The organism is Undibacterium sp. GW821-FHT11B02 (assembly GCF_058808955.1).
In genome coordinates this window covers 173015-288357 of record NZ_JBXASD010000003.1, presented here as the reverse complement: position 1 = coordinate 288357, position 115343 = coordinate 173015, and the positions used below count along the sequence as shown (strand labels likewise).

Genomic DNA, 115343 nt, shown 5'->3' with positions numbered 1-115343 from the left:
TTTTAGTTCTATGTGGCATATAGCAATTTGTATTGGCGCTTGCATGTTGCCAGCCGTACCCAGTGCCGCGGAAGAAATTGTGGTTGGTATGGTCGTACCTTTGGATACGCCGGATTCTATAGGCAATCAGATGCGCATTGGTGTTCAGGCATATTTTGATGAGCAGAACGCGAAAGGAGGTGTGTCTGGCAGCAAACTCAAGTTAGTGGTTAAAGACCGTGGCCTCAACGTGGCCGATGGGGTTGCAAAAACCCGCGAATTGATTAAAGAAACCGTACCTGTGGCTTTGGTATCTCTAATGGGAACGGGTTCAATGGAGTCCCTGGTGAAGAGTGGGCTACTTGAAGAGCAAGCAATACCCGTAGTAGGCGTACGCACGGGGGCAATGTCCTTGCACCATCCGGTCAATCCCTTCCTTTTTCATACGCGTGCCAATTATGAGCGTGAGGTCGATAAAGTATTGACCCAACTTCAAACAGTCGGCCTCAACCAGATTGCGGTGTTTTATGAAGGAGGGGCATTCGGGAAAGAAGTGTTGGCACTCGTTGAAAAAAATGTGGCACAGCGTTCCGCGATGAAAGTGCTGATGTCTGCTTCTTATGAACCGAACACTACCGCCGTCAACGGTGCCATTAAATCTCTTCAATTAGCCCAACCACAAGCAATTATTGCCGCCGGAAGTAGTGGGGCCACTGCAGAATTCTATAAGGATTTTCGTGTTGCGGGAGGCAAATCCCAGGTCGTTTCTCTCTCCGTAGCTGACGGTGCCGAAATCGTTAAAAAGATCGGTAAAGACGCTGCACGTGGTCTCATTGTGACGCAAGTAGTTCCGGAACCAAGCAACCGTGCAATTCCTATTGTTCGAGAACTGAGTGACAGACTCAAGAAATATATAAACCCGCAGATCGACATTAACCAGGCCATCGTCGAAGGATACCTCGCTGCGAAAGTTCTCACAGAAGGAATCCGTAGAGCCGGGAAAGGTGTAGACAGAAGAAGTCTACGTACCGCACTTGATTCGATGACCAAGTATGATGCTGGCGGCGTGGTTATTAATTTCAGCCATGACAATCACTCTGGCTCACAGTTTGTTGACCTTGCCATCATTATCCAGAGCGGTAAGCTGATGCGATAGTGCACAAATCAGAGCCTGTAAATAAAAATGTGTAAGTAATTCTGGCCGGCCCACCTCTCATCGCCCCAACCCCAAACTCCCCATCACCCATTACTACACCGCAAAGGCACATACCCCTCCCATTTCCAGGGCGTATATACATCCTGTATCAACAAGGTTAGCAAGTCTTTGAAGATGTGGTCGCCGTTGGCGCTGTTGCTCATGATGATGACGGCAGTTTTTTGTTCGTCGAAGACGACAGAATGGTTTTCCCAGCCGTCGTCGTGGCCTTCTTTGAAGTAGGCTTTGCCGTGGGGTGTCTGGAAGATGCCCCAGCCCAGGCCGTAGGACAGTTGGATGTGCTTGTTTTCGTCGGTCGATGCGGTGGACAGGGTGGGGAATTCGGTGGGTGTGGTGATGGCGATCTGTGGTGCCAGCATGATGGCTTTGGCTTCTTTGCTGATGATGGTGCCTTGCATGACGCCTTGTATGAAATGGGCGTAGTCGTTGAGGGTGGTGTCCATGGAACCGGCGGCGTGTACTTTTTTTCTTTTTACGTGGCCCAGTGGTTTTTCATCTTTGTCGTGGCCGACGGCCAGGTTGTCGCTGAAGCGGTCTTGCCATTGCAGACTGGTGTTGTGCATGCCAAGGGGATCGAAAATGCGCTCCTGGATCATGTCGCCTGTTTTTTTGCCGGTGACGGTTTCCACCACGAGTTGGGCCAGATAAATACCTTCGCCTGAATACGCATATCTGCTGCCGGGGGTAAATTTGATTTCCAGTTTTTTGCTGGGATTCAGCCAGCGGTAATTGGCGAAGCCTGCGGTGTGATTCAACAGCATGCGCAAAGTAATTGTCAGATAGCGCGGGTCATCTGCCAGGTCGCGGTAGTTGCTATAGTCTGGCAGGGGTTTGGGCAGATATTTCTGTATCGGCACGTCCAGGTCAAGCACGCCTTCGGTCACCAGTTGCGACACCAGGGTGGCAAACACTGCCTTGGTGAAGGATGCGCCGTACATGATGGTGTCTTCTGTCAGTGGCAACAGCTTGTCTTTGTCGCGCAAGCCAAAGCTTTTGGTGTAGGCAATTTTATTGTCATTGAGGATGGCGATGCCAAGGCCGGTGACGCAGGACGATGCCATCAGGCGTGCGACTTTGCTTTCTATCTCGGTTGAAGAGATGCTGGAACCGTCCAGGCGCTTGATCGTGACGGGCTGCGCCAGTGCCGATAAACTTGTGACAGCTAGCCAGGAAATAATCAGGAAGTTAAGCGCTACTTTCTTTAACATGATGCATTTCTCCAGGTGAAAGCAGGTGCTGCCCTCAAAACATAAACGACTTCACCAGATTCAAATCACCGATCTTGCGCAGTGGGATGACGAAGCTTTCGCGTTTTTCTCTGGCGGTGTTTTCATAAAACACCAGGGTGACGCGGGTGGTGATGATGGGTTGTTTGCGTTGGCTTTCGTCAAAGTTATAACCGCCTGCGCTGCTATAGTTACCCCAATAATTGACAAACACATGGTAAGCACCGTGCAGGGGGGCGATGGTGGTGAACATTTCGGGGCCGGGGCCGTCGACGCTATCAACATCCAGGCCACCGCCACCCTTCAATATCGGTGCGGCGTAAAAGGCGTGCTGACCGTCGGGGGTGATGATGTGCAGGTCCACTTCGGCTTCCGGCGCATCCCATGAACAGATGATGCGTAGCTGTGGTGACAGTTGCTGGGTATTGGATTCGTAATACTGTACGCGTTGCAGGCTCTTGCCGTCTGGCCCCAAAATTTCTATATTGTTGGAACCGCTGCCAAAGGCGTAATGGCGTTCGTAGCGGCCATCGGTGCCATAGTTGAGTACCATGGGGTTGCCATTGACGACAAGGGTGTGCTTTCTTTGCTTGCCAGCGTCGCGGATGTGGCCTTCGATCAGGGTACGGTTTTTTTGCGTGCCACGGTCTATCGGTGGCAGGGGGTAAGACGCACGTGCCTCGCCGGATTTATCGATCAGGCCGCCAAAGTTCCAGCCACCACGCGGGCTGTTGATGGTGGGTTGGTCATTGGTGGCGGGCTTTTCATCGGCGAAGGCAATGCTGGTAGCGCAGATAGTGGTAATCGTGCCTGCCATTGCGGTGCAGCCCAGCAAAAAATGGGTAATCTTCATGATGTCTGTCTCACGGATAGGTGAAGGATTTGATCAGGGTCAGCTCGCCAGCTTTGCGCATGGGTACCTGAAATGTCTGCTGTTTTTCTGACAGTGTGCCTTCCTGGCTGATGATGGCTACCTTGGCGATGGTCAGGTCTTTGTCATTGCCGCCGCTGCCATAGTAATTGACGTACACATGGTAGGTGCCTTTGATGGGCGCGGTATTGGCATAAATTTCTGGCCCGTAACCGGTGGTGACATCGACATCCAGCGCGCCGCCGTTGGGCACCACGCGGTTGCCGTAAAACACGTGCTGGCCATCTGGTGAAATAACGTGCAAGTCCAGATCGGTGCCATCGCTGTCCCACGACAAGACCACGCGCAGGCGTGTCAATGGGCGACTGGTGTTGGTGTCAAAAAACTGTACCCGCTTGACATCGCTGCCGTCAGGGCTGCGTACTTCGACATTGTTGGAACCAGAACTGAAAGAGTAAGGGCGGGCAAATTCACCGCCAGGGCCAACTGACAAGGGCATGCCGACGCCATTCACCACCAGTTTGCCGGGACCTTTTTTGCTGTTGCCGTTGATGCGCCCTTTGATCAGGGCCATTTCATTCTGACCTTCAGTATTGACGGACGATGCCGGGTAATGCACGGGCTGGGTAAAGGGTGATGATTCACCTCCACTATGCCGCCAGCCACCACGCGGGGCTTCGATATTGACATCGGCGGCGAAGGCACTGACTGCCGATAGCGTGGCAAGGGCAGAGCCAACTGTGGTGAATGCCATGCGCGTGAATTTGAACTTGATCATGTACTTCCTTCTATGAGGCGGCGTGCCAGTTTTTCTACATAGTCTTCGTTGGCGCCGTTAGGATGAAATCGTAAAGCCAGGTGCAGGTATTCATGGGCGAGGGTAATGCGCTCGTCCAGGCTGCGCCAGCCGCGTGCATAAATACGCATGCGCTTTTGGTCTGAATAGGGGTTGCCGGTGGCCAGGGCGCACACGGCGGGTGGCGTGTCGGGATTTTCAAAACCCGGCTCGCGGCGCAATATGGCTTGCCATTTGCTGCTGTTATTGGTTAGCCAGGTTTGTGCTGCGACCAGTGGCTGGCAGTCTGATTTGCCATTGAAGCTGCTGATACTGGCTTGCGGATAACTGGCAGCCAGGATGCGTTCAAAATTCCAACCCTGGCTGGCTTGCTGTGCAGCGTCTTTCAAGGACATGCGGTTGGTGCCGGCGCTGTCATTGTGATAGCGCACGTTGGCCCCTTGCAGTATCAGGTCATCGGTGAACCAGGCGGCGGCCATGGCGGCTTCGGTCGGTGGGTTGGGGCTGACGCGCTGGCGGCTGGTGGCGTCGGCAATGTGCCAGCAGCCATGATCAAATGCTGCATTCTGTACCAGGTAAGTACGGGCGGCAATTGCCAGGCTGCGGGCGGCCTGCACATTGCTGGCATCGCCTTCACGGTCTATCACGCGGGCGACATAGTCATTGATGCTCAGACGCCCAGTGATTTGCGGTGCCATGCCGGGCAAGCGTTGCAGGTTCAGGCTGCCATTGCTGTTGATGTCCAGGGTATTGCCGTTGGTAAATTGCAGGCGGTATTTGCCGGTCATGGTGCCAGCGCGGGCGGTGCTTGCTGTAGCGTTGACAGGCGCTGGCAGCGGCAACACTTCACGCAAGGGGTAACGCGCAAAAAAATCAACATCGACGCAATGCGCTTCGTCACCGACATTGCCTGCATTATTGATACCAGCCCAGCGCGGTGCGGGCAGGGTGGTGGCCAGGGCATTGGCCCAGGTGCCAAGGGTAGACCGGCTAGAACCACGTGCGCCAAACCAGAATGGTGTGCCATCGGCCAGCCAGCCTGCAGCACCACCAAAGGCGGTCTGGTCAGGTAAATGCCAGGAATAGGTTTTATAACGGATGCCGGTGCCAAGTTGCGCCCAGGCTTCGCGGCCATAGCCTTGCACGGCGGTTTCCAGCAGGGCAGTGCGGGCAGCGGCACGTGCCTGCGGTGAAAACTTGTTTAAGGTTTCCAGCAAATCCCTGATGCTGATCTGGGTATCGGGCTGCAATTGTGCTGTGCGTTGCAACCAGTTGGTGTCGCTGCGGGTTTGCCAGTAGCTTTTCCAGTCCTTGTCGTTCAGGCCCAGGCGTGCTGGTGAAAAGTAGGGCGCGCATGATCTTGCCAGGGCGCTGTCACGCTGAACCTGATCACCGGGTTCACAGCAATAACGTTCTTCATCTTTTTCCAGCTTGCTGCGCTGTTCTTTTTTAGCGTTGCAAGTATAGGCGCTCTCCTGCACATGATTGTCTTGCAGATAGGCGTAGACAAACAGCTTCCACAGGCTGCCCAGGGGAATTTTTTGTTCTGCGGCTTTGTTGTCCGGGGAGGGCAACGCACCAGACATGGAACCAGACAAGGCGTGCACTTCCACCTTGCCGTCGCGCAGCCAGGCCACCGTGGCGTTGCCGCTTTCATCTGCATGTGCAGACAAAGGCAGCATCGCCATGGTCCCTATGGTTGCGCTGGCAAGCATGGTGATACGGACTAGCTTACGCGCAGGATTAGCGAATTTCCATAATCGCACGTGGCTTGTCCTCAAAGGCTTTCTGGTCTGGCTGGTACATGCGGTAGTAACGGGCAGGCGGCAGGGCAAACTTGCCGGTCTGCGCGGCCCTGACCAAGTGGCGCACCACGACTTCATTCGCCAGGGCATCTACCGGCACGGCATAGCCGCGTGGTGTCTGCTCATAACGTGCACGTTCCATCGCTTCCATATCTTTGCCGCCCGGGAAACGAACGCTGATGCCCCAGGTAGAGCGGTCAGCCGTGGTACCCGGTGGCAGCGGTACTTCAACGATGCCAAAGTTCAGCGTCGGGCCAGATGTACGGGTCAGTACAACTTCATCCAGATACACTTCATCGGTCTTCAGTGCGGCACCATCGCCCAATAATTCGAGCTTGAAGCCAGCTTTGCCTGGTACCAGCTGCGCAACAGCGTTACTACCAGGTGCTGCTGAATTGGCCGCAGGCTTGCTGGCGGTGCTTGGTGCCGGAAGGGCTTCTGGCACCAGACGATACAGATGGCGTTCCAGCTTGACAGGCAGGTTGGATTTTTCTGGCTCGCGGCTGTCGAACTGGGCGATTGCTATCATGCCAGCACTTGGCGTTGAGTTCATCTTGATGACGGATGGTGCTGGTGTGGCGGCGGTAGTATTCCAGCGGAATACATTCTGGCCAGTAATGGTTTCCCTTGCCTGCCAGCCTGCTTCCAGTTCCACCTTGGCCATGTTGTTGCGCAGCAGTGGGTCATTCGCACCAGATTTGCCAGCAGCACCGCCACCCAGGGCGCGGTAGGTCCACAGCAGGGCCAAGGCGCGGTCTATGGTCGGGTATTCAGCACGGACGCGTTCGAGCACTGCTGCACTTTCATTGGCTGGGCGTTTGCCAGTCAAAATCAGCAGGGCTTCACCCAAAGGCAGATCAGCCTGGTGCACGCGGGCAGCGGCATCTGGCAGGGCCGCGCTGGTGGCGGCTGTCAGGGTGCCTTTGCTTTGCTGCACCACATAGGCGGCCAGCAGAGTGCTCATGGCGTTTTGCAGATCCTCTTCTTTACTGGTAAAGATCATGCTGTTCATGCCTGAGCGTGGGGTGACGGCTGCTGCTGGTTTGGCCGATGCGGCCTTGTTGCCCAGTTCTTCGCTCAGGGCTTCGGCCAATGAGCGTACTGGCAAGCCCATGTCTTGCATCCAGTACAGCATCAGGGCGCGTTGCCATGGCGGCTGGTTGAAGCCGTCCTTACGATAGACTTCGGTCAGGCGGTCAAAATGGCCGTCTGGCAGGGCCAGTTTCAAGGCGCGGCTGGCATGCCAGTCGGCATAGTAGGCATAGGTGGTCAGCAGGGCATCACCATCTTTTTCTGGCACGCTCCACCAGCCAAAGGTGGCGTTGGGGCCAGCCATTTGCGCCAGGCGGAAGCGGTAGCTGTACAGGCGTTGTGTCAATTGTGCCGTCAGTTTTTCTTCACTTGGCAGCGTGGCCTGCAAAGCCAGACTGTAAGGGATCAGGCGGCTGGAGGTTTGCTCGACACAGCCAAACGGATAGTCGATCAAATCATCCATCAAACGGCGGAACTGGGTAGTGGCGCTGTCTGCAAATTGCAGTTGCAGGTTGCTGGCGTCAGACGGCAGTTTCAGTATGGTTTCTTTGCCGGTGACAGGCACGCTGACCGAGCGCTGGCTGAGCCAGTGCACAGGGATGATCTTCAGCGGCACGTTCAATGCGTCGACAGTCTTGCCGCCGACAGCCAGCGACAGGTCTATCTTGTTGTCCAGGCCATTGGCTTTCAGCGGCAGCGACACAAAATTGGCACCGGGCTTCAACTTCAGGTTTTCTTGTTTGTTGACGCCAGAACCCGTGACGCTAAGGCTGGCGCTAGCATCCTGGTTACCCTGGTTGAAGATGGCGACGCTGGCGTTAGGTGCATCTTGCACACGCATCCAGTTCGGGCTGGTCCATTTCACATAAAAGTCTTTGTCGGACCTTACATAGGCGATGTTTTGACCCACATTGCCGCTGGCTGCGGTTGCCCGCACGGTGATGCGCCAGCGTGTCAGTGAATCAGGCATGGTGAAAGTCAGGCGGGCGCGGCCTGATGCATCAGTGGTGATGTTTGGTTGCCACAGGGCGGTGTCCTTGTCTTCCCGGCGCGGTCTTTCCAAAACCTTGATGGCACGGTCATGGGTTTGCCCATTTGCTGGCAAGGCCAGTTTGGATGGTGGCACCGCCAGGTCATAGGCAATAAAGCTCAGGCTGGCAGAGGTACGTACGTTATTGCGACGTGGGTGATAGAAAAAGTCAGAAATGTCCGGTGCAATTTCAGGCTGCAGCACATAGATCATTTCATCCACCACACCTACCGTCAACTGGCTGCCGCCCGCTGGCTGGCCAGCAACCATGGCGGTCAGGTCCAGCGTGACCTTGTCACCTGGCGCATACACGGCCTTGTCGGCTTTGACGGCGACATTGATGCGTGGCTGTTCCACCTTCAAGCCCAGGTTCTGGAATACATAATCGGCACCCTTCACATACACCACAGACAGGGTGATGTTGGGGCCATAGGTATCTTGCACCGGTAATTCTACCTTCCACTGCATTGGTGACAGGCGTTTGGCAGTGAGCCAGCCGCTTGCATTGCTCATCAAGGCAGTTTTTTCTACCTTGTCACGCTCCAGTGTGAACAGGGCCTGGTCGATTTGCTGCGGGAAGGTGATCAGGGCACTGGCAGTTTCACCCGGCTTATAGCTGGCCTTGTCAAACACCATTTCTATCGAACCCTGTGGTGCATTGACACCGGCACCGCTGACATAATGGGATGTCGCACCGAGGATGTTGCCGGCAGCATCACGTACTGACAGGGTGTAGGTGCCAGGCTCAGGGAAAGCCAGGCTCAGCTTATTGGCGTTGCCGAGTTTGCCGCTGGATTTTTTCTGGTTTTCCAACCTGACCCAATCCCATGTTACCGGGGCGCTGAGGGTGCTGACCACATTGCCGGGTACTGGCAGAGCAGTCATGGCAAAGTTCATGTTTTCGCCAACGGCAGAGAAAGCACGTTCAGCCTTCAGGCTATAGGTGCCGGCACCACGTTCCACCAAAATTTCTTTGGTGGCGCGCACTCGGTAGGCGGCACCATCGGTCGCCAACACTGACAAGACATAACGGCTGGGCTCAGTCGCTGCTGGCAGTTTAAAGTCAACAAAGCCATTGCTGTCAGTGGTCAGTACGGCAGTGCTCAACTGTACCGGGAACTGGCCTGCGTAACCCAGATCACCTTCAACAATCGTCAGGCGCTGGGCGCGGACGGTCAGGTCTGCCTTGGCATTGACCACGGGTTTGCCGTCGGGGTAAACCAGTTGCAGCTTGCCGCTGATTTCTTCATTGGTTTTGTAATCTTTTTTACCGGGCAAGACATTGATTTCAAAATGTGGCTTCTGGTATTCAGCCACGCGGAAGGCTGCACCATAGCTATTGCCCTTGTAGCTGAAGCGCAATTCATAGCCACCTGCTACGGCATTGTCTGGCAACTGGAATACGGTATCACCACCTGATTGCGGCGTCATTTGCAGGGTTTGGGCGGCGACCGGAAAGCCATTCGCATCAAACACCTGCAACTTCAATTCACCTGCGGTGATGGGGGTGGATTCACGCGCTGACACAAAGGTGCGGCCCAAAAACTTCACGTACACGGTTTCGCCCGGGCGGTACAGAGGGCGGTCGGTGACAGCATACAGTTTGGTGTTATAGATTTCGCTGTCGTAATAATAGTTTTCTGCAACAAAGACGCCACCTTTACTGTCTTCACCATAGACATAGGTTTTTTCTGGCGCGTCGCGCTCAAAATTGGCGATGCCGCTGGCATCAGTGTTGCCAGTGCTCAAGATACCAGCACCATCGGTCCACACGGTTTTGGCATCGGCCACTGGTTGGCTGCTGCGGCGGTCTGCCACCCATACCATCATCTGTTTGCTGGATACCTTGGTGACGGCGATGGAATCAGACACAAATACCAGTGTCACGGCGCGGTAAGTGCCGACCATGGCTTCTACCAGATACAGGCCAGGTTCTTTTTTACCCAGCGGTATCAGGACATTGCCTTTGGGCGAAGCGATAAATTCACTGCTGCTGCCATCCAGCTTGACGCCTTTGGGTGGTTGTATAGGTTCGGCTATGTGTACAGGGTAACGGAAGCTGTCTACCAAAGTATGTGCCTTCAGCGGCTGGTACAGCGGGTTCAGTTGCTGCGGTGTCGGGGCTTTGACCAGCGGGTGCAGGCGCACTTCTGGCACTTGCGTGGTGACAGCTTTTCTGGCGTCCGCAGAAAACAGGCTGCGCCACATACGGCGCGATGCCAGCCACCAGCTATCCCAGGTACGCGCCAGCGCATCGGCGATGCCCTTGCCCTTGTAATTGCCCTGGCTGTCAATGCGGTGCAGGTTTTTTTGCGCTTTCAAAAAGTCCAGCGGGTCTTTGACTTTATACACGTACACATCGACACCGCCATATTCGGCGATTTGGCTCATGTCCTGGGCTTCCAGCCGCACCATGGCATTGTCGGCAGAACCGTAAGCAGCATCGCTGAGCAAAAAGAACGATGAACCACCGCCGCCATCCTGCGCTATCGCAGGCATGAAGAGCAACAGGGCACACAGTGCGGTCAGGAAGGTGAAATAGCGTGATTGATTGAGTTTGGCTTTCATTGGGCGCTTTCAGGCGGACAAGAAATTGAGGCGATACACGCCAGCAAAATTGGGATTATCTTGGGTAGGGTGCCAGCGCGTATCGCGCCAGGCTTGCAAGTCGCGCAGCTTGACGGCGCGCAAGCCATTGTCGGTGGGCGTAACGGTGCCAGTGTGATAGGCGATGTAAGAATTCATCCACACCATCAGATGCTGGGCATCGCCCTGGTCGTAAAACAGCAGGTCGCCGGGGGCTGCCTGGTTGCAGTCCTTGCCGCGAAAGCGGGCATTCTCTTGCACCATTTCTATCGCGCTGACATAGGCCGATACAGAACCATCGGCCAGCCGCCATTGATGGCGTACCGACTGGGTACTTTTGTCGAGTTCGATTTCTGGCGGCACAGCCGTACCCAGCATGCCATTGGCCCGCTTCCATTTTTCATCATGTTCGCGCAACGATTCAGCGACGGCAAAGCGCACCAGGCCCACACAGTCACGCTGTTGCCAGCGTGGGGTGGGGCCAGCCGTTAACTGGGCGGCGATGATACGCGTCATCCAGGCCCTGAAACTGCGAGATTGTGCTGGTGTCAGTGCCATGGGCGTGCTGTTCACCACTGGAGAGCCCATGCTGACTGCTTTGCTGTTGCCGGGTGCGGACAAGGGGGAAACCACTGGAGCGGTCACTTTTTGCGCCAGCGCCAGCCGCTGCCAGCCCAGTGCACCTAATGCGGCGCTGCTGGCCAGCATGCCCTTCAGGGCCAGGGTGTGCAAGACTTGTCGGCGGTTCAATTGGCTTTCTCCTTGCTGATCCAATCGACTTTTTGCCAGGCTTTGCCACCGGTCTGGGTCTTGCTCAGTTCCAGACGGATAGGCGGGTAACTGGCCAGCGCCTTCATGCGTGCTGGCAGATGGGTCTTAGCTGCATCCAGAAAATTCGCATCATCCGGACCGCTGAGTGCCGCATACACTTCACGCTGCGCCATTTCAGACAAGGGGCGTGGGGTGATCATACCCAGCGTGCTTTGTGTGCCAGGGTTTTGGTCAGCCACGCTGGGGTTGCTGCGGGCAATGGTGTCGATGACTTTTTCAACCAGTCCACCGTCAGGTGAAAACACCACAAAGTCGGCACTGGCCGCCAGCGTTGCCTTGCTGTTGGCGTTGCGCCAGAATTTTTGATCTGGCTTGGCCTTGGTTTTGCCCTTGCCGGGTGCGGCCTGTTCGCCACTGGCGATAGCCCATGTGGCCATGGCTTGCAATGTGGTATCGCGGTTGGCGGTACTGGCTGGCAGCTTGGCGATGAACACGGGTGAATACAGATTCGATTCACGGTACCAGCAAGCGAGGCCAGGGCCGGACAGGCTGGCCAGCGCTTGCTCAGGCAGATTCGGTTTGGCAGCCGCTTCTTTCAAGACCTTGTTCACCATCGCCCAGTCAACCGGCATGATTACGCAGGCGCTGGGGTTGGCCGGTGCCGCAGTCCACAGCGCAGGGTCCAGCAATTGGGATGATGTCAGCTTATTTGAATCCAGCCACACCGAGGTGGACCAGTCGCCGCCAAAATCAAACCGCATACCCTTGAAGCCCGACACAAAAGCGCCGTAACCCAGCGCCATGGTGGGTGCACCAATGGCCAGCGTATGTTTGGCGGTGTCAGTTGGTGAAGGCGTTGCCGGTGCAATGTTATCCAGATCAAATTGCTTGGACAAGGCACCGTCGTGTTCCAGCCAGTCGGTGACGGCAGCGCGCGCATCTTTCACCATGCTGTTGCTGTCATCAAACAGCAGGCCGGGGTCAGACAAGACCACCATGCGCTCGCCCTGGCTGATCAGCAACAGAGTGCGGCGCGGGTTGACTTCCAGCGCCAAGACCAGTGCGTTGCCATTGCTGGTGCTGATGTCGCCTGCTTTTTTCAACTGACCATCTTTCAGGGCGACCTTGGCAGCTTCTTCCAGTGCCTTGGTGAATACGCCGCGTCGCATGACAACGGCATAATGACGCAAGGCACCTTTGCCATCGCGCCAGAAGGCGACTTCTGCTGGCTCATTAAAAATGCTGGCATACAGCTTGTCTTGCCAGTCAAGATCATGCTCATAGGCAATACGCTTGATGGCACCGTTGAGGCCCATGCGGTCTTCGTTCTGTTCATAGTAAAAGGCCAGGTCTTCGGTCAGCACATCTTTGGCGATGGGTACCCGCAACAAATCACGCGGCAGCTTTGACAGGCTGGTGGTGCGGATGAGCGCATCGGGGCGTGACATATCCACTTTCAGGCGGCCGCCCACGTAGTTATAGTCTTTCCAGTGCTTGCCCAACTGGTAGCCAACAGCAGCAACGGCAACTGTGACAACAGTACCGGTGACGATCCAAATACGACGCATGAATTCTCCCTTTTGCGCAGAGGTCTTTAGTTGCACGAATACTATCGAATGCAGGCAGGGCTGACAATCGAATTTCTCTATATTGCGTTAAATTTTAGTAAGTATCTGTAAATATGCGCATGCAGGCAATAAGCTTGCCCAATAAGGTCGCCAAATGCATGCATCGGTTATAAGCTGGGGTTATGGGCCGGCGGTCCAGTTTGCTTTTACGGCATTGATTGCGGACAATTTGTCTGCCTCATCTTGGCTTATTTTCGTGCCATTTCGTGGATGAAGTTGATCGAATCTGTTATTGGCTGAGTGTTTCGCGGCGAAAATCTGGGCGGTCGGCGCTATCGTAGGTGTATAGACAAAGCTTTGTGCAGTATTGGCTATAGTGGCATTGTTCTGATCAAAATTTAAGCATACCCCACGCACCTGTGCCAGCGTTGTGGCAGCAGGCCATAATGTCTTGACGTTATCCAGGACAGGCACCGCCAGCATGCCCCGCAAAGTGTGACCCATGGCATAGTGGCCAATGCGGTATTCGTTGTTTTGGGCACCAATTGCCTCATAGTCGTCATCTCCTGGGGCGGCTTCCTTGGCGAAATTGACCAGCATGCCCAGCAAGGCTTTGTCCGGATTTTGTGCCACCAATACCTCTAACACAGCGAAATTGGGGTTGTTGGCTTCCAGCCAGACCAAGACATCATTCGGACGTGCTGACAGGTGTGTGATGACGGTCTGCAACCTGGCTGGTGCAGCGATCATCTGCGCATCAGCTATGGCACGGAAATTAGCATAGGTCGCCAAAATTGTTGGCAGCGAATCAATGCTGGTTAGTGCTGGCACCATCGCTTGCAGTGCGACAAAATTTGGTGCAACAGTCTCCAATATGGCCAGCACGGCCGCTTTTTGCTTGGCTAGCCAGCTAATGACCTTTTGCAAGGCGGCAGGAGCACCAATTTGCGCGGCCGTAATGGCGACGAAACCTGGATAGTTGTGGCAGACAAAGCCAAGCAGGCCAATATCGGTAAATTCAGGCGTATCAGACATACCTACTACCAATGCTCGTAAAGGCGGAGGTTGGACCCCTAACATCCGCCTGACGAGGCTGGTTCCCGCCCCTTTTTTGACAAGCTTCACCAATTTCGCAATGTCGTTGCCAACAAAGCCCAATAAATGATCGTAATGCACTTCGTCTAGGGCATGTAATATCTGTCGTTTTATGAGGCGATCAAGTCCTGTGGCGACGACTTTAGTGAGAAACGACTTGGTCGTTTCTTTTGCCAATTTCCATGCATCAACCCAACCTCCTTCAATGGTTTTCAAATTTTCGGCATCGGTATCGTCAAAGCCTTTGCCAAGGTTCTTGATATCATCTTTTTTGGTGAGTTGCGCTACTGACTGTACTATGCCTTGTCTTTGTGCAGATGAATAAGCATGCTGTGCATCCTGGCCTTGTCGCTGTGCCGTAATACTTGCCGCTGCTACCGACATCGCCCTTGCACCCATCACATCCGCCTCTTGCTCCAGCCCGACATCATCGTTGACTGGTACCCCCTGCTTCATTTGCAGGGTGGGGCGCACGCGGCCCTGTGCTTGCTGGACTACGTGCCAGGCCTCATGCGGCAAGTGTTTTTCTTGCCCCGGTGCCAGGTGGATGTCGCTACCCTGGGCATAGGCATGGGCTTGCAACTGGGCCGGTTTGTCGGAGTTGTAATGCACCTGGACATGACCCAGGCTCATGCCAGACAGGTTTTCCATGCCTGCTTGCAGCTGTGTTGGCAAGCCATTGTTATTGGATGGAAGGGCTCTTGTCACAACAGGCGTACTGCCAGTTTCGCTGTTGACGTGGCGTTGCAATGTCAGGGCCTGGTTCTGCACGCGTTGCGCTGCATGTTCATTGGCCATTGTTTGCAATGTATTCAGTCGGGTCGCCTGTGGGCTTTGCCCGGCTATCTGCCGCAAGTTTTGTAATTGTAATGCCTGTGAGCTATGGTTTGCCTGGCTTTGCAATTGCCGCATGGCACCAGCTTCATGACGCTGATCTGTTGTGTGGATAGCGCTATCTATTACAGCCAGACTTTGCGTTTTGCCCTCAGTCGTCACAGCTGACAAGGTCTTGCTGGCGGTGTCCTGACTGGTATGTGTCTGCATGGCGGGCTGTTTTATTGCTTCCCTGATGAAGTGCTACAAATTCGCCTGGTGTCTGCCAGGTATTTGCCTTAAGCTGGTTCTTCTTCCTTGGCCAGTTGCGCAGTGTCAAACTTGCCCTGCAGTGGTTCTTCCTCTTTGGCAAGTTGGGCGGTTTCAAATTTACCTTGCAGAGGTTCATCTTCCTTGGCCAGTTGCGCAGCTTCAAACTTGCCCTGCATGGGTTCTTCGTCTTTCGCACGCTGTACTGGTAAGTTGTGCTGGCCCGTCATTTCCATTCTTGCCTTGAGCTGCATCGCTTGCGGGCTGTTGCTTGCCATGGCTTGCAGTTTCATTTGCGCGATGGCAGCCGGCCTTTGATCTGTGAAGCCCGGCGGATTTTTCTTTTTTTGCAGCGGCGTGTTTTGCCACGAAGGACTTTGTCTGGCTGCTTCTACCGGTGCTGAGAGACGCGATTTCATAAATCACCCTGGCATGTATGGAATGGGTTGGCTGGTATTTGGCTTTTTCGTTATGCTGCCTTGCTAAAACACCAGTCTACAACACGAAAAAGCAAAACAAGTGATAAATTACACTAAAATTATTATAATAACAATGCAAATTCTTTGTGTTTGTTGGCAAGTTCATCAGAAAGTTGATTGGCAAGTTCGTCAGTAAGTTCCTTTTGAAACCAGAATGAAACCACACCATGAGTGAAACGGTTGCGCGCGTCGCCAACGACCAGGCACATACCAGCAAGCTAGCTGTTATCCAATCAGTGCAACAATTGCCCGATGACACAGGGCAGGAATTTTTCGATCAGCGGCCTGTTGCACAGATGCAAAGACGCTTGCAGGATCTGTCTAACAACAGCCCGCAAGCGCATCAACTCAGGGCCATGCAGCAACTGGCTAACAATAGCCCACAGGCGACGCAACTGCGGTCACTACAGCAATTGGCAGACAACAGTCAGCATAGTCAGCGCTTGTCGGTCAATACCAATACTGATGGCATTACAACGCAAGCGCCGATGCAGTACCATGCAGAAGACAAGGCTTCCGGAGCACCCACCGTACAAACACAGGCGGGACCTGTCAGACCCAATCGCACAGGTTTGCCAGATCAACTCAAGACCGGTGTGGAAAGCCTGTCCGGCATGAGCCTTGATCATATCAAGGTCCATTACAACTCATCTCAACCTGCACAATTGCAAGCCCACGCCTATGCCCAGGGCAGCGACATCCACCTGGCACCGGGGCAAGAACAGCATTTGCCACATGAGGCATGGCATGTGGTACAGCAAATGCAGGGCAGAGTGCAGGCAACAACGCAATTGAAGCAGGGCGTGCCTGTCAATGATGATGCCGGATTGGAAAACGAAGCTGATGTGATGGGAGCGCGGGCTTTGGCAACTGGTGCCGGAAATCACGGTACCGGGCTGAATAATATTTCCGCGTCGCTGTCGCATGCCGGCGGGCAGAGCGTTGTTCAAGGCGCGTTTACAAATGCATTTGGCACAATTTGGAAGGACCTGCAGACAAATAAGTTGTATGTAGAACTGGTAAGAGACGAAGAAGAAATACAACTCCAAAGTTTAGACGGTAAGGAAACGCTGAACATTTATTTTGTCAATGGTCAGTGGTTAAGTGAGATGGAAATTATACAGCTCAAACTAAAGTGGAAAAGAAAGCAAACTGCATTTGGAGATGGAAAAAGGAAAAAACCTTCTGAAAATCTAAAAAAGAAATCAAAAAATGAAGGTAGTTACGAACCCAGTTTTAGTTCATCTTTCCACAGCAATGAGATAGCAAGGGAGGGAGGGGACGGCATGGAGGAAGAGGAATCCGTGAATTCGTTAAGTTCCTTCGTCCCACTTGAAAACCAGGGCAATATCTTCAACTTCCCACTCAGCGAACAGACGTTTTCTTCCAATTTTTCCGTGCAAGAAGAAAAAGAAAAAACCATGATTGACGAGGAGCAAGGTGAAAGTGTTGAAAGTCTCCGCGAACACCAATTGCTTGAAGAGTTCGAAATTCCAATTGACTTTGAAGATGAGAGCAACTGGTCTTCTTTGTTTATTCCCAATCAGTCTGAACTTCAAGTGCCGGAAAAGCAAATCGAAGATCAAAGTGACTTTGCTGTCCATCTGGGGCGGGAGGCGGGACTGCAATTCGCAGAGGAAAGCAATGGAAAAATCATTTTTGAGGAGCAGAAAGATCGCGTCAAAGTGGATTTTTCACAATATCTTGATACTGAGAAGTTAACAAAAGAGTGCTTTGCTGATTTTGAAAGTGCTTTTGATGAAGCCGTGGACGATGTGATCGACGAAAACGGCTGGCAGGAAGTGGTAAAACATGAAGTGAAAGACGATATTTTCAAAGAATTGAATGAAGATAGCTTGTTTGAAGAGTCTGACGAATTTAGCCAAAAAATGGAAGAGATGAGATTTTCTCCTTCAATCAATTATTCAGAAAAGGATGAGGATGGCAACGAAATTATTGAAGAAGAAAACGAAGGGATTTCTCTTGACGATGAAAAATATGACCATAGTCAATGGGAGAAAAAACAGAAACAGCAACTTCGATATGCAGCCGCAATAACTGGACGCAATGCCTCACATTTGGCTGAATCTGATTCGATGGAAAAGAACCAGCAGATTTTCTTTCATGTCGTCAATACAGGCATCTATTCTGAAAAAGCGGTGTACACAAATAAAAAATGGACAGAAAAAATACTGCCAAACATGAGTTCTGACGGACGAAAAATGGCGGCTGGTGATATTTTTAATGCGTGGATGAAACAGGGCATTGTGACGGACGAAGATGTACCGAGATTGAACCGGAAATTACAGAGTTTGCAAATACAGTTTGATTTAGATGCGTCACATCTGGTACAGGATGAAGAAGACAGCAAAATGTACGCGGAATTAAAAGCATCGCCTTCAATTTATGTTCCCGTCACTACTAAAATAGTCTCCGGGTTGAAAGGAGGGGGCGGTGGTACAGATAAATTAGATGCCGTTCAGTATGATGGACAGGAACTGAGCCCATTGGGGCAGTTCCTGAAAAATATCAACAAGCATTATGTGAAGGAAGAGTTTGAGGTGGGTGGCAGCGCACTTCCAAAAGTGAATAAAAATAACACCTTGTTAGACAGTAGTAATGACAGTGTGACAGAGACATTTTATCGGCCCGGGTCTGTCGAGGCCATATCGACGTCACCGCGCGGGAAAGGGCGTTCTGGGACAGGGGAATCCAAGGTGGGCAGAATGGGGGTGCAGGAAGAGCTGATCAATACCGGAGAATTGTTAAGTAAGCAGTATGAAGGCGGGCATCTTATCGGTGATCAGATTATGGACCCTAAAAAGTTTAATTTATATGAATCATGGAATCTCGCCCCACAGGAAAACGAATTTAATGCACCTGTGTATTCATCTGCGCTGGAGAATGGCGCGACAAAAGCAGTTAAGAAGAAAAAAGAAGTGCATGTCAAGGCTGAGGTCAGTTATCCCTCTGATACCTATGAAGTGCCAGTGCTGGACTTGGTTGAGAGGGTGATGGATGGAAAAACAGAAAAAATTCCATCGTCCAGTACAACCTGGCACGATGGAATTGACTACATTCAAAAGAATTCAAAAAATAAGAATTTACCGACCAAATTCAAGTTCATGACACGCATACCTGGATATTGGCATGCGAATGTAAAAGATGTGAGTTCCAGCTCATTGGAGGGTAGCGTTACAGGCAGGAAAGAAGGTGTTCAGGTGCTGACTGCAATTAATGCGAGTAGTATCTACAATCCGAAGAAACCAGAACGTTTTATGTTTTCAGTTTTTACTGATGGCGACAGTTCTACCGGAACCGCATTGGATCTTCCTGTAAAGCCAAAATCAAAACCGAAGTCAAATTATAAAAAAGCAAAATCGGTTTATTTGTATGCACGTCAGAAAACCTCAGTGAGCGGTGGGTCGCTGGCTTCAACCGATATGCGGGCAATGACTGCCACGGAAATAAATGCTGTCGTTAAAAATATGACGCGATCAAATGCGATAGTTAAATGGCTGAAGAACAATCCGAACGACCATAAATTGAAAAGTTTATCGACAATAAGTGGTGTCGGGGCCGCAACGCTGAAAAAGGTCATCAGTGCCGGTTGGACGATATAGCTTGTAATGAGTGAATTAGCATCACTGCTTATTCCAGGCTACCAGCCAGGATAGCCACCGTAATGTTGTCGTGTCCGCCAGCGGCATTGGCGTCGTTTACCAGTGCCTGGCATATGGTCCTGGCTGAATGCTGTGCGCTCGCTTCCTGTTTTAGCTGTTCTATTCTGGCGGCCAGGCTGCCGTTCTTTTGAAAGTAATTCCACAATCCGTCAGAACACAGCAACAGCATATCGCCAGCCGCCATCTGGGTGCTTGTGGTGTGCGGTGTGACCACATCATCACGCATGCCCAGTACCTGGGTGATGCAATGTGCCAGTTTATGCACGGTGGCAGCTTCGCGCGTGTAGGTACCAGCAGCAACCACTTCTTCTATCCACGAATCATCCACCGTCAGGCAACGTTCAGCATTGCCGTTGATCAGGTAAGCGCGGGAATCACCCACCCATCCAACTGTCACAGTATTTTGTATTACCAGTGCGGCCACCACGGTGGATTCAGGCTCATCAAGTTTGGGTACATCACCGGCAGGGAGTGTCATGATGGCTTCATGCGCTGCCATGATGGCAGCGTGCATGGCTGTTTCTGGCGTATCCAGGCAATTGCTTGCTGCTAAATGTGACTTGATCTGCTCAATGACCAGGGCTGAGGCACCGGCGGCATTGAACGAGGTTGACACTCCGTCGGCTACCACCAGCAGGGCAGAGGCCGGAGTGGACAATTCAGCATAACCACAGTCTTCGTTGCCAGGGTGGCGTCGGCCCGCGTCGCTGATCATGGCGAGACGGGCATCCACTTCCAGCACGGATTGATTCACAGTGCTGGTGCCGGTCTGGGTACAGCGCACGCCGCAATTGTCGCAAAAGCCGTCGGCATCTGGTGCAGCAGTCGCCGGGTCGCATGCGCACGCCATTGTTACTGTTGCCGCTGCCGGGGCAGAGACAGCGGCGGCAGCAGGGGCAGGAGCAGGTAAAGCGAAAAAGGGATGACCGCAGCCTTCGCAAAATTTGGCGTTGGCGGAAGAGTTGTCATCACCGCATTGGTTACAGGCCATTTCTTGTCCTCAAACGAAACTTGGTGGGCGCACGGCATTTGCCATGTCTATCCACATGATTTTTTCTGTCGCATTTGCTGCAAAACGTGCTGCTTTCCTGAATTCTTCTTCAGCACCTGCACGTAATGCACGGGTATGCAAGGGGCGGCCAAGGAGCGTCGTATTGCTGTCTTCCCTGATCTTGCCTGTGGCAATCAAGGCGCTGCTTTTTTCCAGTAAAGTGGCCGTCAACTGGTGAATGACACCGCCTTCGACGGAAATGGATTCTATCGTTTGCGCGACTTTTTCCAGTTTGAGCACATCCATCACTGATTCACTGCCCAGCAATGATTTCGCCAGCGCGATACGGGCGAGATTGAACAGGCTATGCTGGGCAGGCACGGCAGATAAGGCCTCGGCTGCGCCATGCGTATCTTTGTTATTGGCAAGGCAACGGGCCAGGCCAAAACAGGCGGCTGTCTGACTGGGGTCGACTTTGATGACGCGCTGATAATACGAGGATGCTTCCTTGTAGTCTTGCTTGGTTTCGGCAGCGAAGGCGATGGCCAGTTTGGGGGCGATCTCGCCCGGCATTTCAAAGTAGACCTTGCCAAACTCGATGCGTGCCATTTGGGCATCACCTTGCGCGAGGAAGGATTTGCCACGATACCAGGATATCCGCCAGTCGTAGGGGTCTTCAGCAAAGAGCTGGTCGAGCAGGGTAGTGGCGTCCTGGTAACGTTCAATAACCAGATAAGCATTGGCAAGGCGCAGGCGTGCCTCTACCGATTTTTCTGCAAATTTTTTGGCGACCTGTTCCAGCGCCACAACCTGTTTTTTCGGGTCAGTGACTGAAGAAAGTCTTAACAATTCGTTGGCAGCAGGATCACTGGCCGTCATCTTGAGAGTTGGTAAAAGACGGACCTCAGGGTTTTCTGTACCGGTGACATCATCGGCATCAAACAGGTTGTCGGAAGTAAATACCTTGCTTTCGGATGGCTTGGGTTCGGTTTTAATGGCGACAATTTCACGCAAGACACCATGCAGTTGATCTGCCATTTCATCTGCTGACTGAAAGCGCTGATCAGGGTCCTGGTGTGTTGCACGCAACAGGAAGCGGTACAGTGATTCATGTTGTGCCAGCACCGGCTGCTGGTCGGGGCTGGGCAAAGATGACTCGAATTCTTTGCCGTATTTGAAGTCCATGATCATGGTCGCCAGCGCCCGGCCTATCGTGTAGAGGTCTGATACTTCGACAGGGTCATCATTGGCCTCTGGTGCCATGTAGCCACGGGTGCCGTAGATGTCGCCGTTAGGGTCACCGATCTTGCGCATGCCACCCACGTCAATCAGTTTGACATCATCGCCTTCAAGCATGAAGTTATCGGGCTTGAAGTCGCAATACACAAAACCATTGGCATGCAGGTAGGAAAACGCAGGCAATATGCCAAGGATGTAGGCAATCGCTTCCTCTACAGGGAAAACACCTTTTTGCTTCATCATGCCACCGATGGCGACACCGCCCACATATTCCATGACAATAAAGCCTTCGTTGCCATGATTGACGAAATCATAAATGCCAACAATTTTGGGGTGTTTCAGTGCTGCCAGGAACTGCCGTTCTGTCACGGCATTGGCAGCCGCCGCCTCGTCTTTGGTGTTGAGCAAACCTTTCATCACGACCCAGCGCTGGAGAACCATGTCCCAACCCAGGTAAATCCAGCCCATGCCACCAAATGCGACGGCACCCTTGATTTCGAATTTTCCGTTGACGACATCGCCAGTTTTCAATGATGGAATGAAGTTGTATTCAGAACCGCATTCACCACAGAAACCTTTGACACGCGATACTTTGACATCACATTTTGGACAGCGGCGTCTGCGTTCTGGTACTTCAGCGTTGAGCATGACGAGGCTTAGTGGGTCCTGGCTTGGCATGGGCGGAAGTGATACTAGTCCACCACCAAGCGCCTGACGACGTGTCGAGCTACCTTTGGTTGAACGGCTGGTATGACGCCGTGTGCCTGAACGGGCAGTACCTGCCGTTGCAGTGCCAGTTGCAAAGGTGTCGTTGTTGCCAGACCGGTGTGTTGGCGCCGTCTGACCAGGCATGACTTGCGCAAGCAGTTTAGTACCAACCGGTGGCATGCCGCATTCATCACAGAAGCCGTCTTGCACTTGGCCAGTACAGCCGTTTCTTTGGCAATTGTCCACAATTCTTCCTTTTGTAGTAGTGCTGATTAGGTAGATGAAGAAAGTTTAATCTTGTATAGCGCTGCTTCATATGCTGCGACTGCGGTGCGCAGGGCAGCCAGGTCCACAGGCTTGACCGCAATGGTTTGCTTGATAGCCTGCGACATCAATGTCAGTTTTTCATCCAGAACGATACCCCTGGTGACCAGGGTTTTTGCCATCGCACGCAAAGCATTGAAGCGCCCTGTCATTTCTTCGCATTCGTCCAGCGGTCGCCGATTTGTCACGCAAGCTTGCTGTGCCGCCACTATCTGCACTTGACACGCACTCTGCCAGCGCATCAGACCAACTTTGACTGCTTCCGGGCGGGACTGTGCAATGGAGGCAAGCCAGGTTTGCAGTGAATTGATAACCTGTTCGTCCACCGGCATGACCAGCCCCTCAGGGTTAAGTACAGCCAGGCGTGTTTCTTCGATGACTGCCATTGCCTGTTGTATGGAATCCTGCAATTGCGCCAACCTGGCCGTGGCTTCATCCAGCCCGGCACGGTTCTGGGTTTGCTGCTGTTCCAGATTTTTCAAAGCCAGCCTTGCGGCTCCCATGATGCGTTCCGCACCGTCCATGTCGGCTGCACAGGACAGGGGATCACGATCCACATTGTCCAGCATCGCATCCAGATTGACTGACAGGTGAGCAGCTGAGCCTAGCTTGCTTGCCCAGTGTTCCAGTTCTGTGGCTTGCTGACGCAGCGTTTCCAGTCGCTGTGCACTCTGGCTGATGGCCAGCGATAACGCAGTAAATACATTGCGCGCATCTTCAAATTGTTGCTCCATCGCTGTCAGTACGTCTTGCGGCGTTGCCTGCGAGACTTTGCTGGCTGTCGATAAGAGCGCACGGTTGGTGATAGGGATGTGCTCGGCACGCAATTCAACCGAGGGGCCGTACAACAGTTTGCGGACATCTTCTTCGGTATCGAAAAAGACATTACTGCGTCTATGCAGGTCAGTGACTTCTTCCAGCAATCTGGCGAGCAATAGGTAACTATTCCACAGCGCATCCAGTGACTTGATTGCAAGACTAAGCTTGTCGTGGGTAATGCCGCGATAGCCATTGCTTGCATCTTTCACACGTACTCTGGCAATCTTGACGGCATCCATCTCAGCCAGGTCCAGCAGGTTACGGCTGATCGTGGTGACATTAGCCCGCAAGGCTTCGATTTCTTCTTTGATTGGCACAGTCAAGTCTATCAGAAACGGTATTCATCCAGACGCGGCTTCATGCCAGCGACGACGGCGATGATGCTGGCCAGGATAGCGCCGAGCAAGATATAAGGAAAACGGTTGAGTTCAGAAAATGCCTTCGCTATATCCTGATCAAAAGCTTGCTGGTTGATGTCTATGGTTTTGCCCAGCGCCTTGTCAAACTCAGAAAAAGCCCAGTCTGATTGTCCATTCTCTACACCCAGGGTCAGGGTCAGTGCTTCGTCATGACGCCCGGACTCTTCAAGTTGACGGATTTGCTGGTCAATTTCCATATAACGTGACCAGGTTTTCAGGGTCTGTACGGCGGCGGCTTCTTCACCCGGAAAGGTGATGTTGGCCAGCTCAACGCCAAGCAGGCCACCAAACTTGGTTTTGCTTGCAATAACCTGGGCGACTTTACCAGGTTTGATCGCCATGATTTGCGCTGTCCTTTGGTTGAAGGAGGTCGTTGCCTGTGCCTGTTCAGCCGGGTGACCACGTTGGATCAATAGCAGGCTTTCATCTGCATTGGCTTCATATGCCAGCGCACGTGCTTTCGATAAGGCGTGGATGGAATCAAACGCATCGTGTTTGGCCGATGTCAGGTTTTTCTCCAGCGAATTCAATGTGGAGACAACATAGAGCAGTGTCACGCCTATGATGACGGTGGCAGCAAATAAACCTGTATTCAGGCTACGCCGCGTTTTTTGTTTCAGATACCGTTGTGCGCCTATCAGTGCGACCAGCGTCAACACTGAAAACACGATGAAGGGTGACAGTGACAGGGAAAATGAGGCAATGTGCCGTTCAAAGCTGGCAGTCAGGTGATCAAAATTGGCCTGGTCCAGCGCCAGTGTGGCGGGCAGGATGGTGGACTGCATCAGCGTATTGGCACTGCTCAGATCGGTCAATGCGGCATCGCCGCTATTGCCCTGAATCTTGGCCTGAACCTGGCCCAGCAGGCGTTCGTATTTGCCCAGTGCCGTCATGACTGTCGTGATTGGCACTTGCTCTTCATTGCCGTAGGTGATGTTTTTTGCAGCTGTCAGCAGTTCATTGTGTGCCTGATCCATGTCGGCGCGAAACGCCGTGCTGGCTTTGCCGGTATCGGTTTCTTTGAGCAGTAATGCATTCATGGTATTGGCATGAGCACTGGCCAGCACGAAGCGGATTTTTTCAGCAGCGACGATGGATGGCACGGTGTCACGGCCCAGTGTCTGCACCGCCTCGCGGACACCCTTGTATACACTGAGACCGCTCAAGGCAACCAGCAAGGCACCGGCGATGCTAAGCCCTAGTGCCAGCGTCATGCGACCTGGAGTGGTACGAAGATAAGACTGCCATCTTTGCAATGTAGTGGCCTGGACTTGCTGATTCAATGCTGGCACGGGCATATTGGCGGGTTGCATATTGCTCTCTGTGTTTTGATGTGGCTTGTTATTATTTAGTGGCAAGGCGTAATTTAGTCCAGCTGCCGACTACGATTTCATCCCCAGCCTGCAGCGCAGTAAGTACGCCAGGGACAAGGGTGTTACCGTTCATGATGGACCCATTGGTAGAACCAAGATCCAGCGCAGCATAACTACCGTCTGCCTGACGCATCAGTTTCAAATGACGGCGTGATACACCGGGGTCATCGACCTGTATTTCGGGGTAGACACCCTTGACATCTGAACGGCGACCGACCAGGTTTTCTGCCAGGTCGAGCGGGAAAAAACGTACCGGCGTGTCTTTCGGGCACTGCGCTGCTGTTTCGGCATCGGCAGCCAGTGCCGGGTCAACGATAATTTCGATGTTGAACAGTTGTTGCGGCGAAAAGACAGCAGGCGGGCTGGACACCGCTATGGGGGCGGCAACTGGCAATGGCGGTGGACTGACATCCGGTACAGCGACTGCAGCAGTCGCCGCTGGTGCCATGACAGGTGTCATCACTGGTGTTACAGGTGCGTACGATGCCTTGCTCTGAAAATCATAGCGGCATACTTCGCAATAACGGCTGCCACCGTTTCTGGGCGTTCCACAATCAGAACATATATCTCCAGAACCGGTGGGTGTTGGGGCAGGCGAGGTCACGGATGCAGCACCTATGCGCATACCGCATTCAGAGCAATAGTCGGCATCAGTAGACTGGTGACCTTGAGAACAGATAGGCATGATTTCCTTTTTTGTGGGCTCAAGCGGTGGCTCAGGTAGTGGCAGGACGACGACGCACGGTACGGGTACCACCCATATCCAGTTCCATGTCGTCGCCTTTGCTGGCACCGGCACGCAAACGCACAGTCCCTTCTTGCGCATCGATCACATCCACCACTTTTTTCAAGCGCTGGGTCACTTCATCATTGCCGGTTTCAATCGCGATCTTCGCGGCTTTGCCTAATAACACAGTGGCCTGATCGATATCGCCACGGGATTTGGCTGCCAGCCCTTCCTGGATGGAATGCGCCAGTTCTTCCTGTCCTGTATAGTGGGCAACCTGTGCATTGATGCGGGTCGTCAGGGCATCATCGGATGACCAGGTAGCAACGATGCGCTGGCCATCGACGCTGACTTCAGCACCATCCTGTGAATACACGACTTTGGGGCGACATACCATCATTTCTTCGCCTTCGGCCTGGGTGGTCAGTTCAAAACCGAAATGATAGTCGCGGTTTTCCACACCCCATGAGCCGAGTGGTACTTCGATGGTTTTTTCATCAATGCGGGCACACAGATTTTTCAGGTCGGCGATTTCGGGTGACATCTGTTTCATGGTCACGATTTGTACTGTACGTGGCACCCACAGCCGCAGCTTGACGCCACTGACACCTTTGGACATGCCTTGTGCCAATGCTTCCCTGAACTTGGTCTGTAAGGTTTCCGGGTCTGGCACGGCGTCGGCGCGACCCAGCAGGCGACCGGCGATGGTACGCAGGTCACGTGGGTCCCAGTCGGTTCCCACGCCCCAGCAGCTTGCTTGCAATTTCTTGTCGCAAAATGAAATGGCGGCGTCGAGTGCCTTACCATCACCCTTATCGTTTTCACCGTCCGTCACAAAATACACTTGGACGATATCCGCTTCGACAGATTCTGCCTGCTTCGCGGCAGCCATCAATGCCTTGGACATCACCGTGCCGCCGCCCGCCTTCAGGGTTTGTACGGTGCGGTGCGCTGCTGCCTTGGCTATATCAGTGGCACGTGTGGCGGGGATGACGACCTGTTCCTGGCTATGGAAGGCAATCACGGAAAACCATGTATCTTCATCCAGACAATCAATGCCTACCCGCACAGCGTGTTTCATCTGTTGCAGCTTGTCTCCGTCCATGGAGCCAGACACGTCGCCGACAAATATGGCCAGCAGCCGTCCCTTTTTTTGCATGGGTGCGCCATCGTTGCTGGAATTGACGGTGATGACGGCGTCAAGGCGTGTGGCGCCGACAGCCAGGTGGGCGTTATAAAACGACTCAGCAGTAAATTTCATAGGAATTTTCAGTAAAGTTGATGCTGCAAACAGACCGTATCAGATGGCCCTTTGCGCCAGCTCATTGGTGTTGGCGCGCAGCCCTTCCAGCAGCTTGACCTTGATGTCACCCAACTGGGCTTCGGCGGCTTTGCGCTTCTGGCGGTTTTCTTCGTCCAGGCGAACGCCCAGTGCGATTGTTTCCAGCAATTTGTCTGCTGTCTGTGCCAGCAATGCCACGTCCTCGGCACCGCTGCCCTGGCTTTGCTTGGCCTGGGTATAGGCTTGCTGGAGCAGGTCGCCACCAATGGCACCCACTTGCCTTGTGATCTCGCGGCGTGCCTGTGTGCCAGCCGATGCATCCATGATCTGCTTTAACGATGCAACCCGCAGGATGGCGCTTTTCAGACGCGGTAAATCAAACAGGATGGTGTCCATGATATTGCGCTCTTCGATGCGGGCAGCTTCCTGGGTCAGGCGTATCTGCGGTACCGATAATAATGCGTCGGTAAACCCGATGTGCATACGCAACAGGCGGGCTTCAAAGGCATTGATCTGCTCGACTTCGTCACGCAATTTCATGACCGCGACCTGGTCGTTGGACACTTTTGCCTCGGCCTGCCTGTCGGCAAAACGTGCCTTGGCACGCACCAGTATGGATTGTCCTGCTGCCAGATAAAGCTCAAGCTGTTTCAGGTTGTCGATGGTGCGGTCAACCAGTTGATCAAGCTTGCCATTGGTGGCCGCCAGCTTACCGCGTTCACGTTGCGCCCGGTCTTCTATCTCTTTCAGATATTTGATGATTTCCGCGTGATGCAACTGAAAATAACGCAATGCCGATGCATATTTACCGATGAAGGGCAGTTTCCCCAGTGAGTTGGCAACCCAGTCGCCACCCTCTACTTCGGCTTTCATCTCGGCCAGTTTCATGGTCTTGATGTGGCGTGCCAGTTCCAGTGTGATGGCACCAGCTTCGCCCACGTCGGCGGTACGGATACCGACTAAAAGTTCGTCCAGAAACTGATTCATGTGCATTTGCTGCTCAGTACCAAAACTGGTCACGACTGCACTGTTTAGCTCACCTGTTGTGGCAACGATCTGCGTCATTTTCTGACGCTGGGCATCGCTGAAAGCGGCAATGTTGATCTTTTGCTGGTCTGTGAAGGCGTTGCTTAACTGAGGCAGCATCATGCTGTTTTGGCTATCGACTACTAAGGAATGGTCGTCCATGTTTTTTGTTATTCCTGAATGTGATACGTCTTGTTGTAATTGACGTGAATAGTATTATTACTAAAATCGTGTAAAAATTTCGTAAAAATTCTGGTTAGCCTGGATCCTGGCATGTTGCAAGTTCAAATCGGTGATTACAGTCCATGAATTGAGCAGAAGTGCTGGAAGGGCTTATTGTAATTTATTTAATGTTCCGTTATTCGTTTTTGAGTCAAGTCAATTGACTTATAAGGATTTTTGTCCATGTGACCGATGAAGTCCACGGTAGTCGCATTTCGATTTTACCGATGTGAAATTTGCTGATCAGCTATATCCGGGGCGGTCGTGTCAAGCAGGTGACTTGAGACTTGATCTGGCCCGGGCAATATGCTGGTTGCTAGCGGTTTTCAGTGCTTGTCAAGCCAAAGAATGTGGCGTGGGTAAGGTAATTCCTCCTTTGGTCCAGATCGCAAAGCTGTTACAAATTGCCCATATTTGTAAGCAAATCCACAACATGGCAAATTAACAAACCTTACCTGTTAAGCTTGCCTATTCTTTCAGCATTGTCGATCTGCCCCCGGCTTCAACTGGACAAATGACACGCCCATGACAAACACGACGCCCATGACGCCCATAACAAAGCCCAGCCTGAAGCTCGCCATCTTTCTTTTGCTGTTTCCCGCTTTACTTACTGTTCTGGGAATGTCACAGTTAATGAGACTGTCAAATTTGGCGCAAAACCGGGCGGAATTGTCTGAGCAAATAGCCAGTTTGTCGGAACTTGCGCAGCGCGATCCACATGCGTCCATACCCAGCGGTGTTAAGGGACGTGTACTGGGTGTACAGTACGCCAGTCAAATTCTGAAAGAGCAGTTGGCTGATCTGGATGAAAGCCATCCTGCCATACGTGCTCGTCAGGCTTTGCCGCTCTGGACGGTAGCCTGTGGATTGCTGGCAACGCTATTGGGTGTGCTGGGCATGATGTTGATGATTCGTGCCGGGCGCATAGCGCGAAATTCGCGTGAGCAACTCTTGCAGGTTTTTTCGAAAGGCTATCAACGGCTCCCCTGGTTAATGGCTGCCATGACGCTGTTACTCGCGAGCGCGACCATCACTGCTTCCGTCTATGAAACACTGACCAGCATCAACATCGTTAGTGCGATGAGTGACGCCGATCTGAAAGCAAGCATCATGTTCGGAATCGTCAGCCTGGTGGCCATTGCAGCGGCGTTGCAGGCACTGTATGCGTTGTATGTCAACCGGACCAGTTTCAACATCCAGGCCATGCCCTTGACGGGCCGTAGTGTTTTACCTTCTCAGTCACCCGCCTTGTGGGCCTGGATGCGGGATATCGCACAGCGACTCAATGCATTGGCACCAGATCATATCGTTGTTGGACTGTGTGACGGCTTCTTTGTCACCTCCTGCGACATCAGATTGACGCCGTCGGAGTCGATCTTGCGGGGGCGTACACTCTACCTGCCGCTTACTTATCTGGCGGTGTTGTCCCGTGCCGAAACTGAAGTCATTATCGGTCATGAACTGGCGCATTTTGCAGGTGCTGATACGGATTATTCAACGCGTTTCCTCCCCATCTTTTCCGGTGTGCGCAGAAACCTGGAGCACATGCACAACTTGCGCGAACGTGACATCGTTAGCCAGATCATGCTGTATCCGACTTTCCTGCTGGGCGAGTTTTTTTCTCAACAGTTCGATCATGCGGTTCAACACTGGAGCCGCCAGCGTGAGCTGATCGCTGACTCCGTTGGCAGTTCCCTGCATAGTGCGGTGGATGCTGCCACGGCGCTATTGCGTACAAGGTTGTTTAACATGTTGATTCATGAAGCCGTTGGCCGCGCACGCTTGCAGGCGACAGAGCAGGATGATCTGGTCGCCGAACTGATACAAAACGCGCAATTACGGGGCCTGGATAATCCGCAAACACATCTGGATGACGAATGGACTCACCCCACTGATACCCACCCGACATTGCGGCAGCGGATGGATGCGTTGCAGGTCATACCAAATGCAGACATGCTGGCCCGTGCCGCCAGACCTGTGGACGACGCAGGCATGTCACTGCTGAACCAATTGCTGGGCGATGGCAGCGCATGGTGCAAGCATTTGACCAAGGATTTATCGCAGGTACAAAAGCAGGATATTACTATTCGCTCTGGTTTGCTGACAGACGAATGGATCATCAAAAAACCACCTTCCATCGCAATGCTGGTATTTGGGTTAGCGGCTTTTCTGCAATTCTTGTTTGCGTTTGCCATTGTGCTGATGTTCCTGTCAAGCGGTACGCACTTCAAGCTGATTACCGTTGCAGTGATTACCTTCCTGATCGCAGGTGGTGTCGCATGTACTTTCGTCGCCAACAATTTCCGCAAGAAATCGCTGAAGCCTTTTATCGTAGTGCGTCGTGATACCTTGCGTCTGGAAGGCGTGACAGGTGAGCTAGCCTGGTCGGCTGTCGAATCGCTGGTTGCGCATGGTGGCTTCGTCGTCACGCTACAGTTGCAATTCAAACCTGGTACATCGGCACCCGTGATCGGAAAAAAAGCAAGATACCTGCGCTTCGATGCCCGCTCTCATCAGTTGTACATTACCTTGCCCAGAATCAGTGGGAGAAACTATGACGAGATCGCGAGGCAGTTTTACGAATATCACCAGATCGCGAATGCAGGCCATGTTGAGCCGGGGCCAGGCCAGGTATTGAGCTCCTGACCTATTGAGCACCAGATAAACAAGCATCTTACCCCACCGTTATTCCGGAGAATTTAGTGTTCGTCTACACCGTTACTCAAACCCATATCCCGGCAGGTGAAATTGATGTCAGCGATGTTCCGTGCCCACATTGCCGTAAAGAGCAATTGCGCATGCAATTCTTCAATTTGCGTGAAGACTCATTTTTTCATGCCTTTACCAATTTTCCAGCCATACCGCTTGTGGTTTGTTCCGCTTGCCACACAGAAATCGAGCGCAATGATTTCAGCAAGCCGCTAACCGACTTTTACCGGCAGCATCAGCACGCCTACCGGGGTAAGTTCCGTTTCTGGTTCAAATGGAAATTTGTTGCGGGTGTTGCGACAGCCATCACTGTCATAGCTGCCTTGCAATTTAAATTCAATGTAGATGCACAAGCCTCCACCGATCGCGCAGCGCTGCTCAAGCAACACCTGGCACACCCTGTCGTTGGCGATATTTTTGAAGCCTGGGTGAGCGCAGAACCGGCCACCTCGCGGGATGTTCCCCAAATAGTACAGCGATGGTTCAAGCTGATACGTATCGATGGTGATGTACTGATCATGCAACAAGATACCCGTGAATACAGTCTGACGAAAGATAAACCACATCAGAATGTGCCGGTCAAAGACGACAACTTTGCACCGGCAGAACTCAAGTTCCAGTTCAAGAATGATGACCTGTATCCACTTGATGGTAAAGAGTCGATATCAGTCTGGAGCGTGACAACAGCCAGCTGAATTTACGCCACCTTGCTAGCTTTCGTCTCATTCACCGCATTTACAACGCGCTCATGCTCGGCGGCCCAGGCAGCATCCATGGCACCGACTTTGACAAAAGCCGGGCGGCTGGTGATGCGTTGTACATACTCCATGATGACAGGGGTTTCAGGCACCAGCTTGAACATGGTGCCCCAGTTCAAGGCATTGCCCCACAGGATATCTGCTGCTGATATCTGTTCGCCCAGCAGGTATGGTCCTTTTGCCAGTTGAGCCGTGACGGTGTTGATCATCGTATCGAAATCACCGTAAGGGCACATTGATGGCGCTGCTGGCGGGTGTTGTTGCGACTTGTCCACCAGGGCCGGTTCATAACAGGCGGCATAAAACGCCATCCAGCGCAGGTAAGAGCCGCGCAAGTGGCTGCCAGGGGCAGGGCTAAGGCCAGCTTCCGGGAACAACTCTGCCAGGTACAGGAAAACAGCAACCTGTTCCGTGATCAGTTCGCCACGATGCAGCAGGGCAGGTACCTTGCCCATGGGGTTAATCGCCAGATACGCGCTCTGCCTTTGCTCGCCTGCCTTCATGTTCAAGACGTGCAGTTGATAAGGTGCACCTATTTCCTCCAGTAAGGTCAGCGCACCGGTAGCGCGGGTTTGTGGGGAATAGAACAGGGTGATGTTGTCATTGTTGCTCATGATCTTGCCTTTCTGTGTCAGGGTTAGCGGCTTTATAGCGTCATTGCTTGGCCGATGTGATAAGAATACGGTTTCATACCTGTCATCTTTTGTCAGGATGGATTATTATTGAAAAATTATTTCATTTCTTGCATCCCGCATCATTCTGACATGCGCGCCAGCCGGCTGATTTCCATCCTTACCATCCTGCAAGCCCGGGGTTTTGCCACTGCGCCTGAACTGGCAGATGAGTGTGGTGTCACCTTGCGCACCATTTATCGTGACATTGATTCCATGAGCGAGGCTGGCATTCCCGTGTATAGCGAACGCGGTTCTGCCGGTGGTTACCGCCTGCTGGATGGTTATCGCACGCAATTGAATGGCCTGTCCGCCAAAGAAGCCGAAGCCCTGTTCATGAGTGGCCTGGCGGGTGCCGCCACCGACATGGGGCTGGGTTCAGTCATGGTGGCGGCACAAAACAAGCTGCTGTCTGCCATGCCCGTGGCCTTGCGCGACGGTGCCATACAAATGCGTTCACGCTTCCACCTGGACGCGCCAGCCTGGTTTTCACTGACAGAGCAGCCGCATTACCTGCCGCAAGTGGTTGATGCAGTGTGGACACAACGCCTGATCCATATCCGCTATCAAAGCTGGAAAGGTGTCAAGGAAAGAACCGTCGAACCACTGGGCATGGTCATGAAAGGCGGTGCCTGGTACCTGGTAGGGCAGGTGGACGACAAACCACGCACCTACCGCATCTCGCGCATACTGGACTTCAATCTGCTGGAACAATATTTTGAACGCCCCGCCAGTTTTGATCTCACCAACTACTGGCGCGCATCCACCCGCAGGCTGGAACAGGACACCTACAACAACCAGGCCACCATCCGCCTGTCACCCAGAGGCGTCAAAATGTGCGAAGCCTTTTTGCCACCCTATGTCTACGCAGAACTGCGTTTGTCCGAAGACGTGGATGAACAAGGCTGGACCACCGCCACCATCCCGGTAGGATCACTGTGGCAAGCCTGCGCAGAAATGCTGCGTTTTGGTGAAGACGCCGAAGTGCTGGAACCACCAGAATTGCGTAGCAGGATGAGGGATGTGGTGGGGAAGATGGGGGCGTTGTATGGCGTGTGAATGCGACAAATGCTCGCCCCGCGTTTTTCGCCAAGCCACGATACAGTGTCTTGTTATTATTCCACAGATGTTTTATGGGAGGTGGTCAAAGGCGGGGCAACCGGCGACGCAAAGCAACGCCAGGTATTTCGTCCGCTGTTTTTCGCTTCGTAGAGCGCCGTATCTGCCGATTTATATAATTCAGACTGGGAGCTGCCATGTTCGCCAAAGAAGGCTGCGCCGATACTCGTGGAAACAATGAATTGCTGCTTACCAAAAATGATGGGTTGGGCACATAACCCCAGGATACGTTCGCATACTACATGAATCGAAGCAGTCTGCCCGGAGTCGTCCAACAACACGGCAAACTCATCGCCACCCAAACGCACCACAACGTCGACATCCCGCGTCGCTGTGACCAATCGTGCCGCAGTCGCCACGAGGACTGCATCACCGGCGTCGTGACCAAAGGTATCATTGATGTATTTAAATTTATCAAGATCGATTAACAACAACGCAAAATTTCGCCCTGTCCGTTTGGCCAAGGCTTGAAAATTTTCAAATCGCTCCATAAACAGGCGTCGATTCGATAATCCAGTCAGTACATCGCGATACGCAATCTCTTCCAGTTGAATCTTGCTCTGCCGTAGCTGTTCGGTACTGTTCGATAATTCCCGCGTCCGAATTGCCACTAATTCTTCCAATGCGAGTTTCGCTTTGTGCAGATAGGCAGTACGAAGCTGCACCAGCAACACAACCAGAAGAATTCCCGCTAAAAAGACTGCAACACGAAATAACCAGGTCTGATACCAGGCAGGCAGAACATTGATCGGTATACTCAGCGACTTCTCCACCCAGGTACCGTTACGATTTGAACCTCGCACTTGCAGGGTATATGCGCCAGGAGGCAAATTGGTGTAGCTGGCAACACGCCGGGTAAAATCGGTATCGATCCAGTTTTTGTCAAATCCAGCCAGCCGATACGCGTATAAATTGCGTTCCGGTGCGGTGAAATCCAGCGCAGAAAATTCAATGACCATGCTGTTTTCTTCCGGCGTGACAACCAGTGGATCGATGCCGACAGCAGCACCAGACAGTGTCACAGCCTTACCACCAATATGCGCATCGGTGATCACAATGGGGGGAATATATGTCCAGTTCTTGATCCGTTCGGGATAAATCACAGTCAGGCCATCGGCACCGCCAAACAACAATTCGCCAGCACCAGTTCTTACGCCAGAGTTAACCCAGTAGTTCGGCACTCCAAGACCATCTCCACGCCGAAAAGCGCGTACCGTTAGTGTTTCTGGATCGATCACCCCGATACCGTCATCGCTGCTGGCCCAGATTTTCCCTTGATTATCTTCAAGCAGCGCATCGACGTTGTCATTCGGCAACCCGGCGTCGGTGCTTATTCTTTTAAAACGGGGGTGACCGGATCCATCCCTGCCAAGCATTATATTGACCCCGCTGCCGAACAATGCTACCCACAACCGGCCGCGTCGATCAATCAGCATGGAAGATACATTACCGCCAGACAGGCCTGCCGAATCGGATTCGTTGTATTGAATTTTTTCAACTGCACCGGAAGCCAGATCGATACGATTTAATCCATTTCTTGTTCCAACCCAAATATCGTGATCGCGCCCTTTGATGATGGTGTTGACCCGTGGACTGGTAAGTTGCTTACCATCCAGATGACTGACCACCGGTTGAACTGCTCCATCTGGCGATACCGCGTACAAGCCGTCGCTTCCGCCACCAACCCAGAGTACGCCGTCATCATACAAAAGGGCATTGCCTGATTTGACCGGCACACGCCCTTTCATGTTGACTTGTTTTAATCCTTTTCCATTCAAATCGGTCCGATACACTCCGGCATCGGTGCCGATAAATACGCTGGTGCCATCACTGGCAAACGCCGAAACAACGCCTTTCGCCAAGGCAGTATGCGGTTCACCAGGATCGGGCCGTAGTTGCGCTATGCGCTCGCCCGTCGCCGTGATCACATCAACGCCCATTCCAGCGTAACCCAGCCAGATGAATCCATTTTTCGATTCGAAGACGCTGACGATGTCATTTGATGTGAATCCGTCAGAACGCCCGGGATCGCCGAACAATGACAGGATCGCTGTGTCAGCGTTAAGCAGGCGATCCAGCCCATTACCGCATCCGACCAGCATCGAACCGCTATGGTCAGCGTAAAGCGTCCAGACCTGGTCCGATAACAGGCTGTTATAAATCTTCAGGTCGTGACGAATATGCCGTGTTTGCATCGTATCGGAATTGACGACAACGATCCCATCGCCATAGGTACCAAGCCAGATTTCACCGTTATCCGACTGGCTCATGCTGAACACAAAATCAGTGAGCAGCGACGATTTTCCTGTAATGGTTTCTTCTACCTGACGCGGTTTGGCATCGGTGCCATCAATGACGAATGCACCGTTTTGATGAGTGCCAACCCAGATTCGCCCGTTGCGATCTTCCAATAGGCTACGAATATTCATCACTGGAGAAGTTCCGACGAAAATCGGAACAACAACAAAATGATCGTTTCCGGGAACCATTTTGGCCAGTGTTGTATGCGTGCCAACCCACACCACACCCTTATGGTCGCGGATTACTGAAGGAACCCGTTCATCCGGCAGACTGGAGGCATCGTTCTGGTCATGATGCCAGCTCTGCAGTTTGCCAGTCCTGGCATCCAAATGATTCAAGCCTGTGGCTGTAGCAATCCACAGCCCGCCACTGCCATCGTCGGCAATCGACAGGATCTCTGCATTGCCCAGCCCTTCCAATTTCACAAATCGATCTTTCTGCTTATCGTAGCGCACCAATCCGCCAGCAGATGTTCCTACCCATAGCTGAGCGGCAGCATCGACATGCAGCACGTTGACGCAATTATCAGGGAGAGAACCGGGAATTTTGGGATTCGGCAGATAGCTTCGAAAACGGTAACCATCCCACCGCGCCAAACCACCTTGGGTAGCGACCCAAAGAAACCCATCACCGTCTTCGGCCAATCCCGTCACTGTTGTCTGTGGCAAGCCCTGGTCCTGCGTGTAATGTTGAAAAAGGGCTTCAGCCATGCCAGTCCAGCGCTCACCGGTTTGTGCAGCATTCGACAATGACGGCATGCAAGACAGAACCCAAAACGTCAGAATGGCGAGCGCGTGAAGCGAATGTCTGACGAACACAAAGCCACCACGCGCTTCCCCGAAGCGAATGGCAGAACCCGCCAGCATTTTGAGTAGGCGAATTATTATGTAAGCCTCAATGATTATCAAAGGTGTTCACCTCATTGTGATCCTTAACCGATTCGCCGCAAATCACGTTTTCTACAGACTACATCACCTTGCCGGTGATTAACAGCGCGAAATCGTCAGCAAGCTTAGAAATGACAAAATGTAGAACATTTTCGGTCATGAATGCAAGGACAGCTATTTCGGCTGTTGATCCAGAATTTGATCTGCTACGCTCATGCAATAGTAAAGATCAACTCTGCTAATTGACGGTATATCATCAGTTGCTGAACTGGTGAGATCGACTTTGGGCTGTGCAGTTTGATCATAAAAAATGATCCCGAAGCCCCAGCTGCCAAACAAGTGTTCTGGGTAATTCACTTCTTTAGTTTCCCAAATGTCTTTCCCCCGAATTTTATAATTGCAATCCAGAAACGGGTGCATTTCCCGGCCCTTTGTGCCGGCGTAGCATTCTATCCTTTCAATGTTTTTGGATGTAGCGGCAGAAAAATGCTCAGCCATCTTGATTTGTATTTCTGCTGGCGTGAATGACGACTTGAAAAGTAAAGTGGTAGTACAGATAAAAAATAAAAATACCACGACTACTCGCGCTTTGAAATTCCACCTGCTAATCCCAATTCTCATAAATGCTTATTGCCTCAATATAGCTTGCGCATCAATTTAACACCTGTAATTGTATTCCCCCAGCGTAATGTATGAAATGGAATTTTCTTTTCTGGGCGGGGCTGCTCCTAAACAGCCTAAATCTTGAAAATGCTGGCAATTCATCCTAATCTTAAATGACATAAGTCAATATCCCGCCCTTAATTGCGTGCATATTCAATAGTTGGCCTCATAAATCCGTTGGTCAAATTCATTCGTCAAATCGGACAGGGATTGATTTGCCTATAGGATATTCTTTAGCGAAGACGCGAATGTAATGAAAAAAGTCAGTGCGGAAAAAAGTGCGGCCCCTGATTCACCGATCTTGTCTGTATTGAAGAAAGATGCGTCTGGCCTTGATAAAGCGACTGACACAGAGTCTTTATTCCAGGTCATTATTCTGGATTGCCTGAAAAAAATGGAGCAGCATGATGCCGGGATTTTTCCGGTGTATCAGCAAGAAAGCATGCATCAGCTTCGCGTCAGCTTGCGTCGTTTGCGTACTGTATTTCAACTATTCAAGGGCGAAATTTCGATTCCGCCATTTCTGGTAGATGACCTCGCCTGGATCGCCCGGGAAATTGGTCCGGCAAGGGATTGGGATGTGTTGGTATCATCTACTTTGACCAAGATTATGGACAGCAAAGAGAGCAGGCGTTCGGGAAGAAGAGTCATTGTGCAGGCCGGGCACTATGCCGAAAAACAGCATCAGCTAGCCATTGATGCCTTGTGTTCTGATCGGTTTGAGTTGTTTATGCTAAACCTGGCTGTGTGGTTGTTAACCATGGGTTGGAGGGATGAAGTTGCAGAAAAAGATGATGCCTACAGTGATACAGACATCCGTAAATTTTGTAATAAGGCAACAAGAAAAATCTTCAAGCGCCTTTTTTCGATAGGGAAGAAAACAAAACATAAGGATGCAGAGAAATTGCACCGTGTTCGTATCGCCGTTAAAAAGGCGCATTATGCGATGGAATTTTTCTGGCCGTTTATTTCTCTTGCCAAGAAAAAAAGTACTTTTGAAGATATCACTCAATTGCAAAGTGGCTTGGGCAATTTGAATGACATGGTTGTTGCAGATCGTCTGCTAGATGATCTGCTGAAATATGAGCCGGATCTTGCATTGGATATTGATACAGTCAGGCACAGTCTGAATGATCTGCGGGCCAGCGTGGAAAAGAATATGGTTAAAGAATTGGACCGTTATCCTGTCTTTCAACAAAAGGTGGCGAAAATCTTTTAGCCCACATTCAAACAGGCTACATGCCACCAGTTGTTGCGATGACCGTTATGTTGGCCATGTTACACGCAAAGTCTTGCTCATCCAGGGCATTTTGATGATGGAATAGCTAAACGGGCTGCGGTTCAATAGTATGTCATACGCACGCTTGTCCACGGTCATATTCCATTGTCCGGTTTGGTCACTTAACAAGCCATCCCTGACCAGCCAGTTGCCCCGAAAACCATCGAGCGAACTACTGCCGATTGCGCTCCAGTGGCTTATAGCTGCCTGCAGCAGACTGTCACACAGTTCCACTTCTGTTGCTGGCATGGTGATGCCGCTGATCACAGACTCTTGCGGCTTGAGACCACATAGAATTTTGTTCAGCGTCAGGTAGTGGTCTGGTGTGCCCATGTGTCCAGTCACTAAAAACTGCAGGTAATGAACGGCACGTTGCTGCGCTTCGGCAGATAAAAAAGTGTCGTTCTCCGTCAGTTTTAGGCGTGAGAAAAGCAAAGAGATATAGCTTTGCAATAGCACCAGCCCGGCATTATTCAGTTTTAATGGTGTGCTCATGTTGTCCCTGATGTTGTCTCGTTATGAGTTGCCAGCGTTGCGTAAGTTCAAGTCATGTAAATTTACCACTTGTCGCCAAATATACAAAGTGGCGTCTGCTCATCTACGCCTGGCTTGAACATTTTGAAACTGGCGAACTATTGAAAAACACGTCGGATAAGGCAGAGCAGGACTAAAGGCCGACGATCAGTTTAAATTTGACTTAAAGAATGCAATCGCACGTGCATTGACCTCTTTATGCACGGACACACGGTCAACACCTTTTTTGTCAGTGCAAAATTCGGGCAGGGTGTTGCGTCCGGCATCTGTGCAGGCGGCGAGAAAGGTGTAATGTCCGACGCCCCCAGGTAAAATGGTCAATTTGGCGCTACGGATGTTGGCCGCAAAATAGCGGGCGTTGGTGTTGACCGGAACAATATGGTCGCCATCGCCAGCCACGATCTCTACCGGGATGGTTATGGCTTTGAGTGTGTCTGCCGGGAACACTGGGCCAAGCGCCGGGGCTATCGCAAAGACAGCACGAATACGCGGATCGCGGTGCGATTTGTCTGCGTCACGATATGCCGCTTGCATGTCGACATCGGTTTTGCGTAGTTGTTGCGCTTTATCCCAAAATCCCGGGAATTCTGGCACTGGCTTGCAAGCTTCATCGGCCTGTGGCGATGCGCAAAAATCCATTATGCGATGTGGTTCCGTGATGCCGCCAGCTATTGCCATCATGGTGTAACCGCCGAGTGAGAATCCGGCTGCACCAATTTTGCCCGCATCGATTCGTGGGCCAAACGTGGGATCTTGCAACATCGCATCGATCACACTGGTCAAATCCTTGGCACGTTCCCACCATACTGAAAAGCCTTCTACCGTATAGGGTTCAAGGCCGTTATTACCGGGATGGTTGACTGCTGCGACAATATTGCCCTGTGCCGCCAGCGCTGTGCCAAGCCAGGCCATTTGTACCGCCGACCCACCAGTTCCGTGCGAAATCACGATGAGAGGATATTTGTCAGCAGCCTGCAATAGCTTTGCATCACGCGCAAAATTGGCGGCGTTAAAGAATGGGTTGCCAGGCGGGCCGATCGAAAAGGGCGTTTCAACAGCATCGGCTTCAGCCGGATACCATACCGATGTGATCAAAATGTGGGTCTTTGCGCCACGCCAATAGACGGGCTTGGCCGGGACGATGTTTCTGGTTACTGCACCTACTTTGTAGTTTGGCACAGTTTCGGCCTGTGCCAGTCCTGGTCCCATCAATGTGAAAGTGCTTGCTGCGATGGCGAATAGCCTGGTAAACCAAGATTTGTTCATGGAAATTGCATCCTGTTAACGTTGGGGGTATTGGTGGGAGCTGGGGCCAGGAAAAATTCAGAGCGCGCAAACTGGAATGCAGATGTCGCACTCAAATATGCCCGTCTTGGGGTCCATTCTGACGTCTGGCGGGTAATATTCAAAGCAGGGGCGCGCATCGCATTGCAAGCCGCTCGAAGGTAACCAGGCGCGGAAAAATTCCATCCACGTATCCGTGATACCGGATGAGGTGCCGACATATTTGGTGACCGCATAGCGTCCACCGGGCAATTCGGTGATGTTGGCAGGTGCGGTCGGGTAAAAGCCTTCCGTAGTTTCGACACAGGCATCGTAGCGACACTTGTCTACCGGGGTAATGCTAGGGTCATCATGGCTGATGCCGTAACAGGCTTGATGGGTCAGGCCATTGCTGTGCAGCCAGGGGGTGAACGTCGTTCGCCAAAAACTACCTATTTCTGCGCCATAAGAGCCGATCTTGCGAATATATGCCACCTTGACGGCTGGCAAGTCGATGATATCCACCTTCATATCGGTTTCCGTATTGATGTGTTTGAAGGCTTCATGATTGCCGAAATCGGCAATAGATATCTGATCAGGATTGCTGTTGCCGCTATTGTGTTCTGATTTTTTTATCCGCATCGCCGCCAATTGCGTGGCAGAGCGTCGTCCGGTATCTTTGCGCCAGGCAGCAGGCGTGCAGCCAAATTGCGTCTTGAAGGCGCGACCAAAGGCTTCTCCTGATCCAAAACCAGTATAGACAGCGACTTCCAATACGGTCAGATTCGGTTGTGTTGCCAATTGCATTGCCCCGACTTCCAGGCGCCGACGTCGGATATAGTCACCTAATGTCTCACCCATCCAGCTGGCAAACAAACGATGAAAATGATAGCGCGAAAAATTCGCCACATCCGCCAAGTTTGCCAGTTCGAGTGGGGAATCTAAATGATGGTCGATGTGATCAAGTACCCGATTCATGCGCCGGGCGTATTCACTGCGATATAAGTGGGGAGACGACATGGAATGCCTGGTAGCCAATTAAAGCCAAGTATTATATTCGTAACAATACAATGTGTGACGATGCAACCTTGCAGGACTTGAAATGTATCACGCTTACTTTTTGATACTTACTTTTCGACACAGACTTTACAGCTTCGGTGTCAGTCAACATGTCGTTAATGGCGTTTAATACCCTTTAAGACCATTTAACACATCGTCATTTCACTTGCATTTTTGGGAGAAAATCATGGCAACCCGTGAGGTACTCGCTCGTCCCCAGCTTTACTTCTTTATTGTCACGGGTTTGCTGTTCATGCTGGTGATGCTCAAGGTGGAATTGCCTTTGTTGCTGGGGATGAACCCACAGTGGGAGCAAAAAATAAATGCCTATCGCTGGTGCCTGCACGTACACGCATTTGCGGCAACGATGGCGCTGGTCGTTGCACCCATACAGTTCTTTCCTGATTTCCGCAGCAGGCATTTGCATTTGCACCGGGTACTTGGGCGTGTGTACGGTTTTTCTGTCTGTATCGCCGCCCCCATTGCGATATACATCGCACTGATGTATTTGGCCGCTGATGAAAAATGGCCTGCGATTGCGCAAGGAAGTTTATGGTTGGGCACCACGCTGGCTGCTGTGTACACTGCCAGCAACAAACAATTGATCATGCACCAGATATGGATCACCCGCAGTTATGCACTGACGCTGACTTTTATCGTCACGCGTATGGCCGTTGATGTTTTGAAACTGGATATCAAAGCCAGTTTTGGTGGAAGCGCCAACCTCATCTGGGTTAGTAGTTTCATGGCCCTGGTGATTGCCGATATGTTGTGCGCGTCCTTGCATCCGGCCAGAAAACTGGAGGCAGCATGAGTCCCCCGGTTGCCGTGTCGAAGCCTTATTCACCACAAATGCGTCGTTTGACTGCGTTATCCTGAGGCGCAGATTGTTTTACTTGCGGTAAAAAATTTGCCTGACAGTTTTCCAGCCCGACAGAACACTACAATCCCAGCTTATCCTTTTTGAGAAAATAAATACGTGCATAAGCCAATAACTGCCCATCACTTGGATGATCGACGGTCTCTATGCTTTTAACTTTCTGCGCGATGGCATCATAGTTTTTCAGGAGATGCTTCATTAGCTCCAGTTTTTCAAACCCGGGGCCAACAATCAAGATTTCCTCGGCGTCTTTCAAATTCATCGCAATGTCATCGAAATACTGCGGGCTCTCTGGTGCCCGGCCAGCCCCTATAGTCCCGGCTTTGGTATGTAAATGCGGATGGGTGGAATGCGTTAAGACTATTTTAGTCTCGACGGTTTCGGCGTTGAAGTGAATGATATGGGCCTGAACATGATCTATCCAGACGGCAACATGATTGATTGACATAGGTTTTCTTTCTGTGAAGAGGGTAAATTTTTCATAAACAGGACTTACCCAAAACAGCCCTGACAAAGTGAAAATAGCGATGAAGGCGCTTGCCGGAAATGTTTCTTTCAATCTACGTCCAGTGTTTTCTCAAGATCATCTTCAATACCTGTACAGACAGCATGCATATTAAATTCGCCATTGTTTGTACGCCATCGAACAGATGGCCTTCTTTTATCTGTTTAATCTAAGGCAAGTTGTAGCGGGTTGGCATTTTCACTTAGAACCTGTTTACGATCTGTAGCGAACGTGCGTCAGCGGGGTGAAGAGCCGCGCAAAAAGCGGAATGTACTCTGGTACATGAGCATTTTGAGCAGCGCATGAGCCCCGCGTGGACTCCGATTGCGTACGCGCAGTAAGATCGTAAACTGGTTCTTAATGCAGGAAGACGACTATGCAAATGGGTATGATAGGTTTAGGCAGGATGGGCTCTGGCATAGTAAGGCGTCTGCTGGCAACAGGTCATGACTGCGTAGTCTACGATTCCAGCGAGCTGGCAATGGCTGAATCTGAAAAAGATGGTGCCAGTGCAGCCAGGTCACTGGAAAATATGGTGTCACAGATGTCATTACCCCGCGCTATCTGGCTGATGGTGCCTGCAGCAATGGTCGACGGAATATTGGCAAACTTGTTACCTCTGCTTAGCAAGGGTGACATTGTGATTGACGGTGGCAATTCTTACTATCGCGACGATATACGACGCAGAGACGAATTGCAGGGGAGGGGATTACATTATCTTGATGTAGGGACAAGCGGTGGTATTGCCGGTCAGGAACGTGGCTATTGTCTGATGATAGGTGGCGAGGCTAGCATTGTTGAACGCATGCGCCCCATATTTTTGTCACTTGCCCCTGGTGTTGCAATTGCTACGCGCACCCCAGCCCGTTTGCTTAAGGCGCTTCCTGTCAATGATGCCGAACAAGGTTTCTTGCATTGCGGTGGTACTGGCGCGGGCCATTTCGTCAAGATGGTGCACAACGGCATTGAATACGGAATGATGGCAGCCTATGCAGAGGGCTTGAACATTCTGCACAATGCCAATATAGGCAAACCTGAATTTAAGCAACAGAATGACGCCGAGAATACACCGCTACGCAATCCCGAATTTTATCAGTACGACATGAACTTGCTGGAAATTACGGAAGTGTGGCGGCGCGGCAGTGTCATCAGTTCCTGGTTACTGGATCTGACGGCATCGGCCTTATTCCATGATCCTGATCTTGATGCTTACGCAGGCCACGTGGCTGACTCCGGCGAAGGCCGATGGACCATGCTTGCAGGCATTGAAGAAGCGGTCCCAATGGGCGTGCTGAGTGCGGCACTGTTTGAACGTTTTTCTTCTCGTGGACGCGGCGATTTTGCTAATCGGATGCTGTCTGCAATGCGCAGTGAATTTGGCGGGCATCTGGAGAAAAATGATGCACCCTCAGCAGGAAGCTCAAAATGATGCCATCTGAAACAGATTCCGGTCTCAAAGAAATGCCAGTCAGGAGAAACCTGGTATTTTTAATCGATGTTGACAACACTCTTCTCAATAACGACCAAATCTTATATGAATTTGGCCAACTTCTTTACACCGAGTTTGGTTCTGCCAGTGCCGCACGGTATTGGGACATCGTTGAACAATTGCGTATTGAATTGGGGTATGCAGATTATTTCGGCGCATTGCAGCGGTTTCGGTCTGACGCAGCATTTTCTCCTGAAAATGAGTTTGAACATTTGCATAGTGTAAACAATCAGGCGTTGCTGCGAATATCAAGTTTCTTGATGGATTATGTTTTCGCAGAGCGTTTGTATCCTTACGCGATGGAATTGATTGCACAGCTTGAAACGATAGGCAGTACCGTGATTGTTTCTGATGGCGACATCGTCTATCAGCCACGCAAAATACTTCGTTCTGGCTTATGGAATGCGGTAGGTGGCCGTACGCTGGTCTATGTTCACAAAGAAAAAATGTTGGCCGCCATCGTTCAGCAGTACCCCGGGCAACACTATGTGATGATAGACGATAAATTGCGCGTGCTAACCGCAATGAAAAAACTGATGCAAAACCGCCTGACGACTGTGCTTGTCCGGCAAGGACACTTTGCTTTAGATACAGATACGCTGACCATGTACCCACCCGCAGACATCAGTGTGGATCGCCTGGGTGATCTGATGGACTATCAATACAGCGCATTTGTCAGCTTCGATAGTCCGGCCACTGTCAACTCATGGCCATTCAGCAGTTAACAATCTCAAATGGAAACTATATGAATGCTCATACCAGCCAATTGCGTGACCTGGGTCAAAGTGTGTGGCTGGATAATATTCATCGTCAGTTGCTCACCAGCGGTACTCTGCAATGCTACATCGTAGATTTGAATGTAAGTGGCTTAACTTCAAACCCTACCATTTTTCAACAGTCGATAGGATCAGGGACTAGCTATGACGCAGCCATTCATCAGCTCTACAAAGAGGGATTAACTGGTGAGGAGTTATTCTTTGCATTAGCGCTGGAAGATTTGACACATGCCGCTCAATTGCTTCGTCCTATATTTGATGCCAGTGATGGCATTGACGGCTGGGTATCGCTTGAAGTGTCGCCGCTTTTGGCGCATGACACGTTCAATACTGTCAGAGCCGCTACGCATTTACACAATCATGCGGCACTCCCTAATCTGTACATCAAAATCCCAGGTACACCAGCAGGAATTCTGGCGATTGAACAGGCCATCTTCGACGGCATTTCAATCAACGTTACTTTATTATTTTCGCGTGAGCAGTACCTGGCTGCGGCCAATGCTTATTTACGGGGTATGGAAAGACGTCAGCTCGCGGGCTTGCATTTGCAAGTTCAGTCTGTTGCATCAGTGTTTGTGAGTTGTTGGGACGTGGCAGTGAAAGACGAAATATCACCCGCCTTCCACAACCGCCTTGGCATCGCTGTTGCCGTGCAATGCTATCAAGCCTATTGTGAGTTGCTGTTGTCTGAACGCTGGCAAAAACTGGCGACTGCTGGCGTAAAGCCACAGCGCCTGCTTTGGGCCAGCACCGGAACGAAAGATGCCAAAGCATCAGACACCATGTATATCGAGGCTTTGGTGGCAGCCAACACAATCAATACCGTACCAGAGAAAACGCTACTGGCATTTGCAGACCATGGCAAGGTAGTTGGCGTATTGCCGGTTGATGGGGGGTATGCAAGCTCGGTAGTAGAAGAATTCAGGCGCGAGGGTGTTGATATCGAAGCGCTTGCGGCCCGGCTGCAAGATGAAGGGGTGATGACATTCACCACATCCTGGAATGAATTGATGTCTGTCATCAATGAAAAGAGCAAACAAGCTGACCTGCCTGCAAATACGATAGATACTACTCCACAGACCACAAAGACCTTGTCATGAATATCGACGATACAGTCAAGGCGGATAAGGTCACAAGCACACAGGCGTCCCTTGATGGGTTGTGCATCAACACCTTGCGCACGCTTTCCATTGACATGGTGCAAAAGGCGAATTCGGGGCATCCTGGCACGCCTATGGGAGCAGCACCAACAGCGTATTGCCTTTGGCAGCGTTACCTGAAATTTGATGCGAACGACCCTGACTGGCTTAATCGCGATCGTTTTGTGTTATCTGTCGGCCATGCGTCCGCTTTGCTCTATAGCATGCTTTATTTGTGTGGAGTGAAGGCCCGCGCCAATAATATGTCTGGCGATCTTGCCGTCAGCATGGCAGATCTGCAAAGTTTTCGGCAAGCTGGTAGCCGTTGTACTGGCCATCCGGAACACGGCTGGACTGCGGGTGTCGAAGCGACCACAGGGCCACTTGGTCAGGGCTTGGGTAACAGCGTTGGTATGGCTATCGCACAGCGCTGGCTGGCTGCTACTTACAACAGACCAGACTTTGCTGTGTTTGACTACAATGTATACGCCATATGTGGTGATGGCGACATGATGGAAGGCATCAGTGCGGAAGCCGCCTCGCTGGCGGGTCATCTTGAACTGGGCAATCTTTGCTGGATCTATGATAGCAATCACGTCAGCATCGAAGGGACGACGGCAATTACGTTTACTGAAGATGTCGTGGCACGGTTTCGCGCCTATGGCTGGCAAGTCGTTAGCGTGGCAGACGCAAATAACCTTGAACAACAGACAAATGCTTTTCAGCGCTTTGTTGACACTCAGGACAGACCAACACTGATTGTCGTGCAAAGCCATATAGGTTATGGTGCACCACACAAGCAAGACAGCCGGGATGCACATGGCGAACCGCTTGGTGTTGATGAGGTAAGACTCGCCAAACAGTTTTACCATGTGGACCCGGATACTCAATTTGCCATACCAGATGGCGTGCAAGCGCATTTCCGCAAAGAATTTGGTCAACGTGGAAGCAATGCCCGCGCATCGTGGGATAGCCTGTTTGCAGATTATCGCGAGCAATACCCTCAACTCGCCAAACAAATTGATTGCATGCAGCAAGGCGGGCTGCCAGATGGCTGGGATCTCGCTTTGCCAAATTTCCCGGCAGACGAAAAAGGTCTTGCCACCCGTGAAGCATCAGGCAAAGTCTTGAATACCATTGCTACTCACATGCCATGGTTGCTGGGTGGTGCAGCCGATCTGGCACCGTCAACCAAGACACATCTGGATTTTGACGCCGCAGGTGATTTTGAGGCATTTGTTGCTATTGACAATGCCTACTTCAGTGCTGAACTGGGGAATGAATCTGCCAGCTATGCCGGGCGTAACTTCCATTTTGGCATACGTGAACACGCCATGTGCGCTATAGCCAATGGCATGGCACTGTCCAGGTTACGACCATTCGCAGCCAGTTTTTTTGTGTTTACTGACTATTCTCGTGCGGCAATCCGTTTGTCGGCAATGATGGGCATGCCGGTCATTTATCTATGGACGCATGATTCCGTCAGCATGGGTGAAGATGGACCTACCCATCAACCTATAGAGCAACTGGCGTCGTTTCGTGCCATGCCTGGCATGGTGCTAATGCGCCCGGCAGATGCCAATGAAGTGGTGGAAGCCTGGCGTGTCATCATGCAAATCAGGAATAGACCTGTCAGCATGGTGTTGTCACGACAGGCATTACCCATTTTTGACAGAACCCGATACGCCAGCGCCAGCGGTGTCGCAAACGGTGCCTATATACTTGCCGGGGCGGCTGATGAGAAACCAGAAGTAATGCTGTTGGGAACCGGTAGCGAAGTGGCGCTCTGTATTGCGGCCTATGAGCAACTGAAGACAGAAGGCATTTTCGCCCGCGTCATCAGCATGCCATCATGGGATTTATTTGAAAGGCAAAGCATGGCTTATCGCGACCACGTGCTGCCACCAGCAGTGTCGGCAAGGGTGTCGGTCGAGGCGGCTTCGGCATTTGGGTGGGAACGTTATACGGGGCAGCACGGCACGATGATCTCCATGCAGTCGTTCGGCCTTTCTGCCCCCGGCAAAGTAGTTGAAACGCATTTTGGTTTCGATGTCGCCCATGTCATTGCCGCGGCCAAGGCGCAGATATTACGCCATCGCTCATTGGTCAAGTAACAGCATGACAGCCTATATTCATCCTATGGCAGGCAAGTTAGCGCCGATATCCTCACTCATCAATGTCCCGAAATTAATCACGGCCTATTTCGCGTTAAAGCCAGACCCGTCAATTCCAGAACAAAGAGTGAAGTTTGGTACGTCTGGGCATCGTGGATCAGCCTACGACAGTTCATTTAACGAAGCCCACGTACTGGCAATCACGCAGGCAATTTGTGATTTTCGCAGCTTGCATGATATCCATGGCCCACTTTTTCTGGGTACGGATACGCACGCTTTATCCGAACCGGCGTGTGCCAGTGCAATGGAAGTACTGGCAGCCAATCGTGTAGAGGTCATGCTTGCCAGCAATGATGAATACACACCAACACCGGCAATTTCGCTGGCCATATTAAGTTATAACAAGGACCGGGACCGTCATACCGGGCAGGCAGACGGTATCGTTCTTACGCCTTCACACAATCCGCCTCGCGATGGCGGGTTTAAATACAATCCACCAAACGGTGGCCCGGCCAGCCAGAAAATTACCGAATGGATAGAAAACGCAGCGAATCAATATCTTGATGCTGATCTGGCTGGTGTGCGTCGCGTCACCAGCAGCAAGGCAATGCAGGCAAAGACGACGCATCGTTACAACTTCATGGATTTTTATGTGGGCGAGATAGGCAGCGTCATTAATATGAATGCCATTCGTGATGGGCAGATACACATCGGTGTAGATCCTCTGGGTGGTGCCGGTGTCCATTACTGGGCATCCATCGCTGACCGTTACCAGTTAAACCTGACGGTGGTCAATGACGTGATAGATCCGCGCTTTGCTTTTATGCCACTCGATTGGGATGGACAGATCCGCATGGACCCTTCTTCACCACATGCGATGCAGGGTCTTATCAGCATGCAGGACAAGTTTGATATAGCCTTTGCCTGCGATACCGACCACGACAGACACGGCATTGTCAGCAAGTCTGCAGGCTTGATGCCCCCCAACCATTATCTGTCGGTTGCCATTGATTACCTTTATACGAATAGGTCTCATTGGGCCAGCTCTGTTGGAATTGGCAAAACAGTCGTCAGCACACAGATGATAGATAGTCTGGCTAAAAAATATAAGCGCAATCTGTATGAAGTGCCCGTGGGTTTCAAATGGTTCGTCGATGGCTTGCAGAACGGCGAGCTGGGTTTTTGTGGGGAAGAAAGTGCAGGCGCAAGTTTTTTGCGTATGGATGGTTCTGTGTGGACGACAGATAAAGATGGTATTTCCAGCGCCTTGCTGGCAGCAGAAATGACGGCAAAGACTGGCCATGACCCTGGCGTTTTGTATCGCAAGCTCACGAGTGAGCTAGGGGAAATCTTTTTTGAAAGGATAGATGCCCCTGCAACAAGCGCACAAAAACAAAAACTTGCGGCATTGTCTGCAAAGCAAATCAGCGTCAGCAACCTGGGGGGCGACAAGATAGAACAAATACTTGGTCACGCGCCCGGCAATGAAGCTGCTATTGGTGGCATCAAGATAATGACTGCCCATGCCTGGTTTGCTGCACGGCCATCCGGCACGGAAGAAACTTACAAAATATATGCCGAAAGCTTTGTTGGTGAGGCCCATCTTCAGCAGATTCTTCGCGAAGCGCAGGCCATTGTCGATACCGCGATTTCATCTGCTGATAAGGAAGATTAGTTTATGACCGCAGTTAATCCCTATGCTTTGCATCCGCTTTCTGCTGACTTGCTTGAAAAATGTGTATCTATTGGTGTGCGTCAAAATATCATACGTGATTGACGTTTGATAAATTAAAGACAGGGTTCCCCTATCAAGTATTTCCACATTCCAGCCACGCTCCAACTTTAATATGGAGGCCAAATGAACATTCACATTGCCGAATGGACTTTGCTCAATGATCAAAATGCCTGTTCCATTACTTACCTGTGCGACGTATCAGGATTGTCCGAAGGGGAAATCGATGATTTGGTTGAGAGTGGTCTTCTCACGCCAATTGATGACGACGCGACGACAAAGATATTTCCTTTGCATTCCATTGTCACCGCCAGCAGTGCCCGCAGATTGCGCGACGACTTTGAACTGGATAGCCATGGCATGATATTGGCGCTGACACTCATGCAACGCATAGGTGATTTACAGAGTGAATTGAAACTGCTCCGCGCTCAATTCAAGTAGATGTTGAGTCTCTGCACTGCAGTCATACTGGAGCAGGGCTGATGGTACTTGGCGATATAGCCCTCGCACAGGAAGGCGTTAAATAAGTTGTGACCCAAAAGTGGCCACTGCGAAATCCAGGAAACTTCTGAGCTTGGGAGTCATTCGCCGGTCTGGTGCATAGACAATGTGTAAGGGGCGGGTGGGTACTTGGTAATCCTGTAGAACGGGGACCAGGCGACCTGCATCAAGCTCGGCCTTGACCAGTTCAATTGGCTGCAGCATGATCCCAAAACCGGAAACTGCAGCAGCCAGCAATGCTTCGCCACTGTCTACCATCAGTCGTCCCGATATGGGTACTGAAATACGGCCATCCGCGCCATCAAATACCCAATGTGTCCGTAGAGTGGTATGTGAAAATACCAGGCATTCATGCTTCTGAAGGTCCATCGGTGTTTTGAGCGGCGGGCAAGAGGCAAGGTAAGAGGGCGCGGCACATACCAGCAAACGATAGGGCGCTAGTGATCTGGCCATCAGGCCACTGTCTGATAATTCACCCACACGAAAAATGGCATCGTAACCTTCATCAATGAGATCAACCATTCGATTGGCCAAAGTGAGCTCGACTGAGATTTCAGGGTATTGCTTCAGATACTCTGAAAGTTTTGGTGCCAGGGCATGAATGCCAAAAGTGACTGGTGCGTTGATGCGGATACGCCCGCGCGGCACTGCACGTGTTTCCGCGACAAGAGATTCTGCCGCCTCAACTTCAGCCAGGATAATTTTGGCCCGCTCATAGAACAGCTTTCCGATTTCAGTCAGGCTGTGACGTCTGGTCGTACGGTTCAGTAATCGGACCCCCAGGCTTTGTTCCAGCACCATCACGTTTTTACCGACTAATTGTGGCGACATGCTGAGTTCATCAGCTGCGGCCGAAAAAGATCCCAGCTCGATGGCTTTGACGAAGATGTGCATGCTGGTAAGTCTGTCCATTATAAACATTTTGTTTGTAGTGATGAATTATTATAGTCATTTATCACGAAATATTTTCATTTTATAGTGAGCTCTCTGTAAAAACTTTTGGTGAAATCAAAATGAAAATCGCTGTTATTGGTACTGGAAACATGGGGGCCGGTCTTGCCGGCCTGTTTTCCGGGGCAAATTTTGAAGTGATCGTCGGCCATCGTGAACCCGCCAAAGCAGCTGCATTGGCTGCCACATTGGGCGGCCATGTGCAGGGTGGTGGCATCGAAGCGGCGTGCAAGCTGGCTGATATCGTGTTTTTGGCCTTGCCTTTTGGGGCAGTGGCAGAAGTGCTGCAGGTTGCAGGTGAGCTGTCCGGAAAAGTGATTGTCGATATGACCAATCCTATCAGCGCTGACTTCAAAAGCCTGGTGATTGGTCACACGACATCTGCGGCGGAAGAAATCCAGTTGCTGGCACCCAAGGCAAAGATCGTAAAAGCATTCAACACGATTTTTGCACAATTGCTGCCTGCCGAAGCGCGCAAGCAAAATGTGTTGCAAGTTCTTGTGGCGAGTGACGATGCCACAGCCAAAAATGAAGTATCACAGTTGATTAAGAAGGTAGGTTTTGACCCCATTGATGCCGGGCCTTTGAGTAACAGCCGGTTTATTGAACCGATTGGAGAAATGAATATTCATTTCGGGTATTTCCTTGGCTGGGGGCCTGTGGCGGCACCAGCGTGGATCAAGGTTTGATTGAGCCAGAACATTTTCTACATAGGGTGTTGTAGAGCGGTCAAGGCCGATACTGCCACGCCCCAATTTCTTTTTCTATAAAACGAGGTCAAAGATGATTACTTCCCGTATTAAATCCGCAATGCTCATGGTTTTTGCTGTGCCACTGATAGCACTGGCAGCAGAAAGCACCACGACAACAAAAAAACCTGCTCAGCAGGCAGGCAAAAATACTTATGCCATTGCAGAAGTCCAGGCACATCGCTTGTTCATGCCGCGCTTTGTGCAATTTATTAATACTGCAGATGTGAAATTGGCATCTGAACTGGTTTCGCCTAAAGCAATATTTTATGTACCTGGCCGTGCTGATCCTGTGAGCGGTCCTGCAGGGTATTTGGAAATCATTCAGATGATGCGTTCTGGTTTTCCTGATATTCAATGGACACTGGAGGAAACCATCGCTGAAGGCGATAAAATTGTTGCTCGCTTTACCATGCGTGGTACACACCAGGGGACTTTTTTGGGGGTGCCAGCCACAGGCAAGAAGATTGCTGTACAGGCGCTGAATATCTATCGCTTCTCTGATGGGCAGATTGTTGAAGAACGCGGTCAGCCGGATCTGCTTGATTTGTTGCGACAGATTGGTGCTGTTCCAAAGTAAATCAGGAATTTTCTTGCAAACGAAAACGCTTAAATCGATCTGAGTTTGCCAGCACTTTTTTGATATTCAATAAGCTATCCAAAAAAAAGCCCACAACCGTTACCAGTTGTGGGCGAACACCTTGGAGAAGGGAATACCTGACACCTTACAGAGCAGACCTTATTCTGCTCAAGCACACAAAATTAGATAATCAGATCAATTATATACATTTTATCGATAAAATGTATATAAATTGTTTTATGGGTGGCTGGCGTAAAAAGTGAAATTGCAGCTGTACTCTTACAGTATTGCAAAGAGAAGGTTTCAATTGCCCTTCAGTATTTGGGCTTGTGCAAAAAAAAGTGAAATATTTCAGAAATGTGGTAAACCCAAAGCAGTTTTAAAGTCTCTACATTACGGGACATGACATCGACATGCCCGAGCTGGCTGGATGATTACCTATGTCAGCAACTCAGAATCCCTTTTATTTCCATGCGCTTGACGTAAGTCTTGTATTGGCCGCGACATTCACTGCCCGCGCAGAATCACTGATCAGCAGTGCAATGCCCAAAGCCAACAGCGCCATACCCGACATGGTGCGGTAGAACCATCGGCGATTTCCGCAACGCTACCCAGCAGCCATATGGCCACTGTATGCCGCTATTTCTCCGATATGGGCATCTTCAAATTTGTCATGCAGTCCTCTGGTTTTAAACAAGGCATTGTTGCCCGGTCTGGTTTAGTAAATCAGCATGCGGATAGACGACAACATTTTCCGAACCTGACCGAACCTGAATCATAGGCGTTGCATGCTGGGATGCCGTATGGCTTGTGCCGCTGTATCTCCTTGGAAATAGTGCGTTCAGGCATTACGGTAAGCAGCACGTAGTTTTAATTATTAAATAACATTGCCATATTATCTTTTGAATAATATTATTATCAAATAAGAATATAAAAATTCTAACTAAGGGAGATCAGGAACACGTTTGCTTGCTGAAGAGAAATATCAACACGTCTTCATTCTGCTGCATTTTTTACAGCAAGTTTGCAGCAAGCTTTTGGCTCGGGGAGCCATCTGCTTGTCTTTAGATTGCAGGCTGTATTAAGGCTTGCTTGTATGGCTCTGCTACAGAATTTCAATAACAAGATAGATGTTTCTATACGAAAAAATCTACTTGTCCAATTGCATTGAAAAATATTTGCATGAAGAAATGCAATTTTTAAGCATCACCATTAATGCGTTTTGATTTGGTGAGTTGCGATAGCAACGATATCCATTTTCAAAAAGTCGTAATAGATGCATTCCCTGCTGTTTCTCGTAGTTTATTCCACACCTAGAAGGAGTCAGAACGACATGAAACCTGAAAAAGAAACAGAGCAATTGCGAGTTGATATAGCGCAATTAAGTTCTTCTATTGATCGCTTGCAAGCTTCAAGCTGTCCGGTCGGTCACGCTGTCCAGCAGTGTCATTGTCCTGTGAGTAAATGCAGCGCCTGTGCCCCGGTCTCACCTTTTGTTCCCGACTACAACATCCCTTTGCTGGCCCCTGGCGGCGGCGACCACAATCCCACAATGCTGAAAAATCTTGGTCCGCTGGCTGGGCTGATTGGTACCTGGGTCAGCCCGAAAACTAATGGTTTTAACGTGATGCCCTTGCCGCAGGCAACAGCGCCGAATGGTTTTATCCTGAAGAATGTTTTTTACTATGAAGTGATGACGTTTAGTGCCCTGCAGGGAAAGGTTGCCAATCGTGGCGGCGTTGATGAGCAAGACAGCTACACCTTATTCTATGAGCAGCGGGTGTTTTTCTCTGACGGGGTGCAGGCGAATACGCTGGTGCATGCAGAAAACGGTGCCTGGCTTAATTTGATTACGGGCCCACAAGGGCAGGGGCCGCTCGATACTCAACCGTACATCCCCAGTCCACCTGCGCCGAATCCCATTCCACCACAAAATCCTGCACGACAAATCATTAAACAGGTTTCTGTACCGCATGGAAATTCCATCCTGGCGATGGGTGATGTAACGGTCATTCATGGCGCGCCTGATATTCCCAACGTCAACACGTTGCCGATTGATGCACCAGTTGCTTTCAATGCACCATATGGCACCGACATTCCAAGCAATCCCAACATCAATCCCAATATCGTTTTGCAAGATGCGCTAACGGCACTATCCCAGCAAGGCATCTCTGTGTTGCGTACCCACAAGCTCAATGTGGATACCAATAATAACGGTGGCATTACCAACAATCCTTTCATTAAAGAGCACAACAACGTGACACAGTTCACGCACACCGTATGGCTGGAAGAATTGTCCAACGGACAGTTGATGTTGCAGTACTCGCAGAACATCAGTCTGCGGCTGCACCTGGTTGATGGCAAGTCTTATGTGTTCCCGCACATCACTGCCAACACCCTGAGCAAAGTCAGATAGTTGATTTTGTTGTAGTAGCAAAAGCGTCGATGGAGCGGGGCCAGGTTGTTCACTGTAACGCTCCTGGCGTTGATCGGTATCTCCTGCCATTCGTGGCACAGATTGTCTTATCAAAATCCATTGGCTCACGCCAATATCTAAGGAAAGAGAAATCATGAGCGATAACATCCAAGAGCTTCAATTGCAACTCACTGAATTGACATCAAAAGTCAAGGCGCTGGAAGAAACCCTTAGCAATAGTGCTCCCGTATTTAAATGCGACACCTGCCTGCAATGTACGCCTTGCGTCCTGCATTGCGTACCATGTATCACACTCTGTGCGCATTGCCTGCATTGCTACTATTGCGTACCGTGCATCGTCAATTTTTGCGTAGCGTGCCAACCTGCACCACAAGCACAGACGGCCAATGTCGTTTGTGCCGTCTGTCAGCCTGTAGCATTCTGCGCACAGTGTGTGCACTGTGTTCCTTGTACACTGTGTACGGCTTGTACCCCTTGTGCTTTGTGCGTGCAATGTAGCCCTTGTGCACAATGCTATCAATGCACTGCCTGCCAGCCAACGGCGCAATATCAAACCTCGAACGTGGTATGCGCCGTTTGTCAGCATACCCAGCAATGCTTCTGCTGCCAGCCAACCACGCAATGCCAGACCGCCAATGTGGTCTGTGCAGTTTGTCAGCCGGTTGCCTTGTGTACCCCATGTACACCTTGCACGCCATGCGCCACGGGTTATCCTCCTACAGCACAATGCTTCTGCTGCCAGCCAGTAGCGCAATGTCAGCCGTCCAATGCATTGTGTTCAGTTAGTCAGCCAGTTGCATTGTGTACGCCATGCACACCTTGCTCACCATGTTCCACGGGTTATCCAACGGCGCAATGCTTCTGCTGCCAGCCAACCGCACAGTGCCAGACCGCTAATGTGGTATGCGCAGTTTGCCATCCAAGCCCGCAGTGCTATTGCTGCCAGCCTGGTGGCCCGGTCACTTTTTGTGTGCTCAGTGCGACCAGTAGCAGCTAGTTGTGGCAGGTGAAATGGACAAAGTAATGCATACTTTGTCTTGAAGTAGTAGAAGGCGCGGATAGTGGCAAGCGTAGACCACTATCCGCACTTTTAAATTTTGGTTTTCGGTATAACCGTATAGATTACTGAGTGACATCCCATGATGAAGAAACTTCAATTATCTCCCGCTGCCACGATCACGCCTAATGCACAAGGCGTACTATTGCAATCTGATCTGGGCGATTTTCAATTGCATGGTAAGGATGTCCGCGATTTTGTGAACAATATTTGCCCGCTGTTACAGGGACAATATAGTCAAACTGAACTTTGCGCCCAACTTCCTGGCTATGCAGATGCAAGTATCGTTGCGGTACTCGACTTGCTCAAGAAGCATGGATTATTGGAAGAAATCGATGAGAGCAATCAGTTCATGCCGCCTTGGTCTCCGCACGAACGTTTTCTCAAAGCCTGGCAGCATCCAGATAAAAGGACGACAGATGATCTCAGCCAAGCCAGGCTCCTGGTGATCGGCCTGGAACCCTGGTCAGTCAAGATGATAGACGAACTGGCTAACGCCGGCATCGGTCATTTGCATCTGCTTGATAACGAATTACTGACCAAAGACGATGTACTCTGTCATCGGCCATTTGGACAAGAAAATATTGGACAGGCGCGGGCTGACGTATTGCAGACCGTGTTGGCGCAACAAGCTCCGTGGTGCACGGTCACCACAGGTCGCCTTGCCCTTGATGAACAAAAGCAGTTGACCATATCTGCCGAGTACGAATGGAATCTGGTGATTGTCAGCCTGAGTAAAGAAGCGCAATTCTGGTTGCACAAGGCATCAGAATATATCGACGCAGGCGGCTATCAAGCCTTGTTTGGTTGTCTGGATGGTCTTGAATCCTGGATAGGCCCATGGGTAATCCCCAATCAGACCAGTTGCTGGAACTGCCTGCGCTTGCGCCGCCTGGGTACGGCGCACCAGCCTTCCATGGCCCACGAACTGGATAAAGTGGCGACCGATAGTCAGCAAACTAGCCGCGCCCGCACCTTATTGAGCCCCATGGCGGTGATGGTCGGGCAGCAAATGTCGATGGAAGTCCTTAAATTATTGCTGCGCTATACCACTTCTAGTTTAGACGGTCAGGTAAGGGTGCAAAACCTGGTCACAGGCGAAAGCGAACAACACAAAATAATTCCTATGCCATGGTGTGAAATTTGCGGACATCAGCATCAGGATCAACCACGCATCCCTGCAACAAGCCTTGGCCAACTATCGCAATTTGGTGCCATGAGCGCGGTGGCGGCGTATGAACAGACTGGCAGCAATCCATTGAATCATGTCACCACAGTTGAACAGCTAAAAAAATTACTGGCAGGCTGGATTGATCCTGTCACAGGTATTATCCGGCAACTGAGTGGTCATGCATTGCACCTGCCTGATTTTCCTGTCACTGCATCGGCTGGCATGGCGACTTTTTCTGCCGGTAAATTCGACCCGCGCAGTATGGGACAGGTCGGCTCAGGCAAGGGCCTGGATGAAATTTCTGCTCACATCAGCGCCATTGGCGAAGCGATAGAGCGCTATTCCGCCGCACGCTACAACATGCGTGATTTCAAATACGCCAATTTAAATGAATTAAGTGGTGACTATGTTGATCCGGAAAAATTGGTACTGTACTCGAAGCGTCAATACAGTACACCCAATTTCCCGTTTTCACCCTGGCGTGCCAAGCAAAAAATTCACTGGGCAAAAGGACATTGGCTGGGTTTACAAAAACCGGTGTGGGTACCCGCGTTGATCAGTTATTTCAACTTTAGTTCGCCTTTTGAAGAACAGTTCAGCCAGGTGTCATCCAACGGCCTGGCTGCCGGACAAAGCAACGATGATGCGGCCATTCGCGCTACATATGAATTGATAGAACGTGACGCCATGATGCTGACCTGGTATGCCCAATTACCTTGCCAACGCCTGAGCCTCGATAGCCAGTATCACGGAAAAATGCGCCTGATGATCGATGATCTTACCGGTCACGGCCTACAACTGGAATTATATCTGCTGGATGTCGGCATACACGTGCCCACCGTGGTTTGCCTGGGGCTGGGCGATGGCATCAACACGCCTGCAGTATCAGTCGCACTGGCTACCCACGGCGACATCCAGGTGGCAATGCGCAAGGCCTTGCTGGAACAAGGCCACGTGATGCCTTACCTGTGTCACTTGATGCGAAGCGGGCACAAAATTCCCCACCAAGTGCACGAAGTACAAACGCTGGAAGACCATGCCGCTTACTACTTTTCCAGCAATAAACTGGGGGCCTTCGATTTCATGCGCCAGCCAGCCAGCATGGCCATGGATGCCAGCCGCTGGCCTTATCCAGACGTACAGAATGCAGAAGACCTGCGTCAGCGCCTGTTGGCCGCGAATGTGGATGTGGCGATCGTCGATGTCACCGCCCCGGACGTCGCCCTGAGCCCATTCCGGGTAGCGCGTGCAGTGGGGATCCATATGCAGCCCATCCATTTTGGAGAACAGTTTAAACGCATCGATAATCCCAGATTACGCAAATTGCTCAAAGGCCGTATCGTCAACAACAACCCGCATCCGATTGCTTGAAGAGAAACTGAGCAGAAATTAAATCGGGCAGAAAAATTTAACGTAGGACTTATGCAAAATTGTCCCAACAAGGCGTAGCGACGAAGACAGTACTTTAGTACGGCTAGGAGCTACAACGCAGTTGGGGCGGTTTTGCGTAAGTCCCATAAAGGAGAATTTGCATGAGAGTATTGGTATGTGGCAGCAACTACGGCGCGACCTATATCCGCGCCCTTGCGACAAGCCAGGACAGCGTCCGGCTGGCAGGCATACTATCCACCGGCAGCGCACGCTCACTTGCTTACGCCCAGCAGACACAAGTCCCGCACTATACGGACGTGGCCAGTATTCCGGATGGTAGTATCGATATTGCCTGTGTCGCCGTGCCCGGAGAAGTCGGTAACCAGTTAAGCTTGGCGCTGTTGGCCAAAGGCATCCATGTGATTTGTGAGCATCCCATAGACACCGAGCAAATGAACAAGGCGCTTGCAGTTGCGCAAATGCATGGACGCATATTTCAAGTCAATGCCCATTTTCCCGATCTGCTGGCACCCCAAGCTTTCTATCAGGGGCTGGCCGTTGCAAAGCAAATGGGACCACCCTTGCATTTTGATCTGGCAGTCAACCTGAGGACCTTATATTCCGGTCTCGATTTAGTGGGCCGGGCCCTTGGCTCGCTGGCAGATATACAGGTCATACCGCCACATACAACGGGCGATAGTCCTCCCATGTTTGCCAGCCTGCTGCTGGTCAGCCCCACACTACATATTTCCTTGCTGTGCCAAAACTTTGCTTCCGCCGCCGATGATGGCACAGCCACCTTGCTCAATCACCGCTGCAGCGCCACTTTCGCTCATGGCAATCTGTTGCTGGCAGAAAGTAACGGGCCGGTAATGTGGTTTCCATCGCCTGTATCCATGCCCATACCGCAGTGGCGTAATTACCTGCCCGTTGACATGAATCAAATCGACTCCAATGCACTACAGCAGCAGCGCGACCTGGCCAATCGCACAGTGATTAAGCAAATGGTGGCCGCAATCCACGGGCAGGCACAGCCAGCACATCAGCAGCCAGAATACCTGCTGGCGCTGGCAAGTGTATGGGAACACGTGTTGCATGCGCTGCAACCAGCGATGGGGAAGGGGGCAGCTTGAGCCGGCAGATGTGGCAGACATGGCCGTGTCGCCAGGTGCGGTGATGTCGGCATGGCATGAAAGCGGGGCATGGTGGTGTAATGGTGCGTATCAAGCCCTGGCCTGCTATCATCCGGTGTCATCAAGGAATAAAGCAATGAACGAACAACACCCGCCCCGCACCCTGAACGGCATGACGCTCGAAAAAATCCTGGAACAACTCGTCGCCCATTACGGCTGGGAGAAAATGGGCCAGCTAATCGACATCAACTGCTTCAACAGCGACCCCAGCATCAAATCCAGCCTGAAGTTTCTGCGCAAAACCCCGTGGGCACGGGCGAGGGTGGAGGAGTTGTTTTTGGATATGCCTTAAGATAAAAACACACTTGAATCTCGGCGGGGCCAGAAATGCTGCTCGGTCAGCCGCTTTTCTTCAGGTGATACCTATTCTGCAAGTACCTTGTATAGCAACGCAATTCTTGAATTTCTACTTTAGGATTGGCCACCTTCAATGACTTGATTGCAGCGACAATTTTGCCATGCGCAATGAGGTCATTGACATCGTCTGGCACGGTGCCAGAAAAATCCGGATTACCTGCCATGCGGCGGATATCAAACCTGGAAGAGTGTCTCCACAAACCATTGATCATTTTGGCGCTATGGTACTAACCGTCATTTGGTGCGGCGAGATACTCGCTAATCGCGACATCAACTTGCGTGTACAGGCGCTCCTCTGCGACGACAGATTTTTCTTTAAGGAGTTTTCGGACGCACATCGTAATTGCGGCTCTGACCCGATCGGCAAGATACTTCTTCGTTTGAGCTTTGTTCATTGGCTGCCACACAGCCTCAGGAATTTGAATTTCGACCTTGATGTAGCGCCGTGCCCGTTCGAACCGTAGGCGAGTGATACCCTCCACACCAAACTTAGCTAACGACCCGTCAACGCGAAGTATGATTGCGTACTGGTCTATTGCCGCGCAATGCGTAGAGGTTAAGTGTTTCTCAAACGCATGGTAAAGGTGAACCTTGAGATGGCCGACGAGGCAAGGCTCTGGCCCTCCCATCTGGGCTCCAATCGAAATAAAATCGTTTCTTACAAGACTCGCGCCCATCTGCCGGATCCTTCACCGTCATCATCAGAGTTTTTAATAGTCCGCCACAGTTTGGCTAAATCAAAAATTCCATCAAGTGACGCCCGCCAAAGCACGACTGAGGGTTTGATTTTTGCCATTGCAATATATCATTTCGACAAAACCGCACTTGACCGCCATTTTTGTGCACTTTCAAATCGCCGCGAACACCTCGTAACGTGAGCTCAATGTCGAACTTCAATTGCGACAAATGATGGTACACCGTCAACTCTACACCGTCGAATGATTCGACATTACCGTTTTTAAATATTCTCATTCAATCAGACAACAATTCGTCTAAAGAAATAACCATTAGACCTCATCTCAAGCTGGGCAGCTAGTCTTCAGATCAGGCATTCCTGAATAAATAAATGTTCGCATGCAGTAAACCTCAATGATTTCATTACCCCGCCATGTAAGCAGGTATGCAAGTCGCGCCTTAAAAATTGTTTTTAAAAAATCAATTGATTAAATATAAATAATGGTGTATTTTGCATAATAATTTGTTAATCCATTGGCTTGGTTGTTGAGTCCAGTTGAGTATCGTTTTGTTGGCATTCGCCTCTCCGTATTAACTTTGAGGGGTCATGTCCAATGCTTGTTCGTTTTGCTCGCCTTGCCCGCATTAATCCCTGTTGATGAAATAGGTTTTAGTTATACAGACGGTCGTCCTGCGTCAGAAGTACCAATAAGCTTCTTTAAGAAAGGAATGTTTATGAAAAAAATCATCCCGCAGCGCCGTTTCTCAATACGTGCGGCTGCTGTTATTGCAATTGCTGCCATCGGCATCATTGCTGCGTTTCCCTCAATTTCGCAAGCACAACAATACTCGCCAGCTAATCCCGCAGTCTGCAACGCCAGTTCCACATGGGTCAGCAACCCGTCTTTGCCGGGTGACGTGCAGAATACTGATAACTGCAGTTTTCAGCAGTATATGTGGCAGACCATGCTGTATCTGGTGCAGCCGGTAGCAGCGGGCAGCAAGGTTCGGCAATTTGAAACCTTTATGCCTAGTTACGGCATTTTTGTTGATCCGGGCAAGACCCCGACCCCATGGGGAAAAACACCCAAGCCGACGTATTGCAAAGGGCCGTCCACCTTAAAACAGAACTTAAAACAGAACTATGTTTTTTCCAATCTGACCCTGCAGGCGGGAGTTGGGCAACCATTGATCGACAAATCGCTGAACCGGGTATTTTATGGTGTATCGGTCAATAAGCCAGCGTATGACTTCATCACTGGTTGCGGCTTGCAAGAGGCGCAGTGTAGTTTAAGCCTTGCGCCCGATCTGGTAGATCCGGTTGGTTACAAGGTGGTGGATATTCCAAACTTGTACCCGAATTTGGCGTTTCCTAGCGGCTCGATGGAATTGAAAACTGCATGGAAGATTTTGACGCCCGACGAACTGGCAGGCAACACCTTCTTTACCACTAAAGGCTCGGTTCAGGCACCCGGAAAAACTTGTATGGAGAATGTGGATCTGGGGCTGGTAGGCATGCACATCGTGAGCAAGACGCCATCCCAACCGGAGTTTATCTGGGGTACCTTTGAACACCGCAATAACGCGCCGTACTGTTCCAATACCTCGGCTCCACCCCCTCTGGGCGGCAGCTGGACTTTTTATAATCCCAGTTGCGCCGGCAGCTGCACCACCAATCATTTTGCCGAAGGCAAAGCCACCCAGGTGTGCACCATGCACCCCTGGGGCGACCCGACGCTGGGTACCATGCCCAATAATTTGACTTGTGGCTCCACCCCGCCGCCTGGCTATATTTGTGACCCGGATACCCAAAAGTTTGTCATACAACCCACCACTGCCAATTTGCAGGCATTGGATTTATCTGTGAAGACAATGCTGAACGCATTGCCTGCGGGCGATGCAAATAAATTGTGGGCTAATTATTCACTGGTCGGCAATGTATGGACAGCCAAGGGGACCTTACCGCCCTCGGTGCAGGTGCAGGTCGGGTCGCTGTCGGGGGCAAACAACAGCATGGAAACCTATGTGCAAAATGGCGTCTCCAATATTCAAAATCCCTACAACTGCTTTAGTTGCCATAATTTGGATGGCAAGAATAAAGACCAATCACTGGATCAGGCAGTAAAAGTTCAGTTACCGCCAGCCGGGCTTTCCCATATTTTTAATTTATTGAATCTGAAAACCAAAGGTTGCAGCACAGGTGTATTACCCAGCAACCCTATGTGCGCCGCCAACGGTGGCCCTACAAAATAAAAATCGTATTCAACAATATTGAGAGGAATTGGCATGAGCTATTTGACCTATCCAAGATTGCACTTTAGCGGTGGCTTTCTGGCTGATCCAAGCACGGTGAACAATACACCGGACAATTATACCGATGCGAATAACGACGTAGCAAAGCTGCAGCTTTACTGGAATCCGAACGGCACCGGTATTTTTGATTTTCAGAACTGTCTGGTCACCAAGGTTGTTTATGGTCCCGGTGATGAAACCACCGACCCTGCCGTTGACCCGGTGATTGGGCAACCAGTTAATGCCGCGTATACGATGGCCGCACCGAAACTGGTTGACCTCGACCCGGATCAGCAAAATACCAGCGAAATATGGGGACTGAGCCTGCAAGTGGCGGGTACGACCGCCAACCCGGCATCGATCAGCGATTTTGTTCGCGGTGATTATGTCGCTGGCTCGTATAACGCGGTTTGGGCCCAGGCAATCAACGGCCCACGAAGCTCGGGCAGCGGTTGTGGGGTATATCAATCCAGCCTGACCAACTTGAGCTGGGCGACTACGAAGACACCGCAATCTAAATTCCTAACTCTGCTCCAGCAACAATCGCCACAACAATTGAGCGTAAACTTTGTGGTGAATGCGCACAATAATGCGCCCGTGATCTATCTGTTCAATAAAGACACTCTGCAGGCATTGGAGAAAAAAGGCGTGCCCGCCAATATCACTGCCAAATTACTGCCCATGACCCGATATTTCATGAATCTCGATAGTAAGGGCGTGCCTGCCAACCTGGGTCAGGTTCCGACTGAATCGTATGTGAATAATCGCCTCACTATTTTGTTAGGGCAAGCGGACGCCGATACCTATCGCGCCACTATCCTGGCGACCACGCTGGCACCGCCACCATCGCCAGTGCCACCGCCGAACATCAATACCAAGTTTCCAACTGGCTTGCTAACTGGCACGATAGGGCCACAGGCTACGGCGACCCCTGTGTTTTACACGCCATCACGCATGATGGCACCGGTTCAGGTGCCCGTTGGTCAGGCCCCGTGCAATTTTGCTCCGTTCTGCACGCAGGTGCTTAGCAATAGCAATGATAGCAACGAGGTATTGATCACCGTGAATCTGGGCAATTCACTCACCACCGACAAGCCCGGCTATAACGATCCGGCGCAGGGTTTCGGGGTCGCGTTGGGTGCGCTGGGCGCGTTGTTTTTGGTCTATTTTGATCAAAGCCAAGGGACAGGCATTAGCTTGAACAATGCAGTTACCATCGCCGCTTTACCAAACGACCCGGTCCAGATGGGGGAATTGATGACAGTCAGTGGTGGCATATTGACGGTGAAAGTCGATCCTGCCTTGCTGCCAACTGGCTTGACTGTGCAACAGGCAGAGCAGAAGGTGCTGACGATGCCCCTGGGTCTGATCGGCAAGAAAGCATCTGCGCCAATTATCTGGCTGGCAGAAAATATCAATGGCTATAATCTGCGGGCCGATCAGTTTGTCTTCAGGATGAATCCTGGTACTACATCCGGACCTGACAGTGCAACGGCGCTGGTTCGCTTATATGCCACTAAGTTTGGTCAACCTGCGGCCAATATCGGCATCCAGGCAACGCTGATGTCGCCGGACGAATCGGTGGCCTACACCAGCAATACCATGGGTACTGGCGGTACTTCGGGATTGAAAAATATCGCGGTACCGCAAAATGCCTTGTCCTTCAGCACTGCACCTTTATTGACCAATGCGCAAGGCATGGCCGAATTGAAAATCGTTGGTACGGACCCTGGCTTTCCGCGCGCCAGTCAAAACGTTGATGGGCAAATTTACTTTGTGCGCTACAATTTTGCCGATCAAACTATCGCAAAAAGCTTTACCCAGCATCCGGACGATTTGATCAGTATCCTGCTGTTTAGCCAGCAGACCTTCCCAGAAAATCCGACCTGGGATAATTGCATCCAATATATTTTGCCGCAGTATGCCAAGCTGTATCCTATCATGGGCCGCTTTAAGCTGGACGACTATGCGACCGTGGTTCAATATGCCGAACCCATCAGCGTGGTGCTTGCAAAACCAATGGATGACGCCTTGCATATGCCGGTAATCCGGGATTTATCGATACAGCGCACACAAATTATCCTGAAGTGGTTTGCCAACAAGACGCCGAAATAAGGCAGGGTTCGTTGCCGCCATACTTGCATCGGTGTTTCAAAAAATGCGCTTGCCAAGGCTGCTGCCTTGGCAAGCGCATTTTGCATAAATTGTACCTTGCACTGCATCCCGAATCGTCTTGTTCGCAGTCACTTCTATTGATGAAACGAGTCCTGGCTATTCGTTTTTTATCGAAGGCTGTTCTTGTCAATCGACGTAAACAAATTTCAGAATGCTCGCCGAATGACGTAAACAAGACGGGTTGTTAATTGACCGGACTTTATGCAAAACCTTAGCGACAATTCGTCGCTTTTGCAAACGCAAGGCTTGTCGAAACGCCGGTGAATCGGGATAGCCAGGTAACGGGGCGTGTTGACCTGGTTCACGTAAAACTCAAGGGCACACATTCCTCCACCAGCGCAGCGTCTATCATGCCGGTGCTGAGCAGGTTGCAGTAGGCGCAGGCAACGGGGATGTCGCTACCGCCGGGTGGGGTGGTGTCGTTGCTGGGTGGGGCCAGGTTGGCTGCGGTTTGCGCCTGTGCCAGGGTGTAGGGAGCGGCGGGTGTACTGGGCAGGGACAAGGCGCTGAGCTGGCTGCCATAGCTCATCAGGTAGCCGACGGCTGCTGCACCGGTGCGGTTAACGCCGGAATCGCAATGGATGTAGATGATGGCATTGCTGATGGTGCTTAATGTCGCCGGTGGATTGGGCAGACCAGCCACATTGCCGTTCAGGGCATGATAGATGGCGCTGATCAGACCAGTGTAGTTGAAATCGGTTTCGTCGGCACCGATGGAGCTGGCGGGTGATACTGGCCAGTTGCCGCCGACATTGGTGGGCGGTAGACCACCTATGGCTTGTATGGGCCAGTAAACCATCACACCCGGGTTGGCTGTATTGGTCGAAGGAATGTAGACGGGGTAGGGGCCGGATTCGCCATTCAGCGTTGGCGGGTTATTGGTGAACCAGGTCATTTCGGTGTCGACGATGCCTTGATCTTTTGTGTCTGGTGCAAAGCCGATCAGACAAAAGTCGATGACCACAGGATTACCGGGCAGGCTGATGCCAGCTGTCTTTGCAGCCGCAAAATGAGTGTCTTTTTCAATGGCCTGAGTTAACTCTGCGATGGTAAAGCCAGGTGTGCCGAAACAGGCGCTGCCGCGTATCAAGACATTGTTGTTGGTGGTGTCATAGTCAAGCAGGCGTACTGACCCGGAGATAAAGCTGCCGTTGCCATGCATGCTTTCCAATTTTCTTTCTACTTTGCCTTCCATTCCGCTGTCCATTCTTATCCTCGCTATTTGATGGTTGAAGAAAAACTTTGCACCTGGCCGTCCTGTGCATGGGCACGGGCAAAATACGGCTGTCGTTATCCTCATATATCAAATTGCGTGCCAGATATTTTCTGGGAAAATAGACGCATTTTCGCTGTTGTCAGAGTGAAATATGTTGCTTTTTACATCCAGGGGGCGCGCGTTGACATGTCAATGGCGGGTTTTTACACATGTGGAGGGATGCTAAATGTGGGGGCGCTAATCCTGATATTTCTCGAATAGTTTTGCCAGCACACCCTGGCTGTCAAGCTGGACGATGGCAGCGCGCAGTTTTTTGGCGTCGTCAGGAGCAACAGTTTTTGATACCAGCATGTAGAACTGCTCTTTCAGCATAACCTTGGGGAGCAGCTTGACCTTGTCTTCCATGCCAGCTTTGCGGATTTCGGTGGCGATGCCGGGTGAGCGATGACAATAAAAGCGGCCGCGATGTGCCAGCAATTTATTCAGGTTGGATTTGGATGAGACCGCAGTTGAATCGACCTGCAGGCCGCCCAGGTCTTTGAGAATATTGTTGATGGCAAAATTATGCATGGACAGGATGATGCCTTCCTTGCCCAGTTTGCGAACGTCATCCCAGTCATTGATCTGTATATCATCGTCGGCGCGGGCTACCAGCATGTAGTTGACGGAAAATAAAGGCGGATTGATATAGTCGTATTTGAGAGCACGTTCTTTGGTGTGCAGCAAACCACAGATGACATCGTCTGGCCCGCCATAGATGCGGGCCAAGGGTAGCCAGTTTTGATCACCAACGAATTTGAGACTGGGTTCTATGGCTTCGATGGCACGCAAGACATCGATGCAAAAGCCGCCTACGACAGCTTTTCCGCCTTCTTGTTTTGCAATAAATTTAGGATCAGATCCTTCCTGTGCTGCAGTCCGCAATATGCTTTGCGCGCTAGCCGCAGGTAAGATAAACAAGGCGAGGACTGTAAGCAGCAGAAGCAGTCGTTCACCGGCGAAATCGGCTAGGCGATGCACATGGTCTCCCCAGGTTGTGCTGATCTGGATGGCGCAGTGCAAAAACTTGCCTGCGGCAGTCTTTTTTTTGCATTGTACTACCGCAATAGAGATACGTTGCAGATCAAGTGACTATCTTGCAATGTGTTGCAAAAGCGTACAAAAACCTCAAGAAACGTGGGGAAACCTGTAGCAATACAAGGACCAGACCCGGTCCTTGTATTGCTTAACGTATCGTCAGGCGGTCCAGCCTATGTATTCAATGCCGTTCTGTATCGCCGCGATGACCAGTGCCTGGTTTTCGGTGCTTTCGCAAAAACTGGCGAGTGCACCAGCGGCGCTGATTTTGCCGGTGTCGAGGGAATTAAGCCAATAATCAAAACCGGCTTTGTCAGGTGTGCGGTGCAGCACGTTTTGATAAAAATTAGTGATCAGTGTCGTGTTGCTGGGCTTTGTTCCATACAGTTTTTGAAATTCTGGGGATGAAAAGAATCCGGCAGCGACCGTGGTCAGGCTGGAACCGTTTTCCATATCATTGATCCAGTAACCCAGACCGGCCAGATCGGGCTTGCGATCAAATGCTGCCTGGTACAGACGGTAAGCCTGGCCTGCAATGCCTGCGGTTTCAAATGACAGGTAATGGTCGTCAAACTTGACCAGTTCAATATTGATGAGGGTATCGGTGCCTTCTGCACCAGTCTTGTCCTTGACGATGAAGCTGTTGCCGGATTTGGTGACGGTGTAGTTGCTGATATTGCCAGCACACATCACCAGGTCATTCCCATCGGCACCGTCTATGGTGTCATTACCGCTGCTGCCAGACATCAGGTTACTGTAGGAGCTACCGGTGATATAGGTACCGGTATTGCCATAGATGCGGATGTTTTCAACAAAGGCGTAGCTGGTCAGCGAGGCATTGAAATCTACCCAGATGGTGTCGACACCTTCTGCACTATTTTCATAGACCTTGTCCGTACTGGTGTCGAGGACGTAGGTGTCGTTGCCTGTACCACCGATGAAGATATCGCTGCCACCGCGGGTATCTACATTCCAGTCGAAGGTGTCGTTGCCTGCGCCACCAATCAGTGTGTCATTGCCGGAACCGCCATCCAGGCTGTCGTTGCCGTCACCGCCATTGATGCTGTCATTGCCACCGCCACCGTCAATAATATCATTGCCACCACCGCCCGAAATGATATTGGGCAGGTCATTTCCAATGATCAAGTCGGCTTTGGCCGAACCGATAGCATTTTCATATTCACCATAGAACCAGCGCAGGCTGACCGGGTTGCCACCATTGAGAATGGTGTTCACGCCGTCGTCAAAACTCATTGCCACACCCACCAGGTGGTTGGCTCCGGTGATGGTGGTACCCATGTGGAAGTAGGCACCATTGCTGTACATGGACAGGTCTACCGTATCAATGCCACCTTTGTCAAAATAGGTGCGATAACCGTCTGTGCCGACCAACAGGGTGTCATCGCTGACGCCAGAGGTGCCACGGCCTTCACCATAAGTCTGTTGCAGTGCAATCACATCCAGAATCATGGGGGTGAAGGCATGCAGGGTGGCAGAATAGTTCTGGTCATCATAGGACATGATGGTGAAATACTCTTTGTACATGTCCATCGCACTATTGATCTTGAACCCCAGCTTGTCGAAACCAAGGTACTGTGTCGCTGCATAATCGGCACTGATGACGGGCACACCGTTGGTGTAGCTGGTATGTGGATGGGATAAACCCAGCGAATGACCCAGTTCATGCATCAGGGTCTGGGTGGCGCGGCTGTATGGGTCGAGGGAATAATCTCCCTGGAATTCGGCAGCGGCCTGGTTCAGGTAGATGTCACCGGCGGCACCGGTATATCCCAGGGTTTTATCTGTGTTGCCACCAGACAGGCCGCTAAAGCTGACATCAGTACGATAAATCCAGTTGATATTGATGTCGGACACGTTGGCCCTGCCCACATCTTCCGGGTTGGCGATGGAACTGGTATTGGTGGTCTCATAGTTGACCACTTTGGTAAACGACAGATTGGCGAACTGTGCATAGACATCGGTTGCAAGGTCTATGTTATTCAGTTGTGTTGTGGTCCACACATATTCATTCGGGCCATCGGTATAGATATTTTTGGTGAAGGCGGAATAGTTTTTGTCTGAATAATAAGTGGCATAACTAAAATCGTCCGACACGCTCATGCGTATCGTGCCCGCCAGGATGTAATTGGTAACACCAAATGCATCAAAATTGAACATTGCCTTGGTGATGGTCGTGCTTGGAAAATAGGGGACGTATGAGGCCATGACGTGTGTCTGATTATTGTTTGTAAGAGTGAATGTTCGCCTGCCTGAAAACGCCAGTAGTGGTGTTTTGGTTGACAAGAAATTATCGTTGCTGTATTTCCGTCATGATAATCAATAAACACCAATCGCAGTTATGATTTTTATGGATGCCCTGTGTTTAACCTTTCACTCATGTTTAAATCGCGGCAAAGAGAAATTCGTCACTTTTTACGCTTTTTACAAACTGGGGCAGGTATGCATAAGTTGATATGGCGCGGTTTATTGAGTTTGAGTCTGGCCAGTACGGCGTTATGCGCTGGCACTGTGGTGTTTGCTGTGGAGCAGGGTAGTGATGCAGGAACTGCCTTGGTGAATACACAATCAGCCCCTGTATTAAAAAACCTGGCAGCTTTTCCAATCGGTGTGGCAGTCAGTGCAGGGGATGAAAAACGCAGCCTGTTCAAGAAGACTGATCAGCAGGCGTTGATCAATCAACAGTTCAACAGTCTGGTGGCAGCCAACATCATGAAGATGCGTTACCTGCATCCGGCTGAAGACGTGTTTACTTTTGATGATGCCGATGCGCTTGCTAATTACGCCAAAGAACACAGCATGATCTTGCATGGCCATGCGCTGGTATGGCACCCCGATTATCAGGTGCCGGCATGGATGAAAAACTATACAGGCGACTGGGACGCCATGCTCAAGAATCACGTCGAACAGATATGCAGGCATTTTGCCGGGCGGGTTGCGAGCTGGGATGTGGTGAATGAAGTTATTGATGAAAAGGTTCCGGCAACTTACCGGCCATCACTGTTCTATCAAAAAATGGGCAAGTCATATATAGAGAAAGCCTTCATCGCTGCACATGCGGCAGATCCGGTTGCCGATCTGTATTACAACGACTTTAATACTGAAGCGGTTCAGTCCAAGCTTGATTTCATGCTGGGCATGATCGATGATTTCAAGGCGCGGCAGATTCCTATCCACGGCATTGGTTTTCAGATGCATGTTGATGTTGATTACCCCAGCATTACGCAAATCCGCAAATCCTTCAAGGCGGTTGCCGACCGTGGTCTGAAAGTGAGGATTTCTGAGCTGGATGTGGCGGTGAACCAGCACAATAATCTCAAATCCCTGACGCCTGTTGCTGCAACTGCACAAAAGGCACGCTACAAGGAAATTGTTGCCGCCTATCTGGAAGAGGTGCCAACGGCGCAACGGGGTGGAATTACATTTTGGGGTGTGGTTGACGGGGAGACATGGCTAGCCAAATTTCACAAACGGGCAGAATGGCCCCTGCTGTTTGATGATAATTACTCCCGAAAACCAGCTTTTGATGGCGTTGTTGAAGCTTTGACGGGGAAGTAAAGCAAATCTACCGCCAGTCAGATTCTCAGCAAGTGCCGGAATTCTCCCTTCAGATCCGGGTTGCCAAGGCGTTTACCGTCTCAGTAATCCTGCTTTCAGAGGCTTTCTTGCTCGTAATCATGATTCACATTGGTGAGTTTCATAATTGTGAATGATCCCGATACCAGCGAGTATACGTACTTGCGCGTACTAACGCGTACCAGCGTATAAAGAATGATCACGGGCGCCGGGCTGACTGCTTCACGCAGATAGAAGTAGTCGCCATTCCTGCAAGGGGCAGACCCGGCAGGAAACTCTAAAGCGAAGAGTAAGGTGATCCAAAAAAATCGCGATTCGGGAGATTATGATGAAAAACACGTCCGGCATATCCTATTTGCCGAATGAATACAGACAAGCTGTGCTGCTGGGCCGTGTATGGCGCGCTGGTAAAATCAACGGGCCCTGCGTGGTCGTTGTGCGTCAGGGGGAAGTATTTGATATTACTGCCCAGGTACAGACGGTTTCCGATTTGCTGGAAAAAGATAATGTCCTGGACTTTGTCCTGGCTGCCAAAGGTGAATCTATGGGGGATGTGCAAGCCCTGATTGATCATTCCCTGCGCCGGCAGGCTGATTCCAGCTTACCCTATTTACTCGCCCCCTGTGACTTGCAAGCCATCAAGGCTTGTGGCGTGACCTTTGCCGTGAGCTTGCTGGAAAGGGTGATTGAAGAGCAGGCGGCTGGCGATGCCTCGGCAGCGGACACCTTGCGCGCAGCCATGCAGGCCAGCATAGGTACGGATTTGTCACGCATACGCCCCGGTTCTGAGGTGGCAGAAAAGCTGAAGCAGGATTTGATCAGCCGTGGTGCCTGGTCGCAATACATGGAAGTCGGTATTGGTCCTGACGCCGAAGTGTTTTCCAAATCGCAACCCATGTCTGCCGTTGGCTTTGGTGCTGATGTGGGCATACATCCTGACTCCAAATGGAATAACCCTGAGCCTGAAATCGTCCTCGCTGTCAACAGTCGCGCGCAAGTGGTCGGTGCTAGCCTGGGTAATGATGTCAACTTGCGCGATATAGAAGGGCGCAGCGCCTTGCTGCTGGGCAAGGCCAAGGACAATAATGGTTCTTGCGCGATCGGACCTTTTATCCGCCTGTTTGACAGTAATTTCACTATCGATAGCATACGTCAGGCCGAAGTCAGGTTGCTGATAGAAGGGCTGGATGATGACTTCAGGCTGGATGGCGTCAGCATGATGCGAGAAATCAGCCGTGATCCGCTGGATCTGGTCAGCCAGGTTTGTAGCAGCACTCACCAGTATCCGGATGGTTTCATGCTGTTTTTGGGTACCATGTTCTCACCCATCAAGGACAGGGATGCTGCTGGTAGTGGATTTACCCACCACAAGGGGGACAGAGTCAGTATTGCCTGTCCTGAGTTAGGCGCTTTGGTGAACCATGTACAGTATAGTAATGCGATTGCACCCTGGGAATTTGGCGTGCGGGCGCTGTATCGTAGTCTGGCCCAGCGTGGCATTGCGCATGGCTTGACCCACGGTTCAATTGTGCAGCCTGCCTCAGGTGCTGTATGAGTGTTAGCGATCAGCAGATTCCGATGGATAGTCATCTTCCTAAATCGCACAATGAAAGAAAAGCGATGATTTATGCAAGTTACCCGAATTTAGCCGGGAAAAGAGTAGTCGTGACAGGCGGCGGTACCGGCATAGGCGCAGCCATTGTGGACGCTTTTTGCAAGCAGGGCGCGCAGGTGTTTTTTCTGGATATCGCCGACGAAGCGTCGCTGGTGCTGGAAAAAAGCCTGGGCCAGTCGGCCAAACCGCCAAGATTCATGCACTGTGACCTGACTGACCTCGATGCAGTGGCCAAGGTATTCGCCAACATAGAACGCGAATACGGTGCTGTCGAGATTTTAATCAACAATGCCGCCAATGATGACAGGCATGAAGTGAAAAATGTGACGCCCACGTATTGGGATGACAGTTTCGCCGTCAATTTGCGCCATCAGTTTTTTTGTGCACAGGCAGTGGCACCCGGTATGAAAGCCATGGGTGGAGGTGTTATCCTTAACTTTGGCTCCATATCCTGGCATCTTGCGCTTGGCAACCTCAGCCTGTATATGACTGCCAAAGCAGCGATAGAAGGCTTGACCCGTGGTCTGGCCCGTGATCTGGGTGCCGACGGCATACGCGTCAATTGCATCATCCCCGGTTCTGTGCGTACACCACGCCAGATGGCGCTGTGGCATACGCCGGAAGAAGAAGCACATATTCTGGCCGCCCAATGTCTGCACGAAAGGGTGGAAACGGAAGATGTTGCTGCACTGACTTTGTTTTTGGCTTCTGACAATGCAGGACGTTGTTCAGGACGTGATTATTTTGTAGACGCAGGATGGTACGGCGCATGATATTGAATCAATCTCACTGCATATGGGAAGTTGCCACTCACCTGGGCGAAGGCCCGGTGTGGCACGCGAGCGAAAAAGCGCTCTATTTTGTGGACATCAAAAGCCGTAAAATCCATCGCTGTGCAGAAGATGGTTCGGCACGCCAGAGCTGGGATGCGCCAGATCAGATCGGCTTCATCCTGCCTATCCAGGGCGAAAATGGTAATTTTATCTGCGGTTTGCCCGGCAAGCTCATGCGCTTTTCCAGCAATACAGGCAGCTTCACCACCATGCTGGAAGTGGAAAACGATTTGCCCGGCAATCGCCTCAATGACGGCTATATTGATAGCCAGGGTTGTCTGTGGTTCGGCTCCATGGATGATGGTGAAAAAGCGCCCAGCGGTTCCCTGTATCGTCTGAACACGCTCACTAACTTGCAAGCCAAGGATGATGATTACGTCATCACCAATGGCCCCTGCATGAGCCCTGACGGCAAAGTGTTTTATCACACCGATACCTTGCGCAAGAAGATTTATGCCTTTGACGTGACGCCTGATGGCACCTTGTCTGGCAAGCGTCTGTTTGCCGATATCACAAACGGTGGTCATCCCGATGGCACAGTGGTAGATGCCGAAGGCTATTTGTGGGTAGCGATGTTTGCTGGCAACCGGGTGGAACGGTATTCCCCTGCTGGTGAGATTGTTCAAGTCATCAATTTCCCGTGTTCAAACATCACCAAGGTCTGTTTTGGTGGCAATGATTTGCGTACCGTCTTCGTGACCACCGCCTGGAAAGGCATGTCGGCAGAAAAGCGTGCTGAACAGCCGCTGGCGGGCGGCCTGTTTTCTTTCCGTGCAGACGTGCCTGGCCAGACGCAATACCAGTTTTCTTGTGAGAATGCATCATGATGTTTGACGACAGCAAGACACGCCGCTTCCGTTCACAAGACTGGTTTGATAATCCCGATCATATTGACATGACAGCGCTGTATCTTGAACGCTTCATGAACTATGGCATCACCCCCGAAGAACTGCGTTCTGGCCGCCCCATCATCGGCATCGCCCAGAGCGGCAGCGACATCAGCCCCTGCAACCGCATTCACCTTGAGCTGGCGAAGCGGGTCAGAGATGGCATCCGTGATGCCGGTGGTATTGCGATGGAATTTCCGTTACATCCGATTTTTGAAAACTGCCGCCGGCCAACGGCAGCGATAGACCGTAACCTGGCCTATATGGGGCTGGTTGAAATCCTGCATGCTTATCCTATCGACGCTGTGGTGCTGACCACGGGCTGCGACAAGACCACGCCAGCTCAGATCATGGCGGCATCGACGGTGGATATCCCGGCAATCGTGTTGTCTGGCGGCCCCATGCTGGATGGCTGGATGGATGGCGAACTGGTGGGTTCCGGTGCCGCCATCTGGAAAGGCCGCAGGCAACTGGCTGCAGGCGATATTGATGAAGAAAAATTCTTGCAGATAGCTGCCGCTTCGGCACCATCGGCAGGCCATTGCAACACCATGGGCACTGCTTCCACCATGAATGCCCTGGTCGAAGCCCTGGGTATGTCACTGACTGGCTGTTCAGCCATCCCCGCCCCTTATCGTGAACGCGGTCAGATCGCTTATGAAACTGGCCGCCGTATTGTTGAAATGGCGTATCAGGACATTCGCCCATCCAGTATCCTGACGCGCGACGCTTTCCTGGATGCCATTGTGGTCAATGCTGCAATCGGTGGTTCCACCAACGCGCAGCCGCATATCATGGCCATGGCCAGACATGCCCACGTAGAACTGCATTCGGATGACTGGATGGCGCATGGCCATGACATTCCACTGATTTTGAACATGCAGCCTGCTGGCAAGTTTTTGGGTGAACGCTTCCACCGCGCCGGTGGCGTACCTGCCATCATGTGGGAGCTGCTGCAAGCCGGAAAACTGCGTGCCGACCGTCCGACCGTGACTGGCAAGACCATGGAACGCAATCTGGATGGCAGGCAAACCAATGACCGCGAAGTTATCTATCCGTATGCCGCACCGTTGAAGCAGCAAGCAGGTTTCATGGTGCTAAAGGGCAACCTGTTTGATTTTGCCATCATGAAAACCAGCGTGATTTCGCCGGCATTCCGCGAGCGTTATCTGAGCAAGGCCGGGCAGGAAAACATCTTTGAATGCAAGGCCGTGGTGTTTGATGGCTCTGGTGATTACCATGCCCGCATCAATGACCCGTCGCTGAATATTGATGAAGACAGCATACTGGTGATACGCGGTGCTGGCCCCGTCGGTTGGCCCGGTTCGGCTGAAGTGGTGAATATGCAACCGCCTGATGCACTGTTAAAGCGTGGCATATTGAACCTGCCTACGCTGGGTGATGGCAGGCAATCCGGCACATCGGACAGCCCATCCATTCTGAACGCATCACCAGAAAGTGCGGTCGGTGGTGGCCTGGCTTATGTCCGTACTGGCGACACCATACGCATCAATTTGAACACCGGTCGCTGTGACATGCTGATCACGCCAGAAGAACTGGAAACCCGCAAGGCACAGGGCATACCGGCAGTGCCAGCCAGCCAGACACCATGGCAAGAGATTTATCGTTCAACCGTCGGGCAACTGGAAACCGGTGCTTGTATGGAACTGGCAGTACCCTATATTGGCATCGGTAACACGCTGCCACGCCATAATCACTAAGTTTTACGAGTATGTTTATGAGTCGCATTCATAAGTAAAAATAAAGCAGTCAAAACCCGGAAACGAAATTATCTTAAATATTTAAAAATTAAAGCAATACCAAGTGGGACAGGCAATACAAATACCCATGCTTTAATCTAACTGGAGACAACACAATGAATACAAAAGTAAAAGCCGCTATCCTCAGTGTAATGCTGGCCTTGGGCAGTAGTATGGCTGGCAGCGCTTATGCAGATGCAAAGAATCCGAAAATCGGCTTTTCTATTGATGATCTGCGGGTTGAACGCTGGGGTAGGGACAGGGACTTTTTTAATGCAGAAGCAGAAAAACTCGGTGCCAAGGTGTTTGTACAATCCGCTGACGCCAGCGAGCAACGTCAGATTTCCCAGATAGAAAACCTGATTTCACGTGGTGTGGATGTGCTGGTGATCGTGCCTTATAACGCCACGGTCCTCAACAATGCCATCCGCGAAGCCAAGAAATCCAATATCAAGGTTATTTCCTATGACCGCCTGATTTTGAATGCAGATATCGACGCTTACATTTCTTTCGACAATGCCAAAGTTGGCGAAATGCAGGCAGAAAGCCTGGTTCACCTGAAACCAAAAGGCAATTACTACTTGCTGGGCGGCGCGCCAACTGACAACAATGCCAAAATGTTGCGTGAAGGGCAGATGAAAATCTTGCAGCCGCTTATCGATAAAGGCGATATCAAAGTCGTCGGCAAACAGTGGGTGAAAGACTGGAGCGCTTCTGAAGCCATGTCCATCGTCGAAAATGCCCTGACTGCGAATAACAACAAGATAGATGCCATCGTTGCTTCCAATGACGGCACTGCCGGTGGCGCGATACAGGCGCTGGCCTCACAAAAACTCAGTGGCAAGGTGCCTGTTTCTGGGCAAGATGCCGACCTGGCGGCCGTTAAGCGTGTGATTGCCGGTACCCAGGCCATGACCGTGTATAAGCCACTGAAACTGATCGCCTCTGAAGCTGCCAAACTGGCTGTGCAACTGGTACGCAATGAAAAGCCTGCTTACAATTCCCAGTACGATAATGGCCTCAAAAAAGTCAATACATTGCTGCTGAAACCTATCCCGCTGACCAAGGCAAATGTGAACTTGCTGGTGGAAGAAGGTTTTTATACCAAAGCACAATTATCCGCTAACTGATACAGCTTGTAGTGGTGGTGCTTGCACCACCACTGGCAATTGCATGCCTGCGTTTATGCTGGCTGCTCATTTTTGATTCCAGTTATTCCAGGTTTTTCCGAGAAAATTAGCATGTCTGACTATTTGCTAGAAATGAAGAATATCGTCAAAGAATTTGGCGGTGTTCGTGCGTTAAACGGTATCGACATCAAGGTCAAGGCTGGTGAATGCATCGGCTTGTGCGGTGAGAACGGTGCAGGTAAATCCACCCTGATGAAAGTCTTGTCCGGCGTCTATCCACATGGTACCTGGGATGGTGAAATCATGTGGGAAGGCAAACCATTAAAGGCGCAATCCATTCGTGATACCGAATCTGCCGGCATCATCATCATCCATCAGGAATTGATGCTGGTACCGGAATTGTCTGTTGCTGAAAACATGTTCCTCGGGAATGAAATCACCTTGCCCGGTGGCCGCATGGATTATGCCGCCATGAACAAGCGTGCCGAAGAACTGCTGCGTGAACTGAATATTCCTGAAGTCAATGTCGTACTGCCGGTCAAGAATTACGGCGGTGGTCACCAGCAATTGATAGAAATAGCCAAGGCGCTCAACAAGCAGGCCAAGCTGTTGATACTGGATGAACCTTCATCGTCATTGACAGCGTCAGAAATAACGGTTTTGCTCAATATCATCAGGGCACTGAAGGCCAAGGGCGTAACCTGTATTTATATCTCGCACAAGCTCGATGAAGTCGAAGCCATCTGTGACACCATCGTCGTGATACGCGATGGGCAGCATATTGCCACCACCCCCATGAGCGAAATGAGTGCAGAACGCATCATCGCCCAGATGGTGGGGCGTGAAATGAACCAGCTCTATCCAAGGCAAGACCATCCCATCGGTGAAGTCGTGTTTGAAGCACGCAATGTGACTTGCTATGACACAGAAAACCCGTTGCGCAAGCGTGTTGATGACATCTCATTTACGCTGCGTCAGGGTGAAATTCTGGGTATCGCAGGCTTGGTCGGTGCTGGCCGTACCGAACTGGTGTCGGCCTTGTTTGGTGCCTACCCGGGTGAATATGAGGCTGAAGTCTGGCTCAATGGCAGCAAGCTCGATAGCAGCAGCCCGCTGAAGTCTATCCTCGCCGGTCTGGCCATGGTGCCGGAAGACCGCAAGCAGCATGGCATTGTGCCGGATCTGGATGTGGGCCAGAACATGAGCCTGAGCGTGCTGCATGAGTTTGCACGTATGACCCGCATCGACAAGGAAGCCGAACTCAAGACCATACGCACAGAAATTGCGAGCATGACCCTGAAAACCGCCAGCCCGTTTTTGCCCATCACCAGCCTGTCGGGTGGTAACCAGCAAAAAGCGGTGCTGTCGAAGATGTTGCTGACCAAGCCGAAGATTTTGATACTGGATGAACCGACGCGTGGTGTGGATGTCGGTGCCAAGTATGAAATCTACAAACTGATGTTTGAACTGGTGAAGCAGGGCATGTCCATCATCATGGTGTCGTCTGAACTGGCGGAAGTGCTGGGTATTTCTGATCGTGTACTGGTCATCGGTGAAGGCAAGCTGCGCGGCAATTTTATCAACCAGGATTTGACACAGGAAACCCTGTTGGCAGCTGCGCTGGATCAGAGCCATGCGCTAGAGCCGAATCAATCAAACCAATCAAATCAATTAAGCCCTGTGCTATGACCACCCATCTGATGCCATTCATCGCTATCGGTAAAAATTAATATGAAAAACCTGAATATCAAACAGCTGTTCACACAATACAAAATGCTGGCCTTGCTGATCGCCATCGCATTGATCTGGGCTTTCTTTAGTTGGAAAACCGAGGGCGGTTTTATGACGCCGCGCAATCTGTCCAACCTGATGCGGCAAATGTCGATCACCGGCATCGTTGCCTGTGGCATGGCGCTGGTGATTATTGCAGGTGAGATTGATTTGTCTGTCGGTTCCTTGCTGGGTTTGCTGGGCGGGGTTGCTGCGGTACTGGATGTAACCCATCATTTGCCGTTGCCCATCAATCTTATGATAGTCCTCGCCATGGGCTTGCTGATAGGCTTGTTCAACGGTTACCTGACTGCCTATATGAAGATACCTTCCTTCATTGTCGGTCTGGGTGGCATGCTGGCTTATCGCGGTATTGTGCTGGGTGTGACAGGCGGCACAACGATAGCACCGGTATCTGGCGACATGGTGTACCTGGGCCAGGGTTATCTGTCAGCGACAACCGGCGTCATGCTGGGCATTGCCTTGTTTGCCCTGGCGATATTCCTGACCTGGCAGCAGCGTAGAAAACGTGCGGAACATGGTCTGGAAGTGGCTCCGCTATGGCGCGACGGTATCAAAATCGCTGCCATCGCCGCTGTATTGCTGGCTTTTGTGGTGACCTTCAATAGCTATGAAGGCATTCCTTTGCCGGTGCTGTTGTTGCTGGTGTTACTGGGCATATTCAGCTACATGACGACCCAAACCGTGTTTGGCCGCAGGATTTATGCTGTTGGTTCCAACATGGAGGCAACCCGTTTGTCGGGTATTAATGTACAGGCCATCAAGCTGTGGATATTCGGCATCATGGGTTTGATGTGCGCGCTGGCGGGTCTGATCAATACCGCACGTCTGGCAGCAGGTTCACCTTCTGCCGGTAATGCCGGCGAGCTTGATGCCATTGCCGCCTGCTTTATCGGCGGTACATCCATGCGGGGTGGTTCTGGCACAGTCTACGGCGCACTGATCGGTGCACTGGTCATGGCTAGTCTGGATAACGGTATGTCCATGCTGGATGTGGATACCTATTGGCAGATGATAGTCAAAGGCTGCATCTTGACGCTGGCTGTGTGGGTGGATGTGAGTACGCGTTCGGCAAAGCGATAATTTGGTTTTGATTCCCTTCCGGGTCTGGCAAGGTTCACCTTGCCTTGCAAGGCGGCTTCCATGAAGCCGCCTTTTTTTGTGTCAGAACCTGTTCATTGGTAAACATGACAGCGCTTGGTGAGTTTCATAATTGTGTCTGTATTCTTTTACATGCAAGATAGTGCGGTAAAGGCATGGCAAAGTAGAAGGTGTGCGCCGTGAACCGATATTTAAAAAATAAATGCTAAAAATAGCATACGGAGACCAAATCAATGAGCATTCAACGCCGGCATTTTCTGTCATCCATGTCTGGTTTAACCGGCCTGGCTGTAATTTCACCTTCCCTGGCTTGGGCCGCTGCGGCAAAAGCAGGTGGCAAACCTGTTTATAAAGATGCGGCGGCGCCACTGGCCGCGCGGGTGGATGATTTGCTGAGTCGTATGACTCTTGATGAAAAAATCATGCAGATGCAATGCGTGTGGCAAGATAAAAAATTGATACAAGAAGCCAATGGTGATTTTTCAGACGCCAAGGCAGCGAAAGTTTACCCCCATGGCTTGGGGATGATGGCGCGCCCATCTGACCATCAGGGTATCGCCAAGGCTACTGGTGCGGGTGACGACGGTTCGGTGGCAAACCGCAATGCTTTTCAAACGGCAACCTATGTCAATGCCGTGCAAAAATGGGCAGTCGAGCAAACACGCCTGGGCATCCCTTTGTTGATGCATGAAGAAGCGCTGCATGGTTATGTGGCGCGTGATGCTACCTGCTTTCCGCAGGCAATAGGTCTGGCATCGTCGTTTGACCCAGACATGGCGACCAGGATATTCAGCGTAGCTGCCCGCGAGATGCGCGCACGCGGTGCTAATTTTGCCCTGGCACCGGTGGTCGATGTGGCACGTGAGCCGCGCTGGGGCCGCATAGAAGAAACCTATGGCGAAGACCCGCACCTGTGTGGCGAGATGGGCAAGGCTGCAGTGCTTGGTTTCATGGGGAAAGATAAAAAGCTGGCAAAGGACAAAGTATTTGCCACGCTCAAACATATGACAGGTCATGGCCAGCCAGAAAACGGCACCAACATTGGCCCGGCAGAAGTCAGTGAACGTACCTTGCGCGAAGAATTTTTCCCGCCCTTTGAAAAATTGGTGCGAGAAACCAATATCAGCGCCGTCATGCCATCCTACAATGAAATTGGTGGTGTGCCTTCGCACGCGAATCGCTGGCTGCTGACCAAGGTCTTGCGCGAAGAATGGGGCTTTAAAGGCGTGCTGGTGTCCGATTACTTTGGCATCAATGAACTGGTGACCAGACATAAACTGGCAGCTAATCCCAAAGAAGCTGCGCTGCGTGCCGTCAAGGCTGGCGTCGATATTGAAACACCAGACGGTCTGGCTTATCGCACTTTAGCCGAACTGGTGAAAGAAAAACGCGTTTCTGAAGATGAGATCAATCATTGTGTACGTCGCATTCTTGAACTCAAGTTCCAGTCTGGCCTGTTTGAAAACCCGTATGTCGATGCCAATATGGCTGACAAGCTGACCGCCACGCAAGATGCAGTAGCACTGGCGCGTGAAGCAGCCACCCGTTCCGTTGTCCTGCTTAAAAATGACAAGGGTCTGTTACCGCTGAATGGCAAAAAGGTCGGCAAAGTCGTGTTATTGGGTACCCATGCCAAGGATTGCCCTATCGGCGGTTATTCCGATATTCCGCGCCACGTAGTATCCATTTACGAAGGCTTGCAGGCTGAAAGCCAGGCGCAAGGTTTTGAACTCAGCTATGCCGAAGGTGTGCGTCTTACTGAAGGTGGTCATGTCTGGGGCCATGATGAAGTCAAATTCACACCGCCAGCAGTCAACGCCAAACTGATTGCAGAAGCGGTAGAGGCGGCCAAGTCTGCCGATACCATCATCATGGTGCTGGGTGACAATGAACAAACCAGTCGCGAAGCCTGGGCTGATAACCATTTGGGTGACCGCGCCAGCCTGGATTTGATGGGGCAGCAAAATGACCTGGCCAAGGCGATTTTTGATCTGGGTAAACCGACCGTCGTATTCTTGTTGAATGGCCGGCCACTGTCCGTCAATCTGCTGGCAGAACGCGCGGATGCTTTGATAGAAGGCTGGTATATGGGGCAGGAAACCGGGTTTGCAGCGGCAGACATTTTATTTGGGCGGGCCAACCCCGGCGGCAAATTGCCAGTGTCGATTGCCCGCAATGTCGGTCAACTACCTATTTATTACAACTACAAACCGTCGGCACGCCGTGGTTATCTGGATGCATCGACCAAACCATTATACCCATTCGGTTTCGGCCTGAGCTACACCTCGTTTGCCATTTCCGGGCCCCGTCTGACCAAGGCCACGATAGGTGTTGGTGACAGCACCAAAGTCGAAGTTGATATCACCAACACCGGTGCCGTCAAGGGAGATGAGGTCGTGCAAATCTATATACGCGATGATTTCAGTTCTGTCACCAGACCGGTGCTGGAATTGAAAGCATTCAAACGGGTGACCTTGAATCCGGGAGAAAAACGTACTTTGTCTTTTGATATCAAACCTTCAGATTTGTGGTTCTATAACATGGACATGAAACGCGTGGTGGAGCCTGGCAGCTTTACTGTTCATGCCGGTTCAAGCAGCGCAGATCTGAAATCTGTCAAATTGTTGGTTGCTTAAATATTAATAGGGACAGGTAGAAAAGAGCGATGTCGAATTGGGGAGCGTACTGTCTGTGCCTGCGCGGGCATTCCTTTGGATTTTCTGAAGGAAAAGGGAAGGCAGTACAATACAAAAAGTATGGTAAGCAAGCCATCCCCCAAGGAGTTGTCTAAATATGAAGATGCCTAACTCGCATAGAATTGCCTTATTGTTCAATGCAAACAAAATATATGACAGGGAAATCATCGCTGGTGTTGCCTCATACCTGAGCTCGACCAGAGTATCGTGGGACCTGTTTCTGGAAGAAGATTTCCGCGCACGCCTGAATGGTATCGAAAGCTGGCAGGGTGACGGCATCATTGCGGATTTTGATGATCCCGTTGTCTGCGAAGCATTGTCGCATAGCCGTGTGCCGGTGGTGGCGGTGGGTGGATCGTACGAAAACGAAGCACATTATCCCAAGGACGTACCCTATGTGGCGACCGATAATTTCAAGCTCATCAAACTGGCTTATGACCATTTGATTGAAGCCGGTTTGCCACGCTTTGCACTTTTCAGCCTGCCGGAAGCACCAGAAAACCGCTGGGCACAAGAACGTGAAAATGCCTTTCTGCAGTTGATGAAACGCGATCGTCTGCCAACAGAAATTTATCGCGGTCAGATCACCAGTGCCCCTTCCTGGGATGAGGCAGTTGAGCAACTGATCAAGTGGCTGGAAGGACTGCCCAAGCCAGTCGGCATCATTGCCGTGACTGATGCCCGTGCCAGGCAATTATTGCAGGCTTGCCTGATTGCCGGCATAGCCGTGCCCGAGCAGGTGGCACTGATAGGCATAGATAATGATCCGCTGGCACGCATGCTGACACGCATACCGTTAAGTTCGGTCATGCAGGGAGCTGAAGAAATGGGGCGTACTGCCGCCCATCTCTTGCATCAGATGTTGAATGGCGCTCGCCTGTCGACCACTAGAATTCTGGTGCCGCCAGTTGGTATCAATGTGCTGACCTCGTCACGGTATGAAACACCGAAACATCCGCATGTGATGCAGGCGCGTCATTTTATCCGCCAGTATGCATGCCAGGGTATCAAGACGGAACAGGTAGCAGATTATGTTGGCATCTCCAGGTCTTCGCTGGAATCGTATTTCAGGCAGGAACTGGGGCGCAGTGTCCACGATGAAATCTTGCATTTCAAGCTGGAAGCAGCAAAGGCCATGCTGACGCAGGGGCAAAACAGCATTGCCGATGTGGCTGTCAGTTGCGGCTTTACGACCATACAGTACATGCATGCCGTGTTCAAACGGGAACTCGGCTGCACACCGCGCAAATATCAGGAAAGCGTATTACAGACGGACGGCAATGCCACTGGCTTGCCGCCGCCACATCCCAACACTCAACTTGCCGAGCAAAGTGATGACGAATAAAAAACCAATATCCTGCACGGCGACAACGGCAGACGAAAATATCTATACCCTGCGTAATGCACACGATATGCAACTAACCATCAGTGACCGTGGTGCATCGCTGGTATCCTGGCTGACACCAGACCGTTACGGGCGTGTGGGCGATGTCTTGCTTGCCTATGCCGATACCGGCAGCTATGTACAAAACCCATTTTATTTTGGTGCCGTCATAGGTCGCTGGGCCAATCGCATCGCCGCTGGACGATTTATGCTGGATGGCCAAAATTATTCTGTGGACTGCAACGATGGCGATAATCACCTGCATGGCAGCAGCACGGGCTTTCACACGGCACGCTGGCAGGCAAGTGAAGAAAAGGGTAGCTTGCGCATGTCGCTATCTTCTCCTGATGGTGAAGGCGGCTTCCCTGGCAATCTTAAAGTGCAGGTGGTGTACAGCCTGGATGATGATGGGAGTTTGACGATAGAGTATGAAGCACAATCTGATGCGCCAACACCGATCAACCTGACATCGCATCCTTATTTTAATCTGAACGCTGGTACCTCGGATATTAAAGACCATCTGTTGAGTATAGATGCATCGCATTATCTGAAAATTGATGCAGCGGGCATCCCCAGCGAACTGGCATCGGTCGCTGGCAGCGCCTTTGATTTTCGCAAGCCTGCACCCATAGGGGCAAGACTGGCCTGGCCAGACCAGCAAATTTTGATGGCGGGTGGTTTTGATCATTGCTATTGCATACAGGCCGGGCTGAATGGCAAACCAGGCCCCTTGCGCGGTGTCGCCAGTGTGTATGACCCAGGTTCTGGACGTAAATTATCAGTCACCACTGACCAGGCCGGTTTGCAATTCTACACCGGCAATTTTTTGAACGGTGTGGCCGGACGTGATGCCCGCGACTATGCAATGCATGACGGCTTTTGCCTGGAAGCCCAGGCCTACCCCAATCAAATCAATGGGCCGTATGCTGAGGAAGTTATCTTGCGCCCAGGACAGGTTTACAAGCGGACGACTATTTATAGGGTTTTTTTGCAGAACTGACGGGTACTCGTTGCCGTTAGGCGAGAACCCCCATCATGAGCAGGGTTGAACTCGTCGCCTGCGGCAGCATATCCTTTTGGAAGCAAGGCTTGGTTGAAAACCTGTGGCCTCATTCTTGAAAGGAAACTGCAATGAATCAGGATTTATCTCAACGCACACAACTGCGGGGCTTGGGCCGGGCACTGCGTGATTTGCACAAGCGGTTAATTGAGGTTGAAACGCAATATTTTGGTGCAGTGGGCGGCCCTTTGGAGCATTTGCATCTGGTGGTGAATCATCCTCATTTTGCGTGGCTGCAAAAATTGTCCAGCCTGATGACGCAGATGGATGAACGTCTGGATGATGCAGAAGACGTCAGCGTTGCCGAAGCCTTTGCATTTCGTACAGCAATAGAAGAGCTGATCGGCCCCAACGAAAAGGGTGATATGGAATTTCGTGCCAGGTACAATGTACTGTTACATGACTCACCAGATGTCGTAATGGCGCATGGTGCGGTGCGGCAAATCTTGCTGGCTATTCTTCCGTCGAAATAGTAAGACTTATGCGCTGCGCCCTTGCAGGGGCAGCGCATTGACAAAACCTATCCTTTCTCTCTTCCAAAAATGGGCAACAGTCTGTCCATTTTCTTGTTACACCCTTCGCCCCGTACAACAAGCATTCCATCAGTATGATGAAATTATCTGGCAGATACTGCGAGTAATCATGCTCAGGATTGGTGACTTTCATAATTGCTTAACAAGGCAACTGAGGGCATTCTTTATGCTGCATAAATTCATAGCATGTGTTTGAAGGCGGACTTGCCATATGGTCAGTTACATACATACATTCATTGCTGTGTTTGGTAGCTAAAAATCAAAATAAAATTGATAGGGCTTGCGAAAAACCACCCCAAAGCGTTGTAGCTCCTGGCCGTACTAAAGTACGGTCTTCGTCGCTGCACCTTGTTGTGACAATTTTGCGTAAGTCCTAATTGAGACAAAAATGCCAAAAATGAACGAAAGGGCATGCCACCCAGTTACTGGGGCTATCGGTTTGCGCGCATTACACCTGCTTTTTCAACACCCAATTTAATTAGCCAGAGCGCTGGCGGCATGGTCGTTTGGCGCGTAGATTCTTCATGCAGATGAACATTGACTGAAACCAATATGAACAGAGAGTTTTCAAGGCTGGTGTTTGCAACAGCGTTTCTTTTGACCATGGTCAATAACAATTGCTTTGCCCTGGGTGAAAAAAGCTATGTCAATTTAACGGCGGAGACGGGCGACCTGATTCTGGTTGGTGCCAATGGTGCAGCCAGCCTGTATGTTGATGCCGGTGATTATGCGAGCGTTCAAGGTGCTGTAGGCAATCTGCAAAAAGATATAGAAAGCATTAGCGGAAAAAAACCAGCTATCACCAACGACGTGCACGCCTTGAAAGGTCAGGCTGTTATCGTTGGTACCATAGGGAAAAGCAAGCTGATTGATCAGTTGATTGCCGCACATAAAATTGATGTCAGAGGTATAGTGAATCAATGGGATGCATATCAACTGGTGACAGTACAAAACCCTTTGCCGAATGTAGAGCAGGCACTGGTGATTATCGGCAGTAATAAACGCGGCGGTGCCTACGGTGTTTATGATTTGTCTGAACAGATAGGTGTGTCACCCTGGTACTGGTGGGCAGATGTGCCTTTGAAAAAGAAGAGCAGCATCTCCATTCAGAAAAATACTCTGGTGCAGGAAATTCCCAAGATCAAATATCGCGGCATTTTTTTGAATGATGAAGCACCGGCATTGAGCAGCTGGGTCGCCAAAAATTACGGCAATTACAATCATCAGTTCTATGGCAAGGTGTTTGAATTGCTGCTGCGCCTGAAGGCCAATTATCTGTGGCCAGCCATGTGGAACAATGCCTTTAATGTCGATGATGAGCAGAACAGGTTACTGGCGGATGAAGTTGGCATCATCATGGGTACATCACATCACGAACCCATGATGCGTGCCCATAAGGAATGGACGGCAGAAAACGGCAAATGGGATTACCAGAGCAATAAGGTAAAACTGTACCCCTTCTGGGAAGGTGGCGTTACTCGCAACAAGAACCAGGAAAGTCTGATCACCGTCGGTATGCGTGGCGATGGTGATGAACCGATGTCGGAAAGTGAAAACATTTCGCTGTTGGAAAACATCGTCAAGGACCAGCGGCAGATCATCAGCAAGGTGCATGGCAAACCAGCCACTGAAGTGCCCCAGGTCTGGGCCCTGTATAAGGAAGTGCAGACGTACTATGAAAAAGGCATGCGCGTGCCGGATGATGTGACCTTGCTTTGGTGCGATGATAACTGGGGCAATATCCGCCGCCTGCCCAAGCCAGAAGAACGTAAGCGAGCCGGTGGTGCTGGGGTCTACTACCACTTTGATTATGTAGGTGGGCCGCGCTCTTATCGCTGGATCAATACCAATTCCATTGCCAAGGTATGGGAACAAATGGATCTGGCCTACAACTTTGATGCCAGACAGATCTGGATCGTCAATGTCGGCGATTTGAAACCTATGGAATATCCCATAGAGTTTTTCTTGCGCATGGCCTGGAACCCGGAAAAATGGCCGAAAGAACGCCTGCCAGAATTTGGAAAATTATGGGCAGAACGTGAATTTGGCGCAGAGCATGCAGATGAAATCGCTGCCTTGATGACTGGCTATTCGCGTCATAATTACCGCCGCAAGCCAGAACTGCAAGACCCCACCACCTACAGCCAATTGCATTACGATGAAGCTGACCGGGTGACGGCAGAGATCAAGAATTTGCGCAGCAGGGCAGAAGCACTGTACACAAAAATGCCGACGGAATACAAGGATGCGTTTTTCCAACTGGTGCTGCACCCGGTCAAGGCCAGTGCCATCGTCACCGAGATGTATGACATGGTGGGCAAAAACCGCTTGTATGCCAGACAAGGCCGGGCCAATGCAAATGACTATGCAGACCAGGCACGTGCACTGTTTAAAGCCGATGCTGATTTACAGCGCCAGTACGATACTGAACTCAGCCATGGCAAGTGGCAGCACTTCATGGATCAAACCCATATCGGTTATATCCACTGGGACCAGCCAGCGGCGAACACTATGCCAATGTTGTATGACTTGCAGCCACACAATGCTGCTGACATGGGCGTGGCAGTGGAAGACAATGAACCCGCCTGGCCACAGAATGCAGCATCCGTCTGGCCACATCAGGGTAATTATCAACTGGCACGCTTTGACCCTTTCGGGAAGCAGCAACGCAGCATTACCGTTTTTAACAAGGGCACCAAGGCATTCAAGTTCGCCGCCAAGGCCAGTGCGCCTTGGATCATCCTGAGTGATACCAGTGGCCAGGTTGAAACCAGCCAGACCATCAATGTTTCCATCGACTGGAGCAAGCTGCCCAAGGGTAAGGCCGAAGGAATGGTCGACATCAAAGGCACGGGCTGGGGCAGTGCCAGCATTCAGGTATCTGCCCTGAACGTTGCGCCGCTGCCGGAAGATTTCAAAGGTTTTGTCGAGTCGGATGGCAATGTAACGATAGAGGCGGAACACTATAGTCACGCAAAAAATGCTGCGCAGTTTTCCTGGCAAAAAATTCCCGAACATGGACGGAACTTATCTTCCATGGCGGTATTTCCTAGAAACGACAGGCATTTTACCGACCTGGCACTGGCCCCTTACCTGGAATATACGGCTTACCTGTATTCAACCGGTGAAGTCAACATCGACACGATTTTTGCCCCCACTCTGCCTTTTGCTGAAGGGGCGGGTTTGCGTTTTGCCATTGCTGTTGATGACGAAAAACCGCAGGTACTCAATATAGTCAAAGACATGAGTTTAAAGGCCTGGGAGGATTCAGTACGTGATGAGATGCGTAAAATTACCAGCCGCCACCATATTGCCAAAGCCGGTGTGCATCGTATACGCATTTACAGCATCGACGCGGGTGTCACGCTGGAGCGCATCGTCATGAATACAGGCGGACTGTTTGCAAGTTATCTGGGGCCACAGGAAAGTGTAAAGCGCTAGTGGACAGGATGTTGCCGTCCTGGGCGGAAGATTATTTGAAAACTATTTTTTGCATGGGTAAATAATGAATCAAACTATTCGTAGTGCCACAATGATGATACGCCAGGTACGTGTGACGCCGATTGCGTTTCGTGATCCGCCTTTGCTCAATGCCAGCGGCATTCATGAACCATGGGCATTGCGCAGCATCATAGAAATTGAAATCGCTGATGGTCGCGTCGGCATTGCCGAAACCTATGGTGACCAGCCCATGCTCAAGGTGCTGGAACAAGCTAAAACCCTGCTGGCAGACCTGACACCGTTTGACTTGAATGCGATGGAAGTACGCGTGCGCAAGACCATCTTGTCTGACGGCGGTGGGAAAGGCGTGCAGATAGAACTGGCACCCGGCTCGCATATCAACAAGAATGCAGATAAAGTCATTAGCGCGCTGGAAGTGGCCATGCTGGATTTGCAAGGCCAGATACTGGGCTTGCCCGTTTGTGATCTGTTGGGCGGAGCCGTGCGTAAGGCGGTGCCGTATAGCGCCTATCTGTTCTACAAATATGGCAAACACATAGATAATCCCTATCCCGCAGATACCTGGGGCGAAGCACTGACACCGGCGCAAATCGTCAGGCAGGCACAGACCATGATCGCGCAATACGGTTTTAAAAGCATCAAGCTAAAAGGTGGTGTGATGGAGCCAGCGCAAGAAATCGCTGCCATCAAGGCCCTGCGGGAAGCTTTTCCCACGCTGCCATTGCGCCTTGATCCCAATGCCAACTGGACACTGAAAACCAGTATCGCTGCAGCAAAAGAGCTGGATAGTTTGCTCGAATATTATGAAGACCCGACACCAGGCCAGATAGACATGGCCGAACTGGCAAGGCATTGCGATGCGCCACTAGCAACCAATATGGTCGTGACGACCATGGAAGAATTCAAGCGTAATGCCTCAACCCATGCAGTGGAAATTCTGCTGTCTGACCACCATTACTGGGGCGGCTTGCGCGCTACGGTGTCGCTGGCGCGCATGTGTGAAGTATTTGGCATGGGCATGTCCATGCATTCCAATTCCCACCTCGGCATCAGCCTGATGGCCATGACCCATGTGGCGGCTGTTATCCCCGGCCTGACTTACGCTTGTGATACCCATTACCCCTGGCAGGAAGAAGATGTCATCAAAGGTGGGCGCGTGCGTTTTGTAGATGGCTCTGTACCCGTGCCGACGACTCCTGGTCTGGGTGTGGAAATTGACCAGATCAAACTGGCGGTATTGCATCAGCAATATCTGGAATGTGGCATACGCAATCGTGATGACCTGGGGCAGATGCGCAAATATGATCCGGATTTCAAAGGCACCAGTCCCCGGTTTTGATATCGGTTTTTGCCAGCAATTACAAAAGAGAGAAAATATGAGACAAACAATGTTGCGCGCTCCGTTACCCGTTCGTATTGCGGGCATGTTGCTGACGATGGGCTTGTCCTTGACTGCCATTGGCGCAGCGGCTGCGGATTCAGCCAAACCAGGTGCAGACTGGCATTGGGTTGCATCCTGGGGGGCAGCGCAACAAGTGCCGGAACAGGACAATATGTTGCCAGCAGAACGCTGGCGTGAATCCAGCTTGCGCCAGATTGTGCATGTGTCGCTGGGTGGCACCCGCGTGCGTGTGCGGTTCAGTAATGTGTTTGGTACGACACCGCTGTTTATTGAAGCTGCCAGTCTGGCCAGGGCAATCGCACCTGGCAAGACAGACGTTGATGCTCCGACCATGCAACAACTTAAATTTGCTGGCCGTAACACTGTCATGATACCGGCAGGGGCTGAATACTATAGTGATACGGTCGTCTTGCCACATGGCTCTGCATCGGACCTGGCCATTTCCATGTACTTCAAGGGAGAACCAGTGCGCCAGACCAGTCACCCGGGTTCCCGTACCAACAGTTTTTATGTCAAGGGCAACCGTGTACTTGAGCCAGTATGGACTGATACCGGCAAGGTCACGCACTGGTACCAAATTGCCGATGTCGAAGTGCTGGCACCGCACAATGTAGGTGCCGTGGTGGCGATAGGTGATTCGATTACGGATGGTGCCGGTTCAACGACTGACGGCAATGATCGCTGGCCCGACATGCTGTCTGCCCGATTGCTTAAAGAAGGTGCACCAGCCACAGGCGTGATCAACGCAGGTATCGGCGGTGGACGCATGCTGCGTGATGGCATCGGCCCCAATCTGGCTGCTCGTTTTGAGCGCGACGTGATTGCCCGTAGCGGCGTCACGCATGCCATCGTCATGATCGGCGTCAATGATCTGGGTGGTCAGCATCGCAACGGTGATGATGTTCCGGAAGCCCGAAAAAAAATCATCGAAGACTTGCTGACTGCTCACATACAACTGGTTGAACGCGCCCATGTACATGGTATTTGCGTCATTGGTGCTACCATCACCCCATATATGGGCAGCGATTATTATCGTCCGAACGTATCTAACGAAGAAGATCGACAGGCCATCAACGCCTGGATACGCAACTCCGGTGTATTTGATGCAGTGGCTGATTTTGATGCAGCCATCCGCGATCCGGCACAGGTAGAGCGTATGCGCAAAGAATATGACTCTGGCGATTTCCTGCATCCTTCACCAGCAGGTTATCGTGCCATGGCCAATGCCGTTCCCTTGCCTGCATTGCTGAAGTGTGTGATTCGTCAGTAAGGCTTCTGCAGCCCATTCATCCCGCTCAAGCCTTCGCGGCACAACTGAGAGACTTTCGGTTGTGCTGCGACGGTTTACTTCACAGAAAATCGATCAAAATTCCGTTTTGAAGAAACTGCTGATGGATACCAAAGCAAGTTTTCATGCAAAAATGATCAAGTCGCGTTAACATGGGCAGTCGGCTATAGATTTCCATGTGTTAGCCCGTCATTTCTCTTTCATTTTTTGACTGATTATTCATGAATATTCATCTTTCCCTCATGCCGGTTCTGGCTTTGGTAGCTGGCCTTTGTATCCTGGTTAAACCCAAGCTGGTGAGTTTTATTGTGGCTCTGTACCTCATCGTAGTCGGCCTTGTCGGCATACTGGGGCTGGGGCGCTTTAATATTTTTTGATGAACACTCGGGTGGAATAGGGGAGGGCTAATGCTATTTCACTCGACATTTCCAATACGGGACGGACATGATGACGACATCTGTATTTCCTCTGGAAGGCGGCTGTGATTGCGGGCACATACGTTACCGCATGCTCACCACACCACTGATAGTCCATTGCTGCCATTGCCGCTGGTGCCAGCGCGAAAGCGGGGCGGCATTTGCACTCAATGCCATGATAGAAGCAGACCAGGTGCAAAACCTGGGTGGCGAGCCGGATATGGTGAACACTCCATCAAATAGCGGTGCCGGGCAACAAATCGCCCGCTGCCCGCACTGCCGCATTGCCGTGTGGAGCAATTATGCCGGTGCTGGCCCACTGATGAAGTTTGTGCGCGTAGGTACGCTGGACCAGCCCGACCATTTGCCGCCAGATATGCATATCTTTACCGACTCCAAACAGCCTTGGGTCAATTTGGCCGGAGATATACCCGTGTTTGCCGAATACTATGACCGTGCACAATACTGGTCTGCCAGCAGCCTGGCACGACGGGCAGCGTTATTGCCGCAGATAGAGGCTTACCAGGCAGCGCGCAAGAAATTATGAATGTGAAAGAGCCTGCGTCAGCAGGCTTTTTATTGTTAAAGTAACCCCAAGCGGAATTTACCTGACATTGTAACCGGCCATTTCGCACCTCGAAAAAACCGGGAAGGCGTCAGCCGGGATTTTTTATATATTGCTACCCGATATGAAAGACTAACTCATTCAGAACCAGGATGACGACCCCCATTGCGATGTAGGCCGACATTGCGACAGCAATAGCGCGCAACCAGGATTTGCGGCGAAAATTGTTACCAACACGTTCCTTAAAGTACTTCACTTGAACTCGTGCATCTGCAACGTACCAAATTAGGAGCATTCCTAAGCTTGAGATGACGTAGTAAACATCGCTGTGATAGAGCTCCGTAAAGATGAAGCCGCTCACTGCTGCTATTATGCAAATGATAAGGAATATGTTGGCTTTGCGCGCGCGGTCTGATTCACGTAAAGCAGACCAGTTTTCCATGTGTATAAAAGTGCCAAAGATCGGAGTGAGGAAGAAACTCAGCGTAATCGCTACGTCAGGCGACCATAATTCTAGTGGTTCAGTTCGCGGGGCTTCGCCATTCTCCGCTTTAATCTCGGTAAGAATTTCACCGAGTGTTTTTTCCTCTGCCATGTTTAACCTTAACTCACTTGGATGACCGCTTGGGGGCAATTTTGCGACGGGCCGCTATTGGCCGACAGCCGTCTGAGTATGATAGCTTCACTGATTGGCACAACAAAATCCTTACCTCCCATGGCAAGTTTGAATGCGAACGCATGGCAGCATCTAAATGCGAATAGGTGGCAAGGTCGATGCGAATAGGTAGTTTACAATTTGCATCGCTTTTATAAGATATTAAACTTCTGTTTCAGCGTTGCCAGCTCACACAAAGTGACAAACATAATCCAGCGTATCAATAGTTTCAATATCAAAGCTGGAATTGGCTGGGACATTGAATTGCTGGCCACCTTCGTAGGTATTCCATTCAGTTTCCCCTTTGAGGCGGATGCGGCATTTGCCAGCGTTCAGTTCCATGATTTCTGCTGCACCGGTATTGAATACCAGGCTGGATGGGAAGATGACGCCTATGGTTTTTTTGCTGCCGTCAGCAAACAGTACCGTGTGAGACACGCATTTGCCGTCGAAATACAGATTGGCTTTTTTGACGACGCTGACTTGATCAAATTGGGTGGACATGCAGGATAACTCCAAAAAAAGACCCGCCATATTGGGCGGGTCTGGAATAGATAAAAATCTGAGTGATAGGTGCTTAACTGATTACTGACCGCGTTTTGCGCGGGCATTGGCAGCAATACGCATGCGCAATGCATTCAGTTTGATGAAGCCGCCAGCGTCTGCCTGGTTGTAGGCGCCGCCATCTTCATCAAAGGTTGCGATGTTCATGTCGAACAGCGAATCGGTTTTGGAATCGCGCGACACCGTGATGACATTGCCTTTGTACAGTTTCAGGCGTACCCAGCCGTTGACGGTGTGTTGGGTATGATCGATCAGTGTTTGCAGCGCGACACGCTCTGGTGCCCACCAGTAGCCGTTATAGATCATGCTGGCGTAACGTGGCATCAGGTCATCTTTCAGATGGGCGACTTCACGGTCCAGGGTGATGGATTCAATGGCGCGGTGGGCGCGCAGCATGATGGTGCCGCCCGGGGTTTCATAGCAGCCGCGTGATTTCATGCCGACATAACGGTTTTCAACCAGGTCCAGGCGGCCTATGCCGTGCTTGCCACCCAGGCGATTGAGTTCTGTCAGCACCGTTGCTGGCGACATGCGTACGCCATTCAGTGCAACGATGTCACCACGTTCAAATTCCACATCCAGGTATTCTGGTTGATCTGGTGCAGCTTCAGGGCTGACAGTCCAGCGCCACATGGATTCTTCGGCTTCGGCACTTGGGTTTTCCAGGTGGCGGCCTTCAAAGCTGATGTGCAGCAGGTTGGCATCCATGGAGTAGGGTGCGCCACCGTTTTTATGTTTCTGGTCGATTTCTATGCCTGCGTCTTCTGCATATTTCATCAGTTTTTCGCGGGACAGCAAATCCCATTCACGCCATGGGGCGATGATCTTGACGCCCGGCATCAGGGCATACGCACCCAGCTCGAAACGAACCTGGTCATTACCTTTACCGGTCGCGCCGTGGGAAATGGCATCAGCGCCGGTTTCCTTGGCGATTTCGATCAGGCGTTTAGCGATCAATGGGCGGGCGATGGAGGTGCCCAGCAGGTATTCACCTTCATAAATCGTGTTGGCACGGAACATCGGGAACACGAAATCACGCACGAATTCTTCACGCACATCATCGATATAGATGTTTTCAGGTTTGATGCCGAACTTGATGGCCTTGGCGCGCGCCGGTTCCAGCTCTTCACCCTGACCCAGATCGGCAGTAAAGGTGACGATTTCACACTGATAATTATCTTGCAGCCATTTCAAAATGACAGAGGTGTCCAGACCGCCCGAATAGGCGAGGACGACTTTTTTAATATCGCTCATGATGTGCTTTCAAAAATAAATAATAGGGAAGACCAAAAAGCTCACCATAGAGGCACAGAGGAAGGGGAAGATCCTGGTAAGAATCTTCCGTTTCGCAGGCGAATGGCTTGCCATTCGAATTCCCTGCTACACCATAGAGAAAGGCATGAGAAAAACATCATACATTTATCTGCAACTTAGCTCCTACGATTACCCTTTATTTGATCTTGCCACTTCCAATATAAAACGATTACAGAGACATTGAATTAAGACAGTCTTTATTGACGTAGATTAAATCTCAATTTTGACAAGATTTTCTCCTGTTTTTCTCTGCGTCTCTGTGTTGAGAGGTCTTTCTCAAAAATACCGTATCAGCGAATCTCGCCCACCACCAAATATTCCAGCAGTGCTTTTTGCACATGCAGGCGGTTTTCGGCTTCGTCCCATACCACTGACTGCGGGCCATCAATCACACCGGCGGATACTTCTTCACCACGGTGAGCCGGCAGGCAGTGCATGAACAGGGCGTCAGGGTGGGCGCGGGCCATCTTGGCTTCATCGACGATCCAGCCATCAAAGGCTTTCAGGCGGGCCTGGTTTTCATCTTCATAACCCATGCTGGTCCAGACATCGGTATTTACCAGATCAACACCGGCGCAGGCGTCAGACGGGCTGTCAAATACTGTGTATTGCGACTTGTCGGCGGTGACCTGCGACATGTCCATGTCATAGCCCTTGGGCGTAGAGATGTGCAGGTGGAAGTTGAACACCTGGGCTGCCTGCAGCCATGAATACAGCATATTGTTGGCGTCACCTATCCAGGCCACCTTTTTGCCAGTAATGGAACCACGATGTTCAGTATAAGTAAACACGTCGGCCAGTACCTGACAGGGGTGATGCTGATTGGTCAGACCATTGATGACAGGCACGCGTGAATTGGCTGCGAAGCGCTCTATCATTTCCTGCTCAAAAGTACGGATCATGATGATGTCACACATGCGTGACATGACCTGACCCGCGTCTTCAACAGGTTCGCCACGGCCCAGCTGGCTGTCGCGGGTATTGAGATAAATCGCGGCACCGCCCAGCTGGTGCATGCCGGCTTCAAAAGACAGTCGGGTGCGGGTGGAATTTTTTTCGAACACCATCACCAGGGTTCTATCCAGTAAAGGGTGATAGGTCTGGTAAGACTTGAAACGCTGCTTGATGATGCGGGCGCGCTGCATCACGTATTCAAATTCGGACAGCGAAAAATCGGAGAACTGCAGGAAATGTTTGATAGCCATAAATAAAACGGGCAGCAAGTTAAGCTTGCCGCCGCTTGTCATAACTGCTTAATTATAAGGGATTAATTTGCCTTCCCCATATTAAATTCTGGTCAGGGGCAAATCCAGATCAGCTTGCTTTCTCTCATTTTACGCAGTTTCTTGAATTCAGGCATGGAAATCTTGCCATGTCTGCAATGGACATCTGCCCGTCAGACACTTATTTAACAATTCCCGCTCCTATCTAATAAATTTCAATTTGTAACTGTTATTGCATTTTCGATTTGAATGCAGTCCGTAATTTGTGAATTTTCGTCAACTAACTGGCATTGCGGACTGATTTGTTTACACTCAAATATATTGCAGTAAAAGCATAAAAATGGATTTTCCATTTAACAAAATTTGACGATTCCAAGTACTGCAAGCTATGGAGTTTGTTATGCGTACACCTTTGACTGTAACAGTCTTCCAGACCGGCAGTCTACAGGCAGGCATGACAAACACGTGTTATTCAACGAACCAATAAAAGTAGAGAAACTATGAGCGCACTGTTAGCCGGACTCACTGTCCTGATTATTGGCGATAGCCATATGTCCACCCCTGATTACCTGATCACGACTTTGCATGATGATCTGATGAGCAAGGGTGCTGTCGTGTATTCCTTCGGTGCTTGCGGTGTCGCCGCCGGTGACTGGATGGTAAAAAGCCAGTCGCCATGCGGTGGTGCAGCCCGTATCAAGGATGGTCCGGTAGAAGTGAAAACCGGTCAGGACGCGGTGACCCGTCCTTTCAATGAACTGGTTAAAACATATAAACCAAATCTGGTGGTGGTCGTTAATGGCGACACCATGGCGTCTTATGCCGCACCAGAATTGCCAAAGACCTGGATCTGGCAGCAGGTGACACGCCTGACCAAGGGCGTTAAAAATAATGCAGTCAGCTGCGTCTGGGTCGGACCAGCCTGGGGTACAGAAGGCGGCAAGTTCAACAAGACTTTTGCACGCGCCAAGGAAATGTCCGGCTATCTGTCGGAAATCGTTGCGCCTTGTACCTATGTCGATTCCCTGACCATGTCCAAGCCGGGTGAATGGGCTTCATCTGATGGCCAGCATTTTGATGTGGCCGGTTACAAAGCCTGGGGTACGGCGATCGGCAATGCCATTTCTTCGCCAGCTGTTTTGCAAAACATCAAGAAATAAATCAAACCGGATCACCCTTAATCATGAAAAAACTGATCGTTGCCTGTCTGGGCTCTATGTTGGCGTTGGCGGCGCGTGCCGCTGACAATCCTTTATATGAAACCGGTCCTGCCCAGGATTCTTCCTTTGTGCGTTTTCTTAACGCCAGCGAAGACAAGGCCAGTGTGGTGAATGGTGCCGCGAAAGTGGCACTGGCAGCGCAGGGCGACGCCAGGGTGTCCCGTTTTTATCCAGTCAAGGCCGGTGCCAAGCTGGCAGCCAATGTGCTGGTTGGGTCTGCAAAAACAGCGGTGGAAGTTGTCGCCAAGCCAGGTGAATTTGTCACCATTGCCATCGTCGGCAAAGGGGCAGGCATAACAACAGTCGTCGTCAAAGAATCACCGACAGATTTCAATGCCAGCCGTTCTTCCGTCGCCTTGCTGAACCTGGATGCCAGTTGCACAGCCGCCGGTTTAAACGTGGCAGTGAAAAATACACCAATACTGGAAGCCGTCAAACCGGCTACGTTGCAACGTCGTCTGGTCAACCCCATCAGCCTGAAAGCGCAAGCCATGTGCGACGCGAAAGAAGAGGGCAAGGTAGTTGACCTGGGACAGTTGCAGGCGGGTGAGCGTTATAGCGTTGTTGTCATGCCGGGCAAAAAGGGACGCCAGACTTTCTTCGTTCGCGACAGCACTTCCTGACTAAGCACGGGCACGATCCATGGTATTTGCGTCTTTAGAGTTCCTCACACTCTTCCTCCCCCTGTTCTTTGCTGCCTATCTGGTCACCCCCCAGCGGTTTCGCAATCACACCCTGCTGGTGGGGAGCTGGCTGTTTTACGCCTGGTGGACACCCAAGTTCCTGCTGTTGATCATTGTCCTGACAGTGTTGGCCTGGGGTGCTGCTATCCTTATCGACAAGAGCAATAATGAACTGAACAAGACCCGCATCATGGCCGCTGCCATTGTGCTTAATCTGGGCTCACTGGTTTGGTACAAGTACACCAATATGCTGGTGTATTCACTCAATACCATCCTGACCGGTCGCGACATGCCCACCATCCCGTGGGAAAACCTGATGCTGCCGATAGGCTTGTCCTTTACGGTCTTGCATGCGATTTCATATATCGTTGATGTGCGCCGCAAAACTGTGGCGGCACAGTACAGTATTATTTCTTTCAGTGCCTACATGGCCATGTTCCCGCATCTGATCGCTGGCCCCATCGTGCGTTACAAGGTCATCGATACCGAACTGCGTGAACGCGTATTTTCCATCGACAAATTTGCCGCTGGCGTGCGCCGCTTCATGGTCGGCTTTTCGATGAAGGTTTTGATTGCTGACACCCTGTCACCTCTCGTGACATTGGCATTCGGCATTAAAAATCCCTCCCTGGTGGATGCCTGGACTGGTTGTGCCGCCTACACCCTGCAACTGTATTTTGACTTTGCCGGTTACAGCGCTATGGCAATCGGCCTGGGCCTGATGCTGGGTTTCGATTTCCAGGAAAATTTCAACAATCCCTATTTGTCTGTGTCGATACAGGATTTCTGGCGACGCTGGCACATGACGCTGTCATCCTGGTTGCGTGATTACCTGTACATCAGCCTGGGTGGTAACCGCCAGGGCGCGGGTCGCACTTACGTCAATCTCATGCTGACAATGGCCATAGGTGGCTTGTGGCATGGCGGTGAAAACTGGAATTACCTGATCTGGGGCATCATCCACGGCTCTGCATTGTGCTGTGACCGCGCATTTACCCAGCGCGGTTTATCCATGCCCAATTACCTTTCCCGCACGTTGACCCTGCTGGTCGTCATGCTGGCCTGGACCGTGTTCCGCTCTGACAGTTTTGCGACAGCGATGAATTTGTGGGCCGGGCAGTTTGGCCTGCATGGCGTAGCCATGGGCGATGCGATTGCCCTGGCATTACGCCCCAGCATCGTGCTGACATTTGTGCTGGGCCTGGTTTGTGTGGTTTATCCGGCCACTGCCATTGGTAAGCGTGGTGGCCTGGGTTTTATTGGCTGGAGCATGACCTGGCCAGTGTTGACCTTTGTCTATGCCGTCATTGTACTGGCAGGACAAAAGGCCATTCCCTTTCTGTACTTCCAGTTTTAGGAGACGATCATGAGTGAATGTTTTAACTATGATCCTAAAAAAGCTGGCTGGACCCGCTTCTTGCCGGTGACAGCTTTTGCCGCCATCATACTCGGTGGCCTGATTGTGACCCAGACTTCGTTGAATGCCGTGCCCACTGAAAGATGGGCAGGTATAGACAATCCCAAACGTCTGCTGGATGGCGAAGCGACACGTCAGTTTTCTGCGCAATTGAATAGCTACTTCATGCTCAGCAAACCATTTGCAAAAATCGAACGTGGTGTGACCTGGCTGTTGGCTGGTGATACCGGCGTATCAGTGCGCAAGGGCTGCGATGGCTGGTTGTTTTTAACGGATGAACTGACCCCCTTTGCCAATGCCGCAGACAATGCCGCTGCCAGGGCCAGAATCATCACCCAGACTGCCAGCGATTTGCAAAAACGCGGCATTAAACTTGTTGTTGCCGTGGTGCCTGACAAGACACGCATCGAACATGATCATTTGTGCGGCCTGCATCGCCCCGCCAGCTTTGCCACCCGTGTGGACGACTGGGTAAGAATTCTAAGTGACAGCAAGGTCGATGCGCTGGACTTTACACCGGCACTGGCTGCCGCGACGGAAGAACGCTATTACCGCAGCGATTCACACTGGAATGAGTATGGCTCCAACGCTGCCGCCAAAGCCCTGGCAGAACACTTGCAGGCGCTGAACCTGGTGGATAAACCCAAAGATGCTCCTGACCCCAAAGCCATACAATCGTCCAGGGTGGAACGCTCTGGCGACCTGATGCGCGTCTCCAACCTCGAAGGCTTGCCCGCATGGATACGCCCTGCAACCGAAGTCACACAGATCAGCAAAGTGGCCCCGGTTGCCGTCGCCAGTGATGACCTGTTTGGCGATGCCGGTTTGCCACCTGTGGCACTGGTGGGTACGTCTTTCAGCCGCGCCTCGAATTTCTCACCCTTCCTCAGCCAGCATCTGGGGTCACCGGTCGCCAACCTGGCCAAGGATGGAGGTGATTTCGACGGTGCCGCCTATGCCTACCTGAACAGCAACGAATTCAAAACCCAGGCCCCCAAAGTAGTCGTCTGGGAAGTTCCGGAACGCATGCTGCCCAAACCATTGTCCGCAACGGAAAAAAAATGGCTGGCGTCATTTGCGCCAAAGACTTGATGCAGTGCAGGATTTTTGAAGTGCAAAGGGATAGGGTGACTGCCTAAAAATATGTCAATGCACCCTAATGCAACAACCAAACCAAACGAAGAAATCGGCATCACAGTCTTTTAGCATAACCGGGCATATCATGGGATTGGTTCGCATGCTCAGGATCGGAAAACTTTCAAAAATCTGCTAACCTTTTTATTCTGGCTCGTTTTGTCGATGTCTTGCCTCAATACTCGTCGGGCCTAATACGTGCAAACAACTGACTTGGCGCCAGTTCAAATTCCTAGAACTCATTTCATAAATAGGGGTGAGATGCGTTTGCCTCATAACGTGCGCTGGCAAGGGTAAAGCAGGGGTTTCGTGCAGCATGCTGCACGCCTGCGTACGATGTGCGCTTACCAGCGCACATGCGCCCTGCAAGGGGACGAGGCAGTCAATAGCGGGTCTATTGACAACGAGTCGAATTGTTCACACCTTGCAGTCCAGCACGCGTTATGAGGCAAACCCTCCGGGAGCTGGCCGCATTGACACTTCGCGGGCGCATTGCTGCGCGAGGTTGTTACGTCGCGCTTGCTAAGGCACAAGCCTTAGCTGCGCAGGGTACACACCTTACGCCTTGCACTGCATCCCGAATCGCCTTGCTCGCACTCATCCCTATTTATGAAATGAGTTCTAGTTACCCAACGACCTTCCGCTTATGCAGCTCCACTTTGTTTAAGAACCTCTCCTTCTGGACGCGATGCTACTTGTTCATTAGAAAGGTTGAGCGAATACACCCTCGCGCGCAAGACCATGAATGGTGTTTCGACTATTCGAAATAGTAGCCACCCCCCTAAAACGCTTGAAGTCATGATGATGCCGATTCCCAAAACCGAATTTGTGTCGATCGCCATCGCGCTCAATGGAGAAATTGCCAATTTAAATATCGGCTTGTGCGCAAGATAAATTGCATATGACCATAAGGCGATACTTGCCGCACCAGGCACTCGCATTCGGTGCAATACCGAATTAGTGCTTAGTGCCGAAAGCGTCAACATTGCAAAGCTTGTCGCCAGCAATGGATAACCGAACGTGGTGATGCAAAAACCATATCCATAAATCGGTGTTCCGGAAAAATTATGGAATAAATACAGCATCGTTCCGGTCGCCAATAAACCAATGATAAACAGTAAATTTCCTCTTTGCATGAGCTTTGAATAGGTCGAGACATGGAAATTTTTCACCATGGCAATTGCCACACCAGGCAGGAACTCATCGAAGCGGCAAAAACTGGAATAATAGATATGCTCATAGTAGCTATAACTATCGATCGCGTCTTTGCCGTTGTAGAACCAAGTAGTTCCTCTGACTACCATACCAGCAATCACTGTGGTGCAAATTATAATCCACGTGATTTTTTTTGATCCTTTAAGACCGGCAAGCAAGAGCGCGATGACGGGTAAAATAATATAGAACTGCTCTTCGATGCAGAGCGACCATGAATGAGTAAAGGTTTGGCCAGGGCGAAGGCCGAAATTCTGCGTAAACGTCAAAAACTGCCATATCGAAGCCGTCTCCTTCCCACCTAATTCAGCAGGAAAAATAAAATAGATTGCCAATATAAAATAATAGTTTGGTAACGTTCTTAGCAAACGCTTCATATAGAATGTTTTTATGGAAAATTTCTTTCCCTGCCCAAGCGATGAGAGAATCTGATTCCCTATTAGATATCCGCTCAACACAAAGAACAGGTCGACACCCGCCCAGCCGATGTCAGTCACAAATCCAAATGTATCTTTGCCGCTGATTACCACCATGTAATGGTATGCCAATACAAAGACGATCGCTACAGCGCGTAGAGTATCCAGTCCGGTTAGGCGAATGGCTGCCTTGTTTTCGATCATAAAGCTCTTTTCCTTATATGAACTGCACCAAGCATTGCTTATGGTGGTAGTAAATGAAAAGAGCGATTGTTTAACAAAGAAACCATGCTGTCATGAAAAGAGTGATGAACGCTGGCATAGTAGGGATTAGCGCGGGAATAGAGCTGCTATACTTATCCACAATGAATCCTTCGCTTCCCTTTCCAACCTGGCTGCGCGCCCTAATAATCAACTTTGCACTTTGGACCTTGCTATGTGCGCTAGCCGGGATTACCACGTACGGTGACGCCGCTCACGATGGTGATACGCGCAGCTACTGGCTGATGACGCTAGGCTGGTGGTGCGGCTATGTCGTGATGATGGTGCAAAGCTACCTGCTATACATGATTTACCAGCGGTATCCAGACCTTCTGGCAACACCACGCCGTATCGCTGCTGGTTACATAGTTTATTGTTTCTTATGTTGGCCCAGTGCGATGCTGGGGCTTGCATTCAGACGATGTTTCAAGTTCGACTTAGCTCCAATACTGGAGAACGCCTGGCATTACTGGCTGTCGATGGGAAAATTCGAATGGTTTGTTGTTTTTGTATTGTTAACAATGGCATTTGGTGTTGTGGTGGCAGGCTTGCTCTGGCGTCAGCGCCAACAGCAGACCCGCGAGCTAGCGGAGGTTCGATTATCGCTGGAACGACAGAGGCTTGCGGCGCTGCGTGGACAGCTGGAACCGCATTTCATGTTCAATACGCTCAGTGCCATAGGCGCGATGGTCCGTACAGACGATAAACCGTTGGCGCTGGACGGGCTGACTCGTCTTGGCGACTTGCTGCAATATGCCTTGTCAAGCAGCGAGCGCGATTGGGTCGAAGTAAAACAGGAATTGCAGTTCGTCCACGATTATCTGGACTTACAGCGCTTGCGCTTTGGACCGCGCCTGCTGGTTCGCATTGAAGGCGAACATCTACTGGAGGCAGGCATCGAGTGTCCACCGATGTTGCTGCAACCCTTGGTCGAAAACGCACTTCGCCACGACCTCGAATGCCACGAAGATACCAGTGATATCACAGTCACCTTTGCCCGTAATGGCGGCTGCTTAATTGTGCATGTCAGTAATCCAATTCGGCACCGCGCAGCGCCTGCAGCAGGGTTGGGAATTGGCTTGCGCGGCATCAGGGCACGCTTGAATCTGGCCTATGGTAACTCGGCATCGCTGGTGGCAGCCCGCGTGGCTGGCCGTTTCGTCGCTGAGTTATGCATTCCTTGGGAAGTTGCGGAATGAGCGCGCCTCTAAAAGTATTGATTGTTGATGACGAAGCACATGCGCGCGCAAACCTGCGGTTAGCACTGGCAGCACTGCCCGGTTGGACACTGGCAGGAGAATGTGCCAGTGCCGCGGCTGCTCGCGCCTATCTGAAGACAGGCAGCGTTGACGTACTGCTGCTGGATGTGCAGATGCCAGTGGAATCAGGGTTGGAACTGGTGCGCGACTTAAGCCACATTGCCTTGCCGCCGCTGATCGTCTTTGTTACCGCGCACCGTGGCCACGCTCTTGATGCGTTTGATGTTCATGCACTCGACTATATTGTTAAACCTGTCGACGAGCGCCGTTTATGGCAGTCGCTGGAACGTGCGAGCAAATTGCTTGAGCAGCGTACGGCCTATGCCCAGGCTCTACGCCAATTTATCACCCCCACGCCTGGCTATTGGAGCGAACTGGTGGTGCGGTCAGTCGGGCGGATGGACCGAATCACTTTGGTTGACGTGCAGTGGATAGAAACCGCTGGCAATTATGTCGAGCTGCATCTATCAGAACGCACCCTGCTGCATCGCAGTACGTTGGCAGAACTGGAGCGGTATCTCGATCCCAAAGAATTCGTACGCATCCACCGACGCATCCTGGTACGACGCGACCAGATGACGGGATTGCGCCAGACGCCAGAGGGAGGCCACGTACTAGTTCTACAATGTGGTCAAAACCTGCCCGTCAGCGAGCGCTATTTCACAGCAGCCAAAGTGGCTCTGCGCAGTTAGCCCTGGTCTATGGCCTGGCACTTGCCTTGAGCCCCCATATCTTTTATCGCCACGACCAGAGGGCCATCTAGACCATTCTCGATTCTAGTGACGCCTGTAATTTAAAACAGTAAATGAGAACGTGTATAAATATTTGGAATTTTCCGTCACTATTGCCGGAGTCTTGATGAAGATACGTCCCGGGTAAACAATCAGACAAATTGGATTGGGCTTTTTTTTGGGGGGGCGCCAATGAATTGCGCCAACATTCAGTCAATCACCTCGAAAATCCATATCCATAGAAAATTAAATAGGTCAGTGTCACACTAACTTGGCAATGCATATACGACTGGCTATCGAAACACTAAGAAAAATGGTACGAAGGAGGGCTGCAGACTCACATTTCCGTAGCTTTTAATTGTCCGGTCTGTTGATTTGCACTCAAATTCCCCCCAATTTTTTTGAAAAATTTGCATCTGAAATTGGCTCATGTTTAGCGCACAATCCTGCTTATGTGGCATGGCTTTTTACAAAAGGGCTTGGCGACAAGTTGGAAAAATTTGATAATATTTAGTTGTTTATATTTCCATCATCAAAATAAAATCTAACATGCCACACCTGATTAAAACCCTGTGGCCCTGTGCGCCTGATATTACAGAAACTGTACCTGCCTGTTACTCACATAGATCATGCCACAGTGGTCACAAGGAATCAATTTTCCGGGCTGTTATTGCTGAGAACAATCTGGTCCACACTACAGATACGGTCCTGATTCAGAGCAAACAGGATTGTTTCATAGACGTTTCTGGCCGTTAAATAATCATTGGCGGTTTTTCCTGCTTCTTTAGTGGCGTTCCATTCGTCATCATCAAAGGCCGAGATATTCTTGAAGTTCGGCGGAAAAATGGAGCAAATACGCAAGCCAGTACCGCGTGAACGGGCGCGCAAATAATCCATGAAGGTGGCTTGCGCTGCCTTGGCGGCAGCAAAGGATTCATGTGCAGTTGGGTGAATAACACCCGGCAAGGCCGGGGAGCCGTTCATGTTGATGATGTCAGGGCATGCCGACTGCAGTAGCAAAGGGAGGAAATACTTGCTCATGTAAATCACACCATTCAGGGTGGAACTGATGGTTTCGGCGATTTCTTCATCGCTGCCGCTATGGATGTCACCGGCCAGCCAGTAAGATGCATTGTTGACGAGGATATCAACACAGGGCGTCAGCAGCGCAACTGCGCTGGCGCAGTCTTTGATATCCTGAAGCTTGGATGTGTTGACCTGAAAGGTATGTATCAATGCATGCGGTACCACGGCTTTCACCGCTTTTGCCGTAGCCTTGGCTTTCTCCAGCGTGCGCGCAGAAATGAACAACTCTGCCCCCAGCCTGGCAAAGCACAGGGTCAGGGTGCCACCAAAACCTTCAAGACTGGCACCGGTGAGGACGATTTTCTTTCCCTTAAATTGCATTCCTTGCTCCGTGAAAAATTTGTCCGGCATTTCATTAAGATGATTGAATATGTGCGGTCATTGTAGCCGTCTACCTTCCGTTGCGCTTTGCACAGAGTATTCTTGCGTCGCTTGAGCAAGAGTGTTCCACATTTATATGACGTGACCGACTTGCCAGCGAATAAGCATTTGGGCAAACTGCTGACCTGAAATCTCATCACGAAAGATACACCGTATGGAAGAAGACCGTAAAACCGCCCATATCAAGAAAATGGACAGGGTATGGTTTGTGTCATTGGTCCTGATCTGTTTTTTGGGGGCGCTATCTGCTGCTTATTATGGTTTCATTGATGCAGGTGATTCACCATTTTTTCAAAATTACCTGGCTGAATTAGTTCTGTTGGTCGTACTGATGCAGATTGTTGGTATATACAAAAAGCGAATTGGAATTTCTTTTAACGCGGTGTTTTTTTTCACCGCACTGGCTTTGATTTTTGGTGAAAAGCTCGGTACAGATAGTCGGGCATCCATTGCTGCTATGGCTGCCGAGGTTAAGCAAAAGGTAGCTGCATTTGAAAAAAAACAAAATGAAGTTCGAAGAATTGAGCAGGAAACCGCAATAGCCCAACAATACCTTTACAGCATTTTTGATGGGGCGTTTGAAATACAACGTCACTTCGTGAATGACCTGGATGATGCGGAATGGGGGATGGTCGCAGATCCAGAGCGGCTGAGTAAGGATAAAGAACTACTGGAAACGAATGAGATTGTCGAAAAAGGAAAAAGTATTTTTCAGAAATGCGAACACACATTTGTCAAGACAGTAGAGGGCAACCCTGCCCGGATCGATATGCTCGACATTGACGCCTCCAGGAAACCCGAAATTCGGGCAATTTGGGATGTGCTGGTAAAGAAAACGGCTGGTCGCGTCGCCCAGGAAAAGAAGATCAGGGACGAGATATTAGGCGAAATGGATAGTATGCGAGGCTTGCTTATAAATAAGGAAAAATGGCATATCCAGAATGGTGAAATAGTCTTTGTCGATGCTGATGACCTTGCCGCCTTTAAAATGCACCAAAAGAAAGTACAAGACTTCATCCATAAAGAAGTCGAATTGCAGGAGGAAATAATGAATTGGGGATTTGAGCTCAGGAAGGCTGTGGAGCAAAAAAAATGATTGGCGTGTTGTGCGCTTTGAATCGGATGTGAAATGTGTTTGCCTGCCGTTCAGAGTTGGTTGAATTGTCGGTATGGGGCATAAAGATGGCACGGTTGTCGCCAGCATTTGCAGCGACGACCCATAGATACCGGAATTCTTGATTTTTGAGAGCGCGATCTGCAGACCGAAACGACTACACAGAATATGCATTCAACTGGAATTCATCCTTCATTTTTGTGCTGTAGTAAATAGCTGATCGCCTGTTCAAGATGATCGCGGTATCCTTGAGAATATCCTTTGACATAGTTACGATAATAATCCACCAAACGCTGAAAGTCCGTATTGTTGGCAAGCCAGGCGACTGACAATGCACGATACTCAACTTGGTGACCTTGATCGCAACCGGGTAAAACTGATGGATTCATTTTTTGATCGACGCCTACAATGTCACGACATTGATCCAGAAATGGTAAAATTTTTTCCTCCAACTGTACCGTCAATTCATTCAACAAAGGTGGAAATTCTTCAAAATTCGTTACGCCAGGCTTGGCATTTGTTCCAGTGAAAAAACTGCTACCCAAATGCATGGTAGTGCAACTTGATTCAGGTCCGTAAATCTTTTTATCCAGATCACTCACAGCGTCAAGATTAACAGACATGGCATAGGAAAATCTAAATGTAGGATTGTAGTTATAGGTAACAAATACAATCAAATGACTCCCTCCATCAAAGTTTCGCTCAAAAGCTGACTTACTTTTCTTGAAAACAAAGCCATGCCTTGCCAACAATGGTTCTACATATCCTAAAACTGTGTCTCTGGCCGTCTTTTCACTCCAGGGGCGATTTTGTGCGGCAAGCTGTTGTTGTTTTTGGATGAACTGGGTTGCCTGCGCGTCATTGGGCGCGTAGATCACGCCTTCTTGCGTATCAATAACTGTAAGGTTCAGCTTGCCAGCGCATACAAGCACATAAGCCAATACTTCGTCCTGGTGATTGCTAATACCCAGCATGGCCATTTCTGAACCAAAATTATTGATTAAGGGGCCATCTGACCAAGGGCAGTCATCCAGATCCTGATCATTCTCGTCGTAACTGGATAGACAAGGGTATTGCTTGGCCAGTTGCATATATAACTTGCGTAGGCTTGGATGTATCTTGCCTGCTTCCTGAAGGTAGGCTTCTTTGATTTGCTCTGCCTGGGTCAATGCTTGCTGCCTATTTTGCGGTAGCGGTGTTGCAAAAATTTCTATCGTATAGCTCATATTAATAATCGAGTTATTTGTGGGGCAGGGCAGTGCAACATGGCTAAGTAATGATCTCTAGTTTGTATCGAAATACTGGTGGTGCTACTCCACGCCCGGTGGGTCAACTAACACAATTTGTTAATACCCCACCGTCTGTTTCGATTCATGCACCAGTTGTTCAAACATGTCGTGCCGCATGGTGGAGATGCTGCCGTCTTTGACTGCGGCCAGGATGGCGCAGCCGGGTTCGGTGTGGTGGTGGCAGTTGTAGAACTTGCATTTGCCCAGGTGGGGCAAGAATTCGGGGAAGGCGCGTTCCAGCATGCCTTCGCTGAGGTGGTGCAGACCAAATTCCTGAAAGCCGGGTGAATCGATCACATAGGAATTGTCATCCATGTGATACAGGCGGGTGAAGGTGGTGGTGTGCTTGCCGGTATCGAGTGCGGCAGAGATTTCGCGGGTGGCGATTTCTGCATCCGGTATCAGCAAATTGATCAGCGATGATTTGCCCATACCAGACTGGCCGATGAGGATAGTGCTTTGTCCCTGCATCAGTTTTTGCATCAGCAGGCGCGTGCCTTCGGGGTCGGTCTTGGCGGATACTTCATGTACGGGGTAACCCAGGGCGGCATACAGGCCAACACGTTCGCGTGCCTTGGGCAGGGAAGCGGTGACGTCAACCTTGTTCAGGATCAGGTGCGGTTTGATGCCTGACGATTCTGCCGCTACCAGCGCACGCGAAACCAGGTCATCGGTAAAGCTGGGTTCGGTGGCGACCACGATCAGCAATTGCGTCAGGTTGGCTGCCAGCATCTTGGATTTGTACTGGTCAGAACGGTAGAGCAAAGTCTTGCGCGGAGTGATGGCTTCGATCACGCCCTGGTTTTTGGATGTCAGCGCATATTCAACTACGTCACCTACCGAGACATCACTTTTTTTACCACGGGTGACGCAATGCAGTTTGTGTTGCTGACCGTCGATCTCTGCCTGCACCAGATAGTGGCGGCCATGCGCGGCAATGACCAGGGCTTGTGCACGCGCCATCAGGAAAAACTCTGTTCAAAAATGGCGTCGATTTTGGCGGCGCAGATAAAGTCATTTTCTGAAATGCCGCCCTTGCCATCATTCACGGTATGCGTATCAAACTTGATGACACAGCGGTTATAGGTGACGACCAGTTCCGGGTGGTGGTCTTCCGCATGGATGACATAGGCAATCGCGTTGATGAAGGACAGGGTTTCGTAATAATTCTTGAACTGGTAGGTTTTGACGATGCGCTCACCATCCTGGGTCCAGCCGGGGGTTGCTGCAAAATAGCCGGGCAGACTGGCTGCGTCCAGCCCGGTTTCGGTGTGCTGGGATTTTTTCGCCAGCAAGTCTGTGTTCTTGATCATGGTGTCTCCGTTATTGTGCCACCAGCAGGTGCTTGATACGCACCGAGGCAGAAGGATGTGAGTCATAAAACGCCGAATGCAAAGGATCGGGCGTCAGGGTCGATGAATTGTCGTCATACATTTTGACAAGGGCTGTGACCAGGTCATTGGCATTGGTGTGTTTGGCGGCAAAGGCATCGGCTTCGAATTCGTGTTTGCGTGAGGTGATGGCACTCAACGGTGAAAATACAAAGGTAAACACTGGCAAGCTGAGCATGAACAAGATCAGTGCCATGGCATCATTGCGGGCCAGCAGCATGGGGTCGACACCCAGGCCGGTGTAAAACCAGACCTGGTCTTTCAAAAAGCCCAGTATCGCCAGAAATGCCAGTGACAGTGCAAATATGACAGCCATGCGCTTGACGATGTGTTTGAGCTTGAAATGTCCCAGCTCATGTGCCAGCACGGCTTCAATTTCATTCGGGGCCAGGCGTTCCAGCAGGGTGTCATAAAACACGATGCGCTTGGCACCGCCAAAGCCAGAAAAATAGGCATTGCCGTGGCCAGACCGTTTTGATCCATCCATGACGAAAATGCCTTTCAGGGCGAAACTCACACGTTTGCTGAGGTTTTCTATGCGTTCACGCACTTCTTCATTGTCCAGCGGCCAGAACTTGTTGTACAGCGGCGCAATCACGATAGGGAAAATCAGCATCACCAGCAACTGGAAGCCGACAAAGAACACCCAGGCATATAACCACCACATGCTGCCGGCTTTTTCCATCAGGGTCAAAATCACCCAGATCAAGGGCAAGCCCAAGGCTGCGCTCACCAGGGTATTGGTCAGCATGTCTTTAAAAAACAGGCCCAGGGTCATTTTGTTGAAGCCAAAGCGTTCTTCCAGCACAAATTGCGAGTAATAACTGAATGGAAATTCAATGATGCCGCTGATGACGGTAAAGGCAATCAGCAGGTTGATCTGGTACAGCATGCCCGGTCCTGTGAGCTTGACCAGGGTCACTGACAGCCATTGCAAGCCGCCAAACAGAGTAAAACCGATCAGCACCGATGCATTCACTAACTGCATGACGATGCCCATCTTGGTCTTGGCAATGGTGTAGTCGGCGGCCTTTTGATGGGACGCCAGGCTGATCTTTTCAGCAAACTGTGCAGGCACGGCAGCACGGTTGCGCAGGATGTGGCGGATATGACGGGAAGCCAGCCAGAACTGAAAAACCAGTGTCAATAGCAGGAAGGAAACGAATAAAACCGAAAAAATGACTGAAATCATGGGAAAATGTGACATTCGATAAGTAATAGCTAAGGAAGAATTATGTCACAAGCGACCGACATTCAAACAAACACCAATATTCCGGCCCGCCCTAACGAGTTAAACCTGATCTGGCTGGACATGGAAATGACTGGCCTGGACCCAGATACTGATCGTATCATCGAGGTGGCGATCGTGGTAACTGATTCGCAATTGAATGTCCTGGCCGAAGGCCCGGTATTTGCCATCCACCAGTCCGACGAAACTCTGGACAAGATGGATAACTGGAACAAAGGCACCCATGGCCGCTCTGGCCTGATCGACCGTGTGAAAGCCTCTACCGTCACCGAAGCCGATGCAGAAGCCGCGCTGATCGCCTTTTTGAAAGCCTTTGTACCCGCAGGCAAGTCACCCATGTGCGGCAATACCATCTGCCAGGACCGCCGTTTTATGGCACGTGGCATGCCCAAGCTGGAAGCCTTCTTCCACTACCGCAACCTGGATGTATCGACCCTGAAAGAACTGTGCCGTCGCTGGAAGCCAGAACTGGCATCCGGCTTCAAAAAGCACCAAAAGCATACTGCCCTGGCCGATATTCTGGAATCCATTGAAGAGTTGAAATACTATCGTGAGCATTTCATTAAGGAATAAGCTGCATTCAGCAAAATTGTTGTAAAAAAGCCAGGCTTGTCCTGGCTTTTGCTTATTGATTAGTGCACTACGGTATTTGAAAAACCAGTCTGACCCATGCTTACATCATCAGGCAGGTCTGCTCGCACACATCTTGAAATTCTTGTGGTTTGTTTAAGAGTTGGTCTTTCAGTCCATCGTTGTCATCAACCGCATCCAGCAGGCGACTGGTGCTATTGGCCCGCTGGTTTGCCAGTTCATCACGCGATTGACCTGCTGCCCCTATTAACTCATGCGTGCCATACACCGTTGGATCTATCGCATCTTCACCAGTAATATTGCCATTGTTAACCTGGTCATTTTTTAACATTAAGGGCGCAATGAATTGTGAATTGCGCAACGCTTCCAGTGCATACAGGAACTTGAAGTGCGGGCTATTGCCTTGCAACGTAGGGTAGCCACTGGTCTCCACGATGCTGGCATAACTGCTTTTGCCGCCCGTTCCTTTCAGTGATACATGGGTGACGGCCAACATGTCTTTAAAACTCTGAATATTGCTTTGATTGGCGATGCTGACAGAAAAATTGACACCGCCCAACTGGAAGTTGGTATAAAACTTGGAAGTGCTGGTGGTGTCGATGTCGTTATTGTAGATGCGGCGCAGTCTGCGGTTCAGTGTATATACGTGATTGCCTTTCGTGATTCTGGCTTTTTTCAGTATGTTTTTTGATCTTTTGAATATGCCAGCGACACGTTTCTGGCTTACCTTGCTGATGCTCAAAGCTTCTCTTCTGGCTGCCCGTGATTTTCTTTCGTGTGCGGCGACAAAGGGCGATACCTGCTTGGCAGCACCAGGCGCTTTCACTTCCACCAGCGTATTGGTACTTCTGTCGATGACATAATGTTTTACCGAGTTCATGTAGGCTTTGACTTGCCTGGGTGTCATGTTGGTGATTCTTGGGGCTCTGACATATGTTTCGGATATAGCAGTTTTCTTTTTATGGATAACTCGCTGTACGATGGGCTGTGCAATGGGGAGTATCACTGGCTTTGCAACCGACGTAAATTGAGCACTACCCGGTTTGCTGGCTTTAGCCGCTCGTATGACCCCCGCTCTGGCCTGCATTTGCAAGGACTGCGGACTGTTGTTCATGCCCTGTTGCAGAGCCTGCAATTGCATTGCCCTGGGGCTGTGATTTGCCATGTCTTGCAGGCGGCGCTGCATTAGCGATGTTGGGCGATTGTCGATCAAGGGAGCTGCTTGTGTCGTCTCACGCTGCGTGATGGGCCCGGCAGAACGTAATTCAGCTTGTTTTTGCGCTGGTGCGTGTGACTTCATCAGAGTTTGTTCCCTGTTCAGATAGGTCAAATTTTGCCGGGCAAGATGCAGTTGATACTATTTTAGCATGACCGTCTGATAATATATCTGTGCAAGATGCGTGTTTGACGCAGAGCCGTGATTTACAGGGGGGGCTTGCTGGCAACAGCGTAAGGTAAGGTAGCTGGATGTATAGAGTAAGATGCGAGCCTGAGCAAGTGGTTCAAACCCGTAACACCAGTTCCGGGTTTGATTGCCTCTGTCATGCTGTCAGGGCAGGGGACGCCGGCAAATTAAACGCCCAGCAATTCCACTTCAAATATCAAAGTTGCACCGCCAGGAATGACACCACCAGCACCGCGTGGGCCATAACCGAGGCTGGAAGGGATTGTCAATAGACGGGTGCCGCCGACTTTCATGCCTTGTACGCCTTCATCCCAGCCCTTGATCACATGGCCAGCGCCCAGCGGGAAAGAGAATGGTTGGCCACGGTCTTTGCTGGAATCAAATTTTTTGCCTGCGCTGCCGTCAGGGTTTTGCAACCAGCCTGTGTAATGGACATCGACATGTTGACCGGCTTGCGCTTCTGCGCCTTCGCCGATGACTTTGTCTTCATACTGCAGACCGCTGACTGTTGTGATTGTGCTCATTATTTTTCCTTGGTGGAACGTTGTTAAACGCCTGTCGTTTTTCGTTTTCAGGTACAGGCTGACAGGGCTTTTTCTGCTGCCCTGCTTTTTCGGTCTGGGATGTGTTCAGGCGTTTCTGTGCCAGATTAAAAACATTGTCACATAGAAAGTATTTGGTAGCAAAGTGTTTGCCACAAGCCCATCTATTCCTTCATCGAAAAAGCTGGCGCAATTGTAGAGCAAAAATTTCTGGTACGCTCGCTACAGATCGCAAACAGGTTCTTACCGGTTTTTAACCTGTTTTGCTTTTTGGTAAGTATTGTGCGCCTTGATTTTACGAAAAATTAGCGAAAAATCTGAAAAACAATGAAAGGAAAGCCCTTTCCTTATTGTCAAGCGCTGTAAAATGCCTGTTCAATTTAATTTTTGCGGTTTCTTTCATGCGTAGTCGTTTTTCGTTGTCGTCTTTGGCATTTTCTTTGTTTTCGAGTTTTACCGCATTCTCTGCCCAGGCTAATGTCGTCGTGGTATTGAATTCACGTGACGCCACAGTCAGCTTGCTGGACCAGACAAGTTATAAAGAAATCAGCACGTTTCCTGTCGGCAAGGAACCGCATCACCTGATGGCCACACCAGACAACAAGTCCCTGATTGTAGCGAATGCAGTTGGCAATGAGCTGGTGTTTCTGGACCCTAAA

At 50.9% G+C, this 115343-nt stretch carries 90 protein-coding genes (2 of these 90 running past the window's edge); 49 read left to right on the top strand and 41 right to left on the bottom strand.

The window, feature by feature from the left end; translation table 11 throughout:
- Positions 1-1135, top strand: partial view of an ABC transporter substrate-binding protein gene (locus AC1RVX_RS07445; RefSeq protein WP_493215930.1) — the 3' portion only. The gene continues 5 nt to the left of window position 1, outside the view; 1135 of the gene's 1140 nt are visible here — the last part of the coding sequence; its start codon lies beyond the left edge, outside the window; the stop codon is at positions 1133-1135.
- 83 nt (positions 1136-1218) lie between these two features.
- Here the strand turns inward: AC1RVX_RS07445 and AC1RVX_RS07440 are convergent, their stop codons facing one another.
- The 9 genes from AC1RVX_RS07440 to AC1RVX_RS07400 all read right to left on the bottom strand — a co-directional run bounded on the left by AC1RVX_RS07440 (position 1219) and on the right by AC1RVX_RS07400 (position 15477).
- Complete coding sequence (locus AC1RVX_RS07440) at positions 1219-2403, bottom strand: serine hydrolase domain-containing protein (protein ID WP_493215929.1); 1185 nt, start codon at positions 2401-2403, stop codon at positions 1219-1221.
- 34 nt (positions 2404-2437) lie between these two features.
- A complete protein-coding gene (locus AC1RVX_RS07435; protein WP_493215928.1) occupies positions 2438-3274 on the bottom strand; it encodes a YfaP family protein in 837 nt (278 codons plus the stop codon).
- Positions 3275-3284: 10 nt separating this feature from the next.
- Entirely contained in the window at positions 3285-4070 is a 786-nt protein-coding gene (locus AC1RVX_RS07430) for a YfaP family protein (protein WP_493215927.1), read from the bottom strand.
- Entirely contained in the window at positions 4067-5854 is a 1788-nt protein-coding gene (locus AC1RVX_RS07425; RefSeq protein WP_493215926.1) for a DUF2300 domain-containing protein, read from the bottom strand. The genes AC1RVX_RS07430 and AC1RVX_RS07425 overlap by 4 nt, the downstream gene beginning before the upstream one ends.
- Positions 5832-10523 (bottom strand): alpha-2-macroglobulin family protein, encoded by a 4692-nt coding sequence (locus AC1RVX_RS07420; RefSeq protein ID WP_493215925.1) that lies wholly within the window; start codon positions 10521-10523, stop codon positions 5832-5834. The genes AC1RVX_RS07425 and AC1RVX_RS07420 overlap by 23 nt, the downstream gene beginning before the upstream one ends.
- A 9-nt stretch (positions 10524-10532) precedes the next feature.
- Positions 10533-11291: a DUF1175 family protein gene (locus AC1RVX_RS07415; RefSeq protein ID WP_493215924.1), complete on the bottom strand. Its 759-nt coding sequence runs from the start codon at positions 11289-11291 to the stop codon at positions 10533-10535.
- Positions 11288-12880 (bottom strand): DUF2138 family protein, encoded by a 1593-nt coding sequence (locus AC1RVX_RS07410; RefSeq protein ID WP_493215923.1) that lies wholly within the window; start codon positions 12878-12880, stop codon positions 11288-11290. The genes AC1RVX_RS07415 and AC1RVX_RS07410 overlap by 4 nt, the downstream gene beginning before the upstream one ends.
- Positions 12881-13060: 180 nt before the next feature.
- The gene (locus AC1RVX_RS07405) at positions 13061-15019 is read right to left on the bottom strand and encodes an eCIS core domain-containing protein (protein ID WP_493215922.1); all 1959 of its coding nucleotides are present in this window, start codon (positions 15017-15019) and stop codon (positions 13061-13063) included.
- A gap of 68 nt (positions 15020-15087) precedes the next feature.
- On the bottom strand, positions 15088-15477 hold the full coding sequence (locus AC1RVX_RS07400) for a hypothetical protein (protein WP_493215921.1): 390 nt from the start codon (positions 15475-15477) through the stop codon (positions 15088-15090).
- Positions 15478-15704: 227 nt separating this feature from the next.
- On the opposite strand from AC1RVX_RS07400, the gene AC1RVX_RS07395 reads away from it, so the two are divergent.
- Complete coding sequence (locus AC1RVX_RS07395; protein ID WP_493215920.1) at positions 15705-19160, top strand: eCIS core domain-containing protein; 3456 nt, start codon at positions 15705-15707, stop codon at positions 19158-19160.
- Positions 19161-19188: 28 nt separating this feature from the next.
- On the opposite strand, the gene AC1RVX_RS07390 is transcribed toward AC1RVX_RS07395, so the two are convergent.
- From AC1RVX_RS07390 to AC1RVX_RS07360, 7 genes are read right to left on the bottom strand one after another with little or no spacing between them, the layout of a single operon-like run.
- The gene (locus AC1RVX_RS07390) at positions 19189-20211 is read right to left on the bottom strand and encodes a PP2C family protein-serine/threonine phosphatase (RefSeq protein WP_493215919.1); all 1023 of its coding nucleotides are present in this window, start codon (positions 20209-20211) and stop codon (positions 19189-19191) included.
- A 9-nt stretch (positions 20212-20220) separates the two neighbouring features.
- Positions 20221-22404 carry a serine/threonine-protein kinase gene (locus AC1RVX_RS07385; protein WP_493215918.1) on the bottom strand — a complete coding sequence of 728 codons (2184 nt, stop codon included), beginning with the start codon at positions 22402-22404 and terminating at the stop codon, positions 20221-20223.
- A 26-nt stretch (positions 22405-22430) separates the two neighbouring features.
- Positions 22431-23618, bottom strand: a complete 1188-nt coding sequence (locus tag AC1RVX_RS07380) for a hypothetical protein (RefSeq protein ID WP_493215917.1) — start codon at positions 23616-23618, stop codon at positions 22431-22433.
- 11 nt (positions 23619-23629) lie between these two features.
- Positions 23630-25033: a GlnX family signal transduction membrane protein gene (locus tag AC1RVX_RS07375; protein WP_493215916.1), complete on the bottom strand. Its 1404-nt coding sequence runs from the start codon at positions 25031-25033 to the stop codon at positions 23630-23632.
- 31 nt (positions 25034-25064) lie between these two features.
- Positions 25065-25778 carry an FHA domain-containing protein gene (locus AC1RVX_RS07370; protein ID WP_493215915.1) on the bottom strand — a complete coding sequence of 238 codons (714 nt, stop codon included), beginning with the start codon at positions 25776-25778 and terminating at the stop codon, positions 25065-25067.
- A gap of 31 nt (positions 25779-25809) precedes the next feature.
- Complete coding sequence (locus tag AC1RVX_RS07365) at positions 25810-27081, bottom strand: VWA domain-containing protein (protein ID WP_493215914.1); 1272 nt, start codon at positions 27079-27081, stop codon at positions 25810-25812.
- A gap of 39 nt (positions 27082-27120) precedes the next feature.
- Positions 27121-28290, bottom strand: coding sequence for a toxic anion resistance protein (locus AC1RVX_RS07360; RefSeq protein ID WP_493215913.1), 1170 nt, complete (start codon positions 28288-28290; stop codon positions 27121-27123).
- Between the two features lie 693 nt (positions 28291-28983).
- Here AC1RVX_RS07360 and AC1RVX_RS07355 point away from each other — a divergent pair.
- Positions 28984-30996 carry a M48 family metallopeptidase gene (locus tag AC1RVX_RS07355; protein ID WP_493215912.1) on the top strand — a complete coding sequence of 671 codons (2013 nt, stop codon included), beginning with the start codon at positions 28984-28986 and terminating at the stop codon, positions 30994-30996.
- Between the two features lie 56 nt (positions 30997-31052).
- Positions 31053-31754 carry a hypothetical protein gene (locus AC1RVX_RS07350; protein WP_493215911.1) on the top strand — a complete coding sequence of 234 codons (702 nt, stop codon included), beginning with the start codon at positions 31053-31055 and terminating at the stop codon, positions 31752-31754.
- 2 nt (positions 31755-31756) lie between these two features.
- Here the strand turns inward: AC1RVX_RS07350 and AC1RVX_RS07345 are convergent, their stop codons facing one another.
- Positions 31757-32431: a glutathione S-transferase family protein gene (locus tag AC1RVX_RS07345; RefSeq protein ID WP_493215910.1), complete on the bottom strand. Its 675-nt coding sequence runs from the start codon at positions 32429-32431 to the stop codon at positions 31757-31759.
- Positions 32432-32539: 108 nt separating this feature from the next.
- Between AC1RVX_RS07345 and AC1RVX_RS07340 the strand changes: the two genes are divergently transcribed.
- The gene (locus AC1RVX_RS07340) at positions 32540-33547 is read left to right on the top strand and encodes a helix-turn-helix transcriptional regulator (protein WP_493215909.1); all 1008 of its coding nucleotides are present in this window, start codon (positions 32540-32542) and stop codon (positions 33545-33547) included.
- Positions 33548-33603: 56 nt separating this feature from the next.
- On the opposite strand, the gene AC1RVX_RS07335 is transcribed toward AC1RVX_RS07340, so the two are convergent.
- Entirely contained in the window at positions 33604-36816 is a 3213-nt protein-coding gene (locus tag AC1RVX_RS07335; protein WP_493215908.1) for a diguanylate cyclase, read from the bottom strand.
- 153 nt (positions 36817-36969) lie between these two features.
- Entirely contained in the window at positions 36970-37293 is a 324-nt protein-coding gene (locus AC1RVX_RS07330) for a hypothetical protein (RefSeq protein WP_493215907.1), read from the bottom strand.
- Positions 37294-37711: 418 nt separating this feature from the next.
- Here AC1RVX_RS07330 and AC1RVX_RS07325 point away from each other — a divergent pair, with 418 nt between their 5' ends.
- Entirely contained in the window at positions 37712-38677 is a 966-nt protein-coding gene (locus AC1RVX_RS07325; protein ID WP_493215906.1) for a CHAD domain-containing protein, read from the top strand.
- A 45-nt stretch (positions 38678-38722) separates the two neighbouring features.
- Here AC1RVX_RS07325 and AC1RVX_RS07320 read toward each other — a convergent pair whose 3' ends face one another.
- The 3 genes from AC1RVX_RS07320 to AC1RVX_RS07310 form a co-directional block, all read right to left on the bottom strand.
- Entirely contained in the window at positions 38723-39232 is a 510-nt protein-coding gene (locus AC1RVX_RS07320; RefSeq protein WP_493215905.1) for a contractile injection system tape measure protein, read from the bottom strand.
- 186 nt (positions 39233-39418) lie between these two features.
- Positions 39419-40537, bottom strand: coding sequence for an alpha/beta hydrolase family protein (locus AC1RVX_RS07315; RefSeq protein ID WP_493215904.1), 1119 nt, complete (start codon positions 40535-40537; stop codon positions 39419-39421).
- Positions 40538-40594: 57 nt separating this feature from the next.
- The gene (locus AC1RVX_RS07310) at positions 40595-41554 is read right to left on the bottom strand and encodes an AraC family transcriptional regulator (protein ID WP_493215903.1); all 960 of its coding nucleotides are present in this window, start codon (positions 41552-41554) and stop codon (positions 40595-40597) included.
- Positions 41555-41780: 226 nt separating this feature from the next.
- On the opposite strand from AC1RVX_RS07310, the gene AC1RVX_RS07305 reads away from it, so the two are divergent.
- A complete protein-coding gene (locus AC1RVX_RS07305; protein ID WP_493215902.1) occupies positions 41781-42407 on the top strand; it encodes a DUF2306 domain-containing protein in 627 nt (208 codons plus the stop codon).
- Between the two features lie 127 nt (positions 42408-42534).
- Here AC1RVX_RS07305 and AC1RVX_RS07300 read toward each other — a convergent pair whose 3' ends face one another.
- The gene (locus AC1RVX_RS07300) at positions 42535-43032 is read right to left on the bottom strand and encodes a translational machinery protein (protein ID WP_493215901.1); all 498 of its coding nucleotides are present in this window, start codon (positions 43030-43032) and stop codon (positions 42535-42537) included.
- A gap of 322 nt (positions 43033-43354) precedes the next feature.
- Between AC1RVX_RS07300 and gnd the strand changes: the two genes are divergently transcribed.
- The 6 genes from gnd to AC1RVX_RS07270 all read left to right on the top strand — a co-directional run bounded on the left by gnd (position 43355) and on the right by AC1RVX_RS07270 (position 50669).
- The gene (gnd, locus tag AC1RVX_RS07295) at positions 43355-44407 is read left to right on the top strand and encodes a phosphogluconate dehydrogenase (NAD(+)-dependent, decarboxylating) (RefSeq protein ID WP_493215900.1); all 1053 of its coding nucleotides are present in this window, start codon (positions 43355-43357) and stop codon (positions 44405-44407) included.
- Positions 44404-45192 carry an HAD family hydrolase gene (locus AC1RVX_RS07290; RefSeq protein ID WP_493215899.1) on the top strand — a complete coding sequence of 263 codons (789 nt, stop codon included), beginning with the start codon at positions 44404-44406 and terminating at the stop codon, positions 45190-45192. Before gnd ends, AC1RVX_RS07290 begins: the two co-directional genes overlap by 4 nt.
- Positions 45193-45212: 20 nt before the next feature.
- Positions 45213-46343 carry a transaldolase gene (tal, locus tag AC1RVX_RS07285; RefSeq protein WP_493215898.1) on the top strand — a complete coding sequence of 377 codons (1131 nt, stop codon included), beginning with the start codon at positions 45213-45215 and terminating at the stop codon, positions 46341-46343.
- Positions 46340-48496 (top strand): transketolase, encoded by a 2157-nt coding sequence (gene tkt, locus AC1RVX_RS07280; protein ID WP_493215897.1) that lies wholly within the window; start codon positions 46340-46342, stop codon positions 48494-48496. The genes tal and tkt overlap by 4 nt, the downstream gene beginning before the upstream one ends.
- A gap of 4 nt (positions 48497-48500) precedes the next feature.
- Positions 48501-50171: a phosphoglucomutase (alpha-D-glucose-1,6-bisphosphate-dependent) gene (gene pgm / locus AC1RVX_RS07275; RefSeq protein WP_493215896.1), complete on the top strand. Its 1671-nt coding sequence runs from the start codon at positions 48501-48503 to the stop codon at positions 50169-50171.
- A 183-nt stretch (positions 50172-50354) separates the two neighbouring features.
- A complete protein-coding gene (locus AC1RVX_RS07270) occupies positions 50355-50669 on the top strand; it encodes a chaperone modulator CbpM (RefSeq protein ID WP_493215895.1) in 315 nt (104 codons plus the stop codon).
- 78 nt (positions 50670-50747) lie between these two features.
- On the opposite strand, the gene AC1RVX_RS07265 is transcribed toward AC1RVX_RS07270, so the two are convergent.
- Positions 50748-51641 (bottom strand): LysR family transcriptional regulator, encoded by an 894-nt coding sequence (locus AC1RVX_RS07265; protein ID WP_493215894.1) that lies wholly within the window; start codon positions 51639-51641, stop codon positions 50748-50750.
- Positions 51642-51667: 26 nt separating this feature from the next.
- On the opposite strand from AC1RVX_RS07265, the gene AC1RVX_RS07260 reads away from it, so the two are divergent.
- The 7 genes from AC1RVX_RS07260 to AC1RVX_RS07230 all read left to right on the top strand — a co-directional run bounded on the left by AC1RVX_RS07260 (position 51668) and on the right by AC1RVX_RS07230 (position 60530).
- Positions 51668-52369, top strand: coding sequence for an NADPH-dependent F420 reductase (locus AC1RVX_RS07260; RefSeq protein ID WP_493216234.1), 702 nt, complete (start codon positions 51668-51670; stop codon positions 52367-52369).
- A gap of 94 nt (positions 52370-52463) precedes the next feature.
- Positions 52464-53009: an ester cyclase gene (locus tag AC1RVX_RS07255; protein ID WP_493215893.1), complete on the top strand. Its 546-nt coding sequence runs from the start codon at positions 52464-52466 to the stop codon at positions 53007-53009.
- Between the two features lie 440 nt (positions 53010-53449).
- A complete protein-coding gene (locus tag AC1RVX_RS07250; RefSeq protein ID WP_493215892.1) occupies positions 53450-53593 on the top strand; it encodes a hypothetical protein in 144 nt (47 codons plus the stop codon).
- Positions 53594-54342: 749 nt separating this feature from the next.
- The gene (locus AC1RVX_RS07245) at positions 54343-55425 is read left to right on the top strand and encodes a heme-binding protein (protein ID WP_493215891.1); all 1083 of its coding nucleotides are present in this window, start codon (positions 54343-54345) and stop codon (positions 55423-55425) included.
- Positions 55426-56585: 1160 nt separating this feature from the next.
- Positions 56586-59045 (top strand): TOMM precursor leader peptide-binding protein, encoded by a 2460-nt coding sequence (locus AC1RVX_RS07240; RefSeq protein WP_493215890.1) that lies wholly within the window; start codon positions 56586-56588, stop codon positions 59043-59045.
- Positions 59046-59206: 161 nt separating this feature from the next.
- Positions 59207-60178, top strand: a complete 972-nt coding sequence (locus tag AC1RVX_RS07235; protein WP_493215889.1) for a Gfo/Idh/MocA family oxidoreductase — start codon at positions 59207-59209, stop codon at positions 60176-60178.
- 136 nt (positions 60179-60314) lie between these two features.
- Entirely contained in the window at positions 60315-60530 is a 216-nt protein-coding gene (locus AC1RVX_RS07230) for a VF530 family protein (RefSeq protein WP_493215888.1), read from the top strand.
- A gap of 46 nt (positions 60531-60576) precedes the next feature.
- Here AC1RVX_RS07230 and AC1RVX_RS07225 read toward each other — a convergent pair whose 3' ends face one another.
- Together AC1RVX_RS07225 and AC1RVX_RS07220 are read right to left on the bottom strand one after the other, a co-directional pair.
- Positions 60577-60759: a hypothetical protein gene (locus tag AC1RVX_RS07225; protein ID WP_493215887.1), complete on the bottom strand. Its 183-nt coding sequence runs from the start codon at positions 60757-60759 to the stop codon at positions 60577-60579.
- A 63-nt stretch (positions 60760-60822) separates the two neighbouring features.
- Positions 60823-61224, bottom strand: a complete 402-nt coding sequence (locus tag AC1RVX_RS07220) for an Imm44 family immunity protein (RefSeq protein WP_493216233.1) — start codon at positions 61222-61224, stop codon at positions 60823-60825.
- On the opposite strand from AC1RVX_RS07220, the gene AC1RVX_RS07215 reads away from it, so the two are divergent.
- The 3 genes from AC1RVX_RS07215 (at position 61156) to AC1RVX_RS07205 (ending at position 65677) form a co-directional block, all read left to right on the top strand.
- Positions 61156-61473, top strand: a complete 318-nt coding sequence (locus AC1RVX_RS07215) for a hypothetical protein (RefSeq protein ID WP_493216241.1) — start codon at positions 61156-61158, stop codon at positions 61471-61473. The genes AC1RVX_RS07220 and AC1RVX_RS07215 overlap by 69 nt on opposite strands.
- A 532-nt stretch (positions 61474-62005) precedes the next feature.
- Positions 62006-63523, top strand: coding sequence for a hypothetical protein (locus AC1RVX_RS07210; protein WP_493215886.1), 1518 nt, complete (start codon positions 62006-62008; stop codon positions 63521-63523).
- A 33-nt stretch (positions 63524-63556) separates the two neighbouring features.
- Positions 63557-65677, top strand: coding sequence for a hypothetical protein (locus AC1RVX_RS07205; RefSeq protein ID WP_493215885.1), 2121 nt, complete (start codon positions 63557-63559; stop codon positions 65675-65677).
- 361 nt (positions 65678-66038) lie between these two features.
- Here the strand turns inward: AC1RVX_RS07205 and AC1RVX_RS07200 are convergent, their stop codons facing one another.
- The 3 genes from AC1RVX_RS07200 to AC1RVX_RS07190 form a co-directional block, all read right to left on the bottom strand.
- Positions 66039-66932, bottom strand: coding sequence for a hypothetical protein (locus AC1RVX_RS07200; protein ID WP_493215884.1), 894 nt, complete (start codon positions 66930-66932; stop codon positions 66039-66041).
- A gap of 258 nt (positions 66933-67190) precedes the next feature.
- Positions 67191-67973, bottom strand: coding sequence for a substrate-binding periplasmic protein (locus tag AC1RVX_RS07195; RefSeq protein ID WP_493215883.1), 783 nt, complete (start codon positions 67971-67973; stop codon positions 67191-67193).
- Between the two features lie 216 nt (positions 67974-68189).
- Positions 68190-70256, bottom strand: coding sequence for a DUF4214 domain-containing protein (locus AC1RVX_RS07190; protein WP_493215882.1), 2067 nt, complete (start codon positions 70254-70256; stop codon positions 68190-68192).
- Between the two features lie 234 nt (positions 70257-70490).
- On the opposite strand from AC1RVX_RS07190, the gene AC1RVX_RS07185 reads away from it, so the two are divergent.
- From AC1RVX_RS07185 to AC1RVX_RS07105, 17 genes are all read left to right on the top strand, one after another.
- Entirely contained in the window at positions 70491-71606 is a 1116-nt protein-coding gene (locus AC1RVX_RS07185; protein WP_493215881.1) for an endo-1,4-beta-xylanase, read from the top strand.
- A 346-nt stretch (positions 71607-71952) separates the two neighbouring features.
- Complete coding sequence (locus AC1RVX_RS07180) at positions 71953-73179, top strand: fumarylacetoacetate hydrolase family protein (RefSeq protein ID WP_493216232.1); 1227 nt, start codon at positions 71953-71955, stop codon at positions 73177-73179.
- Positions 73180-73244: 65 nt separating this feature from the next.
- Positions 73245-74012 carry a D-xylose 1-dehydrogenase gene (xylB, locus tag AC1RVX_RS07175; RefSeq protein ID WP_493216231.1) on the top strand — a complete coding sequence of 256 codons (768 nt, stop codon included), beginning with the start codon at positions 73245-73247 and terminating at the stop codon, positions 74010-74012.
- A complete protein-coding gene (locus AC1RVX_RS07170; protein ID WP_493215880.1) occupies positions 74009-74899 on the top strand; it encodes an SMP-30/gluconolactonase/LRE family protein in 891 nt (296 codons plus the stop codon). Before xylB ends, AC1RVX_RS07170 begins: the two co-directional genes overlap by 4 nt.
- Positions 74896-76680 (top strand): IlvD/Edd family dehydratase, encoded by a 1785-nt coding sequence (locus AC1RVX_RS07165; RefSeq protein ID WP_493215879.1) that lies wholly within the window; start codon positions 74896-74898, stop codon positions 76678-76680. The genes AC1RVX_RS07170 and AC1RVX_RS07165 overlap by 4 nt, the downstream gene beginning before the upstream one ends.
- A 191-nt stretch (positions 76681-76871) precedes the next feature.
- Positions 76872-77849 (top strand): D-xylose ABC transporter substrate-binding protein, encoded by a 978-nt coding sequence (gene xylF / locus AC1RVX_RS07160; protein ID WP_493216230.1) that lies wholly within the window; start codon positions 76872-76874, stop codon positions 77847-77849.
- A gap of 111 nt (positions 77850-77960) precedes the next feature.
- Positions 77961-79538 (top strand): D-xylose ABC transporter ATP-binding protein, encoded by a 1578-nt coding sequence (gene xylG, locus AC1RVX_RS07155; RefSeq protein ID WP_493215878.1) that lies wholly within the window; start codon positions 77961-77963, stop codon positions 79536-79538.
- Positions 79539-79580: 42 nt separating this feature from the next.
- Complete coding sequence (locus AC1RVX_RS07150) at positions 79581-80723, top strand: sugar ABC transporter permease (protein WP_493215877.1); 1143 nt, start codon at positions 79581-79583, stop codon at positions 80721-80723.
- 251 nt (positions 80724-80974) lie between these two features.
- Positions 80975-83377: a glycoside hydrolase family 3 N-terminal domain-containing protein gene (locus AC1RVX_RS07145; RefSeq protein ID WP_493215876.1), complete on the top strand. Its 2403-nt coding sequence runs from the start codon at positions 80975-80977 to the stop codon at positions 83375-83377.
- 163 nt (positions 83378-83540) lie between these two features.
- A complete protein-coding gene (locus AC1RVX_RS07140) occupies positions 83541-84782 on the top strand; it encodes a XylR family transcriptional regulator (protein WP_493216229.1) in 1242 nt (413 codons plus the stop codon).
- Entirely contained in the window at positions 84772-85821 is a 1050-nt protein-coding gene (locus AC1RVX_RS07135) for an aldose epimerase family protein (protein ID WP_493215875.1), read from the top strand. Before AC1RVX_RS07140 ends, AC1RVX_RS07135 begins: the two co-directional genes overlap by 11 nt.
- A gap of 131 nt (positions 85822-85952) precedes the next feature.
- Positions 85953-86354 carry a hypothetical protein gene (locus AC1RVX_RS07130; RefSeq protein ID WP_493215874.1) on the top strand — a complete coding sequence of 134 codons (402 nt, stop codon included), beginning with the start codon at positions 85953-85955 and terminating at the stop codon, positions 86352-86354.
- A gap of 612 nt (positions 86355-86966) precedes the next feature.
- Positions 86967-89855 (top strand): glycosyl hydrolase 115 family protein, encoded by a 2889-nt coding sequence (locus AC1RVX_RS07125; protein WP_493215873.1) that lies wholly within the window; start codon positions 86967-86969, stop codon positions 89853-89855.
- Positions 89856-89919: 64 nt separating this feature from the next.
- On the top strand, positions 89920-91215 hold the full coding sequence (locus tag AC1RVX_RS07120; protein ID WP_493215872.1) for a glucarate dehydratase family protein: 1296 nt from the start codon (positions 89920-89922) through the stop codon (positions 91213-91215).
- Between the two features lie 37 nt (positions 91216-91252).
- Complete coding sequence (locus tag AC1RVX_RS07115; protein WP_493215871.1) at positions 91253-92548, top strand: SGNH/GDSL hydrolase family protein; 1296 nt, start codon at positions 91253-91255, stop codon at positions 92546-92548.
- Between the two features lie 239 nt (positions 92549-92787).
- A complete protein-coding gene (locus AC1RVX_RS07110) occupies positions 92788-92943 on the top strand; it encodes a DUF3096 domain-containing protein (protein ID WP_186948296.1) in 156 nt (51 codons plus the stop codon).
- 70 nt (positions 92944-93013) lie between these two features.
- Positions 93014-93529 carry a GFA family protein gene (locus AC1RVX_RS07105; RefSeq protein WP_493216228.1) on the top strand — a complete coding sequence of 172 codons (516 nt, stop codon included), beginning with the start codon at positions 93014-93016 and terminating at the stop codon, positions 93527-93529.
- Positions 93530-93662: 133 nt separating this feature from the next.
- On the opposite strand, the gene AC1RVX_RS07100 is transcribed toward AC1RVX_RS07105, so the two are convergent.
- The 4 genes from AC1RVX_RS07100 to argF form a co-directional block, all read right to left on the bottom strand.
- Complete coding sequence (locus tag AC1RVX_RS07100) at positions 93663-94142, bottom strand: hypothetical protein (RefSeq protein ID WP_493215870.1); 480 nt, start codon at positions 94140-94142, stop codon at positions 93663-93665.
- Between the two features lie 249 nt (positions 94143-94391).
- The gene (gene ppnP / locus AC1RVX_RS07095) at positions 94392-94706 is read right to left on the bottom strand and encodes a pyrimidine/purine nucleoside phosphorylase (protein WP_493215869.1); all 315 of its coding nucleotides are present in this window, start codon (positions 94704-94706) and stop codon (positions 94392-94394) included.
- An 81-nt stretch (positions 94707-94787) separates the two neighbouring features.
- A complete protein-coding gene (locus tag AC1RVX_RS07090) occupies positions 94788-96020 on the bottom strand; it encodes an argininosuccinate synthase (RefSeq protein WP_493215868.1) in 1233 nt (410 codons plus the stop codon).
- A gap of 350 nt (positions 96021-96370) precedes the next feature.
- On the bottom strand, positions 96371-97285 hold the full coding sequence (argF, locus tag AC1RVX_RS07085) for an ornithine carbamoyltransferase (RefSeq protein WP_493215867.1): 915 nt from the start codon (positions 97283-97285) through the stop codon (positions 96371-96373).
- Positions 97286-97803: 518 nt separating this feature from the next.
- Between argF and AC1RVX_RS07080 the strand changes: the two genes are divergently transcribed.
- The 4 genes from AC1RVX_RS07080 to AC1RVX_RS07065 are packed head-to-tail and all read left to right on the top strand — an operon-like array spanning position 97804 to position 101715.
- Positions 97804-98463, top strand: a complete 660-nt coding sequence (locus AC1RVX_RS07080; RefSeq protein WP_493215866.1) for an SGNH/GDSL hydrolase family protein — start codon at positions 97804-97806, stop codon at positions 98461-98463.
- A gap of 23 nt (positions 98464-98486) precedes the next feature.
- Positions 98487-99146: a cell division protein FtsQ gene (locus AC1RVX_RS07075; protein WP_493215865.1), complete on the top strand. Its 660-nt coding sequence runs from the start codon at positions 98487-98489 to the stop codon at positions 99144-99146.
- Positions 99147-99165: 19 nt separating this feature from the next.
- On the top strand, positions 99166-100563 hold the full coding sequence (locus AC1RVX_RS07070; RefSeq protein WP_493215864.1) for an MBOAT family O-acyltransferase: 1398 nt from the start codon (positions 99166-99168) through the stop codon (positions 100561-100563).
- 9 nt (positions 100564-100572) lie between these two features.
- Entirely contained in the window at positions 100573-101715 is a 1143-nt protein-coding gene (locus AC1RVX_RS07065; RefSeq protein ID WP_493215863.1) for an alginate O-acetyltransferase AlgX-related protein, read from the top strand.
- A 686-nt stretch (positions 101716-102401) separates the two neighbouring features.
- Here the strand turns inward: AC1RVX_RS07065 and AC1RVX_RS07060 are convergent.
- Positions 102402-103589, bottom strand: coding sequence for an acyltransferase family protein (locus AC1RVX_RS07060; protein WP_493215862.1), 1188 nt, complete (start codon positions 103587-103589; stop codon positions 102402-102404).
- A gap of 104 nt (positions 103590-103693) precedes the next feature.
- Here AC1RVX_RS07060 and AC1RVX_RS07055 point away from each other — a divergent pair, with 104 nt between their 5' ends.
- Both AC1RVX_RS07055 and AC1RVX_RS07050 read left to right on the top strand, forming a co-directional pair.
- Entirely contained in the window at positions 103694-104845 is a 1152-nt protein-coding gene (locus AC1RVX_RS07055; protein ID WP_493215861.1) for a sensor histidine kinase, read from the top strand.
- On the top strand, positions 104842-105597 hold the full coding sequence (locus AC1RVX_RS07050) for a LytR/AlgR family response regulator transcription factor (RefSeq protein WP_493215860.1): 756 nt from the start codon (positions 104842-104844) through the stop codon (positions 105595-105597). The genes AC1RVX_RS07055 and AC1RVX_RS07050 overlap by 4 nt, the downstream gene beginning before the upstream one ends.
- 690 nt (positions 105598-106287) lie before the next feature.
- Here AC1RVX_RS07050 and AC1RVX_RS07045 read toward each other — a convergent pair.
- Positions 106288-107043, bottom strand: coding sequence for an SDR family oxidoreductase (locus AC1RVX_RS07045; protein WP_493215859.1), 756 nt, complete (start codon positions 107041-107043; stop codon positions 106288-106290).
- A 214-nt stretch (positions 107044-107257) separates the two neighbouring features.
- Between AC1RVX_RS07045 and AC1RVX_RS07040 the strand changes: the two genes are divergently transcribed.
- Positions 107258-108199 (top strand): hypothetical protein, encoded by a 942-nt coding sequence (locus AC1RVX_RS07040; RefSeq protein ID WP_493215858.1) that lies wholly within the window; start codon positions 107258-107260, stop codon positions 108197-108199.
- A 203-nt stretch (positions 108200-108402) separates the two neighbouring features.
- Here the strand turns inward: AC1RVX_RS07040 and AC1RVX_RS07035 are convergent, their stop codons facing one another.
- The 4 genes from AC1RVX_RS07035 to AC1RVX_RS07020 form a co-directional block, all read right to left on the bottom strand.
- Positions 108403-109443, bottom strand: coding sequence for a hypothetical protein (locus AC1RVX_RS07035; protein ID WP_493215857.1), 1041 nt, complete (start codon positions 109441-109443; stop codon positions 108403-108405).
- Positions 109444-109563: 120 nt separating this feature from the next.
- Complete coding sequence (gene rsgA, locus AC1RVX_RS07030; protein WP_493215856.1) at positions 109564-110469, bottom strand: ribosome small subunit-dependent GTPase A; 906 nt, start codon at positions 110467-110469, stop codon at positions 109564-109566.
- Complete coding sequence (locus tag AC1RVX_RS07025) at positions 110469-110819, bottom strand: 4a-hydroxytetrahydrobiopterin dehydratase (RefSeq protein ID WP_493215855.1); 351 nt, start codon at positions 110817-110819, stop codon at positions 110469-110471. Before AC1RVX_RS07025 ends, rsgA begins: the two co-directional genes overlap by 1 nt.
- 10 nt (positions 110820-110829) lie before the next feature.
- Positions 110830-112089: a M48 family metallopeptidase gene (locus AC1RVX_RS07020; protein WP_493215854.1), complete on the bottom strand. Its 1260-nt coding sequence runs from the start codon at positions 112087-112089 to the stop codon at positions 110830-110832.
- A 42-nt stretch (positions 112090-112131) separates the two neighbouring features.
- Between AC1RVX_RS07020 and orn the strand changes: the two genes are divergently transcribed.
- Positions 112132-112719 (top strand): oligoribonuclease, encoded by a 588-nt coding sequence (gene orn, locus AC1RVX_RS07015; protein ID WP_493215853.1) that lies wholly within the window; start codon positions 112132-112134, stop codon positions 112717-112719.
- Between the two features lie 100 nt (positions 112720-112819).
- Here the strand turns inward: orn and AC1RVX_RS07010 are convergent, their stop codons facing one another.
- Positions 112820-114037, bottom strand: a complete 1218-nt coding sequence (locus tag AC1RVX_RS07010; protein WP_493215852.1) for a hypothetical protein — start codon at positions 114035-114037, stop codon at positions 112820-112822.
- A gap of 272 nt (positions 114038-114309) precedes the next feature.
- Positions 114310-114666 carry an FKBP-type peptidyl-prolyl cis-trans isomerase gene (locus AC1RVX_RS07005; RefSeq protein ID WP_493215851.1) on the bottom strand — a complete coding sequence of 119 codons (357 nt, stop codon included), beginning with the start codon at positions 114664-114666 and terminating at the stop codon, positions 114310-114312.
- 419 nt (positions 114667-115085) lie between these two features.
- Here AC1RVX_RS07005 and AC1RVX_RS07000 point away from each other — a divergent pair, with 419 nt between their 5' ends.
- Positions 115086-115343, top strand: the start of a protein-coding gene (locus AC1RVX_RS07000; protein WP_493215850.1) for a YVTN family beta-propeller repeat protein. Its footprint extends 717 nt past the window's final position; only the first 258 of its 975 coding nucleotides appear in the window; the start codon lies at positions 115086-115088; the stop codon falls past the right edge of the window.

Coding starts and splice junctions, on each gene's coding strand:
- AC1RVX_RS07440 (WP_493215929.1), bottom strand. CDS start 2,403: ATGTTAAAGAAAGTAGCGCTTAACTTCCTGATTATTTCCTGGCTAGCT.
- AC1RVX_RS07435 (WP_493215928.1), bottom strand. CDS start 3,274: ATGAAGATTACCCATTTTTTGCTGGGCTGCACCGCAATGGCAGGCACG.
- AC1RVX_RS07430 (WP_493215927.1), bottom strand. CDS start 4,070: ATGATCAAGTTCAAATTCACGCGCATGGCATTCACCACAGTTGGCTCT.
- AC1RVX_RS07420 (WP_493215925.1), bottom strand. CDS start 10,523: ATGAAAGCCAAACTCAATCAATCACGCTATTTCACCTTCCTGACCGCA.
- AC1RVX_RS07410 (WP_493215923.1), bottom strand. CDS start 12,880: ATGCGTCGTATTTGGATCGTCACCGGTACTGTTGTCACAGTTGCCGTT.
- AC1RVX_RS07405 (WP_493215922.1), bottom strand. CDS start 15,019: ATGCAGACACATACCAGTCAGGACACCGCCAGCAAGACCTTGTCAGCT.
- AC1RVX_RS07400 (WP_493215921.1), bottom strand. CDS start 15,477: ATGAAATCGCGTCTCTCAGCACCGGTAGAAGCAGCCAGACAAAGTCCT.
- AC1RVX_RS07395 (WP_493215920.1), top strand. CDS start 15,705: ATGAGTGAAACGGTTGCGCGCGTCGCCAACGACCAGGCACATACCAGC.
- AC1RVX_RS07390 (WP_493215919.1), bottom strand. CDS start 20,211: ATGGCCTGTAACCAATGCGGTGATGACAACTCTTCCGCCAACGCCAAA.
- AC1RVX_RS07375 (WP_493215916.1), bottom strand. CDS start 25,033: ATGCAACCCGCCAATATGCCCGTGCCAGCATTGAATCAGCAAGTCCAG.
- AC1RVX_RS07370 (WP_493215915.1), bottom strand. CDS start 25,778: ATGCCTATCTGTTCTCAAGGTCACCAGTCTACTGATGCCGACTATTGC.
- AC1RVX_RS07365 (WP_493215914.1), bottom strand. CDS start 27,081: ATGAAATTTACTGCTGAGTCGTTTTATAACGCCCACCTGGCTGTCGGC.
- AC1RVX_RS07360 (WP_493215913.1), bottom strand. CDS start 28,290: ATGGACGACCATTCCTTAGTAGTCGATAGCCAAAACAGCATGATGCTG.
- AC1RVX_RS07355 (WP_493215912.1), top strand. CDS start 28,984: ATGAGACTGTCAAATTTGGCGCAAAACCGGGCGGAATTGTCTGAGCAA.
- AC1RVX_RS07345 (WP_493215910.1), bottom strand. CDS start 32,431: ATGAGCAACAATGACAACATCACCCTGTTCTATTCCCCACAAACCCGC.
- AC1RVX_RS07330 (WP_493215907.1), bottom strand. CDS start 37,293: ATGGCTGAGCATTTTTCTGCCGCTACATCCAAAAACATTGAAAGGATA.
- AC1RVX_RS07325 (WP_493215906.1), top strand. CDS start 37,712: ATGAAAAAAGTCAGTGCGGAAAAAAGTGCGGCCCCTGATTCACCGATC.
- AC1RVX_RS07320 (WP_493215905.1), bottom strand. CDS start 39,232: ATGAGCACACCATTAAAACTGAATAATGCCGGGCTGGTGCTATTGCAA.
- AC1RVX_RS07315 (WP_493215904.1), bottom strand. CDS start 40,537: ATGAACAAATCTTGGTTTACCAGGCTATTCGCCATCGCAGCAAGCACT.
- AC1RVX_RS07310 (WP_493215903.1), bottom strand. CDS start 41,554: ATGTCGTCTCCCCACTTATATCGCAGTGAATACGCCCGGCGCATGAAT.
- AC1RVX_RS07305 (WP_493215902.1), top strand. CDS start 41,781: ATGGCAACCCGTGAGGTACTCGCTCGTCCCCAGCTTTACTTCTTTATT.
- gnd (WP_493215900.1), top strand. CDS start 43,355: ATGCAAATGGGTATGATAGGTTTAGGCAGGATGGGCTCTGGCATAGTA.
- AC1RVX_RS07290 (WP_493215899.1), top strand. CDS start 44,404: ATGATGCCATCTGAAACAGATTCCGGTCTCAAAGAAATGCCAGTCAGG.
- tal (WP_493215898.1), top strand. CDS start 45,213: ATGAATGCTCATACCAGCCAATTGCGTGACCTGGGTCAAAGTGTGTGG.
- tkt (WP_493215897.1), top strand. CDS start 46,340: ATGAATATCGACGATACAGTCAAGGCGGATAAGGTCACAAGCACACAG.
- pgm (WP_493215896.1), top strand. CDS start 48,501: ATGACAGCCTATATTCATCCTATGGCAGGCAAGTTAGCGCCGATATCC.
- AC1RVX_RS07270 (WP_493215895.1), top strand. CDS start 50,355: ATGAACATTCACATTGCCGAATGGACTTTGCTCAATGATCAAAATGCC.
- AC1RVX_RS07265 (WP_493215894.1), bottom strand. CDS start 51,641: ATGGACAGACTTACCAGCATGCACATCTTCGTCAAAGCCATCGAGCTG.
- AC1RVX_RS07255 (WP_493215893.1), top strand. CDS start 52,464: ATGATTACTTCCCGTATTAAATCCGCAATGCTCATGGTTTTTGCTGTG.
- AC1RVX_RS07250 (WP_493215892.1), top strand. CDS start 53,450: ATGTCAGCAACTCAGAATCCCTTTTATTTCCATGCGCTTGACGTAAGT.
- AC1RVX_RS07245 (WP_493215891.1), top strand. CDS start 54,343: ATGAAACCTGAAAAAGAAACAGAGCAATTGCGAGTTGATATAGCGCAA.
- AC1RVX_RS07240 (WP_493215890.1), top strand. CDS start 56,586: ATGATGAAGAAACTTCAATTATCTCCCGCTGCCACGATCACGCCTAAT.
- AC1RVX_RS07235 (WP_493215889.1), top strand. CDS start 59,207: ATGAGAGTATTGGTATGTGGCAGCAACTACGGCGCGACCTATATCCGC.
- AC1RVX_RS07230 (WP_493215888.1), top strand. CDS start 60,315: ATGAACGAACAACACCCGCCCCGCACCCTGAACGGCATGACGCTCGAA.
- AC1RVX_RS07225 (WP_493215887.1), bottom strand. CDS start 60,759: ATGGCAGGTAATCCGGATTTTTCTGGCACCGTGCCAGACGATGTCAAT.
- AC1RVX_RS07220 (WP_493216233.1), bottom strand. CDS start 61,224: ATGGGAGGGCCAGAGCCTTGCCTCGTCGGCCATCTCAAGGTTCACCTT.
- AC1RVX_RS07210 (WP_493215886.1), top strand. CDS start 62,006: ATGAAAAAAATCATCCCGCAGCGCCGTTTCTCAATACGTGCGGCTGCT.
- AC1RVX_RS07205 (WP_493215885.1), top strand. CDS start 63,557: ATGAGCTATTTGACCTATCCAAGATTGCACTTTAGCGGTGGCTTTCTG.
- AC1RVX_RS07200 (WP_493215884.1), bottom strand. CDS start 66,932: ATGGAAGGCAAAGTAGAAAGAAAATTGGAAAGCATGCATGGCAACGGC.
- AC1RVX_RS07190 (WP_493215882.1), bottom strand. CDS start 70,256: ATGGCCTCATACGTCCCCTATTTTCCAAGCACGACCATCACCAAGGCA.
- AC1RVX_RS07185 (WP_493215881.1), top strand. CDS start 70,491: ATGCATAAGTTGATATGGCGCGGTTTATTGAGTTTGAGTCTGGCCAGT.
- AC1RVX_RS07180 (WP_493216232.1), top strand. CDS start 71,953: ATGAAAAACACGTCCGGCATATCCTATTTGCCGAATGAATACAGACAA.
- xylB (WP_493216231.1), top strand. CDS start 73,245: ATGATTTATGCAAGTTACCCGAATTTAGCCGGGAAAAGAGTAGTCGTG.
- AC1RVX_RS07170 (WP_493215880.1), top strand. CDS start 74,009: ATGATATTGAATCAATCTCACTGCATATGGGAAGTTGCCACTCACCTG.
- AC1RVX_RS07165 (WP_493215879.1), top strand. CDS start 74,896: ATGATGTTTGACGACAGCAAGACACGCCGCTTCCGTTCACAAGACTGG.
- xylF (WP_493216230.1), top strand. CDS start 76,872: ATGCTGGCCTTGGGCAGTAGTATGGCTGGCAGCGCTTATGCAGATGCA.
- xylG (WP_493215878.1), top strand. CDS start 77,961: ATGTCTGACTATTTGCTAGAAATGAAGAATATCGTCAAAGAATTTGGC.
- AC1RVX_RS07150 (WP_493215877.1), top strand. CDS start 79,581: ATGAAAAACCTGAATATCAAACAGCTGTTCACACAATACAAAATGCTG.
- AC1RVX_RS07145 (WP_493215876.1), top strand. CDS start 80,975: ATGAGCATTCAACGCCGGCATTTTCTGTCATCCATGTCTGGTTTAACC.
- AC1RVX_RS07140 (WP_493216229.1), top strand. CDS start 83,541: ATGCCTAACTCGCATAGAATTGCCTTATTGTTCAATGCAAACAAAATA.
- AC1RVX_RS07135 (WP_493215875.1), top strand. CDS start 84,772: ATGACGAATAAAAAACCAATATCCTGCACGGCGACAACGGCAGACGAA.
- AC1RVX_RS07130 (WP_493215874.1), top strand. CDS start 85,953: ATGAATCAGGATTTATCTCAACGCACACAACTGCGGGGCTTGGGCCGG.
- AC1RVX_RS07125 (WP_493215873.1), top strand. CDS start 86,967: ATGAACAGAGAGTTTTCAAGGCTGGTGTTTGCAACAGCGTTTCTTTTG.
- AC1RVX_RS07120 (WP_493215872.1), top strand. CDS start 89,920: ATGAATCAAACTATTCGTAGTGCCACAATGATGATACGCCAGGTACGT.
- AC1RVX_RS07115 (WP_493215871.1), top strand. CDS start 91,253: ATGAGACAAACAATGTTGCGCGCTCCGTTACCCGTTCGTATTGCGGGC.
- AC1RVX_RS07110 (WP_186948296.1), top strand. CDS start 92,788: ATGAATATTCATCTTTCCCTCATGCCGGTTCTGGCTTTGGTAGCTGGC.
- AC1RVX_RS07105 (WP_493216228.1), top strand. CDS start 93,014: ATGACGACATCTGTATTTCCTCTGGAAGGCGGCTGTGATTGCGGGCAC.
- AC1RVX_RS07100 (WP_493215870.1), bottom strand. CDS start 94,142: ATGGCAGAGGAAAAAACACTCGGTGAAATTCTTACCGAGATTAAAGCG.
- ppnP (WP_493215869.1), bottom strand. CDS start 94,706: ATGTCCACCCAATTTGATCAAGTCAGCGTCGTCAAAAAAGCCAATCTG.
- AC1RVX_RS07090 (WP_493215868.1), bottom strand. CDS start 96,020: ATGAGCGATATTAAAAAAGTCGTCCTCGCCTATTCGGGCGGTCTGGAC.
- argF (WP_493215867.1), bottom strand. CDS start 97,285: ATGGCTATCAAACATTTCCTGCAGTTCTCCGATTTTTCGCTGTCCGAA.
- AC1RVX_RS07080 (WP_493215866.1), top strand. CDS start 97,804: ATGAGCGCACTGTTAGCCGGACTCACTGTCCTGATTATTGGCGATAGC.
- AC1RVX_RS07075 (WP_493215865.1), top strand. CDS start 98,487: ATGAAAAAACTGATCGTTGCCTGTCTGGGCTCTATGTTGGCGTTGGCG.
- AC1RVX_RS07070 (WP_493215864.1), top strand. CDS start 99,166: ATGGTATTTGCGTCTTTAGAGTTCCTCACACTCTTCCTCCCCCTGTTC.
- AC1RVX_RS07065 (WP_493215863.1), top strand. CDS start 100,573: ATGAGTGAATGTTTTAACTATGATCCTAAAAAAGCTGGCTGGACCCGC.
- AC1RVX_RS07060 (WP_493215862.1), bottom strand. CDS start 103,589: ATGATCGAAAACAAGGCAGCCATTCGCCTAACCGGACTGGATACTCTA.
- AC1RVX_RS07055 (WP_493215861.1), top strand. CDS start 103,694: ATGAACGCTGGCATAGTAGGGATTAGCGCGGGAATAGAGCTGCTATAC.
- AC1RVX_RS07050 (WP_493215860.1), top strand. CDS start 104,842: ATGAGCGCGCCTCTAAAAGTATTGATTGTTGATGACGAAGCACATGCG.
- AC1RVX_RS07045 (WP_493215859.1), bottom strand. CDS start 107,043: ATGCAATTTAAGGGAAAGAAAATCGTCCTCACCGGTGCCAGTCTTGAA.
- AC1RVX_RS07040 (WP_493215858.1), top strand. CDS start 107,258: ATGGAAGAAGACCGTAAAACCGCCCATATCAAGAAAATGGACAGGGTA.
- AC1RVX_RS07035 (WP_493215857.1), bottom strand. CDS start 109,443: ATGAGCTATACGATAGAAATTTTTGCAACACCGCTACCGCAAAATAGG.
- rsgA (WP_493215856.1), bottom strand. CDS start 110,469: ATGGCGCGTGCACAAGCCCTGGTCATTGCCGCGCATGGCCGCCACTAT.
- AC1RVX_RS07025 (WP_493215855.1), bottom strand. CDS start 110,819: ATGATCAAGAACACAGACTTGCTGGCGAAAAAATCCCAGCACACCGAA.
- AC1RVX_RS07020 (WP_493215854.1), bottom strand. CDS start 112,089: ATGATTTCAGTCATTTTTTCGGTTTTATTCGTTTCCTTCCTGCTATTG.
- orn (WP_493215853.1), top strand. CDS start 112,132: ATGTCACAAGCGACCGACATTCAAACAAACACCAATATTCCGGCCCGC.
- AC1RVX_RS07010 (WP_493215852.1), bottom strand. CDS start 114,037: ATGAAGTCACACGCACCAGCGCAAAAACAAGCTGAATTACGTTCTGCC.
- AC1RVX_RS07005 (WP_493215851.1), bottom strand. CDS start 114,666: ATGAGCACAATCACAACAGTCAGCGGTCTGCAGTATGAAGACAAAGTC.